Annotated in this window: 111 protein-coding genes and 4 pseudogenes (1 of these 115 cut by a window edge); 103 read left to right on the forward strand and 12 right to left on the reverse strand. The window is 48.9% G+C overall.

What is annotated here, in order from left to right:
• The 7 genes from ACXMYH_RS02420 to ACXMYH_RS02450 form a co-directional block, all read left to right on the forward strand.
• On the forward strand, positions 1 to 263 hold the 3' portion of the coding sequence (locus tag ACXMYH_RS02420; RefSeq protein WP_118297454.1) for a PaaI family thioesterase. 148 nt of this gene lie to the left of the window's left edge; 263 of the gene's 411 nt are visible here — the last part of the coding sequence; its start codon lies off the left edge, out of view; it ends in the stop codon at positions 261 to 263.
• 377 nt (positions 264 to 640) lie between these two features.
• The gene (gene rpsL / locus ACXMYH_RS02425) at positions 641 to 1,060 is read left to right on the forward strand and encodes a 30S ribosomal protein S12 (RefSeq protein ID WP_118297453.1); all 420 of its coding nucleotides are present in this window, start codon (positions 641 to 643) and stop codon (positions 1,058 to 1,060) included.
• Positions 1,061 to 1,321: 261 nt separating this feature from the next.
• A complete protein-coding gene (gene rpsG, locus ACXMYH_RS02430; RefSeq protein ID WP_021905592.1) occupies positions 1,322 to 1,792 on the forward strand; it encodes a 30S ribosomal protein S7 in 471 nt (156 codons plus the stop codon).
• 15 nt (positions 1,793 to 1,807) lie between these two features.
• Complete coding sequence (fusA, locus tag ACXMYH_RS02435) at positions 1,808 to 3,934, forward strand: elongation factor G (RefSeq protein WP_486555455.1); 2,127 nt, start codon at positions 1,808 to 1,810, stop codon at positions 3,932 to 3,934.
• 125 nt (positions 3,935 to 4,059) lie between these two features.
• Complete coding sequence (gene tuf, locus ACXMYH_RS02440; RefSeq protein ID WP_118530051.1) at positions 4,060 to 5,253, forward strand: elongation factor Tu; 1,194 nt, start codon at positions 4,060 to 4,062, stop codon at positions 5,251 to 5,253.
• Between the two features lie 476 nt (positions 5,254 to 5,729).
• On the forward strand, positions 5,730 to 5,942 hold the full coding sequence (locus ACXMYH_RS02445) for a FeoA family protein (protein ID WP_215702097.1): 213 nt from the start codon (positions 5,730 to 5,732) through the stop codon (positions 5,940 to 5,942).
• A 350-nt stretch (positions 5,943 to 6,292) separates the two neighbouring features.
• A complete protein-coding gene (locus ACXMYH_RS02450) occupies positions 6,293 to 7,510 on the forward strand; it encodes a pyruvate kinase (protein WP_486555456.1) in 1,218 nt (405 codons plus the stop codon).
• 307 nt (positions 7,511 to 7,817) lie between these two features.
• Here ACXMYH_RS02450 and ACXMYH_RS02455 read toward each other — a convergent pair whose 3' ends face one another.
• Both ACXMYH_RS02455 and ACXMYH_RS02460 read right to left on the reverse strand, forming a co-directional pair.
• Positions 7,818 to 8,966 carry a glycerate kinase gene (locus ACXMYH_RS02455; RefSeq protein ID WP_486555457.1) on the reverse strand — a complete coding sequence of 383 codons (1,149 nt, stop codon included), beginning with the start codon at positions 8,964 to 8,966 and terminating at the stop codon, positions 7,818 to 7,820.
• Positions 8,967 to 9,025: 59 nt separating this feature from the next.
• Positions 9,026 to 10,471 carry an amidohydrolase gene (locus ACXMYH_RS02460; RefSeq protein WP_118321721.1) on the reverse strand — a complete coding sequence of 482 codons (1,446 nt, stop codon included), beginning with the start codon at positions 10,469 to 10,471 and terminating at the stop codon, positions 9,026 to 9,028.
• A gap of 493 nt (positions 10,472 to 10,964) precedes the next feature.
• Here ACXMYH_RS02460 and ACXMYH_RS02465 point away from each other — a divergent pair, with 493 nt between their 5' ends.
• From ACXMYH_RS02465 to ACXMYH_RS02475, 3 genes are all read left to right on the forward strand, one after another.
• Positions 10,965 to 11,669 (forward strand): response regulator transcription factor, encoded by a 705-nt coding sequence (locus ACXMYH_RS02465; protein ID WP_486555458.1) that lies wholly within the window; start codon positions 10,965 to 10,967, stop codon positions 11,667 to 11,669.
• Positions 11,666 to 13,111 carry a sensor histidine kinase gene (locus tag ACXMYH_RS02470; protein WP_215702093.1) on the forward strand — a complete coding sequence of 482 codons (1,446 nt, stop codon included), beginning with the start codon at positions 11,666 to 11,668 and terminating at the stop codon, positions 13,109 to 13,111. Before ACXMYH_RS02465 ends, ACXMYH_RS02470 begins: the two co-directional genes overlap by 4 nt.
• A gap of 105 nt (positions 13,112 to 13,216) precedes the next feature.
• Positions 13,217 to 13,663 (forward strand): hypothetical protein, encoded by a 447-nt coding sequence (locus tag ACXMYH_RS02475; RefSeq protein ID WP_142411843.1) that lies wholly within the window; start codon positions 13,217 to 13,219, stop codon positions 13,661 to 13,663.
• 237 nt (positions 13,664 to 13,900) lie between these two features.
• Here ACXMYH_RS02475 and ACXMYH_RS02480 read toward each other — a convergent pair whose 3' ends face one another.
• Complete coding sequence (locus ACXMYH_RS02480; protein WP_118297442.1) at positions 13,901 to 14,629, reverse strand: phosphatase; 729 nt, start codon at positions 14,627 to 14,629, stop codon at positions 13,901 to 13,903.
• Positions 14,630 to 15,004: 375 nt separating this feature from the next.
• Here ACXMYH_RS02480 and ACXMYH_RS02485 point away from each other — a divergent pair, with 375 nt between their 5' ends.
• The 7 genes from ACXMYH_RS02485 (at position 15,005) to ACXMYH_RS02515 (ending at position 21,441) form a co-directional block, all read left to right on the forward strand.
• Positions 15,005 to 15,901: a S1 RNA-binding domain-containing protein gene (locus ACXMYH_RS02485; protein ID WP_118321723.1), complete on the forward strand. Its 897-nt coding sequence runs from the start codon at positions 15,005 to 15,007 to the stop codon at positions 15,899 to 15,901.
• Positions 15,902 to 15,968: 67 nt separating this feature from the next.
• Positions 15,969 to 16,688, forward strand: a complete 720-nt coding sequence (locus tag ACXMYH_RS02490) for a GTP pyrophosphokinase (protein WP_118530362.1) — start codon at positions 15,969 to 15,971, stop codon at positions 16,686 to 16,688.
• Between the two features lie 96 nt (positions 16,689 to 16,784).
• Positions 16,785 to 17,240, forward strand: a complete 456-nt coding sequence (gene dtd / locus ACXMYH_RS02495) for a D-aminoacyl-tRNA deacylase (protein ID WP_118321724.1) — start codon at positions 16,785 to 16,787, stop codon at positions 17,238 to 17,240.
• Positions 17,241 to 17,271: 31 nt separating this feature from the next.
• Entirely contained in the window at positions 17,272 to 18,663 is a 1,392-nt protein-coding gene (locus tag ACXMYH_RS02500; protein WP_215702091.1) for an aminopeptidase, read from the forward strand.
• A gap of 390 nt (positions 18,664 to 19,053) precedes the next feature.
• A complete protein-coding gene (gene tig, locus ACXMYH_RS02505; RefSeq protein WP_486555459.1) occupies positions 19,054 to 20,241 on the forward strand; it encodes a trigger factor in 1,188 nt (395 codons plus the stop codon).
• Between the two features lie 79 nt (positions 20,242 to 20,320).
• Complete coding sequence (locus ACXMYH_RS02510) at positions 20,321 to 21,112, forward strand: HAD-IIB family hydrolase (RefSeq protein ID WP_486555460.1); 792 nt, start codon at positions 20,321 to 20,323, stop codon at positions 21,110 to 21,112.
• A gap of 182 nt (positions 21,113 to 21,294) precedes the next feature.
• Positions 21,295 to 21,441, forward strand: a complete 147-nt coding sequence (locus ACXMYH_RS02515; protein ID WP_182426457.1) for a hypothetical protein — start codon at positions 21,295 to 21,297, stop codon at positions 21,439 to 21,441.
• Between the two features lie 109 nt (positions 21,442 to 21,550).
• On the opposite strand, the gene ACXMYH_RS02520 is transcribed toward ACXMYH_RS02515, so the two are convergent.
• Positions 21,551 to 22,879, reverse strand: a complete 1,329-nt coding sequence (locus ACXMYH_RS02520) for an N-acetylmuramoyl-L-alanine amidase family protein (RefSeq protein WP_485663264.1) — start codon at positions 22,877 to 22,879, stop codon at positions 21,551 to 21,553.
• A 203-nt stretch (positions 22,880 to 23,082) separates the two neighbouring features.
• On the opposite strand from ACXMYH_RS02520, the gene ACXMYH_RS02525 reads away from it, so the two are divergent.
• The 13 genes from ACXMYH_RS02525 (at position 23,083) to phoU (ending at position 39,037) form a co-directional block, all read left to right on the forward strand.
• Positions 23,083 to 23,259, forward strand: a complete 177-nt coding sequence (locus ACXMYH_RS02525) for a hypothetical protein (RefSeq protein ID WP_486555461.1) — start codon at positions 23,083 to 23,085, stop codon at positions 23,257 to 23,259.
• Between the two features lie 28 nt (positions 23,260 to 23,287).
• Complete coding sequence (locus ACXMYH_RS02530) at positions 23,288 to 25,264, forward strand: thiamine pyrophosphate-binding protein (RefSeq protein WP_118530019.1); 1,977 nt, start codon at positions 23,288 to 23,290, stop codon at positions 25,262 to 25,264.
• 163 nt (positions 25,265 to 25,427) lie between these two features.
• On the forward strand, positions 25,428 to 26,381 hold the full coding sequence (locus tag ACXMYH_RS02535; RefSeq protein ID WP_486555462.1) for an NAD-dependent epimerase/dehydratase family protein: 954 nt from the start codon (positions 25,428 to 25,430) through the stop codon (positions 26,379 to 26,381).
• Positions 26,382 to 26,552: 171 nt separating this feature from the next.
• Positions 26,553 to 27,512 (forward strand): glycosyltransferase family 2 protein, encoded by a 960-nt coding sequence (locus tag ACXMYH_RS02540; RefSeq protein WP_118530015.1) that lies wholly within the window; start codon positions 26,553 to 26,555, stop codon positions 27,510 to 27,512.
• Complete coding sequence (locus ACXMYH_RS02545) at positions 27,509 to 29,707, forward strand: glycosyltransferase family 2 protein (RefSeq protein ID WP_118530013.1); 2,199 nt, start codon at positions 27,509 to 27,511, stop codon at positions 29,705 to 29,707. The genes ACXMYH_RS02540 and ACXMYH_RS02545 overlap by 4 nt, the downstream gene beginning before the upstream one ends.
• Positions 29,704 to 30,690, forward strand: a complete 987-nt coding sequence (locus ACXMYH_RS02550) for a glycosyltransferase family 2 protein (protein ID WP_118530011.1) — start codon at positions 29,704 to 29,706, stop codon at positions 30,688 to 30,690. The genes ACXMYH_RS02545 and ACXMYH_RS02550 overlap by 4 nt, the downstream gene beginning before the upstream one ends.
• 242 nt (positions 30,691 to 30,932) lie before the next feature.
• Positions 30,933 to 32,351: an undecaprenyl-phosphate glucose phosphotransferase gene (locus ACXMYH_RS02555; RefSeq protein WP_118297427.1), complete on the forward strand. Its 1,419-nt coding sequence runs from the start codon at positions 30,933 to 30,935 to the stop codon at positions 32,349 to 32,351.
• A gap of 16 nt (positions 32,352 to 32,367) precedes the next feature.
• On the forward strand, positions 32,368 to 34,134 hold the full coding sequence (locus tag ACXMYH_RS02560; protein WP_486555463.1) for an LCP family protein: 1,767 nt from the start codon (positions 32,368 to 32,370) through the stop codon (positions 34,132 to 34,134).
• 453 nt (positions 34,135 to 34,587) lie between these two features.
• On the forward strand, positions 34,588 to 35,538 hold the full coding sequence (locus ACXMYH_RS02565; RefSeq protein WP_118530009.1) for a phosphate ABC transporter substrate-binding protein: 951 nt from the start codon (positions 34,588 to 34,590) through the stop codon (positions 35,536 to 35,538).
• Between the two features lie 185 nt (positions 35,539 to 35,723).
• On the forward strand, positions 35,724 to 36,662 hold the full coding sequence (gene pstC, locus ACXMYH_RS02570) for a phosphate ABC transporter permease subunit PstC (protein WP_486555464.1): 939 nt from the start codon (positions 35,724 to 35,726) through the stop codon (positions 36,660 to 36,662).
• Positions 36,663 to 36,665: 3 nt separating this feature from the next.
• On the forward strand, positions 36,666 to 37,544 hold the full coding sequence (gene pstA / locus ACXMYH_RS02575) for a phosphate ABC transporter permease PstA (RefSeq protein ID WP_215702083.1): 879 nt from the start codon (positions 36,666 to 36,668) through the stop codon (positions 37,542 to 37,544).
• Between the two features lie 66 nt (positions 37,545 to 37,610).
• Positions 37,611 to 38,372 (forward strand): phosphate ABC transporter ATP-binding protein PstB, encoded by a 762-nt coding sequence (gene pstB, locus ACXMYH_RS02580; protein WP_275950555.1) that lies wholly within the window; start codon positions 37,611 to 37,613, stop codon positions 38,370 to 38,372.
• Positions 38,373 to 38,374: 2 nt separating this feature from the next.
• A complete protein-coding gene (phoU, locus tag ACXMYH_RS02585; protein ID WP_118530003.1) occupies positions 38,375 to 39,037 on the forward strand; it encodes a phosphate signaling complex protein PhoU in 663 nt (220 codons plus the stop codon).
• Between the two features lie 37 nt (positions 39,038 to 39,074).
• Here phoU and ACXMYH_RS02590 read toward each other — a convergent pair whose 3' ends face one another.
• Together ACXMYH_RS02590 and ACXMYH_RS02595 are read right to left on the reverse strand one after the other, a co-directional pair.
• Positions 39,075 to 39,884 carry a carbon-nitrogen hydrolase family protein gene (locus ACXMYH_RS02590; protein ID WP_215702081.1) on the reverse strand — a complete coding sequence of 270 codons (810 nt, stop codon included), beginning with the start codon at positions 39,882 to 39,884 and terminating at the stop codon, positions 39,075 to 39,077.
• 329 nt (positions 39,885 to 40,213) lie between these two features.
• Entirely contained in the window at positions 40,214 to 41,527 is a 1,314-nt protein-coding gene (locus ACXMYH_RS02595; protein WP_486555343.1) for an IS30 family transposase, read from the reverse strand.
• A 299-nt stretch (positions 41,528 to 41,826) separates the two neighbouring features.
• On the opposite strand from ACXMYH_RS02595, the gene ACXMYH_RS02600 reads away from it, so the two are divergent.
• The 29 genes from ACXMYH_RS02600 (at position 41,827) to ACXMYH_RS02740 (ending at position 71,464) form a co-directional block, all read left to right on the forward strand.
• Complete coding sequence (locus ACXMYH_RS02600; RefSeq protein WP_021905563.1) at positions 41,827 to 42,273, forward strand: ACT domain-containing protein; 447 nt, start codon at positions 41,827 to 41,829, stop codon at positions 42,271 to 42,273.
• Positions 42,274 to 42,277: 4 nt separating this feature from the next.
• Positions 42,278 to 43,489, forward strand: a complete 1,212-nt coding sequence (locus ACXMYH_RS02605; protein WP_118529999.1) for a homoserine dehydrogenase — start codon at positions 42,278 to 42,280, stop codon at positions 43,487 to 43,489.
• The gene (locus tag ACXMYH_RS02610; protein WP_486555465.1) at positions 43,486 to 43,827 is read left to right on the forward strand and encodes a DUF2752 domain-containing protein; all 342 of its coding nucleotides are present in this window, start codon (positions 43,486 to 43,488) and stop codon (positions 43,825 to 43,827) included. Before ACXMYH_RS02605 ends, ACXMYH_RS02610 begins: the two co-directional genes overlap by 4 nt.
• Before the next feature lie 368 nt (positions 43,828 to 44,195).
• Positions 44,196 to 45,290 carry an S-layer homology domain-containing protein gene (locus ACXMYH_RS02615; protein WP_486555466.1) on the forward strand — a complete coding sequence of 365 codons (1,095 nt, stop codon included), beginning with the start codon at positions 44,196 to 44,198 and terminating at the stop codon, positions 45,288 to 45,290.
• Positions 45,291 to 45,567: 277 nt separating this feature from the next.
• Positions 45,568 to 47,334 carry an efflux RND transporter periplasmic adaptor subunit gene (locus ACXMYH_RS02620; protein WP_486555467.1) on the forward strand — a complete coding sequence of 589 codons (1,767 nt, stop codon included), beginning with the start codon at positions 45,568 to 45,570 and terminating at the stop codon, positions 47,332 to 47,334.
• Positions 47,335 to 47,401: 67 nt separating this feature from the next.
• On the forward strand, positions 47,402 to 48,154 hold the full coding sequence (locus ACXMYH_RS02625) for an ABC transporter ATP-binding protein (protein WP_329751878.1): 753 nt from the start codon (positions 47,402 to 47,404) through the stop codon (positions 48,152 to 48,154).
• Positions 48,138 to 49,322: an ABC transporter permease gene (locus ACXMYH_RS02630; RefSeq protein ID WP_486555468.1), complete on the forward strand. Its 1,185-nt coding sequence runs from the start codon at positions 48,138 to 48,140 to the stop codon at positions 49,320 to 49,322. Before ACXMYH_RS02625 ends, ACXMYH_RS02630 begins: the two co-directional genes overlap by 17 nt.
• A 114-nt stretch (positions 49,323 to 49,436) precedes the next feature.
• Positions 49,437 to 50,708 (forward strand): N-acetylmuramoyl-L-alanine amidase family protein, encoded by a 1,272-nt coding sequence (locus ACXMYH_RS02635; RefSeq protein WP_486555469.1) that lies wholly within the window; start codon positions 49,437 to 49,439, stop codon positions 50,706 to 50,708.
• Positions 50,709 to 50,796: 88 nt separating this feature from the next.
• Positions 50,797 to 51,849, forward strand: a complete 1,053-nt coding sequence (locus tag ACXMYH_RS02640; protein ID WP_486555470.1) for a hypothetical protein — start codon at positions 50,797 to 50,799, stop codon at positions 51,847 to 51,849.
• A 215-nt stretch (positions 51,850 to 52,064) separates the two neighbouring features.
• Positions 52,065 to 52,919, forward strand: coding sequence for an energy-coupling factor transporter ATPase (locus ACXMYH_RS02645; protein WP_015553378.1), 855 nt, complete (start codon positions 52,065 to 52,067; stop codon positions 52,917 to 52,919).
• A gap of 18 nt (positions 52,920 to 52,937) precedes the next feature.
• The gene (locus ACXMYH_RS02650; protein ID WP_486555471.1) at positions 52,938 to 53,930 is read left to right on the forward strand and encodes an energy-coupling factor transporter ATPase; all 993 of its coding nucleotides are present in this window, start codon (positions 52,938 to 52,940) and stop codon (positions 53,928 to 53,930) included.
• The gene (locus ACXMYH_RS02655; RefSeq protein ID WP_486555472.1) at positions 53,924 to 54,724 is read left to right on the forward strand and encodes an energy-coupling factor transporter transmembrane component T family protein; all 801 of its coding nucleotides are present in this window, start codon (positions 53,924 to 53,926) and stop codon (positions 54,722 to 54,724) included. The genes ACXMYH_RS02650 and ACXMYH_RS02655 overlap by 7 nt, the downstream gene beginning before the upstream one ends.
• A gap of 298 nt (positions 54,725 to 55,022) precedes the next feature.
• On the forward strand, positions 55,023 to 56,057 hold the full coding sequence (gene truA / locus ACXMYH_RS02660) for a tRNA pseudouridine(38-40) synthase TruA (protein WP_486555473.1): 1,035 nt from the start codon (positions 55,023 to 55,025) through the stop codon (positions 56,055 to 56,057).
• Entirely contained in the window at positions 56,054 to 57,469 is a 1,416-nt protein-coding gene (locus ACXMYH_RS02665; protein ID WP_486555474.1) for a sodium:solute symporter family protein, read from the forward strand. Before truA ends, ACXMYH_RS02665 begins: the two co-directional genes overlap by 4 nt.
• Positions 57,466 to 58,806 carry a sensor histidine kinase gene (locus ACXMYH_RS02670; protein ID WP_486555475.1) on the forward strand — a complete coding sequence of 447 codons (1,341 nt, stop codon included), beginning with the start codon at positions 57,466 to 57,468 and terminating at the stop codon, positions 58,804 to 58,806. Before ACXMYH_RS02665 ends, ACXMYH_RS02670 begins: the two co-directional genes overlap by 4 nt.
• Positions 58,784 to 60,139 (forward strand): sigma-54-dependent transcriptional regulator, encoded by a 1,356-nt coding sequence (locus tag ACXMYH_RS02675; protein ID WP_117469275.1) that lies wholly within the window; start codon positions 58,784 to 58,786, stop codon positions 60,137 to 60,139. The genes ACXMYH_RS02670 and ACXMYH_RS02675 overlap by 23 nt, the downstream gene beginning before the upstream one ends.
• A gap of 224 nt (positions 60,140 to 60,363) precedes the next feature.
• The gene (locus ACXMYH_RS02680; RefSeq protein ID WP_015553385.1) at positions 60,364 to 61,575 is read left to right on the forward strand and encodes an NRAMP family divalent metal transporter; all 1,212 of its coding nucleotides are present in this window, start codon (positions 60,364 to 60,366) and stop codon (positions 61,573 to 61,575) included.
• A gap of 94 nt (positions 61,576 to 61,669) precedes the next feature.
• Positions 61,670 to 62,431 carry a LamB/YcsF family protein gene (locus tag ACXMYH_RS02685; RefSeq protein ID WP_015553386.1) on the forward strand — a complete coding sequence of 254 codons (762 nt, stop codon included), beginning with the start codon at positions 61,670 to 61,672 and terminating at the stop codon, positions 62,429 to 62,431.
• Positions 62,432 to 62,502: 71 nt separating this feature from the next.
• On the forward strand, positions 62,503 to 63,234 hold the full coding sequence (gene pxpB, locus ACXMYH_RS02690) for a 5-oxoprolinase subunit PxpB (RefSeq protein ID WP_486555476.1): 732 nt from the start codon (positions 62,503 to 62,505) through the stop codon (positions 63,232 to 63,234).
• On the forward strand, positions 63,234 to 64,331 hold the full coding sequence (locus ACXMYH_RS02695) for a 5-oxoprolinase subunit C family protein (RefSeq protein WP_486555477.1): 1,098 nt from the start codon (positions 63,234 to 63,236) through the stop codon (positions 64,329 to 64,331). Before pxpB ends, ACXMYH_RS02695 begins: the two co-directional genes overlap by 1 nt.
• A 129-nt stretch (positions 64,332 to 64,460) precedes the next feature.
• Positions 64,461 to 65,282, forward strand: a complete 822-nt coding sequence (locus ACXMYH_RS02700) for a putative hydro-lyase (RefSeq protein WP_118650620.1) — start codon at positions 64,461 to 64,463, stop codon at positions 65,280 to 65,282.
• Between the two features lie 417 nt (positions 65,283 to 65,699).
• Positions 65,700 to 67,046: an MATE family efflux transporter gene (locus tag ACXMYH_RS02705; protein WP_486555478.1), complete on the forward strand. Its 1,347-nt coding sequence runs from the start codon at positions 65,700 to 65,702 to the stop codon at positions 67,044 to 67,046.
• Positions 67,047 to 67,227: 181 nt separating this feature from the next.
• Positions 67,228 to 67,662: a 50S ribosomal protein L13 gene (gene rplM, locus ACXMYH_RS02710; protein ID WP_015553390.1), complete on the forward strand. Its 435-nt coding sequence runs from the start codon at positions 67,228 to 67,230 to the stop codon at positions 67,660 to 67,662.
• Between the two features lie 28 nt (positions 67,663 to 67,690).
• Positions 67,691 to 68,083 carry a 30S ribosomal protein S9 gene (gene rpsI, locus ACXMYH_RS02715; RefSeq protein ID WP_021905542.1) on the forward strand — a complete coding sequence of 131 codons (393 nt, stop codon included), beginning with the start codon at positions 67,691 to 67,693 and terminating at the stop codon, positions 68,081 to 68,083.
• Positions 68,084 to 68,443: 360 nt separating this feature from the next.
• Entirely contained in the window at positions 68,444 to 69,241 is a 798-nt protein-coding gene (locus ACXMYH_RS02720; RefSeq protein ID WP_486555479.1) for a class I SAM-dependent methyltransferase, read from the forward strand.
• 212 nt (positions 69,242 to 69,453) lie between these two features.
• Positions 69,454 to 69,609, forward strand: coding sequence for a hypothetical protein (locus ACXMYH_RS02725; RefSeq protein WP_486555480.1), 156 nt, complete (start codon positions 69,454 to 69,456; stop codon positions 69,607 to 69,609).
• 485 nt (positions 69,610 to 70,094) lie between these two features.
• Complete coding sequence (locus ACXMYH_RS02730; protein WP_022742028.1) at positions 70,095 to 70,457, forward strand: helix-turn-helix domain-containing protein; 363 nt, start codon at positions 70,095 to 70,097, stop codon at positions 70,455 to 70,457.
• Positions 70,417 to 70,794, forward strand: coding sequence for a TnpV protein (locus tag ACXMYH_RS02735; RefSeq protein ID WP_024739843.1), 378 nt, complete (start codon positions 70,417 to 70,419; stop codon positions 70,792 to 70,794). Before ACXMYH_RS02730 ends, ACXMYH_RS02735 begins: the two co-directional genes overlap by 41 nt.
• Positions 70,795 to 70,846: 52 nt before the next feature.
• Positions 70,847 to 71,464 (forward strand): hypothetical protein, encoded by a 618-nt coding sequence (locus ACXMYH_RS02740; protein ID WP_233105080.1) that lies wholly within the window; start codon positions 70,847 to 70,849, stop codon positions 71,462 to 71,464.
• A gap of 108 nt (positions 71,465 to 71,572) precedes the next feature.
• Here the strand turns inward: ACXMYH_RS02740 and ACXMYH_RS02745 are convergent, their stop codons facing one another.
• A complete protein-coding gene (locus tag ACXMYH_RS02745; protein ID WP_069432587.1) occupies positions 71,573 to 72,379 on the reverse strand; it encodes a helix-turn-helix domain-containing protein in 807 nt (268 codons plus the stop codon).
• 483 nt (positions 72,380 to 72,862) lie between these two features.
• Here ACXMYH_RS02745 and ACXMYH_RS02750 point away from each other — a divergent pair, with 483 nt between their 5' ends.
• The 7 genes from ACXMYH_RS02750 to ACXMYH_RS02780 all read left to right on the forward strand — a co-directional run bounded on the left by ACXMYH_RS02750 (position 72,863) and on the right by ACXMYH_RS02780 (position 77,907).
• The gene (locus tag ACXMYH_RS02750; protein ID WP_486555481.1) at positions 72,863 to 73,033 is read left to right on the forward strand and encodes a hypothetical protein; all 171 of its coding nucleotides are present in this window, start codon (positions 72,863 to 72,865) and stop codon (positions 73,031 to 73,033) included.
• 14 nt (positions 73,034 to 73,047) lie between these two features.
• On the forward strand, positions 73,048 to 73,389 hold the full coding sequence (locus ACXMYH_RS02755) for a DeoR family transcriptional regulator (protein WP_073929947.1): 342 nt from the start codon (positions 73,048 to 73,050) through the stop codon (positions 73,387 to 73,389).
• Positions 73,382 to 73,678 (forward strand): DUF3847 domain-containing protein, encoded by a 297-nt coding sequence (locus tag ACXMYH_RS02760; protein WP_486555482.1) that lies wholly within the window; start codon positions 73,382 to 73,384, stop codon positions 73,676 to 73,678. Before ACXMYH_RS02755 ends, ACXMYH_RS02760 begins: the two co-directional genes overlap by 8 nt.
• Positions 73,679 to 73,978: 300 nt before the next feature.
• Positions 73,979 to 74,122 carry a DUF4337 domain-containing protein gene (locus ACXMYH_RS02765; RefSeq protein ID WP_147327110.1) on the forward strand — a complete coding sequence of 48 codons (144 nt, stop codon included), beginning with the start codon at positions 73,979 to 73,981 and terminating at the stop codon, positions 74,120 to 74,122.
• A 187-nt stretch (positions 74,123 to 74,309) separates the two neighbouring features.
• Positions 74,310 to 75,890 carry a MobQ family relaxase gene (gene mobQ / locus ACXMYH_RS02770; protein WP_008703754.1) on the forward strand — a complete coding sequence of 527 codons (1,581 nt, stop codon included), beginning with the start codon at positions 74,310 to 74,312 and terminating at the stop codon, positions 75,888 to 75,890.
• Positions 75,891 to 75,956: 66 nt separating this feature from the next.
• Positions 75,957 to 76,601: a CHC2 zinc finger domain-containing protein gene (locus tag ACXMYH_RS02775; protein WP_020994021.1), complete on the forward strand. Its 645-nt coding sequence runs from the start codon at positions 75,957 to 75,959 to the stop codon at positions 76,599 to 76,601.
• On the forward strand, positions 76,570 to 77,907 hold the full coding sequence (locus ACXMYH_RS02780) for a virulence-associated E family protein (protein WP_044925918.1): 1,338 nt from the start codon (positions 76,570 to 76,572) through the stop codon (positions 77,905 to 77,907). The genes ACXMYH_RS02775 and ACXMYH_RS02780 overlap by 32 nt, the downstream gene beginning before the upstream one ends.
• Positions 77,908 to 77,935: 28 nt before the next feature.
• Here ACXMYH_RS02780 and ACXMYH_RS02785 read toward each other — a convergent pair whose 3' ends face one another.
• Positions 77,936 to 78,175 carry a hypothetical protein gene (locus ACXMYH_RS02785; protein WP_021682886.1) on the reverse strand — a complete coding sequence of 80 codons (240 nt, stop codon included), beginning with the start codon at positions 78,173 to 78,175 and terminating at the stop codon, positions 77,936 to 77,938.
• Between ACXMYH_RS02785 and ACXMYH_RS02790 the strand changes: the two genes are divergently transcribed.
• From ACXMYH_RS02790 to ACXMYH_RS02805, 4 genes and pseudogenes are all read left to right on the forward strand, one after another.
• Positions 78,149 to 78,346, forward strand: coding sequence for a hypothetical protein (locus ACXMYH_RS02790; RefSeq protein WP_003533377.1), 198 nt, complete (start codon positions 78,149 to 78,151; stop codon positions 78,344 to 78,346). The two genes, ACXMYH_RS02785 and ACXMYH_RS02790, sit on opposite strands and share 27 nt — an antisense overlap.
• A complete protein-coding gene (locus ACXMYH_RS02795) occupies positions 78,347 to 80,017 on the forward strand; it encodes a recombinase family protein (RefSeq protein WP_005426567.1) in 1,671 nt (556 codons plus the stop codon). It begins immediately after the preceding gene.
• Between the two features lie 90 nt (positions 80,018 to 80,107).
• Positions 80,108 to 80,194: pseudogene (locus tag ACXMYH_RS02800) on the forward strand (Maff2 family mobile element protein); the annotation flags it as partial.
• Positions 80,195 to 80,263: 69 nt separating this feature from the next.
• Positions 80,264 to 80,467 (forward strand): annotated as a pseudogene (locus ACXMYH_RS02805) (VirB6/TrbL-like conjugal transfer protein, CD1112 family); the annotation flags it as partial.
• A 113-nt stretch (positions 80,468 to 80,580) separates the two neighbouring features.
• Here ACXMYH_RS02805 and ACXMYH_RS02810 read toward each other — a convergent pair.
• Together ACXMYH_RS02810 and ACXMYH_RS02815 are read right to left on the reverse strand one after the other, a co-directional pair.
• Positions 80,581 to 81,885, reverse strand: a complete 1,305-nt coding sequence (locus ACXMYH_RS02810) for a Na+/H+ antiporter NhaC family protein (RefSeq protein WP_015553395.1) — start codon at positions 81,883 to 81,885, stop codon at positions 80,581 to 80,583.
• Positions 81,886 to 81,968: 83 nt separating this feature from the next.
• Positions 81,969 to 83,240: a hypothetical protein gene (locus ACXMYH_RS02815; protein WP_486555483.1), complete on the reverse strand. Its 1,272-nt coding sequence runs from the start codon at positions 83,238 to 83,240 to the stop codon at positions 81,969 to 81,971.
• 332 nt (positions 83,241 to 83,572) lie between these two features.
• On the opposite strand from ACXMYH_RS02815, the gene ACXMYH_RS02820 reads away from it, so the two are divergent.
• From ACXMYH_RS02820 to ACXMYH_RS02840, 5 genes and pseudogenes are all read left to right on the forward strand, one after another.
• A complete protein-coding gene (locus ACXMYH_RS02820; RefSeq protein WP_486555484.1) occupies positions 83,573 to 84,940 on the forward strand; it encodes an EVE domain-containing protein in 1,368 nt (455 codons plus the stop codon).
• 30 nt (positions 84,941 to 84,970) lie between these two features.
• On the forward strand, positions 84,971 to 85,987 hold the full coding sequence (locus tag ACXMYH_RS02825) for an O-acetyl-ADP-ribose deacetylase (RefSeq protein ID WP_486555485.1): 1,017 nt from the start codon (positions 84,971 to 84,973) through the stop codon (positions 85,985 to 85,987).
• Between the two features lie 261 nt (positions 85,988 to 86,248).
• Positions 86,249 to 86,527: pseudogene (locus tag ACXMYH_RS02830) on the forward strand (hypothetical protein); the annotation flags it as partial.
• A gap of 409 nt (positions 86,528 to 86,936) precedes the next feature.
• Complete coding sequence (locus ACXMYH_RS02835; protein WP_486555486.1) at positions 86,937 to 88,511, forward strand: type I restriction-modification system subunit M; 1,575 nt, start codon at positions 86,937 to 86,939, stop codon at positions 88,509 to 88,511.
• Positions 88,495 to 89,019 carry a restriction endonuclease subunit S gene (locus tag ACXMYH_RS02840; RefSeq protein WP_486555487.1) on the forward strand — a complete coding sequence of 175 codons (525 nt, stop codon included), beginning with the start codon at positions 88,495 to 88,497 and terminating at the stop codon, positions 89,017 to 89,019. The genes ACXMYH_RS02835 and ACXMYH_RS02840 overlap by 17 nt, the downstream gene beginning before the upstream one ends.
• Here ACXMYH_RS02840 and ACXMYH_RS02845 read toward each other — a convergent pair.
• Entirely contained in the window at positions 89,008 to 89,577 is a 570-nt protein-coding gene (locus ACXMYH_RS02845) for a restriction endonuclease subunit S (RefSeq protein ID WP_486555488.1), read from the reverse strand. The two genes, ACXMYH_RS02840 and ACXMYH_RS02845, sit on opposite strands and share 12 nt — an antisense overlap.
• Before the next feature lie 219 nt (positions 89,578 to 89,796).
• Here ACXMYH_RS02845 and xerA point away from each other — a divergent pair, with 219 nt between their 5' ends.
• The 7 genes from xerA to ACXMYH_RS02880 all read left to right on the forward strand — a co-directional run bounded on the left by xerA (position 89,797) and on the right by ACXMYH_RS02880 (position 97,426).
• The gene (gene xerA, locus ACXMYH_RS02850) at positions 89,797 to 90,783 is read left to right on the forward strand and encodes a site-specific tyrosine recombinase/integron integrase (protein ID WP_486555489.1); all 987 of its coding nucleotides are present in this window, start codon (positions 89,797 to 89,799) and stop codon (positions 90,781 to 90,783) included.
• Positions 90,784 to 90,792: 9 nt separating this feature from the next.
• Positions 90,793 to 91,959: a restriction endonuclease subunit S gene (locus ACXMYH_RS02855; RefSeq protein WP_486555490.1), complete on the forward strand. Its 1,167-nt coding sequence runs from the start codon at positions 90,793 to 90,795 to the stop codon at positions 91,957 to 91,959.
• Positions 91,960 to 91,999: 40 nt separating this feature from the next.
• The gene (locus ACXMYH_RS02860) at positions 92,000 to 92,851 is read left to right on the forward strand and encodes an AbiU2 domain-containing protein (RefSeq protein ID WP_144364758.1); all 852 of its coding nucleotides are present in this window, start codon (positions 92,000 to 92,002) and stop codon (positions 92,849 to 92,851) included.
• On the forward strand, positions 92,835 to 95,975 hold the full coding sequence (locus tag ACXMYH_RS02865; RefSeq protein WP_486555491.1) for a type I restriction endonuclease subunit R: 3,141 nt from the start codon (positions 92,835 to 92,837) through the stop codon (positions 95,973 to 95,975). Before ACXMYH_RS02860 ends, ACXMYH_RS02865 begins: the two co-directional genes overlap by 17 nt.
• 3 nt (positions 95,976 to 95,978) lie before the next feature.
• Positions 95,979 to 96,257 (forward strand): hypothetical protein, encoded by a 279-nt coding sequence (locus ACXMYH_RS02870; protein WP_486555492.1) that lies wholly within the window; start codon positions 95,979 to 95,981, stop codon positions 96,255 to 96,257.
• Positions 96,258 to 96,603: 346 nt separating this feature from the next.
• Positions 96,604 to 97,032 carry an MmcQ/YjbR family DNA-binding protein gene (locus ACXMYH_RS02875; protein ID WP_257465577.1) on the forward strand — a complete coding sequence of 143 codons (429 nt, stop codon included), beginning with the start codon at positions 96,604 to 96,606 and terminating at the stop codon, positions 97,030 to 97,032.
• Positions 97,001 to 97,426 carry a hypothetical protein gene (locus tag ACXMYH_RS02880; protein ID WP_486555493.1) on the forward strand — a complete coding sequence of 142 codons (426 nt, stop codon included), beginning with the start codon at positions 97,001 to 97,003 and terminating at the stop codon, positions 97,424 to 97,426. Before ACXMYH_RS02875 ends, ACXMYH_RS02880 begins: the two co-directional genes overlap by 32 nt.
• A gap of 182 nt (positions 97,427 to 97,608) precedes the next feature.
• On the opposite strand, the gene ACXMYH_RS02885 is transcribed toward ACXMYH_RS02880, so the two are convergent.
• A complete protein-coding gene (locus ACXMYH_RS02885; RefSeq protein WP_343221097.1) occupies positions 97,609 to 97,977 on the reverse strand; it encodes an ImmA/IrrE family metallo-endopeptidase in 369 nt (122 codons plus the stop codon).
• Between the two features lie 657 nt (positions 97,978 to 98,634).
• Between ACXMYH_RS02885 and ACXMYH_RS02890 the strand changes: the two genes are divergently transcribed.
• From ACXMYH_RS02890 to ACXMYH_RS02990, 21 genes and pseudogenes are all read left to right on the forward strand, one after another.
• Positions 98,635 to 99,249 carry a class I SAM-dependent methyltransferase gene (locus ACXMYH_RS02890; protein ID WP_486555494.1) on the forward strand — a complete coding sequence of 205 codons (615 nt, stop codon included), beginning with the start codon at positions 98,635 to 98,637 and terminating at the stop codon, positions 99,247 to 99,249.
• 1 nt (position 99,250) lies between these two features.
• Positions 99,251 to 99,862, forward strand: a complete 612-nt coding sequence (locus tag ACXMYH_RS02895; RefSeq protein ID WP_486555495.1) for a class I SAM-dependent methyltransferase — start codon at positions 99,251 to 99,253, stop codon at positions 99,860 to 99,862.
• Between the two features lie 22 nt (positions 99,863 to 99,884).
• Positions 99,885 to 100,571 (forward strand): class I SAM-dependent methyltransferase, encoded by a 687-nt coding sequence (locus ACXMYH_RS02900; RefSeq protein WP_486555496.1) that lies wholly within the window; start codon positions 99,885 to 99,887, stop codon positions 100,569 to 100,571.
• Positions 100,568 to 101,029: an alpha/beta fold hydrolase gene (locus tag ACXMYH_RS02905; RefSeq protein ID WP_486555497.1), complete on the forward strand. Its 462-nt coding sequence runs from the start codon at positions 100,568 to 100,570 to the stop codon at positions 101,027 to 101,029. The genes ACXMYH_RS02900 and ACXMYH_RS02905 overlap by 4 nt, the downstream gene beginning before the upstream one ends.
• A gap of 60 nt (positions 101,030 to 101,089) precedes the next feature.
• Positions 101,090 to 101,329, forward strand: coding sequence for a hypothetical protein (locus ACXMYH_RS02910; RefSeq protein WP_486555498.1), 240 nt, complete (start codon positions 101,090 to 101,092; stop codon positions 101,327 to 101,329).
• A 95-nt stretch (positions 101,330 to 101,424) separates the two neighbouring features.
• A complete protein-coding gene (locus ACXMYH_RS02915) occupies positions 101,425 to 102,288 on the forward strand; it encodes an MBL fold metallo-hydrolase (protein ID WP_329751851.1) in 864 nt (287 codons plus the stop codon).
• A gap of 110 nt (positions 102,289 to 102,398) precedes the next feature.
• The gene (locus ACXMYH_RS02920) at positions 102,399 to 102,986 is read left to right on the forward strand and encodes an L-2-amino-thiazoline-4-carboxylic acid hydrolase (protein WP_486555499.1); all 588 of its coding nucleotides are present in this window, start codon (positions 102,399 to 102,401) and stop codon (positions 102,984 to 102,986) included.
• The gene (locus tag ACXMYH_RS02925; protein ID WP_486555500.1) at positions 102,986 to 103,477 is read left to right on the forward strand and encodes a hypothetical protein; all 492 of its coding nucleotides are present in this window, start codon (positions 102,986 to 102,988) and stop codon (positions 103,475 to 103,477) included. The genes ACXMYH_RS02920 and ACXMYH_RS02925 overlap by 1 nt, the downstream gene beginning before the upstream one ends.
• Before the next feature lie 11 nt (positions 103,478 to 103,488).
• Positions 103,489 to 104,331 (forward strand): class I SAM-dependent methyltransferase, encoded by an 843-nt coding sequence (locus ACXMYH_RS02930; protein ID WP_486555501.1) that lies wholly within the window; start codon positions 103,489 to 103,491, stop codon positions 104,329 to 104,331.
• Positions 104,328 to 105,254, forward strand: a complete 927-nt coding sequence (locus tag ACXMYH_RS02935; RefSeq protein ID WP_486555502.1) for a ketopantoate reductase family protein — start codon at positions 104,328 to 104,330, stop codon at positions 105,252 to 105,254. The genes ACXMYH_RS02930 and ACXMYH_RS02935 overlap by 4 nt, the downstream gene beginning before the upstream one ends.
• Positions 105,251 to 105,889: an L-2-amino-thiazoline-4-carboxylic acid hydrolase gene (locus ACXMYH_RS02940; protein WP_486555503.1), complete on the forward strand. Its 639-nt coding sequence runs from the start codon at positions 105,251 to 105,253 to the stop codon at positions 105,887 to 105,889. The genes ACXMYH_RS02935 and ACXMYH_RS02940 overlap by 4 nt, the downstream gene beginning before the upstream one ends.
• A 222-nt stretch (positions 105,890 to 106,111) precedes the next feature.
• Positions 106,112 to 106,627: pseudogene (locus ACXMYH_RS02945) on the forward strand (ATP-binding cassette domain-containing protein); the annotation flags it as partial.
• A 189-nt stretch (positions 106,628 to 106,816) separates the two neighbouring features.
• Positions 106,817 to 108,175, forward strand: a complete 1,359-nt coding sequence (locus ACXMYH_RS02950; protein WP_486555504.1) for an MATE family efflux transporter — start codon at positions 106,817 to 106,819, stop codon at positions 108,173 to 108,175.
• 3 nt (positions 108,176 to 108,178) lie between these two features.
• Positions 108,179 to 109,006, forward strand: coding sequence for a MerR family transcriptional regulator (locus ACXMYH_RS02955; protein ID WP_329751858.1), 828 nt, complete (start codon positions 108,179 to 108,181; stop codon positions 109,004 to 109,006).
• A 12-nt stretch (positions 109,007 to 109,018) separates the two neighbouring features.
• The gene (locus ACXMYH_RS02960) at positions 109,019 to 109,351 is read left to right on the forward strand and encodes a hypothetical protein (RefSeq protein WP_329751880.1); all 333 of its coding nucleotides are present in this window, start codon (positions 109,019 to 109,021) and stop codon (positions 109,349 to 109,351) included.
• A 208-nt stretch (positions 109,352 to 109,559) separates the two neighbouring features.
• A complete protein-coding gene (locus ACXMYH_RS02965) occupies positions 109,560 to 109,763 on the forward strand; it encodes a hypothetical protein (RefSeq protein ID WP_486555505.1) in 204 nt (67 codons plus the stop codon).
• Positions 109,750 to 111,090, forward strand: coding sequence for an MATE family efflux transporter (locus ACXMYH_RS02970; protein ID WP_486555506.1), 1,341 nt, complete (start codon positions 109,750 to 109,752; stop codon positions 111,088 to 111,090). The genes ACXMYH_RS02965 and ACXMYH_RS02970 overlap by 14 nt, the downstream gene beginning before the upstream one ends.
• Positions 111,091 to 111,109: 19 nt before the next feature.
• The gene (locus ACXMYH_RS02975; RefSeq protein WP_486555507.1) at positions 111,110 to 111,313 is read left to right on the forward strand and encodes a hypothetical protein; all 204 of its coding nucleotides are present in this window, start codon (positions 111,110 to 111,112) and stop codon (positions 111,311 to 111,313) included.
• A gap of 719 nt (positions 111,314 to 112,032) precedes the next feature.
• Entirely contained in the window at positions 112,033 to 113,160 is a 1,128-nt protein-coding gene (locus ACXMYH_RS02980) for an aminotransferase (protein ID WP_486555508.1), read from the forward strand.
• 17 nt (positions 113,161 to 113,177) lie between these two features.
• Positions 113,178 to 114,161 carry an ornithine cyclodeaminase family protein gene (locus ACXMYH_RS02985; RefSeq protein ID WP_486555509.1) on the forward strand — a complete coding sequence of 328 codons (984 nt, stop codon included), beginning with the start codon at positions 113,178 to 113,180 and terminating at the stop codon, positions 114,159 to 114,161.
• Positions 114,162 to 114,566: 405 nt separating this feature from the next.
• On the forward strand, positions 114,567 to 115,160 hold the full coding sequence (locus tag ACXMYH_RS02990) for a sugar O-acetyltransferase (RefSeq protein ID WP_486555510.1): 594 nt from the start codon (positions 114,567 to 114,569) through the stop codon (positions 115,158 to 115,160).
• The last annotated feature ends 183 nt before the right edge of the window (positions 115,161 to 115,343 follow it).

Raw genomic sequence — 115,343 nt, forward strand, 5'->3', positions numbered from 1 at the left:
TGGGAATGGTACATGGCGGAATGCTCTATGCACTCGCAGATGTGGTCACGGGACTGACGGCGAGAGCAGATGGAAAGAAGTATGTGACTCAGAGCGCACATGTGAATTTTATCCGGAACGTATCGGAAGGGACTGTCCATGCGAAGGGGATCCTGGTCCGCCGTGGCCGTACGATCACGATCGTGCGGAGTGAGGTGACAGATGAGAAAGGAAATCTCCTTGCAGATGTGACGGTGGACATGTTCTGTCTGGGAGAAAAATAATAGTAAGAAAATACTGTGAACGGCAGCATGGTACTGGACCATGGATGCGGTACCTGACAACACAGGCGCATGCCCGGGATGTGCGGCTGTGGAATGGGGCAGGAAACGGATGATCCCGAGAGATAAAAATGATGGAAAATCCGCTTGGAAAACAGACAAAAACAGCAAAAATCACAAAGGTTAAAAATGAGACAACTCATCCAGGCGTGTCATGGTCGGAAAATGCCGTATTTTCAAAGAAAATTTAAGGTTTCACCTTGACATGCGGAAAATCTCTGTATATAATAATGGGGCGTGCATCGGGTACGTCCCGTTTTTTTGTGCGCATAAAGGCTGAAAGCAGCAACCAACAGTCAATATCACAGGAGGTGAAAAGAATGCCAACATTTAACCAGTTAGTAAGAAAAGGTAGAGAGACTGCTGTAAAGAAATCTACAGCTCCGGCACTCCAGAAAGGATACAATTCCCTTCATAAGAAAGCCACAGATACATCTGCTCCGCAGAAGAGAGGTGTATGCACAGCTGTTAAGACTGCAACTCCTAAGAAGCCGAACTCCGCTCTTAGAAAGATTGCCAGAGTACGTCTTTCCAACGGTATTGAAGTAACAAGCTATATCCCGGGTGAGGGACATAACCTTCAGGAGCACTCCGTTGTTCTGATCCGTGGTGGTCGTGTTAAGGACCTTCCGGGTACCAGATACCACATCATCAGAGGTACTCTTGATACTGCAGGCGTTGCCAACAGAAGACAGGCTCGCTCCAAGTACGGCGCAAAGAGACCGAAAGATAAAAAATAAGGTTATTACAAAGTAATAACTGCTACTCAAATGTAGTGCAGCGGAGTTCAGGTATTCCGTCTCAAGCAGAACGGTCAATAGCTTGAACAACCGCAAGAGGGATCACTAACAGGAATAAAGTGAATGCAGATAACGCATATTAGTGCCGGTGGTATTTGACCTGTGGTTGCAGGAAATAGATAGAAAACCGCGCGCGAACACATTTTATGGAAACATGTGAGTACCGATGATATAATTTTTATAATTAAGGAGGGAAGTAACGTGCCACGTAAAGGACATACTCAGAAAAGAGACGTATTAGCAGACCCGCTTTACAGCAACAAAGTTGTAACCAAGCTGATCAACAACATCATGCTTGATGGTAAGAGGGGCGTTGCTCAGAAGATTGTTTATGGCGCTTTCGAAGAGGTCGCTGAGAAGACCGGTAAGGACGCTGTAGAAGTATTCGAAGAGGCTATGAACAACATCATGCCGGTTCTCGAAGTTAAGGCAAAACGTATCGGTGGTGCAACATACCAGGTACCGATCGAGGTTAAGCCGGAGAGAAGACAGGCATTAGGCCTTCGCTGGATCACTCTCTATTCCCGTAAGAGAAGCGAGAAGACCCAGGTAGAGAGACTTGCAAACGAGATTATGGATGCAGCTAACAACACAGGCGCATCTGTAAAGAAGAAAGAGGAAATGCATAAGATGGCTGAGGCTAACAAGGCATTTGCTCACTACAGATTCTAATAGGAGGAAAAATCCTTGGCTGGAAGAGAATATCCGTTAGAGAGAACCAGAAATATCGGAATCATGGCTCATATCGATGCTGGTAAGACAACAACGACAGAGCGTATCCTTTATTATACTGGTATTAACTATAAGATCGGTGATACTCACGAAGGTACAGCTACCATGGACTGGATGGAGCAGGAGCAGGAGAGAGGTATCACAATCACATCCGCAGCTACGACTTGTCACTGGACACTCCAGGAAAAGACAAAGCCGAAGGCTGGCGCACTTGAGCACCGTATCAACATCATCGATACACCAGGCCACGTAGACTTCACTGTTGAGGTTGAGCGTTCCCTCCGTGTACTTGATGGCGCTGTCGGCGTTTTCTGTGCAAAGGGTGGTGTAGAGCCGCAGTCTGAGAATGTATGGCGTCAGGCTGATACCTACAATGTACCGAGAATGGCATTCGTCAACAAGATGGATATCCTTGGTGCAAACTTCTACGCTTGTGTAGATCAGATCCGCAACAGACTTGGCAAGAATGCAATCTGCATTCAGCTCCCGATCGGTAAGGAAGACGAGTTCAAGGGAATCATCGACCTGTTCGAAATGCAGGCTTACATCTACAACGATGAAAAGGGTGATGATATCTCCGTAACAGACATTCCGGAAGATATGAAGGATGATGCAGAGCTTTACCACAGCGAGCTCGTTGAGAAGATCTGCGAGCTTGATGATGACCTCATGATGCAGTATCTTGAGGGTGAAGAGCCGACCGTTGACGAGATGAAGAAGGTTCTTCGTAAAGCTACATGTGAGTGTGATGCAGTTCCGGTATGCTGCGGTACAGCATACAGAAACAAGGGCGTACAGAAACTCCTTGATGCGATCATCGAGTACATGCCGTCTCCGCTTGACATCCCGCCGATCAAAGGTGTTGACCTTGAGGGCAACGAGGTTGTTCGTCATTCTTCCGATGATGAGCCGTTCTCCGCACTTGCATTCAAGATCATGACAGACCCGTTCGTAGGTAAACTTGCATTCTTCCGTGTTTACTCCGGTACAATGAATTCCGGTTCCTACGTATTAAATGCAACAAAAGACAAAAAAGAGCGTGTTGGCCGTATTCTTCAGATGCATGCAAACAAGAGACACGAGCTTGACAAGGTTTACTCTGGTGATATCGCAGCAGCTGTTGGCTTCAAGGCCACAACGACTGGTGATACAATCTGTGACGAGCAGCATCCGGTAATCCTTGAGTCCATGGTATTCCCGGAGCCGGTTATCGATATCGCAATCGAGCCGAAGACAAAAGCCGGACAGGATAAGATGGGCGAGGCTCTTGCAAAGCTTGCTGAAGAGGACCCGACATTCCGTGTTCATACAGATACAGAAACAGGCCAGACAATCATCTCCGGTATGGGTGAGCTTCACCTCGAGATCATCGTTGACCGTCTCCTTCGTGAATTCAAGGTAGAGGCTAACGTTGGTGCTCCGCAGGTAGCTTACAAGGAGACAATGACTAAGGCTGTTGATGTAGACAGCAAGTACGCGAAGCAGTCCGGTGGTCGTGGTCAGTACGGTCACTGTAAAGTACACTTCACACCGATGGATCCGAACGGTGAAGAGACATTCAAGTTCACTTCTTCCGTTGTCGGCGGTGCTATTCCGAAGGAATACATCCCGGCTGTCGGCGAAGGTATCGAAGAGGCTACAAAGGCTGGTATCCTTGGCGGATTCCCGGTACTCGGCGTAGCTGCAGATGTATACGACGGATCTTACCACGAGGTCGACTCTTCCGAGATGGCCTTCCACATCGCTGGATCCATGGCATTCAAGGATGCTATGGCGAAAGGTAACCCGGTACTTCTTGAGCCGATCATGAAGGTTGAGGTTACAATGCCTGAGGAGTACATGGGCGACGTTATCGGTGACGTTAACGCACGTCGTGGACGTATCGAGGGTATGGAAGATATCGGCGGCGGCAAGATGGTTAAGGCATATGTTCCGCTTGCTGAGATGTTCGGCTACTCCACAGACCTTCGTTCCAGAACACAGGGTCGTGGTAACTACTCCATGTTCTTCGAGAAGTACGAGCAGGTACCGAAGAGCGTTCAGGAGAAGATCATCGCTGAGAGAAAGGGCGCTGCGAAATAATCGCAGTTTCCCTTTGTATTAGGCAAGAATAGGCTTGAAAAACTTTTTCGAATAGAATATAATAGTATTCAGCCTAAGTTAAATATAATAGCCCAATGGGCGCAAATTAAGGAGGACGTTTTAAAATGGCAAAAGCTAAGTTTGAAAGAACCAAACCGCATTGTAACATTGGTACCATTGGACACGTTGACCATGGTAAAACAACATTAACAGCAGCAATCACAAAAGTTCTTGCAGCAAGAGTTGCAGGTAACACAGCTGAGAACTTTGAAGATATCGATAAAGCTCCGGAAGAGAGAGAGCGTGGTATCACAATCTCCACAGCTCACGTTGAGTATCAGACAGAGAAGAGACACTATGCACACGTTGACTGCCCAGGCCATGCTGACTATGTAAAGAACATGATCACTGGTGCTGCTCAGATGGATGGTGCTATCCTCGTTGTAGCTGCTACTGATGGTGTTATGGCTCAGACAAGAGAGCACATCCTGCTTTCCCGTCAGGTAGGCGTACCGTACATCGTAGTATTCATGAACAAGTGCGATATGGTTGACGATCCGGAGCTTCTTGAGCTCGTAGAGATGGAGATCAGAGACCTTCTTAACGAGTACGAGTTCCCGGGCGATGACACTCCGATCATCCAGGGTTCCGCTCTTAAGGCTCTTGAGGATCCGAACGGTCCGTGGGGCGACAAGATCATGGAACTTATGGACGCTGTAGATAGCTACATTCCGGATCCGGTTCGTGACACAGATAAGCCGTTCCTTATGCCGATCGAGGATGTATTCACAATCACAGGTCGTGGTACAGTTGCTACAGGCCGTGTAGAGCGTGGTACTCTTAAACTCAACGATGAGGTTGAGATCGTTGGTATTCACGAGGAGACTCGTAAGACAGTTGTAACTGGTATCGAGATGTTCCGTAAGCTCCTTGACCAGGCTCAGGCTGGTGATAACATCGGTGCTCTTCTTCGTGGTGTTCAGAGAACAGAGATCCAGAGAGGTCAGTGTCTTGTTAAACCGGGTTCCGTAACCTGCCACAAGAAATTCACAGCTCAGGTTTACGTTCTTACTAAAGACGAGGGTGGCCGTCATACACCGTTCTTCAACAACTATCGTCCGCAGTTCTACTTCAGAACAACAGACGTTACAGGCGTTTGCGAGCTTCCGGAAGGTACAGAGATGTGCATGCCGGGCGACAACGTTGAGATGACAATCGAGCTTATCCATCCGGTAGCTATGGAGCAGGGTCTTCGTTTCGCTATCCGTGAGGGCGGCAGAACTGTTGGTTCCGGTAGAGTTGCTACAATCATCGAGTAATTAATTCGAAATTTAATATATAGTATCTCCGTGAGATATTTGTGTCCAAGCGTAAGAGACCCGCAGAACAAAGTTCTGCGGGTTTTTCTGTATTTTGAAAAAACATCAACAGAACGCTTGATCCGCATCCTTGGAGAACCAACCAGAACCTACAAAGATCGGATTTTCGAATGCTATTATCGGACCGAAAAACGGCATTGGAAGTTTATAATGCGATGGAGCATGTTATGTCACAGCTGATATAGAAGATAAGAGTGTATCTGTCCAAAATGCACATAGATAAAGAAGGAGTGTTGTTTCATAGAGCGTGAAAAGATTATCTGCCCCTAACTGGTTTTATGCTTGACTAACCGATAGTTTGAAGAGTATCCTGTAAAAGAAGATACAAAAAGAATAATGCAGAGAAAGATGTCAGACAATATATAGCGAACATAAAAGGAAACTTATTGTAGAGTATAGAATCAGGGGGCGTAATCATGCAGGCTTTATCAACAGCGAAATCCGGGGAACGGTACACGATTAAATGGATGCTTGGAAATCAGCAGGTGATGGATTTTCTTCACCGCCACGATTTCTGCGAGGGGAATGCGGTTGACGTGATCCAGCAGAACAATGACTGGATGATCATCGGAAATGATGGATGCAGACTTGCAATCGGATGCGAGGTTGCAGACCGGATCCAGGTGTAAAAGAAAGTAAAAGAGTGAGAACGGCGGTTGGAATTTCGATCATGAGATCGGATAGATCCGGCTGCCGTTTCTCTATGTGTAACGGAATGAGAAGAAAACCATATTTATGTGGATCCAAGGTGCCGGAAGCAATCATGTACAAAATTCGAAACGGATGATTTGCCACGTTTGAAAACTGTTTTTACGAAATTCGAATAACAGATGGTTCCTGCTCGGAAAATCCGGGATGGCGAAGGATCGTTGATGCAACTGCGCAGAGTTACCTGTTTACCAGATGTGAGTGACAAGTGCGATGCCTTATGTTATTCTTGGAACAGAATGGTTATCAGGAGAGTGGGGGAAGAATTACAATGGTAAAAATCTATGGAACACTGGGGCCTGCATGTCAGGATGAAAAGATCCTGACGGAAATGTTTGCGCTTGGAATGACCGGAATGAGGTTGAATTTATCCCATGTGACACTGGCAGAGTCCGGGGAGCTGATCGGGAAGATGAAGTGGGCGGCAGAATCATGCGGGGTGAAGCCGCAGCTCCTGATCGATCTTCAGGGACCGGAGCTTCGCACAGGGGCGGTTGCGGAGCCAATCCTGCTGAAGAATGAAGAAATCGTGGAGATCTGTGCGGCGGCTGATTGGAAGACTGAAAATGAAAGAAATGACAGATGTGGGGATATGGATCTGATTCGTTCAGCAACGGATCAGAAAGATCAGAAGGTTGTTGAATTTTTAGAAAAAAACAGCAGAGAAGAATTAACGGAAACGGCCGATAAAAAGAAAAACAGTGAAAGTTCGCCGGTGCAAAACCGGACATCTGCTCAGAGGATGTCTGCCCGGATCGAGCTGCCGGATATTACGATCCCATACCTGATTCCAGGGCAGGAGATTCTCCTCGATGATGGGAAAATTCACCTGAAGGTTGTGGAAAATTCGGAGAATATAAAGCCGGGAAGTGGAGAAAAACGGAGATATTTCGCAAAGGTACTCTGGGGTGGACTGTTGAAGAGCAGAAAGAGTGCAGCATTTCCGGGAGCGAAGATCAATTCTCCGACACTGACAAAAGCTGATCTTGAAAATATCCGGCTCGCGAAAGAGATGGGCGTAACAGGAGTCATGCAGCCGTTTGTGCGGGGACGGGAAGATCTGGAATGTGTAAAAAATGCTCTGCAGGAAGCCGGAGCTGAGGATGTGAAGCTTTTTGCAAAGATCGAGAATCTGGACGGAGTACGGAAACTGGAAGAGCTGCTTCCGGGAGCCGATGAGATCGTAATTGCCAGAGGAGATCTTGGAAATGCGGTCCATCTTTGGGACCTTCCCAGTGTGCAGAGAGAAATCTCGCAGAAATGCCAGGCGACCGGAAAACCGTTTATGGTGGTGACGCAGATGCTTGCGTCCATGGAGCGGAACCCTGTTCCGACCCGCGCGGAGGTGAATGATATCTTCCACGCGGTGCTGGACGGTGCTTCGTCCGTTATGGTGACTGGGGAGACTGCGGCCGGAGATTATCCGGTGGAGGTGATCCGGTATCTGGTCAATACGGTGAGAAGTGCGGAACTTGTGAGACACGGGTAGAAAAATGAAGTCAAAAGGCTCTATATCGATCGGTGGTGGATTCCTGGAATCCCACCTGATTATTGATATAGAGCCTTTATTTACGCGAACAACGAGCCAATGTCCGCGCTTGCGCGAGACCTTGGCAACTGTCCGGATAGATCCGGAAAATATGTGGAGTAACGATGCAGTTCAGTGTGGATCAAAGCGAATTGTCTGCACTGACCGGTGTTTGGTGGAGGCAATACCGGGAACGGTTACGGTTGCGGCAGCGTTTTTGGATTTCACATGCAGGTCCATACAGATTCCGTAAATGTGAGAACAAAAATTACCGGAGTTGCTCCTGACTGCCCGCGAGGAAAATCCGAAGAACATTTTCAGCAGTCCGCTCCAGATTCTCCTTTGCATGCTCCATGGCCTCTTCAAGTGTTATGATGCCGGGGACAGTATCGAAGATCGCGTCAATCCCAAATTTATAGAGAGCTTCACAGCCCTCGCCTTTTGCACCGGCGATCGCAACGACAGGGACGTTCCTGATCTTTTTTGCGCGGGAGGCAACGCCAACCGGGACTTTTCCGAGTGCGGACTGGGAGTCGATCCGGCCTTCTCCGGTGATGACAAGGTCTGCGAGTTTCACGTGCTCATCGAAATTTGTGAGATCCAGGACGAGATCAATCCCGGAACAGATCGTAACCGGAAAATACGGGATAATTCCGCAGAGAAGGCCGCCTGCAGCACCGCTGCCATCGGTTTCCGCTGTGCTGCATTTCAGTTGATCTTTTAATACAGATGCATAGTGATCCAGAGCTGAATCCAGGATCCTGACCTGATCAGGAGTGGCTCCCTTTTGCGGACCGAAAATGGCAGCGGCTCCGGAAGATCCACAGAGTCGGTTTTTCACATCGCATGCAATGACAAATTCACATTCGCTTGCCTCAGTCAGCAGACCAGCTGTGGAGATCTGAGCAAGTTCGCTTAGATGAACACCGCCAGGGGCGAGTTCTTTTCCGGTCTTGTCGAGAAAGGAAATTCCAAGCGCCTGAGCCAGTCCGGCACCGCCATCGGTCGTGGCGCTTCCTCCGAGACCTAAAATGATCTTTTTTACGCCATGTTCCAACGCATGTCGGATCAGCTCTCCGGTTCCGAATGTGGAAGCGCGAAGAGCATCCCGCTCCTTAGGCTTTAACAAGGTAAGTCCGGAGGCTGCCGCAGTCTCGATCACAGCGCTCCCATCCGGCAAAAGTCCATATTCGGCTGTGATAGCCCGTCCCAACGGATCATGCGCGGGAACGCGGACCTTTGTTCCATTCATGGCTGCAACGAGGGCATCTACAGTTCCCTCACCGCCGTCAGCGACGGGAATTTTCGTGACAGCCACATCGGGGATCACGGCTTTTGCGGCAGATTCGATGGTGTCAGTGACTTCACGGGCAGAGCAGCTTCCCTTAAAGGAATCCGCGGCGATCAGTATATTCATGGTTAATTCCTCCTGAAATTGAAGCAAAGATGCCAGGGCAGATCCTCTTTATATGAATTTTAGTATGTATCAAGCGGCGGCTGCACGGAATCCGGCAGCGGGCAGGTGTAGTGTCCGCCGTTTCGCTTTGTGACTTCCTTCTTTGCCGCTTCGATCACGTCCGGGCGGTCCATCGTTCGGATGCAGGAGAGAGCCAGGACTTTTGCGGCAGTCAAGAGACCTTTGTGGGCCAGCGGGCTGCAGGACTGGGCAACCATCTGCCAGGAATGTCCTACATTTCCGACGCACGCGGTAGCAATGTTGATGTTTAAGGTCGGTGCTGCATAGCCGACATCGCCGACATCGGTGGAACCGGCGGTCAGTTTGATCTTATCCGGGTTGAACGGATGGATCTCGGAATCCAGCGGTTTTTCGAGGATCTCTTCGAGACGGTCTTCCCCGTAAGTCTCGATGATCTGTGCGCGGATATTTTCCATTGTGGTTTCCGGATAGGTATTTAAGAATTCTTTCGCCATCGCGTAATCTGCATCATCCCATTTCGGAGCACCGACTTCCTGTAAACACTCATCGGCAACTTTTGCGAGGGCATTGTTCGGAAGGTATTCCGTGAATGCCATGGAAAGTTCACACTCCACGGAGGTATCGGTCATGATGGAGGCGCCGCGGGCAACGTTTTTCACGCGCTCGAAGAGCTCTTTTACCTGGTATACCCACGGGGAACGGACCTCGTAGCGGATCGTTGCGTGATCCTGGACAACGTTCGGGGCAGTTCCGCCTGCATCAATGTAGGCATAATGGATTCTTGCCTCCGGGATCATGTGTTCTCTTAAGTAGTTGCAGCCGACGTTCATGAGTTCTACGGCATCCAGAGCGCTTCTTCCGAGATACGGGGTCGCGCCGGCATGGGAGGCAACGCCTTTAAAATAGAAGTTTGCACCCATGATCGCATTGCTGTGGTTGCATTCGACGGCGTTTTTTGTTGCCGGATGCCAGGAGTATACGAAATCAACGTTGTCGAACATTCCGGCGCGGGCCATAAACTGTTTGGCACCGGCACCTTCCTCAGCAGGGCAGCCGAAGTAGATGATCGTTCCGTCTTTCTTATTTGCGATCAGGTATTCTTTCACAGCGATCGCTGCTGCGAGCGCACCGGTTCCGAGTGCGCAGTGACCGCATCCATGGCCGGGAGCGCCTTCCGTCAGAGGTTCTTTGTGCGGATCTGCTGCTTTCTGGCTTAAGGATGAGAGTGCATCGTACTCTCCGAGAATTCCCATGACCGGTTTTCCGGTTCCGTAGGAGAAGGTTCCGGTAAAGCAGGTTGGGATTCCGGCATCGCCCTCGGTCAGGGTAAAGCCTTCTTCTTTTAAGATGGATTTTAACAGGGCTGCTGATCTTGTCTCGTGGAAAGCGAGTTCCGCGTATTCCCAGATCTTATCGTTGGCATCCAGGATTTTTGCAGATTTCTCGTCGATCACACGGGTGAGAAATTCCAGGTCTTTGTTCATGTGGGGTCCGTCCTTTCTTTTAGGGTGTGGGCGATGCCGGAGCCTTTTACACTGCACCGCATTATAGGGATAGTTTACTACAGTTTCTGGAAAAGTACAATGGGAAATATGATATGATTGTATTGGCGAAAGTACGCGGTGAGCTTCCGAGCAGGAGCACTCAGGGATGCGGGGATGGTTCCTCTAAGCTCCCGGGAGACTGCTAAAGACGGAAAAACGATGACACAACTCGCTGCGCTCAAACAAGTGTCATCTTTTTTCCAACGCAGTCACCCGGGACCTAAGAGGAGCCAGATCCCCGGATCAAGGTGCTCCTGTTCGGAAGCTCACCGCTGGTAGTTATTGGGAAAATGGAAAAAGCACAGAGGGCAATACTCCTATGTCTTGCGGCAATTCTGCGGCAGATATTTACCATGCGAGGAAGAACGTGATATAATCGTGACAGTAATGCGAGAAAACTATCTGGATAGATAAAAATCAGGAGGAAATATATATGTCAAAACTGATCTATGTCGCGGATGACGAGAAAAACATCTGTTTTCTGATAGAGAATTTCCTGGAAAAAGAGGGATATGAGGTGGAGTGTTTCGGGGATGGAGAGTCTCTTCTGGAGGCGTTTGAGAAAAAAGCTCCGGATCTCTGTATCCTGGACATTATGATGCCGGGAATGGACGGACTGACGGTCTGCACGCAGATCCGGAAGACGAGCCATGTTCCGATCATCATCGTTTCCGCAAAGGATTCCCCGCTGGACCGCATCACGGGGATCACTCTCGGAAGTGATGACTATATGGTGAAACCGTTCCTGCCGCTGGAACTCGTGACGAGAGTCAAAGCGTTGTTCCGCCGCGTGGATGCGTTCTCCGGACAGGAGGAAGAGTCGAAGGATTCCTATGAGATCGGGGATATCAGACTTTACCCGAAGCGCCGCGCTGCGAAGTTAAAGGATGAGGAGTTTGCCCTGACTCCGCTGGAATTTGATTTTCTGTGCCACATGCTGGAGCGGAAGGAACATGCGGCGAGCCGCGATGACCTCTTAAAATCCCTGTGGAAGGTGGACAGCAAGGAAGTAGACACGAGAGCTGTGGATGATATGGTGAAACGTCTCAGAAAGAAGCTGAAGGACCAGAAGAGTACTGTGAAGATCGAGACGGTATGGGGATATGGCTTCCGCCTGACGAGTGGAGGAGAGGAATGAAATTAAGTATCCGGATGAAGATCTTCCTCCCAGTGATGCTGCTTTTGATCGCGTTTCCGGTGGCGGCATGGTTCGTGTTCAGCTATGCGCTGGACGGACATATGAGCTACAATGCGAAGCGGGATCTGGGGCAGATGGTGAAGACCGTGGAGGAACTTACGGAGGAGTACAGCAACGTGGATGTGCCGGATGAGAACAGCGCACAGGATGACCGCGGAAGTCTCCTGAATGCCCTGAGAAACTCGGCCCAGACGGAGTCCGGTGAGACGAAGATGCTGGTGATCGGAAAGAATTACCGCGTACTGTATCCGAAAAACTACGATGATCAGCCGGAGATGACCCAGATGTACTCGGAATTCCTGATAAGAATGACAGGAAATGATCCTTCGTTTGAAAGCGGGGAGATCTCCGAGGAGATGATCGGAGATACGAGATACATGCTCTATTTTCTTGATGTGGGGCAGAAACGGTCGGGGCGTGTCCAGAATATCCTGCTGTACTGCCCGATCCATGATACAAGCGTGATCTTACATGAAGTGTCGAGACTGGTGCTCATGATCATGGGGGTCATGGCGGGAGTCTCCATCGTGCTGTTCTGGTTTGTAGCTGGAAGTATCTCAAATCCGGTGAGCCGCCTCTGTGAGGCAGCGCGCGGGATCGGTGAAAAGAAGTTTAAAAAGGTGGAGACCGGGACAAACGTAAAAGAGCTTTATGAACTGGAGAATGAGATCAACCAGATGCAGGACAATCTTTTGAAGGCGGACGAGGCGGAGCGCGTCTTTTTCCAGAATGCGTCCCATGAACTCCGTACCCCGCTCATGTCCATCAGCGGCTATGCCCAGGGGATCCAGCGAGGTGTCTTTGAAGATACATCCCAGGCAGCAGGAGTGATCCTGGATGAGAGCAGCCGTCTGACGGAGGTGGTCGACGGGATCCTGACGCTCACGAGAATGGACCAGATGCGCTACCAGGTCGTTCCGGTGGAGCTGGGGATCCGGGAATATATCGAGGATCAGATCGAGCGGCTGGAAGGTCTTGCTTACCAGAAAAAAATAAAACTGGAATTTTTGCCGGGAGACGAGCATAAGATTATCTCGGATGTGATGCTGCTCGGGCGGGCGTTCTCAAATGTGACATCAAACTGTATCCGCTATGCAAAGGAGACGGTTCAGATTTCTGTGGAAGAGTCGGGGGATCAGCTGAAACTTACGATCCGCGACGATGGACCGGGGATTGCAGAGAATGATCTGCCGCATCTGTTCGACCGTTTTTATAAAGGAAAGAACGGAAATCACGGGCTGGGGCTTTCCATCGCGAAGCGTTCCATGGAATATATGGGAGGCGATATCGCGGCAGAAAGCTCGCCGGACGGTGCCGTGTTTACGATCATACTGCCGCAGGATTGCCGCAGCTTTGCCGTAGAAGAATGGACGGAAGTGTGATAAGATGGTAACAGTTCAGAGGAAGGATTCTCTGTACACGAAAACATGGAAAATATCTGCGGATTTTTGGAAATCTGTTATCAGCTTACATCACAGGAGGACACAATGATGAAGAAGATTTTATTTTTATTCGGTCTTCTGGTATGTCTTGCGGGAATGCCGCTTACGGCCTTTGCGGATAATAAGACTGCGAAGCAGACGTATGAGACAGCAATCTCAGACAACTGGAAAACGATGTTAAAGAACAGTATCGCTCTGGATACGATCAATGCGGAGAATAATACGCATCTGCTGGAATGGCAGGATGTGAAGAATCCGTCGGATGAGGCGGTAAAACTTGTGGATAAGATCCAGAAGCTCCAGGCGGAGCAGGAAGAAGATCAGGAGAGTATGGACCCTTACACAAAGGCGAAGAAATCCTGTGACGCGAAATTAAACGCGGACGGCGCGAATGCGGCGCTCGAGAACATTATCCGGATCCAGAAGGACCGTCTGAGCGATCAGAAGGAACTGCAGGCGCTGTGGGCGAAGGTTGATAAACTGTTAAAGTAGAGCGCAGGTTCAGCTCTGAAAACCGCCTGCCCGGTGGAACAAAGATCTGACAGGAACGGGTTCCGGTGAGCAGGTCCAGAAAAATAACCTGAAACATGGTTTCTTACGAAAGAAAAACGGCTGTGAAGAAAAGAATCACTTCACAGCCGTTTTTGTGCTCATTTTTCTGTAAAAAACATCGGTTTATGGATCTCGCTGGCGGGCCAGGAGAATTTCTGCCATTTCGATACGAGATATTCAGCCCTGAAAATCCGCCAGGTCCGGGATATATTCCTTCAGGATCTCCGGGTGATAGTTCGCGATGAGTGTTTCCGGGAAGTTTAACTCTTTTAAGAGGGCCTCCGCGCGCGCGTGGTCGCCGACCGATGTCGTAAAGTGTGCATCGCTGTTCATGATGACCGGAACCTTGTAGCTGGCGCAGAGCGGGAGAATGATCCTGTCATTTTCATATGCGTGGATGCGGGAACCGCCTGGTGTCAGGGAGGTGTTGTTGAGCTCGATCATGCGGTGGTTGTCCTTTGCGGCTTTTACGACCGCCTCATAGTCCAGTGGAAATTTTCCATCATCCGGATGTCCGAGGATCGTGACATACGGATTTTTTAACGCTGTGAGCACCGCGAAGGTGTTGTCTTCCATTGTTCCCGGTTTCAGGCAGAGGTCATGGAGACTGACGACTGTGTAGGATAAGCGCTTTAACATCCGCTCTGACAGGTCGATGGTCCCGCTGTAGTCCACGATGTTTAATTCACATCCGAATAAAAGACGGACACCCTCTAAGACCGGCGGGATCACATTGAAGTTGCAGAATTGCATTTCCCCGCAGCTTCCCGGCATGGACGGGGCGTGCTCGGTGATGCCGAGGATCGGCAGGTTCTTTAATGCAGCGGCATGGACCATCTCCGTGATGGTTCCGTAGGCATGTCCGCTCGCGATGGTATGGGTATGCAGATCAGCATAATCTTTCATGGTAAATGCCTCCAAAAATATCAGAAAATTCCTGTTTCAGTTCAGAAAATTCCTACCTGTGTACAGTAATCACTATGCGTTACAGTCTACGGGCATTTCATACCCGCACACTGTAACGGGATTTTGCCGATGCTTCGCATTCCGAATCGGCAAAATCTGCGACCATAACGGTGTCATACGGAATTTTCAGTTCAGAAAATTCCTACCTGTGTACAGTAATCACTATGCACATTTTATCATAAAATTTTTATGAAAACTATGGCAAATATTCACAGAATATGGTTAAATAGAGGAAGAAATTATCATCCATTCTTATGGCCTTTTTATAGAAATAAGCGGAATAAAAATGGAGGATGAGAAAAGGAGAGATGAAATATGGAATCCATGGACGATTACAAAGAGGAGTTAGAAGCTTCCCTTAAAAAAATTAGAGTTGGCGATGTTGTGACTGGTACCGTGCTTGATGTGACAGATGACGCGGTGATCGTGGACTTAAAGACCTACGCGGACGGCGTGATCCGCAAAGAAGATCTGAGCGAAGATCCTGATTTCAACATGGCGGAGATGATCCATCCGGGTGATGAGATCACGGCGACCGTGATGGCGACAAATGACGGGGAAGGAAACATGGTCCTCTCCAAAAAGGAGGCAAACCAGGTCCTTGCGTGGGATAAACTGAAGACTATGATGGAAGAGCGCACGGTCGTTCCGGTAAAGATCTCCGAGATCGTAAACGCAGGTGCTGTCGCATATCTGGAAGGGATCCGCGGCTTTATCCCGGCTTCCCGCCTCAGCGACGAGTATGTGGAAGATTTAAAGGAATTCGACGGAAAGACGATCGAAGTGACTGTGATCACGGCAGATGAGGAGACACACCGTCTCGTATTATCCGGACGCGAGGCAGCGAGAGAGAAAAAACAGGAAGAGACAAATAAAAAGATCGCAAAATGTGAAGTCGGCGCTGTCATGAACGGCACGGTCGAGACCTTAAAGGATTACGGCGCATTTGTTGAGCTGGAAAACGGACTTACCGGTCTCCTTCACATCTCCCAGATCAGCACAAAGCGGATCAAACATCCGGGTGCGGTGCTGAAAGAGGGACAGAACGTAAAAGTAAAGATCATCTCCACCGCGAACAACAAGATCAGTCTGTCCATGAAAGAGCTGATCGAGGAGGAAGCGGAGAGAGAAGCTGAGGACACCTACGGATATAAGGAAGAAGGTCAGGCAAGCACAGGTCTTGCGGATCTCTTAAAGGGTCTGAAGCTGTAGCAGGAAAGCGTGAAGACATGGTCGCATGGACGGAACGTTCCCGGCTGCAAAGAAAGGGGGCGTCAGCATGACGAAAGAGTCTGGAGAGTTTGATCAGATCGATCAGTGGAAATCAACGATGTTTTTATACAGCTCCGCGTTAAAATCCATCAACACGAAGATCGAGATCTTAAATAATGAATTTATCCAGTTATACAATTACAACCCGATCGAACACATCACTTCCCGGTTAAAGACGCCGGAGAGCATCGTGAAAAAGCTGAAGCACGATGGATGTGAGGTCACGATCGATAACATGGTGGAGCATTTAAACGACATCGCGGGGATCCGGATCATCTGTTCCTTTATGTCCGATATTTATCCCATCGCGGATATGATCGCCAGACAGGCGGATATTACAGTCCTGCATGTCAAGGACTACATTAAATATCCGAAGGCGAACGGATATAAGAGCTACCATATGGTGGTGACGATCCCGGTCTATCTGTCGGAGGGAAAGAGAGATACGAAGGTCGAGATCCAGATCCGCACCATCGCGATGGACTTCTGGGCGTCCCTGGAACACAAGATCGCTTATAAGTTTGAGGGAAAGGCACCGGATTATCTGGAACGGGAGTTAAAGTCCTGTGCAGATATGGTGGATATGCTGGATATGAAGATGTTCTCCTTAAACCAGGCGATCATGGCCGTCGAGGAGGAAGAGCGCAGGCGTGAGGAAGAAAAGCGCCGCGAGCGTGAGAAAGCAGAAAGAAAACAGGAGGAACTTGCAGGAAACGGTCCGACATAGACCGTTTTCGGCTGTTTTGATGACAGAAAGTTCCAAGACGAAAGATCTGCACTCCGGAAAAGCGGATGCAGAGCGGCCAGTCTGGAGGAAAGATAGATGAGAGTCGTACTACAGAGAGTAAAACATGCGTCGGTACATGTGGACGGGCGGGAGACCGGTTCCATCGGACAGGGATTCCTGATCCTTCTCGGTGTATCTGATGAGGATGATGAGACGATCGCAGATAAAATGGCGGACAAGATCTGCAGACTCCGCATTTTTGAGGATGAGAACGGAAAGACGAACCGCTCTCTTCAGGATGTGGGCGGCGAGATCCTTGTGGTGAGCCAGTTTACACTGTATGCAGACTGCCGGAAGGGCAACCGTCCGAGCTTTACTGGTGCAGGAGCGCCGGATCATGCGAACCGTCTCTATGAATATTTTATGGAACAGTGCAAAAAGCATGTGGAAAAAGTGGCGCACGGGGAGTTTGGAGCGGATATGAAGGTGGATCTGCTGAATGACGGACCGTTTACACTGATGCTGGACAGCAAAGAGCTGTTCCCGAAATAGGATACTATTACACATACGGAGGATTTTTAGAATGAACGGCAAAGATCTTGAAAAAGCACTTCTCTGGGAAGCTCCGCATATCGGCGAAAAAGCGCCGGAGCAGATCCCGGAGGCACAGGATTTCTGTGAGGGATATAAGACATTCTTAAATGAGGGAAAAACAGAGAGAGAATGCGTGAAAAAAGCAGTTACACTCCTGGAAAACGCAGGATATCAGAAATTTGATCCGAAAGCTTCCTACAAAGCAGGGGATAAGATCTACTGGAACAACCGGAAGAAGGCGATCATTGCTTCCACAATCGGAACAAAAGATCTGAACGAGGGATTGAGGATGAACGGTGCCCACATCGATTCCCCGCGCCTGGATTTAAAACCGAATCCGCTGTTTGAGAAGGATGAGATCGCATATTTAAAACCGCACTATTACGGCGGGATCCGCAAATACCAGTGGGGGACCGTGCCGTTATCCATGCATGGCGTCGTTGTAAAAGCTGACGGAGAGGTCGTTGAGATCTCCATCGGCGAAAATGAGGGCGATCCGCAATTCTGCGTGACAGATCTTCTCCCTCATCTCGCTTCCGAACAGAACGGGAGAAAGCTCGCGGAAGGTTTAAAGGGCGAGGAACTCAATATTATCATCGGTTCGATCCCGTACCATGACGAGGAGAACGAGAAAATCAAAAATCCGGCAAAGCTTCTTGCGATGAAGTTACTGAACGAGCGCTACGGGATCACGGAAAAAGATTTCACCCGTGCGGAGATCGAGATGGTCCCGGCATACAAGGCAGTCGATATCGGACTTGACCGCGGACTTGTGGGAGCTTACGGCCAGGATGACCGCGTCTGCGCGTACACAGCTCTGATGGCGGAGATCGGGACAAAGAATCCGGAACACACGACATTTACGATCCTTACGGACAAAGAGGAGATCGGTTCTGTCGGGAATACGGGACTTCACTCGGACTATGTCCATCATGCGGTCGAGGACCTCGCGGAGAGCTTCGGGGCGGACACAAAGACTGTGCTGCGCCATTCCATCTGCCTTTCTTCCGATGTAAACGCGGCTTATGATCCGACGTTCGCGAGTGTATACGAGAGCAGAAACTCGAGTTATGTAAACAAAGGCTGCGTGCTCACAAAATATACAGGCGCGAGAGGAAAGTCCGGCAGCAGCGATGCAAGCGCGGAGACGATGGCAAAGGTCATCGGCATCATGGAAGAGAACGGTGTGTACTGGCAGACCGGTGAGCTCGGTGCAGTCGATGCGGGCGGTGGCGGAACGATCGCCCAGTATGTGGCGATGATGGATGTGGATGTTGTGGACCTCGGCGTTCCGATCCTTTCCATGCACGCACCGTTTGAGCTGGCTTCGAAGCTTGATGTATACAATACATATAAGGCGTTCTGTGCGTTCTATAAATAAATGCGGATGACGGCTGGACCGGCAGGAGCTGTGTCCAGGAGTCGGAAGGACATTTCTAACGCCCCGTTTTGAAAAAATTGAAACATTATTGAAAAACACTCTGGAAGAGATCCTGATGGACGTAAGACATGGAAGATCTTTGCAGAGTGTTTTTATTTACGCGAACGACGAGTCAAAGTCCGCGCTTGCGCGAGACCTTGGCGACTGTCGCGATAACAAGGGGAAACTCGTGAAGCGTTTTTTCACTTGTTTTCTAACACATGTCTTAAATTTCTGTGAACACTCTTTTTTTTCGCGTGACGGTATGTTAGAATGAGTATTACGCGCGGATGTTCCGGAAAACGGGAGACACGCGGGGAATATGAGACAGAATGGAAGGAAAAAGAAAACATGAAAAAAATCATAAAAGCAGGTCTCTGTGTTGCAGCAGCGGCTGTGATCGTAACAGGATGCGGAAATAAGAGTCAGAACACAGAGAGCAGCTCTGCGTCTGAGGAGCAGTCAGCAGCTGCAACTGTTGAGACGGAGACAAAATCCGAGGAAGAGCTTCACGACGAGGAGAGCGTGACTCTCGGAGATTATAAGAACCTGACTTATTCTGCAAAGGTAGAGGAAGTGACGGATGAACAGGTCCAGACAAGATTAAAGGAGCTCTGCGCAGAGTATCCGGTAACGATCGAGGGACGCCCGGCTGCGGAAGGCGATACCGCGAATATCGATTATTCCGGAACAAAGGACGGCGTTGCGTTTGACGGCGGAACTGCAGAAGGTTACGATCTGAAGCTTGGAAGCGGAACTTTCATTGACGGCTTTGAGGACGGTGTGATCGGCATGAACGTCGGAGATGAGAAAGACTTAAACTTAAAGTTCCCGGATAACTACGGAAGCGCAGATCTTGCAGGACAGGAAGTCGTATTCCATGTGAAATTAAACCAGTTAAAATCTGAGTCTGAGAGCAAGGTGGACGATGACCTCGCAAAACGTTATTACAACGATGATACAGCGACTCTTGATCAGTTAAAAGAGGAAGTGTGTGCGGATCTCCAGGCGGAGGCCGACAGCCAGTTCTTCAACGCAGCCGGAAGTGAGCTCTTAAATGAAGTGATCAATAACTCCGAAGTCACAGCAGATCCGGACGCTGTTGATGATATGTTCAATCAGTTAAAGACCACATACTCCAGCTATGCGAGCAGCTATGGTCTTGAGTTTGACCAGTTCCTCAGCATGTTCCTCGGAACGGATGAGGACGGACTTCGCGATACTGCTGAAAACCTTGTAAAACAGCAGCTCGTTTTAGACGCGATTCAGGCACAGGAAAATCTCTCTGCGACTGAAGATCAGAAAGATAAGCTCGCTGTTATGAATTACTTCAAGAATGCGGCGCAGATGACGGCAACATACGGTGAGGACTCCTCAAACCAGATCTTTGATATGGGTGCTGTCTACTACTACCTGATCGACAATTCTACTTACGTTGAAGCGCCGGAGACCACTGCAGAGACAACGGAAGCAGAGAATATCTTAGAAGAAGCAGAGACTGTTGCAGAGGAAAGCGAAAGCAGTACGGAAGCAAAATAATACGGACAGGAAATGGTCCGGCTATTCTGCAAAGTGCTGAGCAGAGATACTGACAGCAGAAATGCGATAAGAGAACAATATGAAAAGAAAAGCATTATTTTTTGACATTGACGGAACGCTCTTAGTGGATGCGTCGAAAGAGCTTCCGAAGAGCGCGGCGGCTGCGATCACCGAGGCGCGCCGCGCCGGACATCTGATATTCATCAATTCCGGGCGGACGAGATGCCTGATGAAGGACGTTGAGGGGAAAGTACCGGTCGACGGTTACCTCTGCGGATGCGGAACCTACATAGAAGCGGAAGGAAAAGCCCTGCTTCACAGAAAGATCTCCGCGAAGCGCCGGATGGAGCTCCAGAGAGCGATCCTCGCGTGCAGACTCGACGGGATCCTTGAGGGACCGAAGGTTTGTACGGTCCAGATCGGCGTCTCCCACATGGAAGAGATCGAACATGTGAAGAACGTTGTATATAAAAACCAGGGACTTGCGAGCACAGACTGGAACACGGAAGAAGTCGATTTTGACAAGTTCTGTGTTCTGGCGGATGAGAATAGTGATGCGGAGAGCTTCTTAAAGATCCTGGCGCCGGATATGACTGCGATCGACCGGGGACACGGACTCTATGAGTGTGTGCCGACAGGCTATGATAAGGCGACGGCGATGGAAGTGATCCTGAAACACTATGGGGTCGCGAGAGAAGATTCCTACGCCTTCGGTGACAGTATGAATGACCTGGCGATGATCCGCTATGCCGGAAACAGTATCATCATGGAAAAACACGCGAAAGGCCTGGAACCTTACGCGACCTTTATCACGAAGGACGTGGAGGACGACGGGATCGCATGGGCATTTGAAAAACTTCATATCATATAAAAGATGAGTTTTGCGGCAGTTCTGCTTTTGAGTGGGACTGTCGCTTTGCGTTTTCGAAAGCTGTCGAAACTTGCGTTCAAAAACTACTTTTCAATTCTGGAAAAATGTATTATATATTTAAGAAAAAGGAAGCAGACGCGGGAAAGGGCGGCTGCGGACGAGGCGTAAGGGGGACGAAAACAATGAGCATGGAACGACATTACAAAAGTGCTCTGGAAGAAGAAAACCAAAGGCTTCGCGAAGAGAACGACAGGCTGATGGACATTGTGGTACAGATGAAAGGTACACTGAACCGCCTGGTAAAAGCGTATATTACAGAAAGTAAATAGGAGAATGCGGCTGCACAGAACTGATCGGGCAGCCGTGGATAGAAATAACCGCGGATGGCTGCGAAAGGCAGCAGGTCCGCGGTTATTTCGCAGGAATTCAATGTCCTGTTTACTGGACGACACCGGCCGTATTTACAGTCCAGATCGTTCCGTTCGCATCTTTGATATCTTTATATCCACGTCCAAGCTCCGGTTTCGCTGTGGAAGTGGAGGAAGCGGACGCTTTCTGTACATTTCCGGCTGTTCCGACAAGGTAGGTGGTGCCGTTTAAGTCCGCCGGTGCATATCTCTGGTCGGCAGTGGCGTCCTGTCTCTTTCCGTATACATAGAGGATGCCGTCGCGGAGTCCATGGTATCCCTGACCTTTCTTGTCGCCGTCGGTGTGGAAGAACCAGTTCTCGGTCTCACCCGTCTCCTCATTGAAGATCGTCTGTTTTCCTGTCTTCATGATGCCGTCCTCGCCGAAGCAGAAGTTCGCGATCTCATCGTTCGCAACATTCACGATCTGTCTTCCGGTCTGCATGATGCCGAGATCACTGAAGGCGTATTTTTTCGCGTTGATCGTGAAGAGAGAATTCCCCTTTTTCGTGGAAACGTATGGTTTTCCTGCTTTAAAGCAGAAGGTGTACACCTCGTCGGCTTCGTGGATCCCGGAAATCCCCTCAATGGAGTGAAAACCTTCGGCGCGTTTTCCGTCCCCGGACGGTCCGTAGTACTGATAATCTGTGACGTTCGGGACAGCTGCATTGCTGCCGGTCGCGTCCGCATCGCTCCCGGACGGCATCAGGACCCAGCCTGTCTGCATTTTTCCGTCGATGAAGGTGTAGTAATTTCCGTCGATCTTCTTGTCATACTGGGTAGTCACCATCTTTCCGTCGGAGTTAAAGTAGTACCAGCTCTCAGAAGATCCCGGCACATGACTGTTTTCCTCCAGGCGGATCCATCCGGTCTTCATCGCCCCGTCTTTTTCTGTTCCAAGATAGTAAGTAGCTCCGTCGATCTCCGTCTTTCCTGTCGCCATATGGCCGGACTCGTCAAAATAGTACCATTTAGAGTCAAATTTTACCCATTTGGAGACAGCGGACTTTCCATCCTTTTCAAAGTAGTACCAGAAGGTATCGGGAGTCTCCGGGGAGTCCGGATCTTCCTCATTCTTTAATTCTACCCATGCACTTGTCACCATTTTTCCTTCGCTGTCCACATAATATTCGTCGATCTTCGCATCGGTCACGATCTGACCGTTCTCACCAAGATAGTACCAGTCTTCCCCGCGCTTTCTCCATGCATCGGTGGTGAGGTACCCGTCTTCATCGTAATAGACCTTTGCATCTCCTTCTGTCACCCATCCGTGGGATGCAGCGTAAGCCGGCAGCCCGGAGACCATTGTCATGAATGCTGCTGCGGATAAGACAGCGGCGATCCTTGTCTGTTTTTTCATAATATCCTTCTCTCCTTTTTGATATGAAATCATGCTCTTGTCCGGCAGGTCAGAAGCTTGTGGACAGGACGGATCGGCAGCAGCTCCTGAGATCATGCCGTACAGTTGTTTTTGTTTACCGGCTGATTATAACAGTCTGTGATGACGGAATTCCAGTGTGGGTTCCTGGCATATCTGGAACACCGTGGAAAGGATTTCACCGGATGGAAAAAACGGAAAACAAAGGGGAAAAAATGCCCCGGGGATCCCCTGAAAATCCCGTTAAAAACATGATTTACTGGACTGTATGCGGTCCGCATGGTATAATCGAGGAAGGTATACCCGGCGCAGACTCAGCCATGTGTCTGGGGAAAAGGAAGGTCAATATGGCTGGAATCTGACAGTTTGAGAGAGGAGAAGGTTTCACTTATGAGAATGAAAGTTTCTGATTATATTGCCCAGAAGCTGGTAGACGAGGGGATCACCGATGCATTTATGGTGACCGGAGGCGGTGCGATGCACCTGGATGACGGACTCGGACATCAGCCGGGACTTCACTGCTATTTTAACCACCATGAACAGGCATGCGCCATCGCTGCGGAGGCGTATGCGAGAATCCACAACAAGATCGCCGCGCTCTGCGTGACGACAGGCCCTGGCGGAACAAACGCGATCACGGGCGTTGTCGGCGGCTGGCTCGACTCGATCCCGATGCTCGTTTTATCCGGACAGGTCCGCTACGACACGACGGCCCACAGCACAGGTCTGGGGATCCGCGCGATGGGAGATCAGGAATTTGAGATCACAAAGGCAATCGACTGTATGACAAAGTACAGCGAGATGGTGCTGGATCCGATGCGGATCCGCTTCTGCCTGGAAAAGGCCCTTTATCTGGCACAGACAGGAAGACCTGGTCCGTGCTGGCTGGACATCCCGTTAAATGTCCAAGGCGCGTATATCGAGACGGAATCCTTACTGGGATTCGACAAAGATGATTACGAGGCGGGCGGCACCGGCTGGTCCGGACATGGAACCGGATGTTCCGGATGCACGATCTGCATGATGAATAAAATTGAAGGAAAACCGGCTATGATCCCGTCTGATGTGAGCGGACAGGGAGAAAAGCGCGTGAAACTTCCGGATCCTGTGACAGTAGAACAGGCGAGAGAGATCTTAAAGAAGGTCCGCGAGGCAAAACGTCCGGTGATCAATGCCGGAAACGGGATCCGGATCGGAAAAGCGTTTGATGTATTTACAAGAGTCGTGAAAAAGCTCGGGATCCCGGTTGTTACCGGCTGGAACAGCATCGACTGCATGTACGATACAGATCCGCTCTATGTGGGACGTGCCGGACATATGGGCGACCGCGCCGGAAACTTTGCGGTTCAGAACAGTGACCTCTTATTATCGCTGGGAAGCCGTCTTTCCATCCGCCAGGTTGGCTACAATTACCCGACATGGGCGAGAGCAGCGTATGTGATCTACAATGACATCGACGCGGAAGAGTTAAAGAAACCGACGGTCCACGTTGATATGCCGGTCCATGCGGACGTAAAGGATCTTCTCGAGAAGCTGGAACTCGTTCTCGATGAGGAAGAATTTGATCCGAACGGCGGTGCAAAGGACAAAGAGGCAGTGGACAGCTGGATCCGTCAGTGCCAGACCTGGAAAGAAAAATATCCGGTCGTTCTGCCGAAACATTATGAGGCCGGAGACGATGAGCCGGCAAACGTTTACGCGGCGATCAAGGAGATCAGCAAACGCGTGGAGGAGGATGTGATCACGGTTGTGGGCAACGGCTCCGCGTGCGTGGTAGGCGGACATGCCTATGAGATGAAGAAAGGACAGCGGTTTATCAGCAACTCTGCGATCGCTTCCATGGGTTACGACCTCCCGGCGGCGATCGGTGCATGGGTGGCGGACCATACAAAGGATATTATCCTTGTGACCGGTGACGGAAGCATCCAGATGAACCTTCAGGAACTTCAGACGATCATCCACCATCATATGGGGATCAAGATCTTCCTGATCAACAACGGCGGCTACCACTCCATCCGTCAGACCCAGAGGACCCATTTCCATGAGCCGCTCATCGGAATCGGCGTGGACAGCCATGACTTAAGCTTCCCGAGTATGGAGAAACTTGCCTGGGCTTACGGCTATCCGTATGTGGCGGCGCATCACAACAGCGAGCTTGGTGCTGCTGTGGAGAAGACACTTGCGACGGAAGGTCCGGTGATCTGTGAGATCTTTGTTGATATGAAGCAGGGATTTGAGCCAAAGGCATCTGCGAAGATGCTGCCGGACGGAACGATGGTATCTGTACCGCTTGAGGATCTTGCGCCGTTCCTTCCGGAGGAGGAACTCAAGGAGAATATGTATATCCCGCTGGTGGAAAATAAGTAGGTTTGTCAGTGACGCAGGTCTGCGCACTTGCTGCGCAGACCTTAATAAAGGATAGGAATGAAGGCAAAAATCCCATCGGCGCAGCCGATCCGGAATGGATTTTTGCTCGTAGCTGTGAAGGTACTGAACAGCTGCGTTTGTCAGAGGAAAGGGGCAGCATAATATGAATATCATCATGACAGGCGCGACGAGTTTTGTCGGCGCGGCGACAGTTCGGGAACTCTTGCGGAGAGGACATACGGTGACTGCCATCGCGCGCCCCGCGTCCTCAAAACTCGGCACGATCCTTGACGGAAACGAGGAGGCGCTTTTATCCGGGCGGCTTCTCGTGACTGAAAACGATCTCTCCGAGCCGGAACAGCTTCTGGAAAAAGTGACAAAGCCGCAGGATGTCTTCTGCCACTTCGGCTGGGGCGGTTCCGGAAGTGCGTCGAGAACAGACCGGGCGCTTCAGGAAAAAAATCTGGAGATCTCCCTGGAGACGATCCGGACTGCGAAGGCACTGGGATGTAAAAAGTTCCTGTTCTCCGGATCCCAGGCAGAATACGGAATGCACCGGGATCTGATCACGGAGGAGACGGCCTGCGAGCCGAAATCCCTCTACGGCGAAGCGAAGCTCGCGATGCGCGAAAAGGGCGAAACGCTCTGCGGGGAGCTCGGCCTGCGTTACATTCACGCGCGGATCTTCAGCGCCTACGGACCGGGAGACCACCCGTGGACGTTAGTCGAATCCTGTCTGGACGCATTTTTGAACAACAGGGAGATGTCCCTCGGCGCCTGCACGCAGAACTGGAATTTCCTCTATATCGATGATCTGGCGAGAGGAATGGCGGCGCTCTGCGAGGCGGAGGAAACGGCATTTGAGGGGATCTCAAATCCTGTCTTTAACTTCGGAGGCGCGGAGACAAAGGTATTAAAGGATTTCGTGGAGGAGATCCATACACGCTGCGGCGGAAAGGGCGAAACCCGATACAATACCCGCGGGGAAAATGCGGAAGGTCTGATCAACCTGATGCCGTCCATTGAGAAATTAAAGGCGGTGACGGGATGGAAGCCGGAAGTCGACTTTAAGACCGGCATTACCCGGATGATCGCACTCAGGAAAAGGACCGTATAGAGAGGAAAAACGGGGAAACTCGGGCAGGACCGGCTGTGGTGGTGCATAGCGGATCCGGATCGACAAAAAATGCCGTGAACACTGCCCGGTATTGACAAAACAGAAAAAATGGTTACAATGATAAAAGTTAAAGATCAGGTAACAATTATTTAAGGAAGAAGAAAATATAACATGAAAAAAATCAGCGTTTTGATTCCATGCTATAACGAGGAGGAGAATGTCGTTCCGATCAGTGAAGCGGTCATCGGCATCATCACAAAAGAGCTGCCGCAGTACGACTACGAGCTGGTCTTTATCGACAATGACTCCACGGATAAGACGAGAGAACTGCTCAGGATGCTCTGTGCAAAGAACCCGAAGATCAAGGCGATCTTCAATGCGAGAAACTTTGGACAGTTCAACTCCCCATATTATGGAATCCTTCAGGTAACCGGTGACTGCGTGATCTCCATGGTCGCAGATTTCCAGGATCCGGTGGAATTGATCCCGAAGTATGTCCATGAATGGGAGAATGGCTATAAGATCGTTATCGGGATCAAGACGAGCAGCAAAGAAAATCCGGTCATGTACTGGCTCAGAAGCTGCTATTACAAACTGATCCGTAAATTGTCTGATGTAGAGCAGATCGAACATTTCACGGGATCCGGTCTCTATGACAGACAGTTTATCGAAGTGTTAAGAAATTTGAATGATCCGACTCCGTTCCTTCGCGGAATTGTCGCGGAGCTTGGATTTAAGAGAAAAGAGATCCCGTATGAACAGCCGAAGCGCCGCGCGGGGAAGACTCACAATGACTTCTATAAATTATACGATGCGGCGATGTTAAGCTTCACCTCCTACACGAAAGCGGGACTGCGCCTTGCGACATTCTTTGGCGCATTTTGCGGCGGGATCAGTTTTCTTGTCGGAATGGTATATCTGATCATGAAGCTCCTCTACTGGGACCGCTTTGCGGCAGGTATGGCGCCGCTTCTGATCGGAATGTGTTTCCTTGGTTCGGTCCAGATCTTCTTTATCGGACTGCTCGGCGAGTATATCATGAGCATCAATACCCGTGTGATGCACCGTCCGCTTGTTGTCGAGGAGGAGCGGATCAATTTTGACACGCCGGCTGCGCAGGAGGAAGTATGAAATACAGTGTTGAAGTGATGAGAGTCCGTGAGCAGACGATTCAGTTAAATGGCTGGGCTGTGGAAAATGACCCGGATTCCGTGATCACATACCGGATCGAGGACGAAGCGGGGAATCCGGTGGATGCGAAGATCGTTCCGACAAGGCGGGACGACGTGAGCCAGATCTACTACAAAAAGATCATCGACCGCGATCTCGGGTTTGATATCCGTTTCCCGTATGAACATGGAAAGATCTACTATCTTGTAATCTGCGGGGAGAAGAAGACGACCCGCGTGAAATACAGCGATATGATGATCCGCAAAAAGACAGGAGCGGCGAACCGCAAAGTCCAGAAACTTATGAACCTGATGAATATGGAGACGGTTCATGTTGCCTGGGATTTCCTGAAAGAGAATGGTCTGAAGGCCCTGATCTTAAAATCAAAGCATAAGATCCAGGGAATCGATGACGATTACGACTACGCAGAGTGGTGGAATCTCACAAAACCGTCGGAGGAAGAGCTGGAAGCGCAGAAAAAAGAGACCTTTGAGTATATGCCGAAGTTCTCCATCGTGATCCCGGTCTATAAGACTCCGGAGAAGTTTTTAAAGGAAATGCTGGATTCCATCGTGGAGCAGACCTACGCAAACTGGGAACTCTGCATCGCGGACGGCAGTCCGGCCGGAGAGAGCGTTGAGAATGTATTAAAGAAATATGCGGAGAAGGATTCCAGGATCCGGTATAAGGTTCTGGGCGAAAATCTCGGAATTTCCGGTAATACCAACGCGGCTCTCGAGATGGCGGAGGGCGATTTTGTTGTCCTTGCGGACCATGATGACCGTCTGACACCGAATGCGCTCTTCGAGTGCGCGAAAAAACTGAATGAAAACAGATCATGTGATGTCCTCTATTCCGATGAGGACAAGCTGGATATGGATGGAGATGAACTGTTTGACCCGCATTTTAAGCCGGATTTCAATCCAGACCTTCTGACAAGCGTCAACTATATCTGCCATCTGTTCGTGGTGAAGAAAGAACTGCTTGATAAAATCGGCGGTTTCCGGGCGGAGTATGACGGAGCCCAGGATTATGACTTTATCTTCCGCTGTACGGAGAATGCAGAGCAGATCTGCCATATCCCGAAGGTCTTATACCACTGGCGCTGCCATCCGAACTCCACAGCGAGCAACCCGGAGAGCAAGCTTTACGCCTTCACAGCCGGTTCCCGCGCGATCATGGACCACTATAAGAGAGTGGGGATCGAGGCGGAGAAAGTGGAAAAAGGCGTGGACTACGGCATTTATCACACGACATTTAAGATCAAGGGAGATCCGCTTGTCTCCGTGATCATCCCGAACAAGGACCACACCGTCGATCTCGACAACTGTATCCGCCCGATGCTGACGGAAGGGACGTACAAGAACCTCGAGTTTGTCATCGTGGAGAACAACAGCACAGAACAGGCGACATGGACCTACTATGAGAAGATCCAGAAGGAATTCCCGAATGTACACGTTGTCCGCTGGGAGCGGGAGTTCAACTACTCCGCGATCAACAACTTCGGCGTACAGCATGCAAAGGGCGAATACCTTCTGTTCATGAACAACGATATCGAGCTGATCGCAAAGAACTTTGTCGAGGAGATGCTCGGCTTTGCCCAGAGAGAGGACGTCGGAATTGTCGGCGCAAGACTTCTCTATGAGGATGATACGATCCAGCACGCCGGCGTTGTCATCGGATTCGGCGGCATCGCGGGACACACGTTTATCGGTCTCCACAAATCTGAGAACAGCTACTTCAACCGGGCAATGTGCGCCCAGGATTACAGCGCCGTCACAGCGGCCTGCATGATGAGCAAGCGCTCCGTATTTGACGCCGTGGGCGGATTTACGGAGGAACTTGCCGTCGCATTCAATGATATCGACTACTGCATGAAGGTCAGAAAGCTCGGAAAACTCGTGGTCTATGCTCCGTATGCGGTGCTGCATCATTACGAATCGAAGTCCCGCGGTCTTGAGGACACTCCGGAGAAAGTGGCGAGATTCAACCGCGAGATCGCAACCTTCGCGAAGCGCTGGCCGGATATCTTAAAGAACGGAGATCCTTATTACAACCCGAACCTGACGCTGCGGAAATCAAATTTTGCTCTGCGCGACCTGAAAAAGGAGAAGATCGGGGAACCATATAAACTGGAGGTACCGTTAGACGAATGAAGACAACGATCATAATTCCGAATTATAACGGACTCTCGTTTATGGAACCGTGCTTTGAGGCTCTGGATAGACAGACGACAAAGGATTTTAAGATCCTTGTGGTGGACAACGGATCCACGGACGGAAGTGTGGAGTGGCTGAAGGAGAAACAGATCCCGTCGATCTTTCTTCCGGAGAACACCGGCTTTTCCGGTGCGGTCAATGTCGGGATCAAGGCGGCGGATACTCCGTATGTGATCCTCTTAAATAACGATACGAAAGTGGCTCCGCACTATGTGGAAGCGTTGGAGCGGGCCATGGACCGGTCGGAGAAGATCTTTTCCGTCAGCAGCAAGATGATCCAGATGTATCATCCGGATCTCATGGACGATGCCGGAGATATGTACAGCGTTCTCGGCTGGGCATTCCAGCGAGGCGTTGGACGTCCGGAAGGTCTTTATAAAAAAAGCTGCCGCGTGTTTACGGCCTGTGCCGGCGCGGCGATCTACCGCAGGGAAGTGTTTGAGACGATCGGATACTTCGATGAGATGCACTTCGCGTACCTTGAGGATATCGATGTGGGATACCGGGCAAAGCTTTACGGATATGACAATGTGTTCTGTCCGGAAGCGGTGGTGTACCATGTGGGAAGCGGGACCAGTGGTTCCAAGTATAACTCCTTCAAGGTAAAGCTTGCGGCGAGAAACAATGTCTATTTAAATTATAAGAACATGCGTGGATGGCAGCTTCTCTTAAATTCTCCGTGTCTTCTGGCCGGTACTTTTGTGAAATTCCTGTTCTTTAAGAAGATGGGATTCGGAAAAGATTATGTGGCTGGGTTCCTTGAGGGGATCAGAACGCTGAAGAACTGCAAGCGTGTTCCTTCCTTTAAGGGAAGATTAAAGCGGGAGATCGGGATCCAGATCGAGCTGATCGCCGGCACCGCGGTTTATATTTATGAGTTTTCCAGGAGACAGGCAGCAAAGCTGAAAGTCAAAGCCTGAATTGCAATTCAACGGTTGCTGCAGTGCGCGGGCAGGGAATGTCCGCGTACTGTAACCGATATTTTACGGAAATCTCAGATTTTCTTAAGAAAACGTTTATTTGCAAACAGGAAAAATTTATGTATACTATGTATGCATAATTTTACGATGGCGGTACTATGCTCTGACTGAGCTGTCACCATTACAATGCTGCGGGACAATAAAACCGGCAGCATCTTCCTTGGAAAACAGGGTGAAATCATATGATCAAAGACAATCAAAAGAGCCTCAACCGTTTTCATGTGGTGCTTGATGCCTGCGTGACCGCGTTCTCTTATCTGCTCGCATGGTTTATCGTGATCGGAAGCGGATGGGCGAACCAGCTTGGAAAACGGACACTTGAGGTCGGATTTTATTTTGGCGCGCTGCTCGTTATTATTCCGGCGTATCTGCTTTTGTACTCCTTATTTGGACTGTACACCCCAAAGCGTGTGCTTGGGCGCAGAAACGAATTCGGAAAGATCTTTAAGGCAAACTCGATCGGATTTTTAATTTTCGGTCTTGTCCTGTACCTGGGAAGAAAAGAGCCGCACCTCTACAACTTCTCCCAGAGGCTGGTTGTATATTTCTACGTCCTGAACGTGGCATTTATGACGATCGAGCGGAACGGGATCCGGATCGTGCTCCGGTCCATGCGCTCGAAAGGATACAATCAGAAACATATCCTTTTGGTAGGATATTCCTCCGCGGCAGAAGGTTTTATCGACCGGGTGAATAAGAATCCGGAATGGGGATACAAGATCCGCGGGATCATCGATGATACGAAGGAACGCGGAAGTGAGTATAAGGGAGTTAAGGTCATCGGCTGTGTCGAGGACCTTGATTATATTTTAGAGCAGAACAGTCTTGATGAGATCGCCGTTACACTGAGCCTGGGTGAGTATGAAAAACTCCGCCATATTGTTGCGCTCTGTGAAAAATCCGGCGTACACACGAAATTTATCCCGGATTATGGGAATATTATCCCGACGATCCCCTATATGGAGGATCTCCAGGGACTACCGGTGATCCACATCCGCCGTGTTCCGCTAAATGATCCGGTGAATGCAGCGATCAAGAGAGCTGTGGATATCGTGGGTGCGATCGTGGGGATCGTTTTATTCTCCCCGATCATGCTGATCGTGGCACTGCTCATCAAACTGACATCTCCGGGACCGATCATTTTCTGTCAGGAACGGGTCGGACTTCACAATCGCCCGTTTAAGATGTATAAGTTCCGTTCCATGACGGTCCAGGATCCAAGTAAGGAAAAGAGCCGCTGGACGACAAAGGGAGATGCCCGTGTAACTCTCATCGGAAAAATCATCCGCCGTACAAGCATCGATGAGGTTCCACAGTTTTTCAATATTCTCATGGGGGATATGAGTCTTGTGGGACCGAGACCGGAACGGCCGTTTTTCGTTGAAAAATTTAAGGAAGAAATCCCGCGATATATGATCAAACATCAAGTCCGTCCCGGTCTTACCGGTTGGGCACAGGTGAATGGTTATCGTGGAGATACCTCGATCATTAAGCGGATCGAGCACGATCTCTACTATATCGAGAACTGGACGCTTGGTCTTGATTTCAAGATCATGTTCTTAACAGTTTTCAAGGGATTCATCAATAAAAACGCTTACTAATACGAGGACAAATGACATGAATTATGAAGACGAATTAGACCGTTCGCGCGCAAGAAAAAGCAGACGGCGTGAGAGCGAAAGGGAGACAGCTGCAAAGCATCATTCCCACGAGACAGAAAATCTGTATTCCATGAGTGCGGATCCGGGAAGCCGGGCAGGGCGCGCAGCAGCGAAGAGCCATGGCGCAGGTTCCCATAACCACAAGAGACGCAAAAACGGAAACAAAAAGAAAAAGATCATCATCGGTGTTCTGATCGCACTGATCGTTCTGGTGCTTGGGTTCTCCGGAGCTGTCTACGCATATATCCAGCACAACTTCGGAAAAATGAACGGACAGAATGAGTTCGATCTGAAAGATGTTCTGAATGAGAATATCTCTCTGGAAATGAGGGATAAGATGGAAAAAGGATACTGGACCATCGCCGTGTTTGGTCTGGATTCCCGTGACGGATCGACCGGAAAGGGAAGCCAGTCCGACGTTATCATGATCGCAAACTTAAATCGTGAGACAGGTGAGATCAAACTGGCATCCGTATTCCGTGATACTTACCTGAATGTGAGTGACAAAAACACATATAATAAGATCAACGCGGCATACGCTCTTGGCGGTCCGGAACAGGCGGTCAAGGCACTGAATAAAAACCTGGATCTCAATATCACACACTATGTTGCATTCAACTGGAAAGCAGTCGCGACTGCAATCAATATCCTTGGCGGTGTTGATATCGATATCAGTAAATCTGAGTTTTATTATATTAACGCATTTATCACAGAGACTGTAAAAGGTACCGGAATCGGATCTGTTCAGTTGAAGAGCGCCGGTGTGAACCACTTAGACGGTGTCCAGGCCGTTGCTTACGGACGTCTCCGTCTGATGGACAGTGACTACGCGCGTACCGAGCGTCAGAGACTTGTCATCCAGAAGGCATTTGAGAAGGCAAAGAAAGCAGATTTCGCGACCTTAAACAGCCTTGTGGGAAATATGTCCGCAATGTGTGCAACAAACATCAATGTCAATGATCTTCTTCCGATGGTGAAGAATATCACAAAGTATCATCTCGGCGACAGCATGGGATTCCCGGCAGCACGCGGAGAGAAGAAGATCAAGATCGGAAAAAACAACGCGGCCTGCGTTATCCCGCAGACGCTTGTCAGCAACGTGACAAGTCTCCATAACTTCCTCTATGCGGAGGAGAACTACACACCGTCGAGCACTGTTCAGACGATCAGCAGCAAGATCGCCTCGGCTACAGGACTCAGCAAGGCAGGCAAGGAGATCGACCATGTAGCGACTGATCAGGGCTATATCCCGAAGGGAGCGACAGAGTCTACGACACTTTCTGCCGAGGAAGAGAGCAAGAAGGAGAGTCAGGAAGAGTCCCAGATGGAATCCATGCTCAATGAGTCGAGAAAAGAATCGGAGAGCACAAAGGAGACTGAGACGGGACCAGATGGAAAGCCGATCGAGACTTCTTCCGGAAGTCATGAGAGCAGCAGCGCGGCTTATGAGACGGATGAGCATGGAAATATCTATGTGAAACCGACGGAGAGTCATGCGGCGAGCCCGACGGATGAAGCAGAGACCTCCACAGAGGCATTCCGTCCGTCAAATCCGCAGGAGACAACAGCGGAAGTTCCGGTCGGACCGGGATATGAACATTCCACCGCGGCAGTACCGGAGGCGACAACGAGCGCCGGTCCGGCATCCCAGTCAGAAGCACAGAGCTCCGTGACGGTTCCGGGCGGTGCAGTCGCACCGGAAGGTCCGGCAGCAGGAGTATAAGGGGCACAGGAGGACCGGAAGGCCGCTCCTGTAGGATCATGGTGATCGAATGACTGCGGGAAGCTGCTATGGCGGACCGAAGAATGTAAAAAGTTCAGGATCATAAAGAGAAAAGACGCATCGTCTGATGAGGCTGGAGTGAAAATTCCGGGTGGTCAGGCGGTGCGCTTTTTTTCTGTATTTACGCGAACAACGAGCCAAAGTCCGCGCTTGCGCGAGACCTTGGCGACTGTCGGGATAACAAGGGGAAACTCGCGAAGCGTGTTTTCACTTGTTTGAGAGAACTGGTTTTACCCGGCTATATTTTTAAACGAAATTATGAATTTACAATTTACATAGATTATACAAACTAGTTACCGAATCATGGTTTTTGCATTTTTTGTTTCGTGATAAAAATATTACTGTACAGAGAAAGAAAAAACAAAAACAAAGACCTTTGAGGAGGAGAAGATTATGAAAACAAGAAAAGTAATGGCACTTGCAGGTGCAGGAGTATTAGCAGTCAGCATGATGACAGGGTGCGGAAGCAGCAGTACAGCATCCACAACAGCAGCAGCGACAACAGCGGCAGCAGACACGACCGCAGCGGCAGCAGATACAACAGCAGCAACCGAGACAGCAGCGCTCACCGGTTCCATCACAGCGGCAGGTTCTTCCGCATTAAAACCGCTCGTTGATGATGCGGCAGACATGTTTATCGAGAAATACCCGGACGTTTCCATCACGATCGATGCAGGCGGATCCGGAGAGGGCTTAAAGCAGGTTTCCGAGGGAACCGTAAATATTGGTAACTCCGATGTTGAGGCATCCGCAAAGCTTGACGAAGCACAGGCAAAAGAGCTTGTTGATCATCAGGTATGCGTAGTCACAATGGCTCCAATCGTAAATAACGATGTAAAAGAAGGCGGCGTTGAGGATCTTACAAAACAGCAGCTCATCGACATCTTCACAGGAAAGACAACAAACTGGAAAGAAGTCGGTGGACCGGATGAGAGCATCGTCCTTGTAACAAGACCGACATCTTCCGGTACAAGAGCAACCTTCCAGAAATACGCGCTTGACGGAAACGAGGAAGCTTCCAACACTTCCATGGAGACAGATGATTCCGGTGTTCTTCTTCAGAATGTAAAAGATACGAAGGGTGCGATCGGATACGTAGCACTTTCCTATCTGACAGGTGATGCGGGAGTTGCAACCGTAGCGATCGATGGCGCAGAGCCGACACTTGAAAATACATACGCTGGAAAATATCCGGTATGGACATTTGAGCATATGTACACAAAGGGTGAGCCGGACGAAGTTGTAAGCGCATTCCTTGACTACATCATGTCCGATGAGTACGGCGCAAAGATGGAATCCTTAGGATACGGCGTATCTTCCAAGATGACAAATACAGAACACTAATCCAGACAGAGCGGCAAAAGCCATGAGCCGATGGCAGAATGCAGAGAGGACATGGACAGGTAGCTGCAAAGAGGGGCGGGGCAGAAAAATCTGGCCCGCCCCGAAATAGTTCAGAAGATATTTTCCGGCTGAAACATCAGCTGAATTGATAGAAATTGCTTCGAATATCAGAAGCAGGAGGACTTATGAAGAATGGTAAAGAAAAAAGCATGTTCGTCAGAGAATATCTGTGGCGTGATCTGATGACGGCCTGCGGACTGTTTGTGATCCTTCTGACGATCGTGATCGGCGCATTCCTTGTATACAAGGGATCTGCGACATTTCTGGTCTATAAACATTCCTTCCTGGAATTTTTAGGATCTGCGGACTGGGCGCCGGAGGACAATATGACAGGCGGAGGCAGCATCGGAGCCCTGATTTTCATCGTGGGATCACTCTGCACATGCGGACTGGCACTTCTCATCGCGACTCCGTTTTCCCTTGGTTCCGCGATCTTTATTACGGAGATCTCCCCGAAGTTTGGTGAGAAGTTCTACCGCCCGGTGGTCGAGATCTTTGCAGGAATCCCGTCTGTTGTATACGGCTGGGTAGGACTCACGGTGCTCATTCCGGCGATCAAAAATGTGTTTGACCGTCAGGTCGGTCATTCCATCCTGGCAGCGGGACTGGTCCTTGCAGTGATGATCTTCCCGACGATCACGAGTGTGGCGGCTGACGCTCTTCACTCCGTGCCGAAGGAATGCAGAATGGCGGCATACGGACTTGGTTCCACACGCTGGCAGACGATCTACCGGATCGTTGTTCCGGCAGCGGCACCAGGGATCATCTCCGGAATCATCCTGGGACTTGCGAGAGCGTTCGGCGAGGCACTTGCGGTAGCGATGGTCATCGGTCAGACAACAGCGCTTCCGACCAGCATCTTCTCGACAACAAAAACGCTGACGACAGAGATCGCAGCCCAGATGGGCAACGCGATGGAAGGCGGCGAGATGAAATCCGCACTCTGGACCATGGCACTGCTGTTATTTGCAATCTCCCTGTTCTTCATCTTCCTGATCCACCATGTGACAGCAGTGAAACCGGAGAAAGAAGAAAAACAGCCTGCGGCAAAGGGGGAAAAGTAAACAATGGAAAATAAGATCAGATGTTCACGAAACGTGGACCGCGTTATGACAGTTGTTTTTTACCTGGTCGCAGTTTTCTTCTTCGCGCTGCTCATTGGGTTTGCCGGTAAAGTCATCATCGGCGGTCTCATGGGAGCAACGCCGGAAATGTTCCGGTTCGCGAGAAAAGGAAGCATCGGAAACCAGCTATTCAACACGATCTACCTTGTATTTATTTCACTTCTTGTATCCGTACCGCTCGGCGTCTGCGCCGGGATCTACCTGGCCATGTACGCAAAGCAGGGAAAGATGACAAAGTTTTTAAGAATGTGTATCGAGACGCTTTCTTCCCTTCCGTCCATCGTTGTGGGCCTGTTCGGATACCTGGTATTCCTCGTATTCTTCGGAATGGGAAAGAGCCTGATGGCGGGTGCCCTCTCCGTATCGATCCTGACACTTCCGCTTATCACGACGACCACCGAGGATGCCATCAAGGGACTCCCGGCGGGATATTTTCAGGCGAGTTTAGGTCTTGGAGCGACAAAATGGCAGTCCATCTTCCATGTACTTCTCCCGGCATGTCTCCCGCGCATCATGACAGGCGTCATCCTGGCGGCAGGACGTGGATTCGGTGAGGCGGCGGCGCTCCTCTACACCACAGGATCCGGAAGTGACCTGCGCTGGGGCAACTGGAACCTGGCAGCCCCGACCTGCCCGTTCAACCCGTTCCGCCCGGCAGAGACATTGTCGATCCAGATCTGGAACCTTCAGGTAAACGGTCAGGATAAGGCACTGGCGAACACCGCCTCCGCGGTCCTTATGATCCTGGTTCTGGCATTCAGCATCGGTGCGAATGTGTGGAGCCATCACTTAAAGAAGAAGAATTCCGGCGAGGAAGCGTAAGGAGACGCCGTACAGCCGAAACAATACATGAGACCGGCATATGACAGTTTTAGAGAGGAAAAATATATGACAGCGATAAAACCGAAATTTGATATCGAAAAGCTGAATCTGCATTACGGCGCCTTCCACGCGTTGAAGGATATCAACATGCAGATCGATGAACATAAGATCACAGCTTTCATCGGACCGTCCGGATGCGGAAAGTCCACATTTTTAAAGACCTTAAACCGCATGAATGATCTTGTGGAGGGTGTGAAGATCGAGGGAAAAGTAGAACTTGACGGAAAGAACATATTTAAAGATATGGATGCCATCACACTGCGTCACAAGGTCGGCATGGTCTTCCAGCAGCCGAATCCGTTTCCGAAGAGCATCTACGACAATGTGGCTTACGGCCCGAGAATCTTCGGAATCACAAAAAAAGCAGATCTCGATGAGATCGTTGAGAGAAGCTTACGGCAGGCGGCGATCTGGGATGAACTGAAGGATCGCCTAAATAAAAGTGCTCTGGGACTCTCCGGCGGACAGCAGCAGAGACTCTGCATCGCAAGAACTCTGGCAGTAGAGCCGGAGGTTATCCTGATGGATGAGCCGACCTCTGCTCTGGATCCGATCTCCACATCAAAAATTGAAGATCTGGCGATGGAGTTAAAGGATAAGTACACGATCGTGATCGTCACCCACAACATGCAGCAGGCAGCGCGTATTTCTGATAAGACCGCGTTCTTCCTGTTAGGTGAGGTCGTCGAGTACAATAATACAGGCGATCTGTTCGCGAACCCGAGAGATGAGCGCACAGAGAGTTACATCACAGGGAGGTTTGGCTGATTATGAGAGATGCATTTTTAAAACAGTTGGAAGAGCTGCATAAGATGCTCGCGGAGATGGGAAATCTTTGCGAGAGCATGATCGACGGAGCGTACGAGGCACTGATGAACATGGATCGGGAACAGGCAGCGAAGATTCTGGCAGCGGACGCGAATGTCGATTTAAAGGAGAGGGACATCGAGAGCAAATGCTTGAAGCTCCTGTTAGAGCAGCAGCCAGTGGCAAGTGATCTCAGAACGATTTCCTCCACCTTAAAAATGATCACGGATCTGGAGCGGATCGGTGATCAGGCAGGCGATATCGCTGAGATCGTAAAGACGACCGATCTTTCCGCTCCGGTAAAGGCCACAAGACTTGGCGAGATGGCAAAAGCCGTTGCATCTATGGTTCGTGAGAGCATCGAGAGCTTTGCAAACGGAGATCTCAAAAAGACAAAAGAAGTTATTGAATACGATGATGTGATCGATAACCTTTTTAATGAGGTCAAAAAAGAACTTGCCGATGGTATCTTAAACGGTGAGGCAACTCAGGAACAGATTCTTGATGTCTTGATGATCGCCAAATATCTGGAGCGGATCGGTGACCATGCAACAAATATTGCGGAGTGGGCGGAGTACGCGATCACCGGTGTTCATCGCAATAGTGAGATGGAAGAGCATCTGTAAGCATAAAAAGGAAACTTAAACGAATGGAGAACCTGATTTACAGATTCTCCATTCGTGTTTTCAGAAGTGGAAGCTGCTCCCGGACGGACGTGATCTCGTCAAGATCAATGGTAGTGATCTGCATTCCCTCGTGCTCATCCATCTGATTTAAGACTCTGCCCCATGGGGAGACAGCGATAGAGTGACCGAAGGCCTGATAGGAGGCGGAGAGATCTCTCGCCGGAGAAGTTCCGAAGACAAAAATCTGGTTGTCCAGAGCGCGGGCACGGAAGGTAAGCTCCCAGTGTGCCGGTCCAGTAGTCATATTGAAGGCTGCCGGAACAAGGACGATATCAGCACCTTCCAGCACCATCCGTCGGAAGATCTCCGGAAAGCGTATATCGAAACAGATGCAGAGACCGATTTTTCCAAATTCCGTGTCGAATACGGTAGCGGAGTCTCCGGGAGTCAGAGTATCAGATTCTTTAAAATACTGTCCGCCTTTTACATCAATGTCGAAGAGGTGGACTTTTCTGTGGCGGGCAATTTGCTTTCCGCTTCGGTCAAAGACATAGGCGGTATTGAAAACATGTCCGTCCTGGTCACATTCCGGGACGGATCCGGCGGAAAAGTAGATCCCGAATTCCTTTGCAAGGTCAGAGAGCGCCTGCCAGACCGGTCCGCCTGCTTTTTCTGCATAAACAGGGAAATTCGGTGTTTCATAGGGGCAGTTGAACATTTCCGGAAGGCAGACGAGATCTGCGCCGGAATTTTTTGCTTTCTGGATCAGAGGGCGCAGAGCCTCGATGTTCTGCATTTTATCGGAAAATACGTGGGTCTGAAGCTGGGCGATGGTCATGGATGACATATGGAAACCTCCTTAGGTTTAATATGAATTAAGTGTAAGTCCTGCAAAGGAGAAATGTCAAGCGGCAGGGGCAAACAGCTGACTTGAAAAAGTAAATTCCAGTGTAAAAGTAAATTCCACCGCTCTTTTAAAAGTTGCTTATAATCTAGTGATTTTTAAGAAGAAAAGCGGAATCTATGCTATAATACAAGTAATCTATGGCGAAATTTTCTGTTTTTCTGTATGGCAAACAAGCTGCTGGAGGTCGGTGTGCACGACTAAATTCCACCAGCCACATTTGAAAAATGTGAAAAGTTTACTTCCAGTCTGACAGCAGATTTCTTCATGGGTTAGTGGTTATAGCGGATCAGCTTAGGTGTTAAGATGACTTTGTCAGGGTCAATACGCCTAAGCTGAAACGCTTTTAAGACGTCTTCCCCAAAAGCCTCCAGGGCGGCATCATACGGTGTACGCCCATTCAAACTCTCCCGCGGTGTTGAGTTGATGTGGCTGGTGATTAGATTCACATCCCATTGAGTCAGGAATTCAAAGGTAGTTCGTTTCGGCAGTATCATGCGGAGCATGGTGTGTGCCTGTTCAATGCCGCCTTTCTGTCCGCTTCTCATGGGATCACAGTAATAAATGTTGGTTCTCTGGATACCGGTAACACCGGTTTCGAGAGAATCAGGATCACCGAATTCAGCGCCTCTGTCGGTGAGGATATATTCAAACAGAGTCAGGAAATCGAAGGTACCAAAACGCTTTTCTAAACGGTCCAAAACGAGTCGTACAGATCCTTCCGTATTCCGGTTCATGAGGAACGCAAGAAACAGCTTTTCCCTTGTAAAAAAGAAGGTAAGCAGTGTTTTAGAGGAACCAACAGCGGAGTGGACGGTGTCCATCTCTACAAAAGATTCCAGGTGCAACTGTTGAAAATCAGCGTAAGTTCTGCCATTAAAGACACGGCGGTCAGATATCTGTGATTTATGGACTTTTCTGGGTTTAAACTTCACTTTACGTTTCAGATCAACGTTTCTGGCAGTCAGAAGTCCCATATCAAGGTAGTTGTAAACGCTGCGGACGGAAAGATTCAATTCCGGATGGTTTGCAACGATCTGGTAAGGAGACTGGCCCTGATCGATCAGAGGAGTGATGATCTTATCCTTTTTGTGGAGTTCCTGTCTGGTCATAGCGATTCCGGACCTGGAATCCTTGAGACACTCCCGGTATTTCCGATCAGCGAATCTGGCATTGTAGGTATATTTGTGGGCAATCGTACAATGATTGATCTTTTTACTGCATCCATTGCAGACGTAGGGAGCCCGATCAAGTTTGCTGCAGCGTTCTTTTTGAAAATCCGGACAGGTCTGGTTACAGGTGGGACAGGAAGCACATTTAACGCCGCAAAGAAGGATCTTATTGCAGGCATTCGTTTTCTTACAACGGAAACGCTTGGTACAGAAGTTCTTCGCATTAAGAAAAGTCCCTTTGTGAAACCAATCGGAGGCTCTTCTGGCCTTCACTTCTTTTGAAATCGTAGTAGGGTCCTTACAGAGAAAGCGGGCAATATCTTTAAAGGATGTACCCTTATCCAGTTCATTCTGGATATAGATACGATCCTCTATGGTGAGATGCTTCTGGTTGCCTGGGATATATTTACTCATAGTCAAACTCCTTCTACTGCTGTCAGAAGGACGATTAAAGTATCATATCAGTATGCATGAGTAAATATCAACTGTGCAAGAGTAAACTCCACCGCCCTTTGGAGAAGTGGAATTTAAATTTTCATTTTAGGGCAGGGGCAAACACACAAACATCTGCTTGCATAAGCATCCAAAATATGCTAAGATTCTTGCGTACACATGTTTTTCTGGGACGCACATATGGTAACGTGCCAGAGCAATGGACGAAAAGTATGATTTCGGTAATAAAAAAGAAATTTTTAGCTTGCGAGGTCTGATATATGGAGAAAAAAAACAAGTATTATGTGGTTCGTGACAAAGCGCTGCCGGAAGTCCTTCAGAAAGTCGTTGAGGTGAAACGTCTCCTCGAGGCGGACAAAAACATGACGGTGCAGGAGGCGGCGGAACAGGTCGGTTTAAGCCGCAGTTCCTTTTATAAATATAAGGATGATATTCTTCCGTTTTCCGACAACACGAGAGGAAAGACAGTGACACTTGTGACCCAGATGATGGACGAGCCGGGGCTTCTGTCTGACCTGCTCCACATCGTTGCGGATTACCGCGCGAATATCCTTACGATCCACCAGACGATCCCGGTAAACGGATCCGCGACGGTAACGCTCAGCGTGGAAGTTCTCTCAGATACGGGAAATGTTGCCGGTATGGTTGAGGAGATCGAGCACTTAAAGGGCGTACAGAACGTAAAAATTTTAGGAGTGGAGAAATAGACGGATGAAAGCGGCAATTATGGGATACGGAACCATCGGTTCTGGCGTGTATGAGGTTCTTGACAAGAACTGCAAAAGCGTAGAGAAAAAGGCTGGAGAGCCGATCGAAGTAAAATATATCCTGGATCTCAGGGAGTTTCCGGGAAGTCCTGTGGAGAAGCTTGTGATCCATGATGTGGAACAGATCGTAAATGACCCGGAGATCGGGATCGTTGTGGAGACCATGGGCGGAACAAAACCGGCCTACGAGTTTGTAAAGCGCTGCCTGCTCGCGGGAAAGCATGTGGTGACTTCCAATAAGGCACTGGTTGCGGCCCATGGGACAGAGCTGATCCGGATCGCCGCGGAAAAGAACATCAGCTTCTTGTTTGAAGCAAGTGTCGGCGGCGGTATTCCGATCATCCGCCCGCTTGTGGAGAGCCTCGGCGGCGAGGAGATTTTAGAAATCTCCGGTATCTTAAACGGAACGACAAACTACATCCTCACAAAGATGAATGAAGAGGGATGGAGCTTCGAGGAGGCGTTAAAGCGCGCCCAGGAATTGGGCTACGCGGAGCGCAACCCGGAGGCAGATATTGAAGGATATGACACCTGCAGAAAGATCGCGATCCTGACTGCGGTCGCAACAGGAAAAGAAGTAAACTACGAGGAGATCCCGACCCAGGGAATCACAAAAATCACTTCCATGGATTCCAGCTACGCGGCACATATGGGTGCGGCGATCAAGCTCTTCGGAACCAGCGTGAATAAAGATGGAAAGATCTATCTGGAGGTCGCGCCGGTCCTCGTGGATGCGAAAGACCCGCTGTATGCGGTGACAGATGTGTTCAACGGAATCCTCGTTGTGGGAAATATGCTGGGGGCGTCCATGTTCTATGGAAGCGGAGCAGGAAAACTGCCGACAGCCAGCGCCGTTGTCGGGGATATGATCTCCGCAGTCCGCTTCGGCGATGAGCCGGAGAAGATCGGCTGGAGCAGCGAGAAGCTTGAGGTACATCCGGCGGCTGAGCTTTCCAGAAAGTACTTTGCACGGTTTGAGGGTTCTGAGAGAGCAAAGAAAGAGGCCGTTGCGGCAGCTTTCGGTGACGTGAAATTTGTGACATTGGAAGGAAAAGATGAGTTCGCGGTTCTGACCGGTGAGATGACAGGGGAAGAGTTCGACGCGGCAGCAGCAAAGGTCGGTGGACTGCGCCAGAAGATCGCAGCCAGATTATGATCCCAACATGGTTCCAGATGCCATGCCTGTTTCAGATGATGACCGGGCTTTACTGTCCGGGATGCGGGGGAACGAGAGCCGTCCGGGCACTCCTTTCAGGGCATCCGGTACTAAGCTTTCTGTACCATCCGGTGGTGCCGTATATGGCATCGGTAGCTGTGGGGGCTGCGGTTTCCTGGATCCTGTATTTTGCCACGGGAAACAGGAGATTCCGACCGGAGTTGGATGACCGGATCGCTTACGCAGCGGCGGGGATCGTGATCTTAAATTTTATCATAAAAAACGGACTTCTGGTATTCGCCGGGATCGATGTGATCGGGCGGCTGCCGGGGGTGTGAGAATAGGGAGAAGACCTGGAGTGGGTACCGAAAGTGGTATCTGCGCCGGGTCTTCTTTGCATATAAGCGTAGGCTTGTAGCGGCCAGGGATGGGCAGGCGGCTGCTCGCAAATCCGTTCGCCACAGTTTTGACGCAGAAATGCCCGGTTTTGCGTGCCTTCTTTCACAGTTTGAACACAGGTCAAACACAGATGAATCACAAATTTCCGGTAGAGTTATTACGGAAATTGAAATAAACAGTAAGAAAAATGCAAGGAGTTCTGACTGTATGTACTTTAAAAGTACAGAAACCGGGTCTGTGAGACTATTAGAAAAAAATACATGGAGATGTTGATCTGGCGATCAAGGTGGATGAAAGGAGAATGGGAATGAGAAGAGGAAAGATGATAGCGGCGGTACTGACGGTCTGCGCGGTGGGCGCGGGGATGACGGTAAACGCCTATGCGGCCAGCACCACATTTGAGATGAGAAAGAAGACAGTGAGACTGCTTGGAATTTTGAGTACGAGCAACTATCAGACAAACGTATCGAGAGGTGAGTTTGCGGAGCTTCTCGTAAAGGCGTCCAATTACCGTGAGGCAGCGAACTCCACGGGAACCGTGTCCGTGTTCGCAGATGTTTCCGCGAAATCCCAATACTCCTCAGCGATTCGCACCGCGGCGACAAATTCCTGGATGTCCGGTTATCTCGGAGGAAACTTTAAGCCGGACGAGGGGATCACGATGCGGGATGCCATCAAGGCAGTTTTGGGAGTCTTAGGATACACAAACGAGGATTTCTCCGGAAGTCTTCAGGAGAGCCGCCTTGCGAAGTTCAAGTCCCTGTCCCTGGATTCTGGGATCTATCGTGATCTTGACGAGGTCCTCACGAGGGAAGACTGCATCAACCTGTTCTATAACCTGATGAAGGCGAAGACAAAAGAAGGAAACCAGTACGGCAGTAAGATATTTGACCTGACCTACAATTCCGACGGCGAGATCAATACATCCTCGATCCTGGATAACAGTTTAAAGGGACCGAAGATCTTAGACAATGACAGCCGGAACTTAAAGAGTCTTGTTCCGTTTTCCCTGAAAGACGCTACCATGTTTTTAAACGGCGAGATGTCCGATGAGAGCGAGATCAACGATTACGCCACCGTGCTCTATTACCACGAGGAGACAAAGATGATCTTCGCCTATTCCAACGGCGGCGAGAACAAAGGCGCCACGGAGGGCCGGATCAAGGCGATCTACTACGATTCCAGTGATCCGTTCACACCGGTGAAGGTGGTCTTAAACACCGATTACCAGGACAACGGCGGTGAGGGCGATGAGTTCCAGATCAGCGGATCGGAGCTCCAGTACCTGTTCTCCGTCTACGGAGAGTTTGAGGTGGATGACAAGGTTGCCATCGTGTGGGAGAAGAGCGGAAGCGACGAGAATGCGACTTATACGGTTGTAGATGCTGTCGGAGATTATTGATTAGTTACGAATATACATACAATACATAAAATAGAGATACCGCAGTGGAAACATGAATAGAGAAAATTCAGGGTTACTTTTCATGGGTAGGAATTTTCTGAACTGAAAATTCCGTATGATACCGTTATGACCGCGGATTTTGCCGATTCGGAATGTGAAGCATCGGCAAAATCCTGTTACAGTGCGCGGGCATGGAGTGCCCGTGTACTGTAACAATTCAGGTTTGGAACATAGTTAAGAGAAGCGGAAGATTTCAATAGACAGGAAAGGAACGAGTATGGAGAACGAAAAGGTGGCCGTAGATAAGAAACGGAAAAAACGGAAAGGAAAAAGCGGGAGGATCGTGATCGTGCTTATAGTGGTTCTGGCAGTGCTGCTTGGCGGATTTTTCCTCTATAAGAAAAAGACCACGAGCCAGAAACGTCAGGGTGACCAGTCTGTGTCAACGACGACAGTGAAGCGGATGGACATCAGTTCAGAACTTACGGCGTCCAGCGCCCTGTCACCGAAGGACACCTACGAGGTGACATCACTGGTGGAAGGCGAGGTCATCGAGGCAAACTTTGAGGAGGGCGATGTGGTGGAAAAAGGCCAGATCCTATACCGGATCGACGCGTCTTCCATGGACTCTGATCTGAGCTCTGCTCAGACCAGCCTTCAGAGAGCGAAGGAGAGCGCCCAGACGGCACAGTCTGATTACACTGAGGAGACAGCAAGACTTGCAGGAAATACATACCGCTCCACAGCATCCGGATATATCAGGACTCTCTACATCAAAGAGGGCGATAAGGTAAACAACGGAACGAAGATCGCGGATCTCTATGATGATTCCGTCATGAAGATCACAGTCCCGTTCCTCTCCGGCGAGGCGGCGGAGATCAACGTGGGTGATGAGGCGGCAGTGATATTGGAGGACACCGGCGAGCAGATTTCCGGAACCGTCACGGTTGTCAGCAGCATGGAGGAGACACTTTCCGGCGGACGCCTCGTGAAGAACGTGACCGTTGAGGTATCCAATCCTGGCGGACTTACGACAGATACGGCGGCATCCGTAAAAGTCGATGGATTTGTCTGCAGCGCCGAGGGAACATTCACGGCGAAGACGGAGACGACCCTGAGCGTGGAAATCTCCGGAAACAAGAGCCTTGAGATCGAGAACCTTCTGATTCATGAAGGTTCTTATGTGGAGAAAAACTCCGAGCTGTTCCAGGTGACCGCAAAGACGGCGGAAGAGTATTTAAAGGAATTCAAAGATGCAGTGGAGAGCGCAGATGACAACCTGGAAAACGCGGAGAACAAGCTGAGCAACACTCAGGATAGTGTGGATGACTATACGATCACAGCGCCGATCTCGGGGACAGTGATCACGAAAAACGTGAAGGTTGGGGATAAGATCTCCAAGAGCTCCAGCGGAACGACCACAATGGCGGTGATCTACGATCTGTCCACCATGACACTGGAGATGTCCGTGGATGAACTCGATGTCTCAAGCGTCAAGGTCGGCCAGTCTGTGGAGATCACGGCGGATGCGGTGGAAGGTGAGACATTCACAGGAACCGTCACAAATGTGAGTCTGCAGAGCAGCTACTCCAACGGTGTCACAAACTATCCGGTGACAGTGACTCTGGACGATACGGGAAGTCTTCTTCCTGGCATGAACGTGGACGCTAAGATCATTCTCGACAGCTCTGAGAATGCTCTGGTGATCCCGGCCAGCGCGCTGATGCGTGGAAACAGAGTGTATGTGAAGAAGAGCACCGGCTCTGGAAAATCCGGCAGCAGCAACGTCCCGGACGGCTTCGAGGCGGTCCAGGTGACAACTGGAATCATCAACGACGATTATGTAGAGATCCTTTCCGGCCTCTCTGAGGGGGACGAGGTCTACATTTCCTCCGATTCCGGAAGTTCGACGCAGACCAATCAGATGCAGATGGGCGGCATGGGCGGTCCTGGCGGTGATATGGGCGGAGGTGCACCGGGCGGTCCTGGCGGAAACGGCGGTCCTGGCGGCAGCAACGGTGGCAGCGGACGAAGATCCCAGTAGTGTATAGGAGATAAATTGTATGGAAAAGACTGAATTCTCAATACAAATAGATACCGCAGAAGAGCCGATGAAACAGGAAGAGGCAGTTTCAAAAGTTCATGAGGAGTTGGAAAAGCAGGAACCTCTGATAGAGCTGCGCAATATCTACAAGATCTACTACATGGGCGACGAGGAAGTCCACGCCAACGACGGCATCAGCCTTTCCATCAACAAAGGCGAGTTCGTCGCCATCGTCGGCAAATCTGGAAGCGGAAAATCAACCCTGATGAACATCATCGGCGCCCTGGATGTCCCGACGGAGGGCGAATATTTCCTCGGCGGCGAGGACGTGGCGGATATGTCCGACAACGAGCTGGCGGAGATCCGGAACCGCATGATCGGCTTTATCTTCCAGCAGTACAACCTGCTTCCAAAGTTAAATCTCTTAGAAAACGTGGAACTTCCGCTTCTCTACGCCGGTTATGACAAAAAGGAACGTCGGGAGCGGGCTATGAATTCCCTGAAAAGGGTCGGACTTGAAGAAAAATGGAAGAATCTTCCGAACCAGCTCTCCGGCGGCCAGCAGCAGCGAGTCTCCATCGCGCGGGCTCTCGCAGGAGATCCGTCCTTAATCCTGGCGGATGAGCCCACGGGTGCCCTGGACTCCAGGACAGGCCGGGAAGTGCTTGATTTTTTAAAGAAACTCAATGAAGAAGGAAACACGATCGTCATGATCACCCACGACAGCTCCATCGCCCTGGAGGCGAAGCGGGTGGTGCGGATCCATGACGGAAAGATCAATTTCGACGGGGATGTGAAAAAGTATGCTGCAATCATTTAAAATGGCGTTAAAAAGTATCTGGGGCAACAAAATGAGATCCTTTCTCACGATGCTTGGAATCATCATTGGTGTCGCGTCGGTGATCATTCTGGTCAGTATCGTCAACGGCTATATGTCCTACATGGTGGAGAGCTTTTCTTCCATGGGTGTCAATCAGATCACGGTCCAGTACAAGGCGGTGGCATCCAGAAGTATTGATGTGAACGAATTTTATGAGTTCTACGAGGAACATTCAGACCTCTACGAGAACATGTCCCCGAACGTGTCCGTCAGCGTCACGGTAAAACATGACTCTGACACCATGGATTCCACCAGTGTCGGCGGCTACAGTGAGGATTATCTTGCAATCAAGGACTACGAGATCGAGTATGGCAGAAATCTCCAGTACTCCGACATGGAGGCGAGACGAAAAGTCGCGGTCATCGGCGCTTATGTGGCGGAGGAACTCTACGGCGGCTCCCAGAACGCCGTGGGCGAGACGGTCAAGTTAAATGGTGACAGCTACACCATCGTAGGCGTTGTGGAACGGCAGACGGAGAGCAGTTCTGAGTTTGATGACGGATGTATGGATGACTTTGTGTGGATCCCGTATTCCAGAGCTGTGAAGATGGCGAGAAATGCTGTGAACAACAACTATATCTTCACATCGCGGGACATCAACGACACGGAAACATGCACGACAGAACTTAAAAATTTTCTCTATGAAAAGATGAAGAGCGAAAACCTCTACACGGTGACAGCAATGAGCTCCCTTCTCGATTCCCTAAATGAGCAGATTGCCATGATGAGCATGATGCTGGGCGGTATCGCGGGTATCTCCTTGTTAGTTGCAGGCGTCGGTGTCATGAACATCATGCTGGTGTCCGTGACAGAGAGAACCAGGGAGATCGGCATCAGGAAGGCCCTCGGCGCAAAGAAGAGCGTGATCATGTTGCAGTTCGTCATCGAGGCGCTGGTCACAAGCTCCATCGGCGGAATCATCGGAATCATGATCGGAGCCTTAGCAAGTACGGGAATCGGCGCCCTCATGGGAATCGACGCGCCGCCGACCATGACGGCAGTTGTGATCTCATTTACTGTTTCGGTTGCCATCGGACTCATCTTCGGATACATGCCGGCGAGCCGTGCGGCGAAGCTGAACCCGATTGATGCTCTGAGAACGGATTAAAGTCTTGATTTGCCACGGATTTGCCGATAAAAGACAGAATATCGTAAGTTGACGGGAGATATTGTCCAACCTTATAATATAGTTAAAGAAAGATACTTGAGGGGAGGCAATTCTATGGCAGAAAGAAAATGGAAAAAAATAAGTACATGGATGGCCGCATGGGTCATGGCGGTCGTGTTTGCGGTATCCGGGGCGCAGACAGCGTTTGCGGCGACCAGTTATGTGAACAGTGTCAGCATCACGCTGGATGTGACACCGACGGTGGGGGAATCCCTGCCGGATCTCGATGTGGGATACAATTCTGATAACTGCGAGGTATCGATCCCGAACAACGATAAATATGATATCGTATCCGCAAAGTGGTATTCCACAAAGAACGACGTGAAGATCGGCGGAACCTACACCATGAAAGTTACTTTAAAGACTTTAAATGACTATAGGTTCAGCAGCAGCTCCTACACTTCCTCAAAGGTAAAGGTAAAGAACGGAACTTTTGTCAGCGCTTCGAGAACATCTTCCGACCGTCTGGTGGTTACCGTAAAGACAAAACCGGCAAAGGGCGATCTTGACGTGCCGGGCGAGGCATACTGGCAGACCACAAAGTCCGGAAGCTCCGATCTCGGACTCGCGAAGTGGGAGGCCGTTGAGGACGCGTCCTACGAGGTGTACCTCTATCGCGGCAGCAAGAACGTCTACAAGAGCGGCGAGATCCACACCAGCAGCTGTGATCTCTTTCCGTATATGAGCTCCAAGGGAACCTACACCTTTAAGGTGCGCGCGCTCCCGTCAAACGATGAGGTATCCAAGTACGCGTCAAAGAGCGACTGGACCATATCCGATGAGGTCTATATCGATGAGAATGACGCGGCGAGAGCGGCAAAGAAAAAGCCGTCAAGCGGCAACAACAGCAGCACAAATAATTCCGGAAATTCCCAGCAGGCCCCGTCAAATGTGAATGAGGTCGGCTGGATCCTCGACGGAAACCGCTGGTATTATCGTTACCCGGACGGAACTTATTTAAAGAACGGCTGGGGATTTATCGGAAATATCTGGTACTTATTTGACGCAAACGGAATGATGCTCACCGGCTGGCAGATGAAGAACGGCGTTTATTACTACATGAACGGTGACGGAAAGATGCAGACGGGCTGGCTTCTCTACAACAATACCTGGTATTATCTCTCCGAGAGCGGAGCTATGGTGACCGGCTGGATCACGCTGGGTGATAAGGCTTATTACCTCGGCGGCGACGGCGGAATGCTCACAGGATGGCAGAACATCGACGGACAGATCTACTACCTGTATCCGGATGGACATAAGGCGGTCAATGAAGTGATCGATACCTTCTATTTAGATCAGGACGGTATCTGGAGAAAACCGCAGTAAAGATCTGAACCTGCAGGGCATGCGGTTATGCGGTGAAAATCGTCGGAATATTTTCCAGCAGACTGAAAATACAGGAAAGGAGCACCTTATGAGACAGAAAACTTTTGGAAAATGGCTTGCGGCAGCAGGAATTCTGATCGTGATGACGATATGGATGGTTCTTCCTGCACTGGCTGCGCCGACGGTGAATTCTATAAGGATCACCTTTAAAGACAAGTATGAAGATCCCGGCGTGATCGAGGAGCCGGAGATCAGCTGCAGCAGCTACGGGATCGAGATCACATCCGTGGAGTGGAACAAGGATGTAGATAAATGGAATCCTGGAATGAAAGTGACGGCAACGCTGATTCTTTCCTCCAGCGGAAGAGAGTTCTCCTCCAGCTACGGTTCAAAGTCCTGCCAGATCTCCGGTGCGACGTTGAGTAAGGCAGTGAAAGTGGATGATGACCTGAAGGTCACAGTCACTTACTACCCGGTGGTATGGCTGGAGTCCCCGGATGAAGCCGGCTGGAGCGCTTCGAACCATATGAAAGCGGTCTGGAAGAAAGTCGATTATGCGACGGGATATCAGATCCGCCTATACCGGGATGACTATTATCTCCGGACCATCGATGCAACGGGAACCAGCAAGGACCTCTCCGAGTATATGGGAAGAGAGGGAAACTACTATTACGAGATCCGCGCGGTGGGAAAGACAACGAACGACGCGAAGTATCGCAGGAACAGTGATTATATTACCTCCTCTGACCGGTATCTGGATGACCTTGGCGACACGGAGGGCAGCTGGAAGAATTACGCGGACGGAAAGAAGTATGTGGACGAGAATGGCCAGATTGTGACCTCCCAGTGGTACCGGATCCTCGGAACCTGGTATTATTTCGACGAGAACGGATATATGGCGACGGGATGGAGACTGGTCAATAATAAGTGGTATTACCTCGGAAGTGACGGAAAGATGGTAATTGGCTGGAAGCAGATCGGCGGTGTCTGGTACTACATGGATGCCGATGGAGCGATGGCTATCGGCTGGCGCCAGACAGCACCGGGACAGTGGTATTACCTGAACGCGAACGGAGCGATGGCAGCGTCCACTGTGATCGACGGATATACGTTGGATGCATCGGGGCTCTGGGTAAGTTAGAAAGGAATGATGGACGGCATGTCATGGGAGAAATCCTGTGGCATGCCGTTTTCACATATCTGAAAAGGTAAGCTCCTGGAACCATGCGAAAACACTTGACTTACTATGAGATATCAACTAAAATTTAGAAACGTGTAAACATTTGTCGCGGCAGCCTGAAGGTGTATGCGGCGCCGCAGTCACTTGAAGTTTATGAAAAACGAGAAAGGATTTCTATGGGAATCATTAAAGCAGTGAACCTGATCTTTGACTATATCAGGCACGATGAAGAGGAAGACAAGGATGAGGTCAGCCATGCGTTAAAAGGCGTCTCTCTGGACATCAAGGAAGGCGATTTCGTAGCGATTTTAGGACATAACGGATCCGGAAAATCCACATTCGCGAAGCTGATGAACGGAATCCTGCTTCCAACGGATGGAACAGTCTATATTTCTAAAATGAGGACGGACGACGAGGAGCATCTCTGGGATGTACGAAAGACGGCGGGAATGGTATTCCAGAACCCGGACAACCAGATCATCGGAAACGTGGTGGAAGAGGATGTCGGATTCGGCCCGGAGAATATGGGAGTTCCGACGGAGGAAATCTGGGCGCGGGTCGACAAGAGCCTTGAGGCGGTGGGAATGACAGCCTACAGACTTCAGTCTCCGAATAAGCTTTCCGGCGGACAGAAACAGCGCGTGGCCATCGCTGGCGTTATGGCGATGAAGCCCCGGTGTATCGTTCTGGATGAGCCGACAGCAATGTTAGACCCGAACGGACGCCGCGAGGTCATTAAAACGGTTCATGAACTGAACCGTCAGGAAGGGATCACGGTAGTTCTGATCACCCACTATATGGAAGAGGTCATCGACGCGGACCGCGTAGTCGTTATCGACGGTGGACATGTCGTGATGGACGGAACCCCGAAAGAGGTCTTTTCCAGAGTCAAGGAACTGAAAAAATACAGCCTCGATGTGCCGCAGGTAACGGAACTGGCAGATGAATTAAAGGAAGCCGGAATGGATCTTCCTTATGGAATTCTTTCCATCGACGAGCTTGTGGACGAACTTGTTCCGCTCTTAAAATAGTGGAGAAATGGTGGAAATATGGCAATCGAAATTAAACACTTGAATCATATATACGGGCAGGGAACGATCTTTGAGCAGTATGCCTTAAAGGATGTAAATCTTACGATCCATGATGGCGAGTTTATCGGCCTCATCGGTCATACCGGATCCGGAAAATCAACCCTGACCCAGCATTTAAACGGACTTTTAAAGGCAACGAGTGGAGATATCCTTTATAACGGAGAGAGTATTTATAAAGAGGGATATTCCATGAAAGAGCTCCGCAGCCATGTGGGGCTTGTTTTCCAGTATCCGGAGCATCAGCTGTTTGAGGTGGATGTATTCTCAGATGTCTGCTTTGGACCGAAGAATCTGGGACTCCCGAAGGAGGAGATCGAGAAGCGCGCGAAAGAGGCGCTTGACATGGTGGGACTCGATGAGAGCTTTTATAAGCAGTCCCCCTTCGACCTCTCCGGCGGACAGAAGCGTCGAGTGGCTATCGCGGGTGTTCTCGCAATGAAGCCGGAGGTCCTGATCTTAGATGAGCCGACAGCCGGCCTCGACCCGAAAGGCCGCGACGACATTTTAGGACTCGTACAAAAGCTCCATAACGAGCAGGGGCTGACGATCATTCTCGTCTCCCACAGCATGGAGGATGTGGCGCGCTATGTGTCACGTCTTGTAGTCATGAACCACGGCGAGAAGGTCTTCGACGGAACCCCGAAGGAAGTATTCCGCCACTATAAAGAGCTGGAAGCCATTGGCCTTGCGGCTCCGCAGATCACCTATGTGGTGCACAAGCTGATCGACAAGGGGATCCCGCTGGATCCGGATATCACGACGGTGGAAGAGGCGAAGAATGCGATCCTTAAGATCTGGCGCGAAAAGAATGGAAAAAGTTCCGGAAATGAAGCTCAGGTAAGCACAGCTGGAGCCGATTTCGAAAACGCAGGTCATGGGAACGTCGCCGGAACAATTTCTGGGAATGTGGACATCACAGAAAAGACAGCCGGGGAGGAAAAGACATGTTAAGAGATATCACACTTGGACAGTACTACCCGGTTGATTCCCTGCTTCACAGGCTGGATCCGAGAACAAAATTATTTGGAACTCTTGTATACATCGTAACCTTATTTATCGCGGACAACCTTTGGGCATACCTTGCGGCGACGATCTTTCTGATCACTGCCATCAAGCTCTCCAATGTCCCGGTAAAATTCATGGTGCGCGGCTTAAAATCCATCGTGTTCCTGCTTCTCCTCAGCGTCAGCTTTAACCTGTTCCTGACGCCGGGTACCCCGATCTTTAAGATCGGTTTCCTGCAGATGACCTGGGAAGGTCTCCGGTTTGCGGCATTTATGGCGATCCGTCTTGTTTATCTCGTTATGGGATCCACGATCCTTACACTCACAACGACGCCGAACCAGCTGACAGACGGTCTGGAAAAGAGCTTGGGCTTCTTAAAGAAGGTCGGCGTTCCGGTTCACGAGGTGTCCATGATGATGTCTATCGCACTCCGGTTTATCCCGATCTTAATTGAGGAAACGGATAAGATCATGAAAGCGCAGATGGCGAGAGGTGCTGACTTCGAGAGCGGGAATCTGATCCAGAAGGCGAAATCCATGGTACCGCTTCTTGTACCGCTTTTTGTATCCGCATTCCGCCGTGCCACGGACCTCGCGATGGCCATGGAGGCGAGATGCTACCGCGGCGGCGAGGGCAGAACAAAAATGAAGCCGCTCAAGTACGCGAAGAGGGACCACATGGTTTATGGGGCGTATCTGGTGTATTTTGTGGTGGCAATTTTGCTGAAGGTCGTTTTGTAAAGAAATGGTAACTGTTCAGTAGGTCTGCGCACTTGCTGCGCTGACCGTAAGGAAACATAGGCTGGAAGGCAAAAATCCCATCAGCGAAGCTGATCTGGAATGGATTTTTGCACGTAACTATGAAGGTACTGAATAGTTACAAGAAATGAACGATTTCAGCCGGGAAAAAGTAATTTGATATCTGATTCTATCCGGAAAACCGGGCAGAATTGGATTCGGCTGCAAATTAGCTGCTGGATTTGTATAAAAGTAAATTTGCCCGGGAATCCCCGGGCAGCAGAGGGAAAACAATAAAGCTATGAGACGAATCAAACTGACGGTTGCCTATGACGGCACCGCATACAAGGGCTGGCAGCTCCAGCCCAATGGCGTTACCATAGAGGAGATGTTAAATAAGGCTCTTTCGGATCTTCTGAAAGAGCCTGTCTGCGTCATTGGGGCAAGCCGGACTGACTCCGGTGTCCATGCAAGAGGAAACGTGGCGGTCTTCGACACGGAGAGCCGGATCCCGGGAGATAAATTCTGTTACGCGGTAAACCGCGGACTTCCGGAGGATATCCGTGTGGTGGAATCCGAGGAGGTTCCCCTGGACTGGCATCCGAGAAAGCAGAACTGCGTAAAGACCTACGAGTATCAGATCTTAAACTGTAAGATCGAGATCCCGACGCGACGCCTCTACGCCCATTTCTGCTATTACCCGTTAAACGTGGAAAAGATGAATGAGGCGGCAAAATATCTCATCGGGGAACATGATTTCATCAGCTTCTGCGCCGCAAACCACCAGGCGGAGGAGACGGTCCGGACGATCTACGGGGTCGAGGTGAAAAAGAATGATGAGGACATCGTAACGATCCGCCTTTGCGGCAGCGGATTCCTCTACAACATGGTGCGGATCATCGCGGGAACCCTGTTAAAAGTCGGAACCGGTGAGTGGGAGCCGGAACATGTGAAAGAGGTACTGGAGGCAAGAAGCCGCAAAGAGGCGGGACAGACTGCTCCGGCGAAGGGGCTGACACTTGTGGGAATCGAGTATGAGAGGGAGATCCCAAAGGAGATTATTGGGAGAAATGAACATTGGGACGCTGTTCTGGACCAGACCAGCTTGGAATCCGACGGAGTTTCCCGCGTGCGGATCAGGTTCTCCGAACCCGAAGAACTCCCTCGCCTGATCCGCCGCATGGTGCATCAGGCATACCGGAATGGGGCGAAGGAAGTGTTTGTGACGATTCCGGATGGATATGAGGTGTCGGAGGCGGAAAGCTATGGATATTACCGACTCCGCAGGCTGGATGACGGCAGCTACGGAACGGAATATACGGGGAGAGCGCTATGAACCAGGTACTGATCCAGCTGATCTATTTTGTGATCTATTCCGTTGTGTTCCTGGTCATCGGAAAGCTCTCCTTTTCGGAAAGCGATTCTCTCTCCAAGTTTTTCGTCGGTGAGAGAAAAAATGACGAAAAACGCCTGTTTTTCACATTTGTCGGAACCTGGGTCTCCGCGGCGACGATTCTGGGATTTACGGGAAACGTATACCACAGCGGACTCTCTGTCATCGCGTCGTCGGTCATCCCGTGGTTTATCGGCGCGGGTCTCCTGTATCTGATGACGGACCGGCTATATGAGAATGATGTCCTGTCGATCCCACAGCTGATTGGAAAAAAGCATGATTCAAAATTTCTGCAGACAGCATCGGCCATTTTTATGATCTGCGGCTATATTTTCTATCTGATGATCCAGATCAAGGGATTTGGCATTGCGGTATCCAGCCTGCTGAATATCAATTACAAGGTAGCTGTCTTTCTTGTCTATCTTTTTATCCTCTATTCGAGCTTCGGCGGCTTTAACTCCGTCACGAAGTCGGACTGCCTCAATCTGATTATGCTCTCTGTGAGCATCGGGGTTCTGTATCTGGTTATCGTAAAAAACGTTCCGGGACACTGGTTTTTGACGGATCAGACTGTGCATGAACTCATAAAGAGCAAGGGCGTTTTTGAAAATCAGACAGCGGAGATTGGAATCTTCGTATATATCTCCATGTTCTTCGGCTGGGGAATGGGACTGGCATCGAATCCCCAGTATATGGTCAGGATCCTGGCGGCGAAGGATAAAAAAACCGCAAAACATATGATCCTGCATGCACTGATATTCCTGTGCGTGCTGTACTTTGCACTGACCCAGATCGGTCTTGGACTGCGGATCCTCTTTCCGCAGCTGAAAAATTACTGCTCCGCGGATGACGTATTTATCTATGCAGTGGTCAATCTCATGAACACACCGTTCAGCGGTTTCTTCCTGATCAGCGTGATCGGCGCCTGCGTCTCAACGGCGAACTCCCAGCTTCACCTGATCGGCTGTATGCTGTCCTACGATGTGACTGCCCAGATCACAAAAAAGAAGATGTCGGAGGAGCAGATCCTCATCCTGGCGCGGGTATTTATCTTCATAGGTGGCACGGCTGCACTGATCTTATCCGTAAATCCGCCGGAGGACATGCTGTCCTTTGGAGCGGACATCTGGGGATTATTCTCGGCGGCGCTTGCCCCTCTGATCTACGGTGGACTGTACTGGAAACGGAGAACGAAAGCCGGGGCGGTGGGAGCGTTCTTTACGGGACTTATCTGCTCTGTCCTGTTCTGGAAAATGAATCTCCAGATATACTGGGCATTTCCGGCAACACTGTGCGCAGCGGCGGTCTATGTTGTGATCCCGATGTTTGAGAATAAGAGAGGGGCAGAAGAATGAGCGGAAAGAAAAAACAACTGTTTCGATCATGGTTCTGCAGGATCGAGCATGAGATCATGCTGCCGTTCGTCACGGTGGGAATTCTGGTGGTCTGTGCATTCTGTGCTATTTCGGTGTATAATGGATATACGGAAAAGCTTAAGGACAGAAAAGAGTACGCGAGGACCACGATCCGCGGCATGGAGGCGGATATTTACTATCTGCAGGGAAAACTGAGTGAGGATGAGATCCGGCAGAAGTATAATTTTTATCATGATCCGGCGGTGCGGATCATGGCTGCCGACGGTACGGTCATCACAGGGGACGAGGAGATCCCGGACGGGAACATGGAACTCCTGTACGCGGACAGTGGAAATTCCCTGGGGTGGCGTCTGGAATACTGGATGGATAAAAAGTCATTCGAGAACGCGATCCTGGAAGAACAGAATTACGTCATTGTGGGCGCTGTGGCCAGTCTCCTGATCATCGTCCAGGTCAGCGTGTTCCTCGCCTGGAGTCTCACAAAACCGATCCGCAGCATGGGCGCGGCGTGTAAAAAGCTCGATGAGAACAAGGACGGGTTCCGGGAGTACAGTTTCCCGGAGACAGCGAGAAAGGACGAGATCGGCCAGCTGGCGAGAACCTTTGAGAATCTTCTGAAAAACCTTGATAACTACACGAAAATGGAGTATACGAGCCGGATGTCATCGGCGCTGGCCCACGAGATCAAAAATCCGCTGGCCGGGATTCGTTCCGGGATACAGGTCCTGGGCGGACGGGCGGTGAAGGAGAATGAAAAGCTTCTCTGCGACAGCATGCTCCATGAGATCGACCGGGTGACTGGGCTGATCAATGACCTGTTTACGCTGTCGGTAAAGAAGGAAAACCACAGACATGTCTTTCTGGCGGATGCGGTGCTGCGGGAGGTGGCATCCATCTATGCGAAGGAGTGCGAACAGCAGAATGTCACGTTCGAGACAGACTGCGTGGCATGTGAGGTGTTTGCCGATGAGAATGAAATGCGCCAGATGCTGTACAATCTTCTGACGAACAGCATGCGGGCGGTCAGCCGGGACGGCACGGGGAAGATCCGTCTCTCAGTGTCTTCCGACGGAGGTATGACTACATTCTGCGTCTCCGACAATGGAAAAGGAATGAATGAAGAGGAACTGAAACGTGCAAGAGAACCGTTCTACACGAAGAGCATTAACGGCGTCGGGCTCGGTCTGGCGATCGTAAACCGGCTGATCGAGCAGAACCACGGCAAAATGGAAATGGAAAGCGCTCCGGGCTGTGGAACAACGGTGCGCCTGATTTTTGAAAGCAGGGATGAACATGAAAAAGGTACTGATCGTTGATGACGAATTTCTGATCCGGTTTACGCTGGAGGAAGGACTGAAGGACCGGGGATACGAGACCCAGTCGGCGGAAACGGTGAAGGACGCTCTCGAGAAGATGAAAACGTTCCATCCGCAGGTGATCCTCCTGGATAACCGCCTGCAGGACAGCCTCGGGATCGACGAGATCTCCACGTTCCGTTCCGCCGATGAGGAGGTCCAGGTGATCCTGATGACGGCGTACGGCTCTGTTGCCCAGGCGGTGGAGGCGACGAAGCGCGGCGCTTACGACTATATTTTAAAGCCCTTTGATATTGACGAGATCGACCGGATCGCTAGCCGCTGCATTGGTCAGATGCAGGATCGGGAATCCCTGGAGTTTCTAAAGGGAAAAACGCAGGAATTTATCGGAGTCAGCGACGCCGCGATGCGGATCCGGCGCCACATCGAACTTCTCGGAAAGAATTCCACGGTGAATGTTCTGATCCGGGGCGAGACCGGAACGGGAAAAGAGGTTGCGGCGTCCCTGATCCATGCCTGCAGCGACCGGAGGGACCACCTGATGGTCCGCATCAACTGCAGCGCAATTCCGGAACATCTGATGGAGAGCGAGCTTTTTGGCTATGAGCGGGGGGCCTTTGCGGGTGCTATGAAGACGAAGAAGGGCCTGATCGAGCTGGCAGCAGGCGGAACCGTGTTCTTGGATGAGATCGGGGAACTTCCCCTCTCCATGCAGACAAAGATCCTCACATTTCTGGATCATAAGAAGTTCAAGCGTGTGGGTGGTCTGGAGGACATCGAAGTAGATGCCCGGGTGATCGCGGCGACAAACCGGAATCTGGAACACGCCGTAAAGCAGGGGGAATTCCGGGAAGACCTTTTCTACCGGATCAATGTCATGGAACTTGTGATCCCGCCGTTACGGGACCGGAGAGAGGATATTCCGGCACTCTGCGATTATTACCTGAAATATTATAACGGCATGTTTGGAAAGAATATCACCCATGTGGATCCTGATTTTATGCGGGAGCTGCTTTTGTATGACTGGAAAGGGAATGTTCGGGAACTGAAAAATATTTTTGAGCGTTGCTTCTTATTCTGTCAGGGGGACGTGCTTGAAAAACATGTGGAATTAAAACGGGTGGACTGGAAAGATGATACCCGGACAGGAGAACCGTTTGCGCTAAAGGATCTTCGGAAAGGACCGATCAGTCTCGATCAGGAGGTTTCCATGCTGGAACAGATCTACATGGACCAGGCGCTGAAGCTCTGCGGAAACAACGTGACAAAAGCGGCGGCCCTTTTGGGGATCACAAGATTCTCCATGAAGAGAAGACTTGATAAGGAAGACTGAAATCTTACGGCCCTCGCGGAAGGGCGCAGATCTGCTGAACAATTGAAAACGTGCAAAAATTCACATCGTGCGAAATCGCTCGCTGAAAATGAGCGGATTCGCACGATTTTTTTGAAAATTTAAAAAAGATTTTCCAAAACCGAAAAATATAGTTGAATGTCACTAAAAAGTCAGATAAAATCAAGACATCAGTTGTAGAAAAGATACGAAAGGGGTACTCATTTATGGGGGAAAAGAAAAAACACAGCAACATGACGACCTTGATGGGAGCTGCGTTCCTGATGGCGACATCCGCGATCGGACCGGGCTTCCTGACACAGACTTCCACATTTACGGCTCAGTATAAAAGCATTTTCGCGCTGGTGATCATCTGCACGATCCTGCTGGATGTGACGACACAGTTAAATATCTGGTCGGTGATCGGTGTGTCCGGCATGCGCGGACAGGATATTGCAAATAAAGTCCTTCCGGGGCTCGGATACTTTATCGCGTTCATGGTTGCCCTCGGCGGTCTGGCATTCAACATCGGAAACGTCGGAGGCGGCGCCCTGGGACTCAACGTATTGTTCGGAATACCGACGACGGTTGGAACCTTTATCGCGGGAATCATCGGAATCCTGATCTTCCTCTCCAAGGACGCGAAGGCCAGCATGGATAAGCTGACAAAATACCTTGGAAGTATCATGATCATCGTAGTTCTCTATGTGGCGATCAAATCCAAACCTCCGGTAGGGGACGCTGTGAGCAGTATTTTCCACCCGGGCGATGTGGGGGCCCTTGTCCTTCCGCTCATCACGCTTCTCGGAGGAAGCTGCGGCGGATATATCACATTCTCCGGTGCGCACCGTCTTCTTGACGCCGGATATTCCGGAAAGAAAGATCTTCCGCATGTACGCCAGTCCGTTTTAATGGGTGTCAGCGTTTCCGGAATCATGAGAATCCTGCTGTTCCTTGCGGTTCTCGGTGTCGTGACAGCAAACCCGGATGTGACACTTGACGCTTCAAACCCGGCAGCAGACGCGTTCCGTCTCGGAGCTGGCGTGATCGGATATAAGATCTTTGGTCTTGTCCTTTTCTTCGCCGCTACAACATCCGTCATCGGCGCGGCTTATACATCGGTTTCATTTTTAAAGACTCTTCATCCGTTTATCATGAAGAATGAAAAGTGGTTCGTGATCGGATTTATCACAGCCTCCACACTGATCATGGCGATCCTCGGAAAGCCGGCAGCACTTCTTGTACTTGCAGGCGCTTTAAACGGACTGATCCTTCCGCTGACCCTCTTAACGATCCTTCTTGCGAGCAGAAACAAGAAGATCGTCGGCGAGGATTACAAGCATCCGACGATCCTCATCGTTTTAGGTGTGTGCGTGGTACTGCTCACAGGATTCTCCGGAATCAAAGCTCTTCCGGGAATCTTAAAGATGTTCGGCTAAGGCTAATTATGTATTGAGATTATGATGCAAGTCGTTTAAAATAGTAGATAGGAAATTTAGAAAATACCGGCAGGGAAAGCAAGGAGGAAATTTTATGTACCGTGTAGACTTAAACAGTGACCTTGGAGAAAGCTTTGGAAATTATACGATCGGAATGGATGAGGAGATCTTAAAATACGTCTCCTCCGCAAACGTGGCATGTGGCTGGCACGCAGGTGACGCGATGGTGATGGAAAAGACCGTTGCTCTGGCGAAAGAGTTCGGAACAGCCGTCGGCGCACACCCGGGATTCCCGGACCTTGTGGGATTTGGACGCCGCAATATGGCAGTGACGCCGGATGAAGCGAAAGCTTATGTTCGCTACCAGCTGGGCGCTCTCATGGCGTTCTGTACCGCCCATGGCGTAAAGATCCAGCATGTAAAACCGCACGGCGCTCTTTACAATATGGCAGCTGTTGACGAGAAGTTAGCTATCGCGATGTGTGAGGCAGTTTATGAGGTAGATAAGGACATCATCTTCATGGGACTTGCAGGTTCTAAGATGATCACGGCAGCAGAAAAAGTCGGTCTCCGCGCTGCAAGTGAGGTCTTCGCTGACCGTGCTTACAACGATGACGGAACTCTCGTATCAAGAAAGCTTCCGGGCGCAGTGATCAAGGACAAAGACCTTGCGATCAAACGTGTGATCCGTATGGTAAAAGAAGGAAAAGTTGAGTCCATCAACGGAAACGATATCGCGATCAAGGCAGACTCTATCTGCGTTCACGGAGATAACCCAAAGGCATTGGAGTTCGTAAAGAATATCCGTGAGACACTGATCGCGGAAGGCGTCGAGATTAAAAATTTAAGTTTATAGGAAAAAGAGTGCAGCTGTTTGACATCTTACAAATGTCAAACAGCCGCAAATGTATAGAGAGGAGACTCGCTGTGGAAAATGTAAGATATCTGGTTTCCGGTGACTGTGCAGTCACCGTGGAATTTGGAAATGAGATCAGTCCGGAGATCAACCGGAAGATCCGCGCATTCAAGATCGCGTTAGAGAAAGAACAGATTGAGGGAATCGTCGAGACCGTACCGACCTACCGTTCCCTTCTTGTTGTATACAAGCCGGAAGTGATCCGGTTCTCAGCACTGACAGAAAAATTTGAGCAGGTTCTGTCCTCCATGGGCAGCATCCAGATCCCGCCGCCAACGGTGATCGAGATCCCGGTGCTTTACGGCGGGGAGATGGGACCGGACCTTGCGAATGTGGCAGAGCATAACGGACTTACGGAAGAGGAAGTCGTAAAGATCCACTCCTCCGAAGAGTACCTGATCTACATGCTGGGATTTATCGCGGGATTCCCGTACCTCGGCGGCATGGACAAGCGTATCGCGACTCCGCGTTTGAAGAGTCCGCGCGTAAAGATTGAGGGCGGCTCCGTGGGAATCGCCGGAGAGCAGACTGGAATCTATCCGGTGGCATCCCCGGGCGGCTGGCAGCTCATCGGAAGAACTCCGTTAAAGCTGTATGATTCCGAGCGGGAAAAACCGGTACTCCTGGAGTCCGGACAGTATATCAAATTCCGACCGGTGACGGAAGAAGAGTACAAAGCCATCGAAAAACAGGTGGAGAACGATACATATCAGTATGTAGTATATGATAAGGAGGCGGAGTGATGGGCATTCAGATCATAAACGGCGGATTCCTGACAACGGTTCAGGACATGGGACGTTACGGATATCAGGAGACTGGAATGTCTGTATCGGGTGTCATGGATACCAGGGCAGCGTCACTCGCCAATATCCTTGTTGGAAATGATACGAACGAGGCAGTCATCGAGATCACGATGATGGGCCCGACGATGAAATTTACAGAAGATGAGATCATCGCGGTGACAGGCGGCGACCTCGGGGCAAAGATCGACGGAAAACCGGTGGAGAGATACCGTGCGGTCCTGGTAAAAGCGGGCCAGACGTTGAGCTTCATGGGCATGTACGGCGGAAGCCGTGCGTATATCGCTTTTGCGGGCGGACTTGATATCCCGGTCGTTATGGGAAGCAGATCCACGAACCTGAAATCAAAGGTTGGCGGATACGAGGGAAGAAAATTAGGAACCGGCGATGAGATCGCTTTCCGCGCTCCCGCATCCTGGCTCCCGCATATGGCCGAGCGTGTATATGAACTTCCGTCCTACGGGGCAAAGGAATGGACACTCAGAGTCGTTATGGGCCCGCAGGACGACTGTTTTACAGATAAGGGAATCAACACCTTCTTAAACAGCACCTACACGATCTCCAACGAGTACGACCGCATGGGCTGCCGCATGGAAGGCGATGTGATCGAGCATAAAAACGGCGGTGACATCATCACTGACGGCATCAGCTTCGGCGCTGTCCAGGTTCCGTCCCACGGAAATCCTATCGTCATGATGGCGGACCATCAGACCACAGGTGGCTACACAAAGATCGCCAACGTGATCTCTGTGGACCTTCCGGTGCTTGCCCAGTGCATGCCGGGAATGAAGATCCATTTTGAGAAAGTCACGGTGGATGAGGCGCAGGCTCTCTATTGTAAGGAAAAAGAAGAGCTTGACGCGCTTGCGAAGAAACTGAATACCCCGGTGGAACCGGCGGACGATGAGCAGGCGGTGGCGATCGCAGCGGCATCCGAGGCGAACAAGACCGCATGGGTAAAGGCGGGAACCTATAAGATCTCCGTAAATGGAAAAGAGTTTCTTGTGGAGCTTGAAAAAGAGGTTGTGAGATTCCGGTAAAAAATATGGGGATGCAGACCGGAAAATGACCTGATCGGCGAAGCGTTTCAGCAGAATGGGTCGCGGGAAACAGGAAACTTAAGATGCCGGAAACGAAAAGAACGGCATAGGAGAAAGGGGTAACGTAAAATGGGAGATTACAGAACGACAAGACCGGAGGAGATCTGGAAAAAGATCCGTGACGGCGAGATCACAGAACCGACAGCCGGAATGTGCGGGGGATACGCACAGGCAAACCTTGTGATCCTGCCGAAAAAATATGCGGAGGACTTTAAAAAGTTCGCGGAGCGCAACCCGAAACCGTGTCCGATCCTCGAGATCATGGACGGTTCCCCGCTGGTTCATGATATGGGCGAGGGAGCGAATATCGTTACCGATATTCCGCGGTACTTTATCTATAAAAACGGCGTGAAGGTCGATGAGGTGACAGATGCTTCTGAATATTGGCAGGATGATTTCGTTGGTTTTCTTATCGGCTGCAGCTTTTCCTTCGAGGAGGCGCTCTTACAGGCCGGAATCGACGTGCGCCACATCTCAATGGGCAGAAATGTTCCGATGTACAAGACGAACATCGAATGTGAGAAAGCCGGTGTGTTTGAAGGTCCGCTTGTATGCAGCATGCGCCCGATGACGCCGGAGAACGCAAAGAAAGCGGCGGAGATCACGGAGAAGTTCCCGAATGTTCACGGTGGTCCTGTCCACATGGGCGATCCGGAAAAGATCGGCATCAAGGATATCGACCATCCGGACTATGGAGATCCAGTGGAGATCCGCGAGGGCGAGATCCCGGTATTCTGGGCCTGCGGCGTGACCCCACAGGCAGCCATCGAGCGGGCGAAGCCGCCGATCGTCATCACCCACGCTCCGGGTCATATGTTTATCACGAATGTGAAGAACGCGGAGTTAAATGATTATCTGGAGAAAAAGAAGCAAGGTACGAAATCGCTGTGAAACAGAAGGAATCGCAGCATCGCAGATGCGTGATCAGCTGCCAGCATCGGACATGGCAGATTTTGCCGGACAGATGCGGAAGTGAGATGTTCGGGCCTTCGAGAGTGAGAGGTTCGGGTCACCGAGTCTTCGGGCTCCGGATAGTTGACAGAATCCGAAATCTATGTTATTCTACCAGACGTTAAAACTCGTGTGGATTTTTAGAGAAGAACTTTTTTCGCCACACAATCACCTAAAAGCTTTATGGGTGGTTGTGTGGCGTTTTTTGTTTAACAGAAAATTCCGATAGAACTTCCCGCTAAACAAAAAGGAACTACGTGCCAATGATGTGTCGAGGTACATTCTTTTTATTGCTTATATCAACGAAGTTTTACATATGGAACCGTTACTTTAAAAATTATATGGGAGGTTAGAATCATGAATGAAACTTTCATGAAGGAGAAGCCGATCTTTCCTCTTCTCCTCGGAATGGGAATGCCCATGGTCCTGTCCATGCTGGTGAATTCCCTCTATAATATAGTAGACAGTTATTTTGTTGCCCGGATCAGCGAGAATGCCATGGAAGCGCTGTCTCTGGTATTTCCGATCCAGAATTTCATCAATGCCATGGCCATCGGTTTCGGCGTGGGAATCAACGCTCTGATCGCTACAGCGAGAGGTGCCGGAAAAGAGGATGAGGCGCGCCGGGCGGCGACCCAGGGTGTTGTCCTGTCTGTGATCCACGGGATCATCCTGGCGGCGGCCTGCATCGCCATCATGCCGTGGTTCCTTGGCATGTTCACACGCGATCAGGAGGTCATTCACTATGGCGTGCGCTACGCGTCTATTGCGTTCCTGTTCTCTCCGATCATCATGGCAGGACTGGCCTTCGAAAAGATCTTCCAGGCGGTAGGACGGATGAAGGTGTCCATGATCGCCCTGCTCGGCGGCTGCATCACAAACATTATCCTGGATCCGATGCTGATCTTCGGACTGGCATTCTTCCCGAAGATGGGGATCGCAGGTGCGGCGCTGGCAACAGGTGTAGGACAGCTCGTCTCACTCATCGTGTACCTTGTCTTCTATTTCAGAGGACCGGTTCCGGTAAAACTGGAAGCAAAATACAAGATCCCTGGCGGAAATACCATGAAGAAGCTTTACGGGATCGGTATCCCGGCGATCCTCAATCTGGCGCTGCCCTCCGTCATGATCTTTGTGTTAAATGGTCTGCTGGCGCAGTATTCCAGAAGCTATGTGGTCATTCTCGGAATCTATTATAAACTGCAGACCTTCCTCTATTTCCCGGCCAGCGGCATCATCCAGGGGATGCGGCCGGTGATCGGTTACAATTTCGGCGCCGGAGAGCGTGAGAGAGTCGGGAAGATCTATAAGATAACGTTAGCTATGGCCGGCGTAATTATGGCAGCAGGAACGGTGCTCTGCCTTACGATCTCCAACACGCTGATCGGTGCCTTTACCGACAACGCGGAGACCATCGCAGCAGGCGGCGCTGCCCTCCGGATCATCAGCGCCGGATTCATCGTCTCAACGGTCTCCGTAACAGCGTCTGGTGCCCTGGAGGGAATTGGCATGGGTGTCCAGTCCCTTGTGATCTCCCTGCTCCGCTATATCGTAGTCATCCTTCCGTCCGCCTTTATTCTCTGCCATCTGTTCGGCGGCGGCGCGGTCTGGAACGCGTTCTGGATCACGGAGTTTGCGGCAGCAGTTGTGGCTGAGATCGTGTATCGGGGAACGATTAAGCGGACCATGCCAAAACCACGATAAAATATAGGTTTTTCGGCAAAATTTAATCGAAATTTTGAAGAAAAATGGTTGACACACCCGACCATGTATAATATAATGTATAACTGTGACATCGGTTGAAAATGCTGTGGCCAAAGCCCCGGAAACAGTATTTTACGATAAAGGAACATTGATTGATTTAGTACAAACAGGAGGTCAACCCATGAAGAGCTTTATGGCTAGTCCAGCAACAATTGAGAGAAAATGGTACGTAGTTGACGCTACAGGATATACATTAGGTCGTCTGACATCAGAAGTAGCAAAGATCTTAAGAGGAAAGAACAAACCGATCTACACTCCGCACATCGACTGCGGCGATTACGTGATCGTAACAAACGCTTCCAAGATCAAAGTTACAGGTAAGAAGTTAGACCAGAAGATCTACTACAGCCACTCCGACTATGTAGGCGGAATGAAAGAGACAACTTTAAGAGAAATGCTCGAGAAGAAGCCGGAGAAGGTTATCGAGTTAGCAGTTAAGGGAATGCTCCCGAAGGGACCTTTAGGAAGAAGCATGATCACAAAACTTCACGTTTACGCTGGCCCGGATCACGAGCAGGCAGCACAGAAGCCGGAAGTTTTAGAAATCAAATTTTAATTAGAGGTCTGAAAGGAGGAAATTCATAATGGCTAGCACAAAATATTACGGAACAGGCAGAAGAAAAAAATCTATCGCAAGAGTATATCTTGTACCGGGAACAGGTAAGATCACAATCAACAAGAGAGATATCGATGAGTATCTTGGTCTTGAGACATTAAAGCTCATCGTTCGTCAGCCGTTAGCAGCAACAGAGACAGCTGATAAGTTCGACGTTATCGTTAACGTTCGCGGCGGCGGAGTTTCCGGACAGGCAGGCGCTATCCGTCATGGTATCTCCAGAGCTCTGCTTCACGCAGACATCGAGTACCGTCCGGTATTAAAGAAAGCTGGTTTCTTAACAAGAGATCCGCGTATGAAAGAAAGAAAGAAATACGGTCTCAAAGCAGCTCGTCGCGCTCCGCAGTTCAGCAAGCGATAATCGACTGCTCAGACTATATCAAAAGGTTTACAAAACCCCGGAAAATCAAGGTTTTCCGGGGTTTTCTTATACCTAAACGGGCTGATATAGTTTGACCTCATTTGACCAAACGAGAGCCATTTTCACTGGAGTTTTAGTGGTTAAATATAGGACAACCAGAGAGCAATTTCGGGGGTATTTTTGAGGGTGATTTTTGTCATGGTGGGAAAAGATTCCGGCATCAGGAAGGGCCGTCACTTTACATAGCTAAACAGTTTACGGATGAACGGTTTTGAGCTATGAAGCTATGGAATCTGTAGGTAATATCTGATAGAAATAGTAAGAACAGCGATATAAATCTGGATTTGGAGGTGTGTTGCAATGCCAGCTTTGAAAGGATTAGAATGGACGTTTGATACAGTTTCGTCTACATATGAGAAGTCACGTCCTGGTTATGTAAAAGAATTGTATCAAACATTGCTTGACTATATTCCTATTAACGAAAATAGCAATGTGGTTGAGGTGGGAAGTGGTGGAGGCCAAGCAACGGCTCCAATTTTAGAAACTGGATGTCAATTGACAGCAGTAGAATGTGGAAAACGATTTTCTGAATTGTTAAAAAATAAATTTAATGAGTATCAAAAATTTTCAGTCATTACAGGTAAATTTGAAGATACAGTGTTTGAGGACAATACCTTTGATTTAGTATTTTCTGCAACTGCCTTTCATTGGGTACCAGAGAAAATCGGATATGAAAAAGTATTTTCTATGCTGAAAAATGGTGGTGCTTTTGCACGTTTTGCGAACCATCCGTATCGTGATAAAGAAAATGTAGAGCTTTCACAAGAAATAGATAAGATTTATGACCTGTATTACAATAAGTATTACAATAAAGAACGTGAAACAATATCTGGATATACGGAACAGCAGGCAAAAGAGATAGCAATGATTGCAAGCAAATATGGTTTTTCAGATATTAGATATGAGTTATTTTATCGAGAACGAGTATTTTCCGCAAATGAGTATATTGAACTTCTTGGAACATATTCAAACCATATTGCAATTGAAGAAAGTATAAGAACAGAGTTCTTTGCTAAAATTAAAGAAGCAATTAACAACCATGGTGGTATAATAAAAATCCATGATACTATTGATTTACAATTAGCGAGAAAACGTTAAATTCAAGTTTGTCGGATTGAAAAGGAAGAGCCTTACGCAAGGTGCAAGCAAAAACTCCGTTCGGGTTAAGGACGAAGTGCCTTAGCCGGTCAAGGGTGCCCCCAGAGAGAAAAACTGGAACCGTCCCGTCCCTTAGTATGGGATAAGCTCAAACAGGAGCTGCCTGCCCATAAGCCTGCCGCTCCGAAGAAACGGGAGCCGAAGCGATAACCATGGCAAAGCGCAAGCGGGATATTCCGGTTTTGTTTTGGGTGTCCGCAGAAGAACTGGAGCTGATCCATCAAAAGATACAGCAATACGGGGCAGAGAATTTGAGCACCTTCCTCCGCTTTTTCTTTTTAGAGGTATCATTGTTTTCTTGGTGGTAATACTGGATAATGGAGGCAGAAAAAATAAGTGTGATAAAGAGGTTGAGCATAAATGATGACCTTTGAGATGGTAATTGAAATTTTTGAAGAATACCTGTTTGTAGATAAGGCAATAGAGGTTTATAGAAGCTCGTTCAGCATCTGAACTAACTGCAATTAGATGATTCTAAACTTGCAAAACTTAGCAAACATCGAACCATGGCTGAAATGCCTGTAATCATTCTTTGATAATTATGCTGTTACAAAGTGTGTAAATCGTATATGAAAAACCCTGGCTGTTGAATTCGATGGAACGCCGTGTGCGGTGAAAGTTACATGCACGGTGTGGAGCGGGGGAAAATCTGGAGATTATATCAAAGGATTACCTATCGCTATCTGGCGCAAAATCTCAGGGCATGAAGCAGTTCATGGCTAATTAAAGGGAACAAAAAAGAAAGGAAAAGCACAATCCAGACGGTATCAGCGGCAGGCTACAAGAATAAATTGTGATTTCACAAGATTGGTGCTATAATAAGAGAAAAGTTCCTGCCGGGGCAGCCGCCCCGGTGGTATGGATAGAAAGGCAGGAAAATAATATGCACATCAGCTATAAACCACTCTGGCATACACTGTTAGAGCGTGATATGAGAAAAGAAGATTTAAGGCTTGCCGCCGGTATGACAACGAATATGATTGCCAACATGAGCAAAGAGGGAAAGCACATCAGCATGGATACATTAGCCCGTATCTGCGAAACGCTGAATTGTGAGATTACCGATGTGATTGAGTTAGTACCAGACGAGCCTGCTTCCACAGGAGGTAAGGAACATGAGCGAATTGAAACCAAGAATAACGGAAAACGGAATTGATTATATCCTTGTTGGGGATTATTATATCCCAGATTTGAAGCTGCCGGAGGAACACCGCCCTATCGGAAAGTACGGACGGATGCACCGGGAATATTTAAGAGAAGTCCACCCAGCCAGATTGAACACATTGACACTGACCGGGAAGTTATGGACATACCTTGCAGACCTGAACGAACAGGCACAGGAACGGTTAGACACCATCATGGAGCAGATGAAAGCTGCCGAGGGCGTGACTGAGGAATTGAAGCGTACTTCTCAAATGGAATGGGTGCAGCGTTGCAATAACATTCACAACCGGGCAGAAGAAATTATTTTGCATGAGATGGTTTATTCATAAACGGTATGTCAGAATGACAATTACAAACTGAAAGCTGAAGGAGAGGAAATTTATGAACAAAACCTTAACCCATAGTATGAAATCCTATATAACAATTTTTTGGGTTGGTATTTTAGTCGGATGTATTTGCAGGCTTACAGATTATTGCCCAGCTGATACATTATGGAGTTTTTCGTCAATTCAAACACTATTGGGATTTTGGATTATTACCAATACCATCATTGTTTTAGCAAGTACTTCAAACATTTGTGCAGGGATTAGTTCGTTTTTATATATGTTTGGAATGACATTGAGTTTCTATGGATTACAAGCAATATTAGGAACATTCATACCTTTATTTTCTGGTGGTTTTCGTACTTCACTATTTATATTATTTACTATTTGTTCAATCCCTTGTGCAATAGCAGCGTTTATCTTATATTACTGGAATAAAGAACATATTTTTAATTCTATATTATATTCTCTGCCAGTAGGTGCTTTAGCCGCAGAAGCAATTGTAATTTTTATTTACTTTTTAGGGCATCATACATTCCTATTTCAGTTATTGATGGATGTAATAGGAGTACTAATTTTTCTTTTCATGTTCTATAAAAAAGCAAAAAGTAAGAAGCTTTTTCTAATCGCTTCGGTAATTAGTGCTTTGGTATTTTACTTTGTTTTTCCATGGTAATATGAAATTATAATATACAACTTACCACTTCAAAATTTCAACTGAATAACCACAGCACAAACCGCTGCTACATGGAAGCCAACACAACCATGCAACAGCGGTTTTTTGTTACCGTTTTTTCCTCTGGCTGATAGGCGTTCCCATTTTCTTTGATTTTTGGAGAATCCGAATCAGCCAGCGAAATTCTTCTTCCGATAAATTTTTGTAGTTGATACCGAGCTGCTTGCAGTAAAGCATTGCCAGTTTTTCCAAACGGCTGCCCTTGAAATTTTCGACCGCTTCCAGATTTTCTTTCAGTTCATCGGCAACGGTGGTCTGGGGCGCACTCTCACTGTCCTTTTTGTGGGTTTCCCGAATATCCCGGATAATCAGGTTGAGGTCATCCAGAACCATGTGGCTGAAATACTCATCATCGCTGATATGGGCAGCTTGCAGCACCTTCAAATGCGGGTCATCTTCGCCGGGGCGATACCGTTCAATGATTTCATGCCGGACGGTATCAACAAGGGCATTGAGGTTTTGGATTTGCATGGTAGCAATCCCGTCCACATAAATCTCAATATCCGCAAGAAACTTGATAAAGTCCTTATGGGTGGCAAGTTCGCAGAGCAGACGGTTGTTAATCCGACCGCTTTTCAGAAGTGCAACCATCTCATCATTCAAATGCAGCTCCGTCAATGGTGTGTTGATCTGCTCCCGGTTTTCTGTCCGGCACAGCAGATAATCAACGGAAACCCCATAGAAGTCTGCCAGCGTGATAAGGTTGCCATGATTGATTTCCTTAAAATCCTCTTTTTCATAACTTCCAAGAGCTGATTTGGAAATGCCCGTCAGCTTTGATAGTTCTTCCAGATTTAAGCCTTTGTCCTTGCGGAGTTCCCAAAGGCGTTCCTGTATGCTTGTTGCTCCTTTCATGGGTGCACGCTCCCTTCCAACGGTTTCATTGCTGCCGCTTATCTGGATTATATCACACTTTCCGTAATCGTGGAAAGTTCTGATTTTTACCCTTAATTCCTACTTTGTGGACATACGGCACAGGGCACAAAAATGTTCTATGATACAGGTAGTTCATCGATGGATTATTCCAATCGAATGACCAGCCTGTGTGGGATATGCTTCCCCGGCGATGTAGCGCCATGACTTTTGGCAGGGATGTGGAGGAACCCTGACCGAAACGAGCATACCAAAGGGAGCGATACGCCGCTGTGAGATTCAGGGGAGGAACGACACCGGGGAGAACTGGCGAACTGACACCGAAATGATACCGAAACACGACAATCTGATAGGGGGACAGTCTACCCTATCGCTGATACTTCGGGAGATTTTAAGCGGCTCTATAACCGTAATTTTGCCGAAAATCACCCCGGAACCATACACTAAAACGGGAGGAAGCGCAATATGCCGAGAATGAGCAAAAAGAGGAAGCATGAGCTTTCCTTTTACCTCAATGACCGGGGGCGTGTCACTTACAACGAATTATGCCGGAAATGCCAGCATGGGTGCAAGCAGAGCTTCCGGGCGGTTGTGGTTGACTGCCCCCGTTATTTATCCAAACGAGCAAAGAAATAGGAGGAACACACAGAATGAATTTTGAATTTATGACGATAGACACATCATTGCCGCCCTGTATGCCCTTTCCCAGAGCGTTGACAGGATTTCCAGTCAGCAGCACCGCAAAGGTCATGTACTGCCGGATGCTGGACGCTATGCTATCCAAAGGGCAGGAGGACGAGAACGGAATCCTGTTTGTCTGCTTCCCTGTCACAGCCATTGCCGCAGTCCTGTCCCGCAGTCCCATGACGGTCAAGCGTTCTCTGAATGAACTGGAAACCGCCGGACTTATCATGCGGGTGCGTCAGGGCGTGGGAGAACCGAATAGAATTTATGTGCTGATACCGGGAAAGGAGGACGCTGCCCTTGCCTGATACCTCAAAGCTGGAAAAGCTCAAGCGGGAGTTGGAGAAAAGCGAAAAGAAACTGCGGAAAGCCATCAATGATGAAAAGGCATTGCAGCACCAGTTAAAGCAGCTTACCCGAAAGGAACGGACGCACCGGCTCTGTACTCGTGGCGGTATGCTGGAAAGTTTTCTGCAAGAGCCGGAACGCCTGACAGATGATGATGTCATGCTGTTGTTGAAACTCATTTTTCACAGGCAGGACACGCAGGAACTATTGAAAAAACTGCTGGAACGGGAGAAGCCGGAAACCCCTTAGTTTACTAAGGGCGCAATTATACACCACCCAGAGGTTGGTGCATTGCGTTCTCCGAAGGCTCCTCGCCGGAGGGCTGTGATTTTCCGCAGTCATGGTCTGCTTCAAATCAAACAGGAGACGCTACGCTTCCCCTGCGCTGGCTGCCGCCAGCTACCCTTTTGTGGACTTGCCATCTGGGGACATCTTGCGTTGCAAGCTGTTCCCAGCCGACAAGTTTCATAAAATATGCTATCTTTTTGATAGGCAGTGAAGTATAATGAAGATGACAACAAATCGGAATTTTCAAAGGAGGGATTTACAGTGAAAAAAATCGGATTAGGTATTGCAATATTACTCTTTGCTATCGTAATTACTCTTTGCTCATCAGGAATGGAGCTACTCTCTATTGGAATTGGAATTGTAGGATTGATTTTTTCAATCATAGGATTTATGGAACGTAAGTAAAACAACTTTCAGTTTGTCAACTTCACATCGGGTCAACTTGTCCCGAACTTTCACAACTAAATACCCGCCGCTTACACAGCGGCACACCGAGCAGGAAATCTGAAAAAGGTCTCCTGCTTTTTTTCTGCCCAAAATGAGGTGGTAAAACGCCACCCCATCCACCAAGCATAGAAAGGAGGGATACGAAATGCCCTGTCCACACAACGAAATCTCGATTGTTCAGCGTAGCCAACAGCAGTCTGCGGTTGCCGCCGCTGCCTACCAGAGCGGCGAAAAGCTGTTCTGTGAATACGACCAAGAAGTGAAGCACTACCCAGAAAAGCGAGGTATCGTCCACAATGAAATCCTGCTCCCGGCAAATGCCCCGCCGGAGTATGCAGACCGCAATACTTTATGGAACGCCGCCGAAGCTGTGGAGAAACAATGGAACTCCCAGCTTGCAAGGCGGTGGGTGCTTACCATTCCCAGAGAGATACCGCCCGACCAGTACGCTGTCCTTGTCCGGGAGTTCTGCCAGCAACAGTTTGTTTCCAAAGGCATGATTGCTGACTTTGCCATCCATGACCCCCACCCGCCGGGACACAATCCTCACGCCCATGTCCTGCTCACTATGAGGGCAATGGACGAACATGGGAAATGGCTTTCCAAGAGCCGCAAGGTTTATGACCTTGACGAGAACGGGGAACGGATAAAGCTGCCATCCGGCAGGTGGAAAAGCCACAAGGAGGATACGGTGGACTGGAACGACCAGAAGTATTGTGAAATCTGGCGGCATGAATGGGAGGTCATCCAGAACCGCTATCTGGAAGCCAATGATCGCCCGGAGCGTGTGGACTTGCGTTCCTATGCCAGACAGGGGCTTGATATTATCCCTACTGTCCATGAGGGTGCTGCTGTCCGGCAGATGGAAAAGCGAGGTATCCAGACGAATATCGGCAACCTGAACCGGGAAATCAGAGCCGCCAACCGCCTGATGAAGTCCATCCGGCAGCTTATCCAAAACCTCAAAGGCTGGATTACCGAGCTGGGAGAAAAACGGAAAGAACTGCTTGCACAAAAGGCGGCGGAGGAAGCGACACTTCTTCCAAATCTACTGATGAAATATATGGAGATACGAAAGGAAGAACGGAAGGACTGGACGAGGGCTGGACAAAATCGGGGGACTTCACAGGACTTAAAGGCAGTCAGCGAAGCCCTGTCCTATCTCCGGCAAAAGGGGCTTTCCACTGTGGAGGACTTGGAAGCCTTTCTGGAATCTTCCGGGAAATCAGCCGCAGATTACCGCAGTCAGATGAAGCCAAAGGAAGCCCGAAGCAAAGTGATTGACGGACTGCTTTCTGCCCGGACAGACTGCAAGGAATGTAAGCCTGTCTATGAGAAGTACCAGAAGATATTTTTTAAGAAAACAAAGGAGAAATTCAACCAGGAACACCCGGAGGTTGCCCGGTATGCGAAAGCCGCCGCCTACCTTGCCAAGCACCCGGACGATAAGGACAGCACCCAAAAGAAGCTGCAAGAGGAGCAGGAAACGCTTCTGGAAGAAATTGCAGCCCTGAAAACACCTCTGATCGAGGTACAGGCTGATTTGAAGAAGCTGCGGGACATCCGCTACTGGGTACGGAAAGCCACACCCGGCACAGAGGAAAGCAAAGAGCCGCCCAAGAAGCAGCCCATCAAGGAAGTCTTGCAGGATAAGGCAGACGAGAAAAAAGCACAAAGAACCGCCCCGGCACAGGCGAAACACAGACAACAGGATATGGAACTTTAACAGGCACTTGCCATTTTCAAGCAGAGAATGTCAGGTGTTTTTTTCTTTTTTCAAGGAGGGATAGATTTGAATGTATTTGAAGCTGTGAAGCAGTCCGTCACAACCAGACAGGCTGCGGAGCATTATGGAATCCATGTAGGGCGGAACGGGATGGCTTGCTGCCCGTTCCATCATGATAAAACCCCAAGCATGAAGCTGGATCGGCGTTACCACTGCTTCGGCTGCGGTGCGGATGGGGATGTGATTGATTTTGCCGCCGCCCTGTATGGGCTGGGAAAGAAAGAAGCCGCCGTACAGCTGGCACAGGACTTCGGGCTTTCCTATGAGGACTGGAAACCGCCGGGAAAAGCAAAAAAGCCCAAGCCCCGGCAGAAATCCCCGGAGGAACAGTTTCAGGAAGCAAAAAACCGCTGCTTCCGTATTCTTGCCGATTATCTCCACCTACTCCGAGTGTGGAGAAAGGAATATGCCCCGCACTCCCCGGAGGAAGTCTTTCATCCCCGGTTTGTGGAAGCCTTACAGAAGCAAGACCATGTGGAATATCTGCTGGATGTGCTGCTGTTCGGGGAAACAGAGGAAAAAGCGGCTTTGATTACGGAATACGGAAAGGATGTGATACAGCTTGAACAGCGAATGGCAGAGCTTGCAGCCGCAGACGCAGCAAGAACTAAAAAACACCATGAACGCCATGCAGCCGCCCCAGAGCATTGAGGAAATCAAGGCGGGGCTGGAAACCACCGAGAAAGGCGGTGTCCGTCAGAGCATACGGAACTGCCTGACCGTATTCCAGCGTGACCCGCTGCTTTCCGGGGCTATCGCATACAACATCCTGACCGACCGCAAGGACATCATAAAGCCCATCGGCTTCCACAGGGACAGCACCGCCTTAAACGATACGGACATGAAATATCTGCTTCTCTATCTGGAAGAAACCTACGGGCTTACCAATGAGAAAAAGATTGATAACGCCATCGGGATTGTGGCGAATGAAAACAAGTACCACCCCATCCGGGATTATTTAAGTTCCCTTGTGTGGGACGGGACAGAGCGAATCCGCTTCTGCCTACGGCACTTTCTGGGAGCTGACGCAGATGATTACACCTATGAAGCGTTGAAGCTGTTCCTGATGGGCGCTATCTCACGAGCCTTTCAGCCGGGGTGCAAGTTTGAAATCATGCTCTGTCTGGTCGGAGGTCAGGGGGCTGGCAAGTCCACCTTCTTCCGTCTGCTGGCAGTCCGGGACGAGTGGTTCTCCGATGATTTGCGGAAGCTGGACGATGACAATGTGTACCGTAAGCTGCAAGGTCACTGGATTATCGAAATGTCGGAAATGATGGCAACCGCCAACGCCAAGAGCATTGAGGAAATCAAGTCGTTTTTAAGCCGGCAGAAAGAGGTTTACAAGATACCCTATGAAACCCACCCGGCAGACCGCCCCCGTCAGTGCGTGTTTGGCGGCACTTCCAATGCCCTTGACTTCCTGCCCCTTGACCGTTCCGGCAACCGCCGTTTTATCCCGGTCATGGTGTACCCGGAGCAGGCGGAGGTTCACATTTTGGAGGACGAAGCCGCTTCCAGAGCCTATATCGAGCAGATGTGGGCAGAAGCTATGGAGATTTACCGAAGCGGCAGGTTCAAGCTGGCTTTCAGCCCCACCATGCAGCGGTATCTCAAAGAACACCAGCGGGATTTTATGCCGGAGGACACCAAAGCCGGAATGATACAGGCGTATCTTGATAAGTACACCGGGAGCATGGTCTGTTCCAAGCAGCTTTACAAGGAAGCCTTGAACCACACCTTTGACGAGCCGAAGCAATGGGAAATCCGGGAAATCAACGAGATTATGAACCAGTGCATTACCGGCTGGCGGTACTTCCCGAACCCAAGAATGTTTTCCGAATATGGCAGACAAAAGGGCTGGGAGCGTGAAAACCCGGCAACGGACTCCGGCAACCCGTCTGAAAAAACGATGGATGGTTTTGTGGAGGTCACAGAACAGATGGAGCTTCCATTCTGAAAATGACCGCCCGTTGCACCCCCTGTTGCTATCCCGTTGCCGAGCCGGTTGCCGGGGAAAACCCCTTATTTCCGGGCTTTTCTCCCTTATAACAACCAAAACAACAGAAAAATAAAAGAAAAGTATAAATAGTAACCATCGCCAGATTGAGATTGTTTGCAAGGTCTTTTGAAGCCCGTTGCCGGACTTCGTTGCCGACACCCTCTGTCTGGCTATTTTCATGTATGGAGGATAACTGCCTATGGCAAAAAACAAAACAGAGATTCATGTGACCACTGTATTTGACGGGGAACTGGACGCAACCGATGTGTTCGTCAGCCTGATTTCCCAGAAATACGGTAAAATAAATACAAAAGAATATCTTGCTAAAAAGAAAGATATAGGCTATAATGAAGATGAGGTTCAAAAGAGCCAGATACCGTCTGGATTGTGTGGGTAAATGGCTATGATGAACGAAATGGAATACAGAACAATCGGTTCGGCACTTGCCGGGGGCTATCGTGCGGCGGTCTATTGCAGGCTGTCAAAGGACGATGACCTGCAAGGCGAAAGTGCCAGTATCGCCAACCAGCGGGATATGCTGGAAAAATACTGCGAAAAGCAGGGATGGGAGGTTGTGGCAGTCTATCAGGACGATGGCTTCACAGGTCTTAATATGGAGCGTCCTGATTTACAGAGGATGTTGAGAGCTATTGAGCGCAGGCAAATCAACCTTGTCATCACGAAAGACCTCAGCCGACTGGGGCGTAACTATCTGCAAACCGGGCATTTGATTGAGGACTTTTTCCCAAGAAACGGTGTCCGCTATATTGCCATGAATGACGGTATCGACACCCTGCGGGATAACAACGACATCGCCCCGTTCAAGAATATCCTGAATGAGATGTACAGCAAGGATATTTCTAAGAAAGTCCATTCCTCTTATCTTCTGAAAGCGCAGAAAGGACAGTTTACCGGGTGTCTTGCCCCGTTTGGGTATCGGAAAGACCCGGAGGACAAAAACCATCTGCTCATTGACGAGGAAACCGCCCCGATTGTGCGGCTGATTTTCGGATATGCCCTGAACGGTCATGGTCCGAACTATATCCGCAGACGGCTGGAGGAAGAAAAAATCCCCTGCCCCACATGGTGGAACCGGGAACGGGGGCTTCGCAACACCCGAACCAAATGGGAAAAGAAAGACCCGGAAAACGGGCGGTATATGTGGGACTTCTCCGTTATCAAAGACCTTTTGATGAATCCCGTCTACACCGGTGCGATTGCTTCCCAGAAAAAAGACTACCGTTTCAAAATCGGCACAATTGGGGAAAAGAAGCCGGAGGACTGGATTGTGGTGGAGGGACAGCATGAACCGCTGATTGACCGCATGAGCTTTGACATTGTGCAGAACAAGATGAAATCCCGCCAGCGTCCGGGGCAGACCGATGAAATCAGCCTGTTTGCCGGATTGTTAAAATGCGGCGAGTGTGGGAAGTCGCTGACGGTACGCTACACAAACGCAAAACATCCCCAGCGGATTTATTCCTGCAAGACCTACAACGCCTTTGGAAAGAACCACTGCACCCAGCACCGGATTGACTATGACACCCTTTACAGCCATGTGCTGCGGAAAATCCGGGAATGTGCCAGAGCTGCCCTGATGGACGGGGAAGCGGTTGCCGACCGCCTGACCAATACCTGTGAAGCAGAGCAGCGGGAACAGCGGGAAGCAATGGAACGCTCCCTTACAAGGGACGAGGAACGGATTGAGGTTCTGGACAAAATGGTCATGCGGCTTTATGAGGATATGATTGCAGGGCGTATCAGTGAGCAGAATTTCAACACCATGCTGGAAAAGACACAGACCGAGCAGACGGAGCTTAAAGCAAAAGTGTCCGAGGGCAGAAAGCGGCTGTCTGATGAAGTCCAGCTTGCCAATGACGCAAAACAATGGGTGGAAGCCATTCAGGAATATGCCAACATCACAGAGCTGGACGCAGCCACCCTTAACCGCTTAATCAAAGAAATCGTCGTGCATGAACGCATTGACGAAGATAAAACAAGACACATTTCTATCGAAATTCATTTTAATCTCAAACCCATCCCGGAGGTGGAACAGGTCACTGCCTGACCTGTCCCGCCGGGACGGTTCTCTAAAAAACACCATATAGATTTTTTGTACGCCGCCGCCCGCCATCGAGCAGAGTTTTACACCTAATTGGGGATAAAACAGCTCATGGCCGGCGCTGGTGTAGCCGTAGTCGGCATGGTCCTTGTACCTCTGCTCTCCGGGCTTTTCTCTGTCTAAGCGTCTCCGTATGAAATCCTTGCCGCTCCCGCAGCTCTGCGGGGGCGGCGGAAAGGAGGTTGACACCGTATGGATTTCTTACTTGAAGCCCTGACAAATTGGCTGAAAGAAATGCTGGTGGGCGGTATTATGAGCAACCTTTCGGGGATGTTTGACAGCGTAAACCAACAGGTCGCGGATATATCCGTACAGGTAGGACAGACCCCACAGGGATGGAATGGCAGTATTTTCAATATGATTGAGAATCTGTCAAACTCCATCATGGTGCCGATAAGAAGCAGATCGAAGCGGCCACTGCTGCTTTATAATTGATTCCGTCCATGATTACATGGGCATGACATTCTCCGAACATTGCTTTCGCCTTCTTTTTCTATCTGTTTTTCCAGTTATGCATTTTTTTCAAAAGAAATAAAGACAAGGGAACTGATGAACAACATATACGGGTAAAACAACCTTGGCAGAATATCAAATGCACTGACTGTCTCACCCAGGCCGGAAGCCGCTGAGATGGCAACCAGCATCTGTGCTCCATAAGGAAGAATTCCCTGAAAGATACAGGAAAATGTATCCAGAATAGATGCTGCTTTCTTATTGCTGATTCCGTAGTTTCCTGACATTTCTTTTGCAATTGGATTTGCCATAACAATTGCGACTGTATTATTCGCCGTTGCAATATCCATCAGACCTACCAACAGACCCATGCCAAGGAGTCCGCCTTTTCTCCCTTTAAACACTTTTTTTATCCAATATAGCAGAGCAGCAAATCCACCATATTCTTTGATCAGTGCACAGATAGACGCTACCAGAATGGCAACCATGCTGGTTTCAAACATGCCTGCTGCCCCGTCTCCCATATTTCCAAGCAAATCCGTCGGCACGATCATCCCTGTCGCAATCATGATGATGGAGCCACTTATGATTCCTGTAATCAGTACCAGGAACACATTTAAGCCAAGAATGCCTCCCGCCAGTACCAGTATATAAGGAATGGCCTGTATCAGATGATATTCTTCCTGCACAACTCCGCCACTGTAATTTTTCACAGACAGACTGTAAATAATCACCAGACTGACAATTGCTGCCGGAAGTGCAATGAAAAAGTTTTCCTTAAATTTATCTGTCATCTTACAACCCTGTCCATTACATGCGGCAATTGTCGTATCAGAGATAAAGGACAGATTATCCCCAAACATTGCACCACCCATGACTGTCGCAATACAAAGCGGCAGGTCAAACCCCGATGCTCGCGACACGGCTATTCCAATCGGAGTAATTAAAGTAATGGTTCCTACGGAAGTCCCCATTGCAAGTGATACAAAACAACTTACTACAAAAAGCACCACAACCGCAAACTGAGGCGGTATCAGTGACAGAATAAAATATGCCACACTGTTTGCTGATGTTCTTCCAACAACACCCACAAAAATTCCAGCCAGCATAAATATAATGATCATGGTAATAATGTTCGGATCGCTGATTCCAACTCCCATTATTTTCAGTTTATCATTCAGGCTTAATTTCCGGTTTTGCAGACATGCAACAAGCAGTGCAAGCAAAAATATAATCACAACAGGAATTTTGTAAAATCCCATCTCGATATTCAGGCCATATTCAAACAGAATCCCCAGTCCCAGATATAAAACCACAAACACCGCGATAGGCAATAAGGCTTTTGCGTTTCTTTTTTCCATTTCTTAATCCCTCTCTACCCCTTTTATTTATCCCAAACTATACCATGCCATGATACCGCAAATGCCTTAAAAAATCAATGACCCTACTTCCAGTGAATCACTGCTTCCACCGAATCCGTATACTGATCATCAGTGATGGACTTGTAACGGGAGCCGTCATACCAGTCGGTGAAACCGTTGTCAATTTTGTAAATATTTCCAGTTTCAGTGTCCACGATGCGCTCGTAACCCAAGGTAGCGTCACTCTGCTTCTGGCTCATAATATCCTGGCTCCGGTTCCGGTTTTCCCAGGAAGACATGATGCTGTCGGACATCTCACTGGCTGACTGGCTGAGAGACTGGGAGGTAGAGGCCGCCTGATTGCTCTGGGACATGGCAAAGCTCTGGAACTCCGGCGTATAATTAAGACTGCTGAGAACTTTATTCAAAGTAGGCTGCCAGTCCTGAAAGGTTCCCTTTTCTGCACTGAGGACTGTCAGATTATAGACAGAATAATATCCCATTCCCGTGCCCATGGCAAAGGGAACCACATCCGCCGTGAACATTCCTTCTCCCGTTGTGCCATTCTGTGTAAAATCCGCCCGAAGAATGGAGGGGGAAATAGCAACGCTGCTCATTCCCTGAGTACTTTCAAAGCTCTCTGTCACAGAAAAATCTGCAATGTACGGTGTCTGAATATCCGCATAGTCAGCAGTTGCATTCATTGCGTCTGCAAACTGTGGGAATATTTCAAAGACTCCCTGTGTCGATACATTCGTAAGAATGGGACATTTTCCAAACAAATCACTGGAAAGCGCCATCATCGCCCGGGAATTTTCATCTGAAAATAATGGTTCCATTTTTAGCATAAAGAAAATCTGATTTACCGGATTCTCCGGATCAAAAACATGAATTGCATGAAACATACCGGTGTACATGGCAGAAGATTTCACGCTCCAGCCTTCCGGAATATTTATACTGAATTCTGTACAGCTATAGGGCACCAGCTCCTGAGCAGACGCCAGCGGAACGACTGTCCAGCTGTCCTCTATCGATGCTGCTGTGCTGGAGGCTGTTTGCTCACCCTCTTCTTCATCCGGTGCAGTCACAGCTGCTACGCTTCCTGGCCGTTCAAATACCATCTCTGTATCGGCATTTGCCAGCATCAGCACACCATCCTCCAGCGTATAGAAATCTGCCACATCCTCCATGGTAATACTGCTATCATCCCAGGTCAGATCATAGACCGTCCCGTCATAATCCATGGTTCCGGTACCGTCCTCCAGGAGATCCAGAGTCATGGAAGTTCCCATCTCTTCCAGATCCTCCTTGCCGACAGTCGCCTCATTTGGAAACACCCGATGAATTCCATTCATCTGAATCACAAAGGCAATTGTGCAATGGTAGCCTTCCTTTGCCGCGGTACACATTTATGGCATTTTTCAACAGCGCAGTGAAAAAGGCGTTCGATGCTTATAAGAAAGAGAACGACTCTGACAAAAAGCATCCACGCATCAGCGAGCTGAACGCAGAGTATGCGATGCTCCTGGAACGAAAGAAAAGCTCCTATGCAGAGTACCGCAAGACCAAATCGGAAATGTGCAAAATAATGTACATTGCATCTGTAACTCTATGTGTGGACGATATATAATAATATTAAAGCGAATGATGAGAAAGTTCTAAATGCAAAAAGAAAGAGGAAGACAAGATGGCAGTATGGAGATTACAGGTGAATACAGGAGGCACAAATGTTGCCGACTATTGCTTGAAAAATCATGTCGCAGCAATGGGATGGAGTCTGCGTGAATTAACCCAGGCAGAACGTTCGGGGATACATACATTTTTGGATTACTGTAATCTGGCAAGAACTCAGTACAAATCATTCGACAGTGTATGCCGCATGGTAGAGGATGTGAAAGAAGGAGACCTCCTATGGATGCGCTCAAGAAATGAAGGAAAGTACTATATTGCGAGAGTTAAGGCGAACAGTACCTGGGTGTTTCGCGAGGATGCAGTACAGATGGATGCAGCAAATCAGTTGACCAATATAGATTGGTATCCAGCTACAGATAAGGCAGATGAAGAATCCGTTCCTGGTGCTGTGGCAACATCATTTATTATGGGTTCAACCATCCAGAAAATTAAGAAAAATGGAGTGGAAGAATACAGTCAGATGTTGTATAACCGTGTCCACGATTCAGCACTGGATCTATTCAATTATCCCGATCCGGCTCTTTCATTATGTGAGAAGCATTTTTACAGTCTGCTTCAGCCGGAAGATGTTGAGGATTTACTTGCGCTGTGGCTGTATGATACGAAAGGCTACGTTTGCATTCCATCGACAAATAAAATTGCTACGCCAAAGTATGAGTGCGTTTTGGTTGATCCAAATGACCTGAACCGAAAGCATATTTACATTCAGGTAAAGAAGGGTGATGTTGATCTCAATACAGATGACTATTCCAGCCTGAATGGTGAAGTGTATTTGCTTACAACAGAAGGAAACGTTCAGAATGCACAGAAATATTCAAATGTGAAAGCAGCAGATCCAACGGTTATCTATGAATTTGCGATCAATCCGGATAAGTCTCATATCATTCCGGAGAATGTTTTATACTGGGTGAAGTTTCTGACAGAAATAGAAAATAATCGTTTGAAGTTTTCTGCGTGTAAAGGAATCATGTTTGATACGAATATCTCGTATTCAGACACAAATGAATCCGAGATGATTCTTGGAAACAAAATAGCGGCATATGGAGATGCAAAACGGTATATCGACAGCTTCCGCAAAGGGGATTATGCTCTTTTTTATTCCAAAGGAAGAGGAATTATTGCGGTTGGACAGATTGTCACAGACACGCCGACAGAAGTGGCTGATGAAAAATATCATAGTGTCAGAATGATTGTGCCGGAAAAATTTAATGGGGATGTCAAGGCGTTGCCTGCGCTTTCTCCGAATGAAATAAAAACAATTTTGAAGCGGAATTTTTACTGGGCATCGACAATCAAAACACCATTCCTTACAGGAGCACAGGTTGAGATGTTGATTCGTGAACTGAAAAAGAAGCATGTTTAACGAGGCAGCAGAAAGGGGGAGAAATAAGCAATGCCCTTACAGATTATTAGAAACGATATTACAAAAATGAGCGTTGACGCAATCGTCAATGCTGCCAATACTTCTCTTTTAGGCGGCGGCGGTGTGGACGGCTGCATTCATCGTGCCGCCGGACCGGAGCTGCTTGCAGAATGCAGTACGCTGCATGGCTGCGAAACCGGCAGCGCAAAAATCACGAAGGGATACCGACTGCCCTGCAAATATGTGATCCATGCAGTCGGCCCGCGCTGGCGGGATGGCAAGCATCGGGAGCAGGAGCTTCTGGAATACTGCTATCGGACATCTTTGAACCTGGCAAAAGAAAATGGCTGTCAGTCGGTGGCCTTTCCGCTGATTTCCTCCGGCATTTACGGCTATCCTAAAGACCAGGCTCTGAAGGTTGCAGTCGATACCATCAGTACATTCCTGCTGGAAAATGAGATGATGGTCTACATCGTTATCTTTGACCGAAAGGCATATCAGATTAGCGGAAAACTGTTTGCTGATATCGCGGCGTACATAGATGACCGGTATGTGGAGGAACATACCGAAAGACGGGCAGAACAGAGGCGGCGGCTCGAAGCGTTGTCAGAGGAATCCTGCTTTGAAGCTGCACCTGCCCCGCTGCCGTCCGAAGCAATCTGTAAATCTTGCAGCAGTCAATCCTTGGAAGAGGCACTGGGACAGATTGATGAGAGTTTTTCGGAAATGCTGCTGTGGAAGATTGACGAAAGCGGCATGACGGATGCCCAGTGCTACAAGAAGGCAAACATTGACCGGAAGCTCTTCTCGAAGATCCGTTCGGATAAATTCTACAAGCCATCCAAACCTACGGTGCTGGCATTTGCCCTGGCTTTGGAATTGCCGCTTGCCCAGATGCAGGAGATGCTGGGTAAGGCAGGCTTTACCCTTTCCCATTCGAGCAAATTCGACATCATTGTAGAATATTTTGTCGAACGAGGAAACTACAATGTGTATGAAATCAACGAGGCACTGTTTGCCTTTGACCAGAGCCTGATCGGAGCATAAGGACAAAGAAATGTCGCTTTCCATGCGACCACCCCACAAAAGAAAATCGCTATACTATGGCTGTAAGGTACGAAACCGAGCAGCCATATGCGCGTGTAATGAGCCAAAGTTCGAGCTTGCTCGAAACCTTGGCGAATACCGCGACAGCGAGCCCGCAAGGGCGAGATTTTGGGAGGACAAGTGTATGAGAAAGAATTTAACCGAGATCGTTTTTATCTTAGACCGCAGCGGTTCCATGAGCGGATTGGAACGGGATACCATCGGCGGTGCGATTCCATGATCGAGCGGCAAAAAGCGAAATACGGATGGGAGTTTTTGTTCCTTGGTGCTAATATTGACGCAGTAGAGACCGCAAGTCAGTTCGGAATCGGCGCAGATCGTGCAGTCAACTATCAGTGCGACAGTGAAGGAACTGCGTTGAATTATGAGGTGGTCAGCGAAGCAATCAGCTCTGTCCGGTGCAGTGCCCCGCTGAGCGCAGACTGGAAAAAGCGTATAGACGAGGACTACAAAAAGCGTGGAGGCCGCAAGCACAAGTAAATGTTTTTTGAAGCCGGGGTGATGATTCACTCCGGTTTTTTCTATGGCAGAAACTGCCGTTAAAGCATCCGGAACGGGCGCAAGACGTCCGGTGGACGTCTGCTTTGCGCGGACCGGAGTGGAACGGAGACGCAGCAGCTCGATGCCGAAGGCAGCGTTTTATGGGGATTGGGGGCGCACGAGGTCCGGTGGACCACGGTTTTGCGCGGACCGGAACGGAGTGGAGACTTCCTCAACAAGCAGCGTGTCACGAAAGCCCTGCTTGCAGAAGAGTGGTTCTAAATTGACTTTGGCTGCTGATAAGTCTATAATATTAACTGGATTATTATGCAAAAATCTTGCAAACTGATATTTTATAAAGTTGTGTAGATGAATGCGAGATATATTAAAATGAATTGGAGAAATCAATATGGCGCGAGCTGCATCTAAACCCAAGAAAGAAATTTCTATGGAGGAAGCTCTGTGGAAGTCCGCAGATAAACTCCGTGGTTCTGTTGAGCCAGCAGAATACAAACACGTCGTTCTCAGTCTTTTCTTCTTGAAGTTTGCCAGCGATAAGTTTGAGGCACAAAGGAAAGCTATTTCTGAAAAATACGGTGAGAAGTTTGTTGACAATGTTGCCTTCTATACGAAGGACAACGTGTTCTTCCTGCCTGAGATCAGCCGTTGGTCTTTCATCATGGAGAATGCGAAACAGGATGACATTGCGTTAAAAATTGACACCGCCCTCTATACGATTGAGAAAGCGAATCCTGCACTGAAAGGCGCACTGCCGGACAACTACTACTCACGTCTTCACATCGACACAGCAAAGCTGGCATCGCTTCTGGATGAGATTGATAAGATCAACACCGGCGATAAAGAGAATGACATTATCGGACGAGTCTACGAATACTTCCTGAGTAAGTTTGCACTTGCAGAAGGCAAAGGTAAGGGCGAGTTCTATACGCCGAAGTGCATTGTCAATTTGATTGCGGAAATGATCGAGCCGTATGACGGTATTCTCTATGACCCTTGCTGCGGTTCTGGCGGTATGTTCGTGCAGTCAATGAAGTTCGTAGAGGCACATCACGGCAACAAGAAGAAGGTCTCTATCTATGGTCAGGAATATACAAACACGACGTACAAGCTGTGCAAAATGAATCTGGCTATTCGCGGCATCTCAGCAAACCTCGGCGAAATGGCAGCGAACACATTCACCAATGACCAGCACAAGGACCTCAAGGCAGATTACATTATGGCAAACCCGCCTTTTAATCAGAAAGAATGGCGTGGTGATAATGAGCTGATTGATGATCCGCGCTGGGACGGCTATGAAGTTCCGCCCACGAGTAACGCAAACTATGGCTGGATTCTGAATATTGTTTCAAAGCTCTCTCAGAACGGTGTTGCCGGTTTCCTGCTTGCAAACGGCGCACTGTCTGACGATGGTACAGAGTTAAAAATCCGCCGTCAGCTCATCGAGAACAATCTCGTCGAAGCAATCATCATCCTTCCCCGAAACCTCTTCTACACCACGGACATCAGCGTTACGCTTTGGATTCTGAACAAGAATAAAAAGGCTCGTGTGGTTGAAGAAAACGGTGAAGTAAAACGCTTCCGTAACCGTGAGCGCGAGATCCTTTTCATGGACTTGCGGCAAATGGGAAGCCCTTATGAAAAGAAGTATATTGAACTGACAGAAGAAGACCGTGCAAAAGTCACGGGCGTCTATCACGCATGGCAGCAGGAAGGCTATGAAGAAACTTATCAGAATGTGCCTGAATTTTGTTACAGCGCATCCTTCGATGAGGTTGCTGAAAAGGGCTTTACCCTTGTTCCGAGCCGTTACATTGAGTTTGTAAACCGTGATGAGAACATCGACTTTGATACGAAAATGAAGACGCTGCAAAGTGAGCTTCGTGAGCTGCTTGTTGCAGAAGAGAAGTCGAAGGCTGACCTGTTGACTGTATTTAAGGAGTTGGGGTATGAAATCGAATTATGAACCTCTTGGTAAACACATTCGGCTTGTTGATTATCGAAACTCCGAGGAAGTCACCAGCACTGTTCTTGGCATAAGCATCGACAAAGAGTTTATGCCTTCCGTCGCAAATGTAATTGGCACAGATTTGAGCCGGTATAAGCTAATCAGCAAGGGACTGTTTGCCTGTAACCCAATGCACGTTGGACGCGATGAACGTCTTCCGATTGCGCTCTATGAGAATGACAACGCCGCAATAGTTTCTCCGGCGTATTTCATGTTTGAGATTATTGACCGCGATGTCTTAAATGAAGAGTATTTGATGATGTGGTTTCGTAGACCGGAGTTTGACCGTGAATGCTGGTTCATGACAGATGGCAGTGTTCGAGGCGGAATTACATGGGATGATCTTTGCCGCATAAAGCTCCCTGTCCCCTCCTATGCGAGACAATGTGAGATCGTCGAGTCCTACCGTGCAATTACCAATCGCATTGCTTTGAAGAGAGCGGAAAATGATAATTTAGCGGCTTGATGAAAGTCGAGCGAGGAGCTGGTTTTGCAGCTCATACAGTCTTTCAATTTCAGAGAAATTGTTCTGCATTCCCACTATTAAGGGGGTTACGAGCTGCATATAGTGATCCTGCCCCTTGCTGTCAGGGAGCAAAATGGGCAAATCCTTAATTGTTCCCAAACTAAGATTGGCTTGAACAGCTTGCTGCGTATTTCTCTTATAGAACTCGACCTGCCATTCGCCAATGAAATAGCTATACAGCATTGCAGGCATGATTTTGCTCGTTCTAATTATTGCTACTGCTTGATTGGTGTTAGCAGGAACAACAGAGCTATCAACTAAGGCAAATTTCCCCAGAGTACCAGCAATCGTGAAAACAATGTCATTCACATAGATACGCGACCTTTTAAGGAGTTCATCAGTTTTATCATCAATATGGGCAAACAGAGTCTTGTTAAAACTATGGTCATCGTTGATACTTTCGCCCTTGATAAAATTGATGCCCGTATCTGTAAAGTCTTTGCCTAATGTGGTTGGTGTGGTTCCTTTAGTAACACAATCACAAAGGTTGCCAAGCAACTCATAATGCCAGCCGTTCGGGATAAGACCATACTGAGATTGTACAAGCTCTACACCGTCAAAAGCATCAAAGTCAAGAAACCATGATTTGAAAACCGCTTTGATTGTCTTCGCTAAATTATCATTTACCGTCCATTACTCTCACCAGTGGCGAGAGTTTTAGCCTAAGAACTGCCACTGAAAAGTCGTTCTCTGAGAATATTCAAAGGAGATACGACAATGAAAGAACAACTAATTCAAGAAGTGCAGCGTCAGATGCTTCCGTATCTGAACAACGCACAATTAAAACAGCTTCAAGGCGTCCTTGAAGGGGTACTGAGTGGCATAGAGTTAAGCCGCAGCGCGGATGATGCAGCAAAAAACGTTAAGGTCGATACGGTTGCCTGTTTCATCAACGCAAAACGTATTGAAGGCTGCTCGGAAAAAACCTTGAGCTATTATCGTCAGACCATTGTGTCAATGTTGTTCGGCATTGAAAAAGAGCCACAAGAGATCGTAACGGAGGACTTGCGAAAGTACCTAACAGAGTATCAGGCAAGCCGGAAGTCAAGCAAAGTCACGATAGATAATATCCGCCGCATCTTGTCCAGCTACTTTTCATGGCTTGAGGATGAGGACTACATCGTGAAAAGCCCGGTACGCCGGATTCACAAAATAAAAACGGCAAAGGTGATCAAGGAAACCTACACCGATGAGGTATTGGAAATCATGAGGGACAATTGCTGCAATGTCCGCGATCTCGCTATGATTGACCTTCTCGCATCCTCTGGAATGCGAGTCGGTGAGTTGGTTGCCCTCAACCTTGATGACATCAACTTCAATGAACGCGAGTGCGTTGTTTTCGGAAAAGGGAGCAAAGAGAGGATCGTCTATTTCGATGCCAGAACGAAAATCCATCTGCAAAACTATCTGGGAAGCCGTGCAGACACCTGTTCAGCGTTGTTTGTCTCTTTGACTTCACCGCATAATCGTTTGCAGATCGGTGGGGTAGAAAGACGGCTTCGAGAACTGGGGAAAAGGCTGAATCTGCCTCGTGTCCATCCGCATAAGTTCCGAAGGACGTTGGCAACATCCGCCATCGACAAAGGGATGCCCATAGAGCAAGTCCAGCAACTCTTAGGGCATCAGAAAATTGACACGACCATGCACTATGCTATGGTCAAACAGCAAAATGTCAAGCTGGCACATAGAAAATACATAGGGTGAGGTGTCACAATGAAAGAAGGATATAGGCTGCTTGGAGACTTCATTCAGCCAGTTGACGAACGTAATAGGGATTTGAAAATTGACTATTTGCTTGGTGTTAGCATCAGCAAGCAGTTTATTCCCTCCATTGCAAATATTGTTGGAACAGATTTGTCTAGCTATAAGATTGTTCGTACTGGGCAATTTGCGTATGGCCCCGTTACATCTCGGAATGGCGAGAAGATTTCGATGGCTCTTCTACGAGATAAGGATTGCATCATTTCAAGTTCATATACCGTATTTGAGGTTGTGAATAAGAATGCGCTTGATCCAGAATACCTTATGCTTTGGTTTAGCAGACCGGAGTTTGACCGCTACGCCAGATATATGTCTCACGGAAGTGTTAGAGAAATCTTTGACTGGGATGAGCTTTGCAAAGTGGAACTGCCTGTTTCCTCTATTGATAAGCAACGTAGCATTGTGAAAGCGTATCAGACCATCTCAGAACGTATCGAACTAAAGCGGCGGATAAATGATAATTTAGAAGCAACTGCACAAGCAGTGTTCCAAGATCAATTTGCTTCTTACTATGGGTGTGACAAGATTCCCGAAGGTTATAGCATCGTCAGTTTGGATAGCCTCTGTACAGTCAAAGGTGGCAAACGCCTTCCTGCCGACTGTGAATTACTTGATGATCCAACAGAACATCCTTATATTCGTGTTCGTGATGTTGGAGGAAGTCGCTATGTCTGTCTCACAGACCAATTCCAATATATTGATGAAGAAACGCATCAAGCCATCTCACGATATATAGTAAACACCGGAGATATTGTCATTTCGATTGTTGGTACAATCGGATTGTTCGGCAAGATTCATTCCTCTCTTGATAAAGCAAACCTCACTGAAAACTGCGTTAAACTCGCAGGTATTCATACGGTTACTTCCGACTATCTCTATTACACACTTTGCTATAAAAAGCAAATTAAAGAGATTGACCTACTGACAGTCGGTGCGGTTCAAGCAAAGTTGCCTATGTACAACATCCAATCTATGAAAATCCTTGTCCCTCCGGCCAAGGTGATCAGAGATTTTCAGAAGAAAATGAACGCTTTGGACGAACAAATTGAAGCAAATACAATGGAAATCCAGAAACTTAATGAGTTTCGATCCGTTCTCCTCGCAAAACTGTCCGATTAAGCCGCTAAATTATCATTTATCTACGAAGGGAGGGATGAAAATGGATAAGGAAACGCTGATTAAAATTGCCGAAGAACTTCATCAAGGAGCTTTCGACGCAAAAGCCTATTACCTCATCTTGCAGCAGTATCGAAAGAACCAGCGTGAATACGCGGAGGAGATGAGGATTTCCCCGGCGTTCTATCAGACAATCCACGAAGCCCTGATGAAAGCCTGTTTTATGGAGATTGCCAAACTGTATGATAGCTCAAATGGTGTTGTGTCCATTGGAACTCTCCTTACTAAATGCGAGGAAAATCAAGCACTTTTTCCGGAGTACAGAGAAACAATGACCGTGGAACATGAGGGAACAACGTATTCCTATCAAATCCCATATCAGCACCAGCTAAAACCACAGGAGGAACTCTTTTTTAAGGAACATGTCGAGATGAGCAGACATCTTTTTGCTATATTTGATGCTCCAAATGCTGAAAATATCCCTGTTCAGGTTGATTTAACTTTTCCTGAGTTTTTAGCCTTGTATCAGAAACGATTTTGCGCGCTAAGAAAAAAAAGAGAGAACATCCGAATGCAACGGAATAAGCTTTACGCCCATAACGATGAACAGCGCATATTGAGCGACGAGGTGCTAACAGATCGTCACCCAATTTCCTATCCAGACATACAGGAAATGATAGACTTTGCACTCGATTGTACGGGATTGATTCTCGGCATTCTTACTGACGTAAACCATGCAACGCAATACTCGAACATTGATGATTGGGACTGTACACTCATGCTGATACGCTTGGGTTTGAAGTATCAGGAGTACGACCTCCAGCAAAGCCAAAAAGCCTTTGAAGCAAAAATACGGAGGCAGTTAGGGGGAAATGATAATGGCAAACTTCAATGAGCATTCTCTTGAAATGTCCATCATGGAGTTGTTTCAGGATGAAGGATATATCTATTTGAATGGTGAGCAGATACACCGTGAATGCTCTGAGGTTTTGCTTATCGACGATCTGCGGAAGTACCTCCTGAACAGGTATGCCTCAGAGGGACTTACCCCAAGCGAAGTTGATAGCATTATCCTTCGCCTGAGGTCTATTTCCGGCACGATCTACGAAGCAAACAAAGCAGTCTGCAAAATGGTTTGTGACGGCTTCATCTTCAACCGTGAAGATCACACAAAGAAAGATCTTTACATTGAGCTGATAGACTTCGATGAGCCGGAGAAAAACGTGTTCAAGATCGTCAATCAATTTGAAATTGAAGGCATTAACAACCAGTTGCGCATACCTGACGGGATTGTCTTCATCAACGGCATTCCAGTTGTTGTGCTTGAGTTCAAGAGCGCAGTCAAAGAAAACACAACGATCATGGATGCCTATACGCAGCTCACCGTGCGTTATCGCCGTGATATTCCTGAACTCTTCAAGTATAATGCCTTTATCGTCATAAGCGATGGCGCAAATAATAAATACGGCTCCTTCTTCTCTCCATATGACTTTTTCTATGCGTGGAGAAAGATTGAGGCTGACGATAAGGAATTGGATGGCATCAATTCCCTTGTAACTATGGTGAGTGGATTGTTCCGCAAAGAACGCCTTTTGGCAGTTATCAAGGATTTTGTCTACTTCCCTGATAGCTCAGATAAAGATCTCAAGATCGTTTGCCGCTATCCTCAGTATTTTGCTGCGGTCAAGCTGTTTGAGAATATCAAGACGCATCTCAGACCGGAGGGGGACGGAAAAGGCGGCACATACTTCGGCGCGACAGGCTGTGGAAAAAGCTATACTATGCTTTTCCTCACAAGAATGCTTATGAAGAGTACCTTCTTCCATAGCCCCACAATCCTGATTATTACCGACCGAACTGATTTGGATGACCAGCTCTCAAAGCAGTTTGTAGCATCCAAAAAGTACATTGGTGACGAAACTGTTGTAAGTATTGATTCCCGCGAAAAGCTGCGTCAGGAGCTTCAAGGCAGAACAAGCGGCGGTGTGTACATGACCACTATCCAGAAGTTCACCGAAGATTTGGAACTTCTGACGGATAGAGCGAATGTAATCTGTATATCCGATGAGGCTCACCGTAGCCAGATAAACCTTGATCAGAAAGTCAAGGTCACTGCTGAAGGTGTAGAGAGAACCTATGGATTTGCAAAATATCTACATGACTCTCTCCCAAACGCAACCTATGTCGGTTTCACCGGTACGCCTGTGGATGGCACGATTGAAGTCTTCGGTCCGGTTGTCGATGCCTACACAATGACAGAGGCGGTCAAAGACGGTATCACAGTCAACCTTGTCTACGACGGACGTGCTGCACGGGTCACTCTTGATCAGGCAAAGGTTCGGGAAATTGAAGATTATTATGACCGTTGTGCTGTTGAAGGTGCAAATGAGCATCAGATTGAGGAAAGCCAGAAGGCGGTTGCTCATATTGATGCGATCATCGGTGATCCTGACCGACTTCACGCAGTTGCGGAGGACTTCATTAACCACTATGAGACCCGCGTTGCCGAAGGAGCTACGGTCGCAGGAAAAGCAATGTTTGTCTGCTCTAATCGCAAGATTGCATACGCTTTTTATCAGATTATAGTTGGAATGAGACCGGAATGGGCAGAGAAAAAGGTTTGCCCTGACGGGGTTCAACTGACGGAAAAAGAGAAAAAGGAACTCAAGCCAATCGAGAAGATCAAGCTCATCATGACGCGAAATAAAGATGATGAGCCGGAGCTTTATGAAATGCTGGGAACGAAGGATGACCGCAAGGAGTTTGACCGTCAATTTAAGAATGTAAAATCCAATTTCAAAATTGCGATTGTTGTTGATATGTGGCTTACCGGCTTTGATGTACCGGCACTTGACACAATTTACATCGACAAGCCAATCCAGCAGCATACCCTTATTCAGACAATTTCCCGTGTCAACCGTGTCTATACCGGAAAGGACAAGGGCTTGATTGTGGACTATATCGGTATCAAGAAAAACATGAATCTCGCCCTCAAGAAGTACACCAACTTTGAAACCGATGAGTTTGAAGGTGTCGAACAGTCTGTCACGATTGTCAAAGACCAGCTTGATGTTTTGGCACAGATGTTCCACAACTTCAATAGTACGGATTACTTCAACGGATCACCAAAAGAGCAGCTTGCTTGCCTCAACCGTGCTGTTGAGTATGTCCAGCTTACGGAAGATTTGGAAACTCGCTTTATGGCTGCTGTCAAGCGTATGAAGCAAGCGTTCAATCTATGCAGTTCCAGCGATGCAATTTCCGATAGAGAGAAGGACTATCTGCACTTCTATTGTGCTGTGCGTTCTATTCTTTTCAAACTCACAAAGGGCGATGCCCCCGACATTTCACAAATGAATGCCCGCGTCCGTGAACTTCTTGAGGGGGCAATTCAATCTGATGGTATAGAGGAGCTGTTTGAAACCGGAAAGCATATCTCAGTTGATATTTTCAGCGACGAGTATCTGGATAAGATCAATGCAATCCAGCTTCCAAACACGAAAATAAAGGTATTGCAGAGGCTTCTTTCTCAAGCGATTGATGAGTATAAAAAAGTCAACCGCATCATGGGCATGGAGTTCTCGGACCGCCTCAAGCGTGTTGTTGACGAGTACAATAATCGCCGTCGCGATGAGGCTTTCGCTAACGAAGTTCTTGATGATGTAGCGGAACAGCTTGCGAAGCTCCTTGAAGAACTCAAAAAAGAAAAAGACTCCTTCAAGGGTATGGGGATTGACTATGAAGAAAAAGCCTTCTATGACATTCTCAAAGCGGTTGCTAAAAAGTATGAGTTCGAGTACCCGGACGATAAGATGATTGAATTGTCAAAGCGGATTAAGCTCATTGTCGATGACAAAGCTAAATACACCGATTGGTCTACCCGTGATGACATTAAGGCAAATCTGCAGGTCGATCTAATACTGCTATTGGATGAATTTGACTATCCCCCAGTAACCATTGATGATGTCTACAAGGAGGTTCTGGAACAAGCAGAGAATTTCAAGAAGTATTCGGAATAATATATGAGCGATATGAAGGACTTAGATATAAACGCGATTGTAGAGAGAATTCAAGATGCAAGTGAGCTGTCATATAGTTACTATAAAGCGCTTGTAGATAGAATTATTACAGAGAAGGCATCTGAAAAAGAAGTGGAACATCTGTTGGATTACATGCTTGATGTATGCCATGATGATAGAATGCTGAATCTGTTCAAGAAGGTTTGCAGACGATATTACAGTCTTTATCCGGAAATGATTGCATCTGAGATACTGGCCTATAAGGAATGGTATGAGGATTGAATGATTCTATCTTAAATCAAAGGATGAGGATGATTGCTGAGTGTATAGAAAATGGACAAAGAATGATATAGAAGCATCCAAAGCACGTTTTCGTAGGCTTTATGCACAATCGCCGATTGAGTACCGGTTTCTTTGTGGTCACGATATTCAGAGCGAAGATGACGAGGATGCATTGGATTACTACATGATTGGAGTATGGCTGGTTCAACATAGGAAATATTCTGACTGGTCGAAAGAGAAATCGTTTGATTTGGCGGAAATTCTTGAATTTATGCGAGTGTACAGGATAAGAATTCCACGATATATCAAGCGTACAAGATTCTATCGTAAAAAATTAACTTGAAAGATGACACGACAAGAATTATTTACATGGATACGTCAGCAGTACGGCACAGAGCCGGAATATCCCTGGCATGACTGGAATGCTGTGCTGCGGCACAATGACAATAACAAATGGTATGGTGTGGTTCTGGAAGTATCGGCTGATAAGTTGGGACTGCCGGAAGCAGGCATCATTGATGTCCTTAATGTGAAAAGTGATCCGCTGCTGATCGGCTCTCTTCGCGGGCAAGACGGCTATTTTCCGGCCTATCATATGAACAAGGAAAAGTGGCTCAGTATTCAGCTTGGCAAACCGGAGCTGGATGATGCCATCAAAGACCTGCTTTCTTTGAGTCATGAGCTGACGGCACCGAAAAAGCGCAACCCAAAGTCATCAGCAAAAAATCCGGGAGATTCCGCAAATGGCAAAGAAAAAGAAACTGACGAAGGCTGAGCGAAAGGAAGCACGCCTCCGAAAAGGTAAGCAGTGGCTGCTCACCTATACCGGCTCACTGAAAAAGATGAACAAGCATTATCGGGAACGCTTTCATGTGGATGCTGTGACTGCTGCGAAAGATTTGCAGGAGCTTGGAGTCAATTATACACAGGAACAACTCGAACAGATTAAACGGGCTGAAGAACAGCGGCTCCGGCAGCGGAGAATGGAGCGGGAAACGAAAGAGAGGGAACGACTGGCAGAACTGTATGAGGACTGCGATGATCGTTTTGCCTTTATCGCTGGATATACAGATGGCGGTGCACCGTTCGGTGTGATGTGGGAAGAAGTCGGCATTGATCCGGGGCTGCCATTCAAGGAAAAGGTGAGGCTCTATCGCATGCAGATGTGAAATGGATAGTAATTGTAAGAAAGGGAGCCGAAAAGGAGCCGAAAAGGAGCTAAAAAAGGAGCCGAAATAAAAACGATATCGAATACAATGTATGCAAGAAAATCTGGAAATAATTGTGCAAGCACCGCCTGCACAATTCGCAACAAAAAAAGAGGAGCCGGTCAAGGCTCCTCGAAGATACGTTATTTCAAAAAGTTGCTTTTATGTTCCAGTGCGTGTAGATTATAGCCAAGTGTGGCCAGGTGCGCTACCTTCAGCGCAACCAGATTGATGTCGGTGGACATCGCGCTGGCGATCTGCTCGGCTGTGTATCCATATTCATAGATGTAGCGAAGGACTTCATCGCTGTCCATCAAGATCTCCGCTGCTACGATGTTGGCTTCATATTCCGGTTTGGATTTCATGTCGTAGAGCATGAACTCATGAATCGGGGTGGTTTTCGCCATATTCAGGTGAAGCTGGTCATGCCCTAATTCATGTGCGCATACGATGCGCAGCATATTTTCATCCAGGCTGTTATTCAGGAAAATAAAGCGATTTCGCTTAATCACCCGGTACATTCCCTTCAGGGAACCAAAATTTTCGCAAAGCATGACATTTATAAGTCATAGCTGTGCTGTGGAGCCGCTGACAGGCGAAGTCTTCCGAATGCCGCATGAGACAGAATTATGGGATACCCATATTCTGTTTTATCGGCATAGGATTTTTTCTTCATCGTCATGCGGCTCCTTTTTTGACCTTCCGTTGGTCCGGTTCTGTACCGGCTGTGCGGAAGGAGAAACGTATGTATTTTGACGCAAAAGAGTTTGGTAAGAGACTTCACGATGTTCGCACTTCCCGTGGCATTATGCAGGAGGAGCTGTCTACGATTGCGAAGAAAATCTAATCGTGCTCTGCGTTTGGAAATGACAAAATAGAGATACTATACCATTGCAAAAAAGAAGTGAGCACGATATAATATGGATAAGAAGGCAAAAGTCACCGCAATGGTGAGAAAATAGAGTTTGGCTGTTTCCATAAGGAGTAGATCGAGAGGCGTTATCCTCAGTGGCTGAAAACACAGATGTGTGATGCTTGCAGCAAGCTATTTGTATAAGCCGAAAGGCCGCAGAAATGCGGCTTTTCCTAAATACATGAGTTAGCCGAACCTAACTTGCCGATGTGTGCGTGCTTGTTAGATAAATCTAACTATAAAAGGAGAGACAGCAATGCGAGAACACAAGAATTTCTGGGACAGAAATGCAGGTCTGTATGACTGCTTTATGCGAAATGACAGGGTAGTATACGAGAAAATGTATGAGCTGATCCGTCCGGTCGTGAAAGACAAAACAGTGCTGGAGGTGGCTACCGGAACGGGACTGATCGCCAAGCACATCGTAAAAGCAGCGGCACACATCGAGGCGACGGATGCCTCTCCGGAAATGATTACAGAGGCCAAACGGGGGAATTACTCTGCGAAGCTGCATTTTTCCGTGCAGGATATGTTTTCTCTGCCATACGCGAGCAAATCATTCGATGTGGTAATCGTATCAAACGCACTGCACATTGTGCCTCAGCCAGAAAAATCATTGCGAGAGATCAAACGGGTGCTGAAGGATGACGGTGTGCTGATCGCGCCTACCTTTACGCACGCAGAAAACTCATTTCCCGGCAAGGTCAAAGCCTTTTTCATGAATCTGGCAGGCTTTCCTCTCCATAGCAAGTGGACGAGTGAAGAATACCTAAAATTTCTGCAACAGAATGATTGGACAGTGCGAAAAAGTGTTGTTCTAAAGGCCTCTTTTCCGCTGACCTATACGGAAGGTGTGAAATCGGAGGTGTGATATGTCCTTCTTTGAAAACACCCGCAAGCCCGTAGGCTTTAGCGGGAAGATCATGGTTGCTATGATGAACTTTGGGCACAGCGCAATGGCAGCGTGGGGATTGCATTTTTTGCAGCCTGCCCCGGATGCCATGGTGCTGGACTGCGGCTGCGGCGGTGGAGCGAACATCAAAACGCTGCTGAAGCTGTGTCCCAAGGGCAAGGTGCAGGGCATCGACTATTCGGCAGTCAGTGTAGAAAAAGCGCGAAAGGTCAATGCAGGTGCCATTGCAGCAGGGCAGTGTACTGTGCAGCAGGCAAGTGTAGCAGAACTGCCGTTTGAAGCGGAGCAGTTTGATGTGGTGACCGCATTTGAAACGGTCTATTTCTGGCCGGAGCTTGCGCAAAATTTCAGAGAGGTCTATCGGGTGCTGAAGCCCGGCGGGACTTTTTTCATCTGTAACGAAGTAAACGGCGAAACAGCAAAAGACGACAAATGGACGCGAATCATTAACGGTATGACCATCTATACGGATGCTGATCTGAAAGTGTATTTGGAAAAAGCAGGATTTTGTCAGATCCAAAGCCACAAAAATAAAAAGGGCTGGCTTTGCGTCACAGCGCAAAAGCGGTGAAATAGTGTAAGGAGGATGGAGCATGAAACGAAAAGAAGCAATCCGCGGTGCCTATCGGCTGACAGGCGGCAACAATTTTTATGATGGTATGATCACCTGCTCCACCCTGAGCGGGAAAGCGGTGTGCCGTCTGGTGTGGGACATGAACAAGGTGGAAAACGATGCCTATCTGGAAAAGGCACTGTCCGGCATCCCGGAGCATTTTTCTGGCAAGCTGCTGGAGGTGCCGGTGGGCACCGGCATTCTGACCATGCCGCTTTACAAGACGCTGCCAAAAGCGGACATCACCTGTCTGGATTACTCGGCAGATATGATGGGACAGGCGCAGGAAAAGGCAGACCGCCTGCACCTGAAAAATGTGACCTTTCAGCAGGGGGATGTGGGTACACTGCCTTTTTCGTACGGTGCGTTTGATATTGTTTTGTCGCTGAATGGCTTTCATGCGTTCCCGGATAAAGAGGCCGCTTATCGGGAGGTTTTTCGGGTGCTGAAGCCCGGCGGAACCTTCTGCGGCTGCTTCTATGTGGCGGGAGAGTGCAAGCGGACGGACTGGTTCGTCCGGCACGTCTACGAAAAGACGGGGTTCTTTACACCGCCCTATGAAACGACCGCCAGCTTGAAAAAACGGTTGAAAAAACGGTACGCAACCGTAACACTGGGAACAGTGAAGAGCATGGCATGGTTTGCTTGCCGGAAAGGACTACGATGAAATTTAAGACATTTGGAAATCGGAATGATCCCGCTGTTTTGTTTTTTCATGCAATGGGCGTGACGGGGGAGAGCAGCGAACCGGTCGCGAACTATTTACAGGATCGGTATTTCTGCATTTTACCCACCTCCACCGTGTACTGCAAAGGGCAGAAATATGTCAGCAAGGCGGACGAGGCTCGTCAGGTGGAAGCATATCTGAAATTGCAGGGAGTGGAATACCTTGAACTGGTTGTGGCTTCTTCGATCGGTGCCGATCTTGCCATGGCGTTTTTGACAAGCACGAAGCTGCCTATTGGACACGTTTTTTTCGACGGCGGGCAGTTTGCACAAATCGGAAAAGGCACGCGCCGCATGATGACGCCGTTTTTGTATCTGGCTATCAAGAGCCTGTATTGGTCGAAAGGCGGCACACTGAAAAAGATCCTGTGGTGTGATGATGATTCCATAAAGTCGTAATTTATAGCCGCAGGGAAAAATCTGACCTATACAAATTTGCGGCGGCATATTCTGGACAGCTTGGAGGATAAACCCTTTCCGTCCCTTCCCGAAGAACTGCAAAAGCATATCTATTTCGAGTTTGGCAGCATAGAAGATCATTTCAAATACCGTCAGGCGGTGATGAAAGCCTATCCCTGCGGCAATTATCCCGTGTTTGAAGGATACGATCATATGCAATATCAGATTCGTGAGCCGAAAGGCTTTGTTGAAATGCTGACATATATCGCCGAGCATGACAGTATGCCGAAGCTGCCCTGAAAGTATATCTGGAACAGGCAGAATTTTGTCAGATTCAGAGCCACAAAAACAAAAAGGGCTGGCTGTGCATCGCAGCACAGAAATGAGGTGTAATCATGTCGAAAAAAGCAACGGAATTTCAAAGAAAAGCAATGAGCCGGATGTACCGGGGCAGGGAGATCTTCAAGCCTTTGAACACCGGCTGGATCGATGAGGATGTCGCCTGCGTGCGGGAGTGGGTGGCAAATATCTTCTTTTACCACAAGGGCGATACCACCATTATGATCGATGCCGGATACAACTATGACCGGTTGGCAGAGAAGATGCACTGGCTGGGGATCGACCCGCATTCTATCCGGCACATCCTCATCACCCATCAGGACACCGACCATGTGGGTGCGGTGGAGGCTGACAGTCCGGGATTGTTTCGGGATGCAAAGCTGTACATAGGCGAGGTTGAGAACCGGTATCTCACCGGCGAGGTGCGGCGAAAAGTCATCTATCATCTCTATAAATTGCCGCAGGTCACGATCAACAGCGAAAAGGTACTGCTGCACGATGGGCAGGTACTTGACATTGACGGCATCAAAATCGAGTGTTTTCTCGTTCCCGGTCATACCTGGGGACATATGGTCTACCTCATTGACGATAAGTACCTTTTTACCGGTGACACGCTGTGGTTCGGCGCGGACGGCGGCTACAGCTTCATTTCCTCGCTGGCGGAGGACAATAAGCTGGCTGTGCAGTCACTGGCGGAGCTAGAGCGGAAACTGCGCGCACGTGGGCTGCATCCATATTTCATCACCGGTCACACGGGATGGACGGACAATTTTGCCTTTGCGTTTGCCCACAAGGACAAGCGCTGTTCACCATTCAAAAAACGAGTACACGACCCATCGGCGCCCTATGATGCCTACGACGAATCGGACGACACCGAAGAAAATGCAAAGAGCGGTTTTCTGAAAGGTGTGGGAAGATGAAGGACAGCGAATTACAAATTGACCGTAGCTGCCATGTGCTATACTCCAAAACCTGCAAGAAGGAGATACAGTCGAAAATCGCCCTGCATTACCCGGAAGCGGAGCGGGAGATGATATGGGAAAAGGTGCAGCGGCAGTATGTAGATTTCCTTTCGGACTGGCGCAAAGATCTGGGCGGGAAACGGAACTTTCACAACGGCGCAGGCGGCACCTATGACTGTATCGCTATCATGAGCTACTATGTAGTCTGCAAACCGGTTACATCCTTCCGTGAGATCGAGGAAATTGAGGAAAATCTGATCCTGCCGTCCTTCCGCAAACTGAAATTCGTGAACTGTAATAAGCCGTTCTGGAAAAAACTGATGCACATGGCGTTTCTACGGGCAAAAGCGGGCTGTGACAAGTGGCACGATTATGAAATGACGGTGGCTTCTTACGAAAAGAACAAGCCGATCTATTATGAATTTACCGCCTGTCCCGCAGCGGAATTTGCTATCAGAAACGGCCTTACAGAGATCATGCCCGCCCTGTGCAATGTGGATTTTGCAGCGATGGAGCTGCTTCACGCAAGGCTGGTGCGGACGACCACTTGCGCGAATGGCTGTAAGTGCGACTACACCATCTGCGGCGATAAGGATCCATACGTAAAGGAACATTCCGAATACCGGGATGAAAACGGATACAGGAGGAATAAGTAATGCTTTTACAGGTGATTCTGGAAGGTTTTGGGCTGGGGGCACTGCTGCTTATTATCTGTGCTGTGGGCATCTGCAAAGGGGCTGTTGGGATGGTGCATCTTTACAGCCCAGCGGTGCAGCAGCGGTGCGTGAAGCTGGGACTTACAACACACGAGAAAATCAAGCGCAATTCTCTACTTTTCAAAGCCGTCTGCGTCCCCGGCTATATCAGCTATGTGCTGGTCTGTGTCTATGGGATAAACGGTGCGCGCAGCTTTGCGGCGGGCTTCTGGCAGCTGCTTGTCATCTTGTCCGTTATGAATTTCATTGACCGGTTTTTGATCGATGGTTACTGGGTGGGGCACACGAACGCATGGACGATCCCCGGAACAGAGGATCTGAAGCCCTACATTACTGCCCAAAACAAGCAGAAAAAGTGGCTATTCGGCACGGTGGGCATGGCAGTCATAGCGATGGTGCTGGCGGCAATGATGACTATTTTTACTCACTGAGGGAGAAACCTATGAAATACAAAATCGAGAAAAACACCGTGCAGGAGACGTTGATCCTCCCACTGTATTCACGGAAGTTGTGTACGGAGTTGTATCCGAACCTTTACCGGGACGAAACGGCGGTGCGTCTGATCGACCAGATCGACTACGACTTTTCAGAGGCAGAGAAAAATTCCCGCAGCCTGATGCAGCGTTTTGGTGCGCTGGAGGTCGCCATGCGGCAGAATGACCTTGCCTTTGAAGTGCAGGCGTACCTGAAAAACCACCCCTGCGCGGCAGTGGTCAATCTGGGCTGCGGGCTGGATAACACCGGCAAAGCCTGCGACAATGGCAGATGCAAGATCTATAATCTGGACTTCCCGGATGTGATCGCCTTGCGGCAGCAGCTTCTGCCCGCCGGGGAGCGGGAGCAAAACATCCCCTGCGACCTGAAAGACCCCGCATGGTTTGACAAGATCGATGCCTCCGGCGGGGCGGTGTTCTTTGCCTCCGGGGTGTTCTATTACTTCCTGACGGAGCAGGTTCGGGAACTGGTGCAGGGAATGGCGGACGCTTTCCCCGGCGGAGTGCTGGTCTTTGATGCTGCCAACCGTACGGCGGTGAAGATGATCGCCAAAACGTGGCTCAGGACGGCGAAAATCAAGGATGTGGGAGCATATTTCGCGGTTTCGGATGCGAAAAGCGAGCTTTCCCCATGGGACAGCCGTTTGCAAGTATCCAGTAGGGGCTATATGATGGGCTACAACGACCTGAAAGACCCTTCCGTCAGCGGTTTTTTCCGATTTCTCGCCAAGGTCGGGGACAACGGGATGAAAATGCAGATCGTGAAGATCGGATTTGGAGGCAAGCTATGAAAATTCTGGTATATGGTGCAGGCGTTCTGGGGTGCAATCTGGCAAGAAATCTGCTGCGCGCCGGAAAGGATGTCACTCTGCTTGCGCGGGGAAACTGGGCTGCGGAGATCAAGCAGAATGGCCTGCGGATCAAGGACAAATTTTCGCTCCGCACCTCGGTCAGCCGCATTCCGGTGGTGACTGAACTTGCACCGGATGCAATGTACGATGTGATCTTTGTGGTCCTGCGCTATACACAGCTGGATTCTGTTCTGGACACGCTGTGGGCGAACCGGACGAAGAACATCGTTTTTGTGGGGAACAATGTGCAGGCGAGGGCGCTGGCGGTGGCACTGCCGGAAAAGAACATCCTGTTTGCCTTTGCGCTTTCTGCCGGGCATCGGGAGGCTGACCGGGTGGTCTCCATCGACCTGAAGAAGATCACCATCGGGCAGTTGACGGGTGCAACCTCCAATAAACAGCTGATCGGGCGCATCTTCCACGGCACAAAATATAAGGTTATTTACGAGCCGAACATGGAGGACTATCTGCTCTGCCATGCCGCGTTTGTGATGCCTGCGGCCTTCGCCTGCTATAAGACAGACGGCGACCTGAAAAAGCTCAGGGGAGATACCGCGTACCTGAACCGTGTGCTGGATGCCAACATCGAGGGATACCGCGCCATCCGAGATGCCGGGCACACCATTCTGCCCAAGGAGGATGAAGACTTTGAAGGGGAGAAATACCGCAAGACCTGCCTGCGCTTTTTCAAGCTGATGTGTGCCACCTCTCTGGGCAAGCTCTGTGCCTCCGACCATGCCATGAACGCCATCGACGAAATGAGCGCACTGAACCGGGATCTCAAGAAATTTTTCGATGAAAACGGCGCAGCCCACCCGGTATGGCAGGCACTGGAAGCAGAAGCCGGGAGGTATCTGCAATGAAATACGCTGGAATGCCCTTTGGGATGTGGGCGCTGTTTGCCGGTTCCTTTCAAAAGCAGCTGATTGCGGCGCTGGGCTATGATGCAGCCACCGCAAGAGCCATCGCGAAAAAGGCAAAGCCGCAATACCGGCAGATCATCTGCAGGCTGCCGGAATTTGAAAAGGCCGACCGCTTCAAAATGAATCTGGTCAACTGCGCCATGATCGGGGCGTTCATTCTTTCCATGCCGCAGCGCCCGGAGGTGGACAGGCTGACGGATTACTATGCAAGATCTATGATGACTGCGCCCATGCAGTGGTTCTGCCGCAAGAGCGGAAAAAGTAAGTTTACCCCAAAGGATATCGCCGCAATGAAAGCCACCGCCGCTCTGAAAGCCGCCGACCGCAACCCCTACTCGTGGAACATGGAGTTTTACGAATACCCGGATGGCAGCGGCTACGTGGGACGCTTTACCAAGTGCGGCATCTGTGTGCTGATGAAGGAGCTGGGACTGTACGACCTGACCCCTGCTTTGTGCCATCTGGACTACACCATGAGCGAAGCGGGCGGTGTGACAAATTTTGTGCGGCAGTACACCCTTGCCTCCGGCGGGCCCTACTGCGACTGCGGATACAAAAAGAAGAAAAACAAATAGGAGGAGCGCACGATGCTTGTCAAGTCGATAACAGAGAAAGAAATCTACGATATCGGCCACGCTTTCGGCTATTATGACTACGGACAGGAAACGGGAATGTCTGCTGCCTTTTCCGGGAAAGATGCCACGGCAAACTATATCTGCGCTTATGTGCGCGGAGTGCTGCGGAGCGGCTTTCTGCACACCACCAGCGAGCGGGGCGAGGGCTATATCGCCTACAAGCATTCCATCGTGTTTCAGGATGTGACCTTGTTTGACAACACGATACTGGAAAACATTCGTCTGGGGCGCAAGGGTGCCACCGACAAGGAAGTCCTTGCGGCGGCAAAGCTGGCAAACTGTGAGGAATTTGCCGAGAAGCTTCCAGACAAGTGGAACACCACCATCGGCGAGAACGGCTGTGCCCTTTCCGGCGGTGAGCGCCAGCGTATTTCCATCGCCCGCGCTTTCCTGAAGGATGCGCCTATCATCCTGCTGGACGAAGCAACCGCCAGTCTGGATGTGGAGAACGAAACTGCCATTCAGGAAGCACTGTCACGTCTTATCAAGGATAAAACAGTTCTCATTATCGCTCACCGAATGCGTACGGTTTCCAGTGCGGATAAGATTGTGGTGCTCAAAGATGGAACGGTAGCCGAACAGGGATCGCCGGCGCAGTTACTGCATGATGGCGGCATCTTTGACCATATGGTACAGCTCCAGACTAAGAGTCAAGGCTGGTCGTTGACCAAGGCATAACAGAGAAGGATAGCGAAACGGTCTGAGTCCTGTGCACAACACGAGATATTCTCAAGAATTTGCGTGAAAAAAATAAATTTACAAAAAGTCATTTGAACGGTACTACAAAATGAGAAAAAGCGCTTGACTCTACATCTGTTGTAGATATTATAATATTGGTAGTTTAACAAAAAAGAAGGATTAGGCAATATGGAAAAGAACCTTACTACCGGCAGTGTGTTCAAAAATGTTGTATTATTCTCATTGCCGTATCTGCTCTCGTATTTTCTTCAAACGCTCTATGGCATGGCTGACCTATTTATCATCGGACGGTTCGAGGGTGTAGCCAGTACTACCGCTGTTTCTATCGGCTCACAAGTGATGCACATGCTTACGGTTATGATTGTAGGGTTATCGATGGGAACAACCGTCAGCGTCGGCCAGGCAGTGGGGGCAGGAGATCGAAAACAGGCAGCGCATAACATCGGGAATACGGTAATATTGTTTCTGGTGGTTTCCATTGCACTTACGGCCATCCTGTTATCCCTTGTTCATCCCATTGTCGTTGCCGTGTCTACGCCAACGGATGCGGTGAGCGGTACGGTCACCTATTTGACCATCTGCTTTATCGGGATTCCGTTTATTACATCCTACAACATTATCAGTTCTATTTTTCGAGGGTTGGGCGACAGCAAAAGCCCGATGTGCTTTATTGCCACAGCCTGTGCTGCCAACATCGCTTTAGACTATCTTTTTATGGGTGTGCTGCACCTTGGGCCTGCGGGCGCAGCCCTTGGTACAACTCTCTCTCAGGCAATCAGTGTAGTTGTTTCCCTTACCGTTATTTTGAAACGCAGGAGCATTGTTCTGAAAAAAAGCGACTTCAAGCCTTGCCGTGCGGTCATGGGGAAAATTTTGGGGATCGGCATCCCGATTGCGTTTCAGGACGGCCTGATTCAAGTTGCTTTTATTATTATCACGATTATTGCCAATCAGCGTGGACTGAATGACGCAGCGGCAGTCGGGATTGTGGAGAAAGTGATCAGTTTTCTCTTTTTGGTCCCCTCCTCTATGCTGTCTACCGTTTCTGCCTTGGGAGCGCAAAATATCGGTGCGGGCAAACCGGAGCGGGCCATTCAAACGCTGCGCTATGCGGTGATGCTCGCCGCAGGCTTTGGCGTGCTTGCTTCTATCGCGATCCAGTTTACAGCGGAAGGCATCGTTTCGCTGTTCACTGATCCCAGCACTGCGAACGGAGCGGCGGTGGTCCGTTTCGGCGGCCAGTATCTGCGTGGTTACATTTTTGACTGTATTTTTGCTGGCATTCATTTTAGTTTTAGCGGCTTTTTTTGCGCATGCAGGAAATCCGGCCTGTCGTTTTTACACAATATTCTCGCCATTGTATTGATGCGTGTGCCTGGCGTTTATGTGACCTCAAAATTATTCCCGGCAACGCTTCTCCCGATGGGACTGGCTACCGCGGCAGGCTCACTGCTATCGGTCGTGATCTGCCTAATCGCCTTTGGAGTCATACGGCGCAAATCAACGCTTGTTCTGGTGGAGGAGTAAGATATGGATCGGAAAAATATCTTCCCAATAGGTGAAGTGTCAAAATTGTTTCATATCAGTGTTAGTAGTTTGCGGCACTATGAACATATCGGTTTGCTTACACCAGAATACATTTCCTCAGATTCTGGCTATCGTTACTATGGCACCGAACAATTTGAAGTACTCAACACAATCAGGTATTTGCGGGCATTGGATATGCCTTTGGCCGAGATTGAGGACTTTCTCAAAAATAAGGATATCAGCCGTATTGAGGAAAAGTTGTTACAGCAAAAGCATGCAGTCCTGAAAAAGCAACAAGAATTACAACGTATAGAACAAAAGATTAACCACCGCTTAAATTGGCTGCGAGACGCACAAAGTGTGCCTTTGGATACCGTTTCCTTAATAGAGCTTCCGTCCTGTCGCATTGTTTGGGTAGACGCTCCACTGAAAATAGATGGCTCTCATGATATGGAAGTGCCGATTAGAAAGCTGGATCAATCTGATGCCGAAGCCGTTGTATTTCTTGGAAAGGTCGGACTTGGCATTTCCGCGGAACATTTGCAGCAATCAAAAGTAAATCGATATGACAGCATTTTTCTAATACTGGATCAAGAGGACATTTATACAGGTGAAACCATTACTCTTCCCAAAGCACTTTGTGTACGGCTGCGTTTTCGAGGCAGTCATATAGAAGCTCCAGCGCACTATGAAAAGCTCCTTGACTACATCACAAAAGAACAGATACAGATTGTTGGTTTTTCGCGAGAAATCACGCTCATAGACTATGGCATTACTAATGACAGTGAAAAATTTGTGACTGAAATATGTATTCCGGTCAAGTGCAGATAAGAAGGGCATAAAATGAGATTCGTTGTTAAAAAAGAAATTTTTGAAGAACTGCCGAGTGCCTGTTTTGGTGTTGTTATGGCAAAAGGCATTGATAATAATAACGCATACCCAGAGATTGAACAATTTTTAGATGAAAGTATCCAAGCTGCAATGCTGCGTTTTGAGGGAAGAAAAGTCAAGGAAGATCCGGATATTTTACCATATCGAGAAGCATTCCGAGCCTTGAATATCCTATCTAATATCGTACTGAATGAATTGGACTGGTGGGTGGCCTCCCAATGGGAGAACATGCCCACTCACTACGAGTACAAAACCAGACAGAATTTCTCATGTGCCATAAAGTAACACAAAAAACAACAGACAGCCGCCACAATTCCGTAATGATTGATGCTTGACAGACTCCTTCAAGCTCGCTATAATAATAAACGCAAAATTTTAGTGGACTTTTCCGGATTCGGTCATCTTTTTGCCACACAGCTATCTTGTGATAGTTGTGTGGCTTTTTTGTTGCCTGTATCTCGGAAGTATTAGCAGAATGGAGGACTATATCTGTATGGAAAAAAATTTTTTGTCTCTTATCAAGACGCGCCGTAGTGTACGGGCTTATAAATCGGAACCTGTCCCTTCCAAGGCTTTGGACGCTGGACTGGAAGCAGGGACTTATCCGGCCCAGGAAGCCGGTCAGCCCGCAGCACGCAAACAAAACTATATTGTTCGGACAATTTGTGGAGAAGAGGGAAAGTATGCAGACCAATAACAAAATGGCGGTTGCGCCCGTTGGAAAACTCATCTGGCAAATGTCGATACCGCCGCTGATTTCCATGTTTCTGCAATATTCCTATAATCTGATAGACAGCGCGTTTGTAGCGCGGCTGAGTGAAAATGCTTTGACGGCGGTTTCCCTGTCGTTTCCCATTACAACTTTGATGAATGCGACATCTATCTGGATCGGCGTTGGCGTGAATGTGCTGATAGCAGGATATCTTGGACAGAAAAAGCAGGATGATGCAAATACAACCGTCACACATGGATTGTTGCTGGCCTTTGGAATTGGTGCTTTGCTCAATCTTCTGGCATTACTGATTATGAAACCCTATTTTCGGGCATTCACCAATAATGAAGAAATTTATCAGTTGAGTCTTGCCTATATGAGCGTATGTTCGTTCACGCAAATTCCCAACATGGTGCATATCGCAATCCAGAAGATGATACAGGCTACTGGGAACATGGTTGCTCCTATGTGGTTCCAGATTGCAGGAGTGGTCGTTAATTTTGTATTTGACCCACTCCTAATTTTTGGTATTGGTGTTTTTCCAGCTATGGGAATCCGTGGCGCTGCGGTGGCTACTGTTGCGGGCTATTTGTTATCCATGATTTTGGCATTTGCCTTGCTGCTGGGCAAAAAGCAAAAAGTGCGGATAAAGATCAAAGAATTTCATATACAAAAGAGGATGATTGCCCGTATATTCGCCCTTGGCTTACCATCTTTCATTATGAATGCCCTCAGTTCGTTTATGGTGACATTCGTCAATCTGTTTCTGGTAGCGTATTCCGATACGGCGATTGCATTCTTCGGTGCGTATTTTAAGGTGCAGCAGCTGATCGTTATGACAGTAAACGGCTTGATTCAGGGCTGTTTGCCTATTATGCGGTTTAACTACGGTGCGGGAAACAGAGATAGGCTGCACTCCGCTTTCCGATACGGAACCGCTTTGGTCTCCGGTATGATGATACTGGGAACATTGACCGTCAACTTCTTTCCGGCGCAGCTTTTGGAATTATTTACAGCGTCGGAAGCCATGCGCTCCTTTGGAATATCCGCTATGCGAATCATGGCGGCAAGCTATCTGTTTTGCGGTCTCTCTACCATGATTTCCACCTATTTTCAGGCAACAGAAAAAGTAGGTTCCAGCATAGCGATTCAATTATGCAGACAACTGCTTTTCCTTGTTCCTGCCTTATGGTGTCTGAACAAATTATTCCAACTGAACGGAATCTGGCTTGCATTTCCTGTTGCGGAAACCGCCACTATGTTCATTGCTCTCATAATAATGGCATGGCATCGCCACAAAAATATCTTATAACATGTTCCAATGAGGAGAAATGATGAACGATACTTTTAACGGTGCAGATGTCCATGATGTCGGATATTTCCTCCGCCATGGCCGCCTCGTCCGTCTGCTTGTAGGCATTTGCCAATTTGTTCTTGATGATGTCCAGAGTAAAGAAAAGCTGTTTTTGCCGGATAAGTTCCTCGTATCGCTGGACATAGCCGGATTTGCGGACAACAACAGGCTGAGGGAATAGTTCTCCACCACGGGAGATGGATGTGCATTTTCTGACCGCACGCAGGGCAGAAAGGAACCTCGCCTGTTCCAGTTCTCCGTGCAGTAAGTAGACCTTCCGGCCTGTCTGGGCCATTTCTATAGTGGTCATGGAGTTATGAAATCCAGTTAGACCAGAGGGCAAATGAATGTACTGCATACAGCAAGCTGACCGGCGATAACAAGGAATTGCTCATCATACCCGGTGCAAATCACACCGACCTTTACGATCAGATGGACATCATTCCGTTTGAAAAGCTCAACGCATTCTTTACGGAGTATTTGAGATAAAGCGGCATATTATGTGTTTCTGCGTAAGCATCTGGAGGAAGGCGTATATCAAGTTTCTGCTGTTTCTGCATCGGATGTACTGAAACGAAATATTTAAGCCATTGAAGTCTTGTGCCTTGGTGTGTAGGGCTTTGATCAGCTTGTAACGAATATTAAGCTGCTCTAAGCTGTTTTCTAAGAGCGTTGGCTTGGAACTTTTTAGTACCAAAGTTCGGGAAATCGTCTTGACGGTGTGCAGCTTGTGTAGTATTATGAAGGTGCTTGAATATTGAAACCCTCTCCACCACCGGGTGGAGGCCAAAGGGCACACAGAGTTTTTCCGTAGGTACGGCATGGTTCACCATGTTATAAGGAAAAGCTCTGTGTGCCCTTTTCTTTTTTATCATGTACCATTACAAGGAGGAAAAAGCAATGAAAATCAAGCCGTTTGCCGTAGAAGAATGGATGAACGCCTGGGAGGTCGGCGCAAAGTATAACATCGCTGAAACATGTGTGGACTCCATCAGTATGAACGATCTATTCGAGCTGACAGGGGAAGATAAGACGGAATTTTTGAATCGTTTGTGCGCACGCCGTCTGAGCTATGGCGATATTGAGGGTTTGCCAGAATTCCGTAAAGGTGTCTGCGGCCTTTACAAAACGCTGAACATTGAAAATATTGTGCCGACCCATGGGGCATCCGGAGCAAACCATCATGTATTCTATTCGCTGATCTCTCCCGGTGATCGTGTAGTGAGTATCATGCCGACATATCAGCAGCTTTATTCCATCCCGGAATCCTATGGAGCAGATGTTCAGATCCTTCATCTGAGTAAGGAAAACAATTATTTGCCGGACTTAGAAAAACTGCGCCATTTGGTGACACCTAAAACAAAAATGATCTGCATCAATAACCCTAACAATCCTACGGGTGCGCTGATGTCTGAGCAGATGCTCCTGGAGATCGTGGAGATTGCGCGTTCCGCAGATGCCTGGATTTTGTGCGATGAAGTCTATCGTCACCTTTCACAGGAAGATGGCTGGTGTCCTTCCATTGTGGATCTGTATGAAAAGGGCATTTCGGTGAGCAGTATGTCAAAGGTTTTTTCTCTGGCTGGTCTTCGGCTTGGCTGGATTGCAACGCACGATATGAGCGTTGTAAAGAGCTGCCTTTCTCATCGGGATTATAATCTTGTGAGCTGCGGTGTATTCGATGAAATGCTGGCAGCAGCTGCGCTGAAGCACCGCGATAAGCTGCTGGAACGCAGCCGAAAGATCGTCCGGGAGAATTTGCAGATTCTGGACGATTGGGTCGGCAGCGAACCGCACGTCAGCTATGTAAAGCCGAAAGCCGGCACTACGGCATTGGTTTATTATGATCTGGACATTTCTTCCTACGAATTCTGCGAAGAAATGTACAAGAAGACCGGTGCGTTTGTGACTCCCGGTGACTGCTTTGAAGTGCCGCACAGTATGCGCATCGGTTATGCCTACGGAAAGCAGGATCTGATCGATGGCCTCAAGGCCATCAGCGAGTATATTGCAATGAAAACCCGGTAAAAGAAAGGAGCCCCCCGATGAATATTCCCTATATTTCCGCAGAAGAAGTTCGAAAAAATCTTTCGATGGAAGATGCGATCCAATGCACAGAGAATGTTTATAAGCTGAAAAGTCAAGACAAAACCGTTGTATGGCCTACCATTTTCTATGAATTCGACCCCGGCCATGCAGATATGGATATTAAATCCGGTTATCTGCCGGAACAGCATATTTTCGGCCACAAGACGGTTGCGTTCATGGAAGCAAATGTGCAAAAAGGCCTGCCGGATCTTGTGGGTCTGATTGCCGTGTTCAGCTCGGAAACCGGTATGCCGCTTGGCCTTGTGGACGGCTCCTCTGTGACCGGAATGCGCACTGGTGCGGCAGGAGCCATTGGTGCAAAATATCTGGCCAGAAAGAATTCCCAGAACGCTTTGATCGTCGGCACCGGCAATCAGGCACCTTTCCAGATTGCTGCGTTGCTGAAGGTGTTTCCCACGCTGGAAACGATCCGGATCGCCAATCCGCATAACGCAGGACATGCTGCTGCATTTGCGTCGAAGATTCGCGCAATGCTGCAAACCGACTTTGCAATTGAGGCAGCCTCGGTAACCTTCGAAGGAGTTTCTGATTTGAAAGAAGCCGTATCCGACAGCGACATTATCATCACAATCACGCCTTCCCACACCCCGCTGATTCAAAAAGAATGGGTCAAACCCGGCACACATTTTTCCTGTATTGGTGCTGATATGGCGGGCAAAGAAGAAATTGATTCCCAAATTTTTGAGGATGCCATTGTTTTTGTGGACGACCTCGAACACTGCAGGAACGCCGGAGAAATTGAGATTCCCTTGAAGCAGGGCACATTGTCTGAAAATCGAATCTGTGGAGAGCTTGGTGATCTCATTCTTGGAAAGGCTGCGGGTCGTAAAAGCGATACCGACATCACGGTGTTTGATTCTACTGGCATGGCACTTTTGGATCTTGCCGTGGCAGATCTCCTGCTCAAGAAAAATATGTGAGAATATGATCAATTTAAGCGTTCTGGAAAAAAACCAAGCGAATTTTGTAAAACAAATCTTCGGATGCATGATGTGAAGTCGTATGATTTTGTGAAGCAGTATTTCAGTAACCCACAGCTCTTGGTGAAAGCCATAAAAGAGTATCGCAGAACAGCAAATATCCCCAAAGGAGAATGCAGCTTGTCTGATTTGCTGAGATGATCGTCTTTGATGCCTCGTTGGGAAACCAACGGGGTATTTTTTTGCCTCAATCAGGCTGCACAGAGCACTGAAAAAACCAAAACGAACAGTAGGTAGTCCTGCAAGCGGACAAACAAATGAGGGGCGGGAAAAGCAGCCTATTACACACCGACAGAGAATGTGGTATAATCCTTGAGAAAACACTGTATGGAAAGGACAAACACGATGAACGCTCTGGATATTATGAAACGCCCTGCCGCCTACGTCAGCGGCTATGAAAACACCCCCACGGAAGAACAGAACCGTGCAAAGCAACTGTGCTGGGAGTACAACCGCACCGCTCCCAACGAACAGGAAAAGCGGCACAGCATCCTGCAGACCCTGCTGGGCACCTGCTCTCCCATGACCGGCATTCAGCCAGACTTCCACTGTGACTATGGCTTCAACATCCATACCCACGGCTTGGCGGTCATCAACTATAACTGTGTCATTCTGGATACCTCTCCGGTAAACATCGGAGCAGGTGCCTTTATTGCCCCCGGCGTATGCCTTGCCTGCTCCGGTCATGCCATCGACCCGGAGCAGCGCAGCCACGGCATTGGCACCTCAGCACCTATTACGCTGGAGGAAAACGTCTGGATCGGTGCAAATTCCACCGTCTGCGGCGGCGTTACCATCGGGGCAGGCTCGGTTATCGGGGCGGGAAGCGTCGTCACCCATGACATTCCCGCCGGTGTCATCGCTGCAGGGGTGCCCTGCAAGGTGATCCGCCCCATTACCGAAAAAGATAAGTTCAAGCCGGAGGATATTCTGTTCTGAGAAATTCAGATCGGAAACGCTGAAAAAACATACGCACAAGCTCTCCGGGGACATTTTTGTTTTTCGCCATGCTTTTCTGCGGGGAGAAGGCATGGTATACTGGGAACGACAAATCGGAATTTGTGGAGAGATTTCCTGAGTTTTCCTTATTTTACAGGCTTTTTAGCCCCTTAGATAGTGAAA

This window comes from Pilosibacter sp. NGB245 (assembly GCF_057397225.1).

Coding starts and splice junctions, on each gene's coding strand:
- ACXMYH_RS02595 (WP_486555343.1), bottom strand. CDS start 41,527: ATGAGTAAATATATCCCAGGCAACCAGAAGCATCTCACCATAGAGGAT.
- ACXMYH_RS02565 (WP_118530009.1), top strand. CDS start 34,588: ATGAAAACAAGAAAAGTAATGGCACTTGCAGGTGCAGGAGTATTAGCA.
- ACXMYH_RS02650 (WP_486555471.1), top strand. CDS start 52,938: ATGGCAATCGAAATTAAACACTTGAATCATATATACGGGCAGGGAACG.
- ACXMYH_RS02510 (WP_486555460.1), top strand. CDS start 20,321: ATGAAAAGAAAAGCATTATTTTTTGACATTGACGGAACGCTCTTAGTG.
- ACXMYH_RS02500 (WP_215702091.1), top strand. CDS start 17,272: ATGAACGGCAAAGATCTTGAAAAAGCACTTCTCTGGGAAGCTCCGCAT.
- rplM (WP_015553390.1), top strand. CDS start 67,228: ATGAAGAGCTTTATGGCTAGTCCAGCAACAATTGAGAGAAAATGGTAC.
- pstA (WP_215702083.1), top strand. CDS start 36,666: ATGGAAAATAAGATCAGATGTTCACGAAACGTGGACCGCGTTATGACA.
- ACXMYH_RS02675 (WP_117469275.1), top strand. CDS start 58,784: ATGAAAAAGGTACTGATCGTTGATGACGAATTTCTGATCCGGTTTACG.
- phoU (WP_118530003.1), top strand. CDS start 38,375: ATGAGAGATGCATTTTTAAAACAGTTGGAAGAGCTGCATAAGATGCTC.
- ACXMYH_RS02705 (WP_486555478.1), top strand. CDS start 65,700: ATGAATGAAACTTTCATGAAGGAGAAGCCGATCTTTCCTCTTCTCCTC.
- ACXMYH_RS02955 (WP_329751858.1), top strand. CDS start 108,179: ATGGATCGGAAAAATATCTTCCCAATAGGTGAAGTGTCAAAATTGTTT.
- ACXMYH_RS02870 (WP_486555492.1), top strand. CDS start 95,979: ATGAGCGATATGAAGGACTTAGATATAAACGCGATTGTAGAGAGAATT.
- ACXMYH_RS02475 (WP_142411843.1), top strand. CDS start 13,217: ATGATGAAGAAGATTTTATTTTTATTCGGTCTTCTGGTATGTCTTGCG.
- ACXMYH_RS02545 (WP_118530013.1), top strand. CDS start 27,509: ATGAAATACAGTGTTGAAGTGATGAGAGTCCGTGAGCAGACGATTCAG.
- ACXMYH_RS02635 (WP_486555469.1), top strand. CDS start 49,437: ATGGCAGAAAGAAAATGGAAAAAAATAAGTACATGGATGGCCGCATGG.
- ACXMYH_RS02640 (WP_486555470.1), top strand. CDS start 50,797: ATGAGACAGAAAACTTTTGGAAAATGGCTTGCGGCAGCAGGAATTCTG.
- ACXMYH_RS02735 (WP_024739843.1), top strand. CDS start 70,417: ATGAGCGAATTGAAACCAAGAATAACGGAAAACGGAATTGATTATATC.
- ACXMYH_RS02990 (WP_486555510.1), top strand. CDS start 114,567: ATGAACGCTCTGGATATTATGAAACGCCCTGCCGCCTACGTCAGCGGC.
- ACXMYH_RS02980 (WP_486555508.1), top strand. CDS start 112,033: ATGAAAATCAAGCCGTTTGCCGTAGAAGAATGGATGAACGCCTGGGAG.
- ACXMYH_RS02950 (WP_486555504.1), top strand. CDS start 106,817: ATGGAAAAGAACCTTACTACCGGCAGTGTGTTCAAAAATGTTGTATTA.
- ACXMYH_RS02905 (WP_486555497.1), top strand. CDS start 100,568: ATGAAATTTAAGACATTTGGAAATCGGAATGATCCCGCTGTTTTGTTT.
- ACXMYH_RS02825 (WP_486555485.1), top strand. CDS start 84,971: ATGCCCTTACAGATTATTAGAAACGATATTACAAAAATGAGCGTTGAC.
- ACXMYH_RS02720 (WP_486555479.1), top strand. CDS start 68,444: ATGCCAGCTTTGAAAGGATTAGAATGGACGTTTGATACAGTTTCGTCT.
- ACXMYH_RS02745 (WP_069432587.1), bottom strand. CDS start 72,379: ATGAAAGGAGCAACAAGCATACAGGAACGCCTTTGGGAACTCCGCAAG.
- ACXMYH_RS02630 (WP_486555468.1), top strand. CDS start 48,138: ATGCTGCAATCATTTAAAATGGCGTTAAAAAGTATCTGGGGCAACAAA.
- ACXMYH_RS02485 (WP_118321723.1), top strand. CDS start 15,005: ATGGAATCCATGGACGATTACAAAGAGGAGTTAGAAGCTTCCCTTAAA.
- ACXMYH_RS02555 (WP_118297427.1), top strand. CDS start 30,933: ATGATCAAAGACAATCAAAAGAGCCTCAACCGTTTTCATGTGGTGCTT.
- ACXMYH_RS02645 (WP_015553378.1), top strand. CDS start 52,065: ATGGGAATCATTAAAGCAGTGAACCTGATCTTTGACTATATCAGGCAC.
- ACXMYH_RS02515 (WP_182426457.1), top strand. CDS start 21,295: ATGAGCATGGAACGACATTACAAAAGTGCTCTGGAAGAAGAAAACCAA.
- ACXMYH_RS02665 (WP_486555474.1), top strand. CDS start 56,054: ATGAACCAGGTACTGATCCAGCTGATCTATTTTGTGATCTATTCCGTT.
- ACXMYH_RS02840 (WP_486555487.1), top strand. CDS start 88,495: ATGAAATCGAATTATGAACCTCTTGGTAAACACATTCGGCTTGTTGAT.
- tig (WP_486555459.1), top strand. CDS start 19,054: ATGAAAAAAATCATAAAAGCAGGTCTCTGTGTTGCAGCAGCGGCTGTG.
- ACXMYH_RS02480 (WP_118297442.1), bottom strand. CDS start 14,629: ATGAAAGATTATGCTGATCTGCATACCCATACCATCGCGAGCGGACAT.
- ACXMYH_RS02915 (WP_329751851.1), top strand. CDS start 101,425: ATGTCGAAAAAAGCAACGGAATTTCAAAGAAAAGCAATGAGCCGGATG.
- ACXMYH_RS02490 (WP_118530362.1), top strand. CDS start 15,969: ATGACGAAAGAGTCTGGAGAGTTTGATCAGATCGATCAGTGGAAATCA.
- ACXMYH_RS02600 (WP_021905563.1), top strand. CDS start 41,827: ATGGAGAAAAAAAACAAGTATTATGTGGTTCGTGACAAAGCGCTGCCG.
- ACXMYH_RS02695 (WP_486555477.1), top strand. CDS start 63,234: ATGGGCATTCAGATCATAAACGGCGGATTCCTGACAACGGTTCAGGAC.
- tuf (WP_118530051.1), top strand. CDS start 4,060: ATGGCAAAAGCTAAGTTTGAAAGAACCAAACCGCATTGTAACATTGGT.
- ACXMYH_RS02460 (WP_118321721.1), bottom strand. CDS start 10,471: ATGAACAAAGACCTGGAATTTCTCACCCGTGTGATCGACGAGAAATCT.
- ACXMYH_RS02860 (WP_144364758.1), top strand. CDS start 92,000: ATGGATAAGGAAACGCTGATTAAAATTGCCGAAGAACTTCATCAAGGA.
- ACXMYH_RS02970 (WP_486555506.1), top strand. CDS start 109,750: ATGCAGACCAATAACAAAATGGCGGTTGCGCCCGTTGGAAAACTCATC.
- ACXMYH_RS02920 (WP_486555499.1), top strand. CDS start 102,399: ATGATATGGGAAAAGGTGCAGCGGCAGTATGTAGATTTCCTTTCGGAC.
- ACXMYH_RS02655 (WP_486555472.1), top strand. CDS start 53,924: ATGTTAAGAGATATCACACTTGGACAGTACTACCCGGTTGATTCCCTG.
- ACXMYH_RS02470 (WP_215702093.1), top strand. CDS start 11,666: ATGAAATTAAGTATCCGGATGAAGATCTTCCTCCCAGTGATGCTGCTT.
- ACXMYH_RS02740 (WP_233105080.1), top strand. CDS start 70,847: ATGAACAAAACCTTAACCCATAGTATGAAATCCTATATAACAATTTTT.
- ACXMYH_RS02550 (WP_118530011.1), top strand. CDS start 29,704: ATGAAGACAACGATCATAATTCCGAATTATAACGGACTCTCGTTTATG.
- pstB (WP_275950555.1), top strand. CDS start 37,611: ATGACAGCGATAAAACCGAAATTTGATATCGAAAAGCTGAATCTGCAT.
- ACXMYH_RS02795 (WP_005426567.1), top strand. CDS start 78,347: ATGGCTATGATGAACGAAATGGAATACAGAACAATCGGTTCGGCACTT.
- ACXMYH_RS02925 (WP_486555500.1), top strand. CDS start 102,986: ATGCTTTTACAGGTGATTCTGGAAGGTTTTGGGCTGGGGGCACTGCTG.
- ACXMYH_RS02790 (WP_003533377.1), top strand. CDS start 78,149: ATGGCAAAAAACAAAACAGAGATTCATGTGACCACTGTATTTGACGGG.
- ACXMYH_RS02815 (WP_486555483.1), bottom strand. CDS start 83,240: ATGAATGGAATTCATCGGGTGTTTCCAAATGAGGCGACTGTCGGCAAG.
- ACXMYH_RS02810 (WP_015553395.1), bottom strand. CDS start 81,885: ATGGAAAAAAGAAACGCAAAAGCCTTATTGCCTATCGCGGTGTTTGTG.
- ACXMYH_RS02535 (WP_486555462.1), top strand. CDS start 25,428: ATGAATATCATCATGACAGGCGCGACGAGTTTTGTCGGCGCGGCGACA.
- mobQ (WP_008703754.1), top strand. CDS start 74,310: ATGCCCTGTCCACACAACGAAATCTCGATTGTTCAGCGTAGCCAACAG.
- ACXMYH_RS02525 (WP_486555461.1), top strand. CDS start 23,083: ATGGAAAAAACGGAAAACAAAGGGGAAAAAATGCCCCGGGGATCCCCT.
- ACXMYH_RS02975 (WP_486555507.1), top strand. CDS start 111,110: ATGATGAACGATACTTTTAACGGTGCAGATGTCCATGATGTCGGATAT.
- ACXMYH_RS02785 (WP_021682886.1), bottom strand. CDS start 78,175: ATGAATCTCTGTTTTGTTTTTTGCCATAGGCAGTTATCCTCCATACAT.
- ACXMYH_RS02875 (WP_257465577.1), top strand. CDS start 96,604: ATGACACGACAAGAATTATTTACATGGATACGTCAGCAGTACGGCACA.
- pstC (WP_486555464.1), top strand. CDS start 35,724: ATGAAGAATGGTAAAGAAAAAAGCATGTTCGTCAGAGAATATCTGTGG.
- ACXMYH_RS02560 (WP_486555463.1), top strand. CDS start 32,368: ATGAATTATGAAGACGAATTAGACCGTTCGCGCGCAAGAAAAAGCAGA.
- ACXMYH_RS02835 (WP_486555486.1), top strand. CDS start 86,937: ATGGCGCGAGCTGCATCTAAACCCAAGAAAGAAATTTCTATGGAGGAA.
- ACXMYH_RS02895 (WP_486555495.1), top strand. CDS start 99,251: ATGTCCTTCTTTGAAAACACCCGCAAGCCCGTAGGCTTTAGCGGGAAG.
- ACXMYH_RS02900 (WP_486555496.1), top strand. CDS start 99,885: ATGAAACGAAAAGAAGCAATCCGCGGTGCCTATCGGCTGACAGGCGGC.
- rpsI (WP_021905542.1), top strand. CDS start 67,691: ATGGCTAGCACAAAATATTACGGAACAGGCAGAAGAAAAAAATCTATC.
- ACXMYH_RS02540 (WP_118530015.1), top strand. CDS start 26,553: ATGAAAAAAATCAGCGTTTTGATTCCATGCTATAACGAGGAGGAGAAT.
- ACXMYH_RS02670 (WP_486555475.1), top strand. CDS start 57,466: ATGAGCGGAAAGAAAAAACAACTGTTTCGATCATGGTTCTGCAGGATC.
- ACXMYH_RS02465 (WP_486555458.1), top strand. CDS start 10,965: ATGTCAAAACTGATCTATGTCGCGGATGACGAGAAAAACATCTGTTTT.
- ACXMYH_RS02590 (WP_215702081.1), bottom strand. CDS start 39,884: ATGTCATCCATGACCATCGCCCAGCTTCAGACCCACGTATTTTCCGAT.
- ACXMYH_RS02625 (WP_329751878.1), top strand. CDS start 47,402: ATGAAACAGGAAGAGGCAGTTTCAAAAGTTCATGAGGAGTTGGAAAAG.
- ACXMYH_RS02855 (WP_486555490.1), top strand. CDS start 90,793: ATGAAAGAAGGATATAGGCTGCTTGGAGACTTCATTCAGCCAGTTGAC.
- ACXMYH_RS02940 (WP_486555503.1), top strand. CDS start 105,251: ATGAAATACGCTGGAATGCCCTTTGGGATGTGGGCGCTGTTTGCCGGT.
- ACXMYH_RS02750 (WP_486555481.1), top strand. CDS start 72,863: ATGCCGAGAATGAGCAAAAAGAGGAAGCATGAGCTTTCCTTTTACCTC.
- dtd (WP_118321724.1), top strand. CDS start 16,785: ATGAGAGTCGTACTACAGAGAGTAAAACATGCGTCGGTACATGTGGAC.
- ACXMYH_RS02455 (WP_486555457.1), bottom strand. CDS start 8,966: ATGAATATACTGATCGCCGCGGATTCCTTTAAGGGAAGCTGCTCTGCC.
- ACXMYH_RS02680 (WP_015553385.1), top strand. CDS start 60,364: ATGGGGGAAAAGAAAAAACACAGCAACATGACGACCTTGATGGGAGCT.
- ACXMYH_RS02450 (WP_486555456.1), top strand. CDS start 6,293: ATGGTAAAAATCTATGGAACACTGGGGCCTGCATGTCAGGATGAAAAG.
- ACXMYH_RS02930 (WP_486555501.1), top strand. CDS start 103,489: ATGAAATACAAAATCGAGAAAAACACCGTGCAGGAGACGTTGATCCTC.
- ACXMYH_RS02610 (WP_486555465.1), top strand. CDS start 43,486: ATGATCCCAACATGGTTCCAGATGCCATGCCTGTTTCAGATGATGACC.
- truA (WP_486555473.1), top strand. CDS start 55,023: ATGAGACGAATCAAACTGACGGTTGCCTATGACGGCACCGCATACAAG.
- ACXMYH_RS02725 (WP_486555480.1), top strand. CDS start 69,454: ATGGCAAAGCGCAAGCGGGATATTCCGGTTTTGTTTTGGGTGTCCGCA.
- ACXMYH_RS02685 (WP_015553386.1), top strand. CDS start 61,670: ATGTACCGTGTAGACTTAAACAGTGACCTTGGAGAAAGCTTTGGAAAT.
- ACXMYH_RS02780 (WP_044925918.1), top strand. CDS start 76,570: ATGAACGCCATGCAGCCGCCCCAGAGCATTGAGGAAATCAAGGCGGGG.
- ACXMYH_RS02890 (WP_486555494.1), top strand. CDS start 98,635: ATGCGAGAACACAAGAATTTCTGGGACAGAAATGCAGGTCTGTATGAC.
- ACXMYH_RS02445 (WP_215702097.1), top strand. CDS start 5,730: ATGCAGGCTTTATCAACAGCGAAATCCGGGGAACGGTACACGATTAAA.
- ACXMYH_RS02615 (WP_486555466.1), top strand. CDS start 44,196: ATGAGAAGAGGAAAGATGATAGCGGCGGTACTGACGGTCTGCGCGGTG.
- ACXMYH_RS02965 (WP_486555505.1), top strand. CDS start 109,560: ATGGAAAAAAATTTTTTGTCTCTTATCAAGACGCGCCGTAGTGTACGG.
- ACXMYH_RS02960 (WP_329751880.1), top strand. CDS start 109,019: ATGAGATTCGTTGTTAAAAAAGAAATTTTTGAAGAACTGCCGAGTGCC.
- xerA (WP_486555489.1), top strand. CDS start 89,797: ATGAAAGAACAACTAATTCAAGAAGTGCAGCGTCAGATGCTTCCGTAT.
- ACXMYH_RS02935 (WP_486555502.1), top strand. CDS start 104,328: ATGAAAATTCTGGTATATGGTGCAGGCGTTCTGGGGTGCAATCTGGCA.
- ACXMYH_RS02605 (WP_118529999.1), top strand. CDS start 42,278: ATGAAAGCGGCAATTATGGGATACGGAACCATCGGTTCTGGCGTGTAT.
- ACXMYH_RS02865 (WP_486555491.1), top strand. CDS start 92,835: ATGGCAAACTTCAATGAGCATTCTCTTGAAATGTCCATCATGGAGTTG.
- rpsL (WP_118297453.1), top strand. CDS start 641: ATGCCAACATTTAACCAGTTAGTAAGAAAAGGTAGAGAGACTGCTGTA.
- ACXMYH_RS02520 (WP_485663264.1), bottom strand. CDS start 22,879: ATGAAAAAACAGACAAGGATCGCCGCTGTCTTATCCGCAGCAGCATTC.
- ACXMYH_RS02530 (WP_118530019.1), top strand. CDS start 23,288: ATGAGAATGAAAGTTTCTGATTATATTGCCCAGAAGCTGGTAGACGAG.
- ACXMYH_RS02620 (WP_486555467.1), top strand. CDS start 45,568: ATGGAGAACGAAAAGGTGGCCGTAGATAAGAAACGGAAAAAACGGAAA.
- ACXMYH_RS02700 (WP_118650620.1), top strand. CDS start 64,461: ATGGGAGATTACAGAACGACAAGACCGGAGGAGATCTGGAAAAAGATC.
- ACXMYH_RS02755 (WP_073929947.1), top strand. CDS start 73,048: ATGAATTTTGAATTTATGACGATAGACACATCATTGCCGCCCTGTATG.
- ACXMYH_RS02820 (WP_486555484.1), top strand. CDS start 83,573: ATGGCAGTATGGAGATTACAGGTGAATACAGGAGGCACAAATGTTGCC.
- ACXMYH_RS02985 (WP_486555509.1), top strand. CDS start 113,178: ATGAATATTCCCTATATTTCCGCAGAAGAAGTTCGAAAAAATCTTTCG.
- ACXMYH_RS02880 (WP_486555493.1), top strand. CDS start 97,001: ATGGCAAAGAAAAAGAAACTGACGAAGGCTGAGCGAAAGGAAGCACGC.